Genomic DNA, 85,868 nt, shown 5'->3' on the forward strand with positions numbered 1-85,868 from the left:
ACGACGCGACCCGCGCGCTGGTCAGCGCGGAGGCGGCGGCGCTGCGGGCGTTGCGCGAGGTGGTCGGCGTCGCCGATCATCCGACGCCGCCGCGACTGCTCACCGAGACGTCGTGGGCGGGTCAGGTGGTCGCGGTGATCGAGCCGCTGCCCCCGGCGGTACGCGGGGTGCCGGTGGACGACCCGCCCCGGATCGCGGCGCTGCTCGCGGTCGCCCGGCGGGGCGGCCCGGAGGGCACACCTCGACCGCTGGTCGACTCGACCTTCCTGCGTCGGCTGGCCGATCAGGCCGGCCGGGCCGCCGCGACCGAGCCGGCCGGTGCGCGGGCGGTCGCCGCGGTCTCGGCGCTGGCCCGCCGGCATGGCGACACCAGCGTCGAGTTCGGTCACTGGCATGGTGACTGGGTGCCGTGGAACCTGGGCTGGCACGCCGGCCGGTTGGTCGCCTGGGACTGGGAGCACAGCGGGCCGGACGTGCCGGTCGGCTTCGACCTGGCGCACGACGCGTTCCAGCGGGCCCTCGTGCTGCGCGGGGAGCCGGCCGCCGCCGCCGCCTCGGCGGTGGACGGACACCTGAGCCGGCACGGCGAGCGACTCGGCCTCGACGCCGCGCAGCGCCGGCTCGTCGCCGACGCGTACCTGGTGGAGATGTGGTTGCGGACGTGGCGGCTGGCCGACGCGGGCGCGGGCTGGAACGCCGCCCTGCATCCCGCACTCTTGGACGTCATCGAGAAAAGACATAGCGGCTGATCTGGAGGAATCGCGGCGACGACGGTGCGTCGCAGAGTGACGACATAATCGCAGGTGGTGATGACGATCGATGGACCTCGGACGTTCGGTGCACCGCACCGCCCGCTGTGGAGATCGTCGCCTCGGCCGGTCGCGCTATTCAACGACCGGGGATCGTGTGATCTGCTTCTGCCTGGCGTGAACTGAAATTCCAAGCGAACTTGTGGGGAGTCGCGTGGACACGAACAACGACGACAGTGGGGCACCGGTGCTGCTGCTGGTCGGCTCCAGCGGTGGCCATCTGGCCCAACTACTGGCCCTGCGGCCCTGGTACGAACAGTGGCGGCGCTGCTGGGTCACCTTCGACACCCCGGAGGCGGTGTCGCTGCTGGACGGCGAGGACCTGGTGCCGGCGCACCACCCGACCACCCGCAACGTGCCGAACCTGCTGCGCAACGCGCTGCTGGCCTGGCGGGTGCTGCGGGCGCGGCGGGTCGCCGCCGTGGTCACCACAGGCGCCGGGGTGGCGGTGCCGTTCGTGGTGCTGGCCCGGCTGCGGCGCATCCCGACCGTTTACATCGAGGTGTACGACCGGATCGACACCCCGACGTTGACCGCTCGGCTCTGCCGGCCGTTCCTGTCCGCGATGCTCGTGCAGTGGGACGAGCAGCGCCGGCAGTACCCCGAGGCGACAGTCGTCGGGACGCTGCTGTGACCGGGGAGACGGGCACCGCCCGGCGTCCGCAACCCCGACCGGGCACCGAGGCGGCCCGCCTGCCGCGCCAGCGCGACAGCTCGGCGGTCGCCCAGCTCCGACTGCTGGTAGCGGTGGGCACCGACAAGCACCCCTTCGACCGGCTCGTCGACTGGGTGGCGCAGTGGCACGCGCAGACTGCCGGCCCGATCGGGCTGACCATGCAGCACGGGCACACGACCGCGCCCCAGCTCAGCGGCGCGGTGCCGTTCCTCGGCCACGACGCGTTGCAACAGGCGATGATCGACGCGGATCTGGTGGTCTGCCACGGTGGCCCGGCGACCATCCTGGAGGCCCGCCGGCACGGCCACCTGCCCATCGTGGTGCCCCGCGACCCGGCTCGCGGTGAGCACGTCGACAACCACCAGCTCCTCTTCGCCCGCCGGCTCGGCGCCGCCGGGCTGGTGGCGCTCTGCGAGACCCGGGAGGCCCTGCACGACGCGTTGGCCGCCGGGCTGGCCGACCCGTCCCGGTACGCGGTGGCCGCCGATCCGGAGGCACACGAGGCACGACGGGCGGCGGTGGCCCGGGTCGGGCAGATCGTCGACGACCTGGTGGCCCGTTCGACCCCGCGCCCACCCCGGTGGCGGGCCTGGTCCCGGCCGCGCCCGGGTACGGAGGAGATTCGATGACCCAGCAGCCGACCGTCAGCGTCGTGGTGCCCACCCGGGACCGCCCCGAGCTGCTGCGGGCCGCGGTGCGCGCGATCCTGGCACAGGAGCACCCGGCCCTGATCGAGGTCGTCGTGGTGTTCGACCAGTCCGTGCCGGACGAGTCGCTGACCGAGCTGGGGAGCGGCCCGGCCCGCGTGGTGCGGGTGATCCGCAACGCCCGTACCCCCGGGTTGGCCGGTGCGCGCAACAGCGGGACCCTCGCCGCCGAGGGTGAGCTTGTCGCGTTCTGTGACGACGACGACGAGTGGCTGCCCGGCAAACTGGCCGCCCAGGTCGACGCGCTGGCCGACGACCCGGCCGCCGAGTTCGTCTGCTGCGGCATCCGGGTCAACTACGACGGGCACACCGTCGACCGGGTGCTCGACAAGGACCGGATCACCCTGGACGACCTGCTCCGCGATCGGATGACGGAGCTGCACCCGTCGACCTTCCTGATCCGCGCCACCGCCTTGCGCGACGGGTTCGGGTTGGTCGACGAGGAGATCCCGGGCAGCTACGCGGAGGACTACGAGTTCCTGCTGCGGGCCGCGCGCAGCGCGCCTCTGATCAACCTGCGGACGCCGTCGGTGCTGGTCCGCTGGCACAAGCGCTCGTACTTCGCGCAGCGGTGGGACACCATCTCCGAGGCGTTGCAGTGGTTGCTCCAGCGCTACCCGGAGTTCGCCAGTCAACCGGCCGGCGAGGCCCGTGTCGCCGGGCAGATCGCGTTCGCCCAGGCCGCCTCCGGCGACCGCCGGGGCGCGCTGCGCTGGGCCCGGCGCACCCTGCGGAGCAACCCCCGCGAGCCGCGCGCCTACCTGGCTCTCGCCGTCGCGGGTCGGGTGGTCCGGGCCGACGCGGTGCTGCGCACCCTGCACAAGCGCGGTCGGGGGATCTGAGCCACCGTCGCGTCGCGCGTCGCAGTGCGTCGCAGTGGCGGGTGCAGAGCAAAGGCCGTCCGGTGGTTGCGTCGCGGGTTGTCGCGGCGGCGGGTGCAGAGCACAGGATGTCCTGTTCAGCGGGCGGCGGCGTCCGCTGGGCGGGACGCCCCGGGGAGCGCGCCGCGTCGGTGGCCCGCCGTGACAGACTGACCGCTGTGTTGCGCTGGCTGACTGCAGGTGAATCGCACGGTCCCGCCCTCGTCGCGATGTTGGAGGGGGTGCCGGCCGGCATCGAGGTGACCACCACCGAGATCGCCGACGAGCTGGCCCGTCGACGGCTGGGCTACGGGCGGGGTGCCCGGATGTCGTTCGAGCGGGACGAGGTCGAGCTGCTCGGCGGCCTGCGGCACGGCGTGACCCTGGGCAGCCCGGTGGCGATCAGGGTCGGCAACTCCGAGTGGCCGAAGTGGCAGACAGTGATGGCCGCCGACCCGGTCGACCCCGACGAGCTGGCCCGGCAGGCCCGCAACGCCCCGCTGACCCGCCCCCGGCCGGGCCACGCCGACCTGGCCGGCATGCAGAAGTACGGCCACACCGATGCCCGGCCGATCCTGGAGCGCGCCAGCGCACGGGAGACCGCCGCCCGGGTGGCTGTCGGCACGGTGGCCAAGGCGCTGATCCGGCAGGCGCTCGGCATCGAGATCGTCTCGCACGTCGTCGAGCTGGGGCCGGTGGCCGCGAAGCCCGGGCTGCGCCCCACCCCGTCCGACGCCGCGCGGATCGACGCCGACCCGCTGCGCTGCCTCGACCCGGAGGCCAGCGCCCTGATGGTCGCCGAGGTCGATGCCGCGAAGAAGGCCGCCGACACCCTCGGCGGCGTGGTCGAGGTGCTGGCGTACGGGGTGCCGCCGGGGCTGGGCAGCCACGTGCAGTGGGACCGCAAGCTCGACGCCCGGCTGGCCACCGCGCTGATGTCCATTCAGGCGATCAAGGGTGTGGAGATCGGCGACGGCTGGCAGCAGGCCCGGTCCCGTGGCTCGGAGGCGCACGACGAGATCATCCCGTCGGCCACCGGTGTCCGCCGGGTCACCGACCGGGCCGGCGGGCTGGAGGGTGGCATCACCACCGGCGAGCCGCTGCGGGTCCGCGCCGCGATGAAGCCGATCTCCTCGCTGAACCGTGCCCTCTCCACCGTGGACGTCGCCACCGGCGAGCCGGCCACCGCGATCAACCAGCGCTCCGACGTCTGCGCGGTGCCCGCCGCGGCGGTGGTCGCCGAGGCGATGGTGGCGCTGGTGCTGGCCGAGGCGGCCACCGAGAAGTTCGGCGGAGACTCGATAGCCGAGATCCGCCGCAACCTGGCCGGGTACCTCGACGCGCTGGTCATCCGCTGATGGCACCGGTCGTCGTGCTGGTCGGTGCCCCCGGCTGTGGCAAGACCACTGTCGGCCGGGCGCTCGCCGCCACCCTTGGCGTGGAGTTCCGCGACACCGACACCGACATCGAGCAGATGGCCGGGAAGCCGATCCCGGAGATCTTCATCGACGAGGGCGAGGCGCACTTCCGTACCTTGGAACGGGCCGCCGTGGCCGCGGCGCTGGCCGGCGGCACCGGCGTGCTCGCCCTCGGCGGCGGCGCGGTGCTGGCCGAGGAGACCCGGGCGGCCCTGATCGGGCACCGGGTGGTGCACCTCTCGGTCGAGTTGCCCGACGCGGTCAAGCGGGTCGGGCTCGGCGCCGGCCGGCCGCTGCTGGCGATCAACCCCCGGGCCACCCTCAAGCATTTGCTGGACCAGCGCCGGCCGCTCTACGCCGAGGTCGCCACCGAGACAGTGGTCACCGACGGCCGAGCCCCGGCGCAGGTCGTCGCGGACGTCGCCGCCCTGCTCCCGCGCTGACGTCAGGCCCCGCGCCCCCGCGCCCCCTGTTGCGCCGATCTTGCACTTCCTGCTCTGACTTGAAGGGCATTCAGCGCATTTCGGCAACCGAAAGTGCAAGATCGGCGCAGGAGGGGCGGGGCGGGGGCGCTGACGGCGGGGTCAGGCTTGGGCTATCAGGTCCAGGACGTCGGACAGGGCCTTCGGCTCGCTGAGCATCGGCCAGTGCCCGGTGGGCAATTCGTGCAGTTGGCCGTCGGCCAGGCCGGTGAAGAACGGATGCTCCTGTTGGATCATCTGCCGCACCACACTGAGCGGGAAGGTGCTGGCGACCAGCGCGGTCGGAACGGGGTGCCCGCCGGTGCGTCGGACCGGGTCGGTGGCGGCGCGCAGCGGCTGCGGGGTGGCCCGGGTACGCAGCAGCGCGAGCGTCGGCTCGTCCAGGCCGGCCAGGTTCGTCGGGTCGGCGGCCGGGTCCCAGGCCGGCGGCGGCAGCAGGTGCCCGGTGCCGATCGCTTCGCGTAGCCGCTGCTGCTCCTCCGGCGGCACCGTGTCGAACTGTGCCGTGCCGTCCGGCAACGGCCCACTCTCCACGTAGACGACCCGGGCGATCCGGCCCGGGATGCGGTCCACCGCCTGGGCGACCGGCATCCCACCGCCGGAGTGCCCGACCAGCAGTACGTCGCGCAGGTCCTCGACTTCGATGAGTCGGACGATGTCGGTGGTGTGCGTGTCCAGGCCGACCTCCGGCCCGGCGAGGTGGTCGCGTTCGGCCACCCCGGTCAGCGTCATCGGATAGACCTCGTGCCCCTGCGACCGCAGCGCGGCGGTCACGTCCCGCCACGCCCAGGCACCCAACCAGAATCCCGGCACCAGCACGAATGTCGCCATCTGTGGCTCCTTCTCTCGGTTACCGACAGACCGTACGATCTATTCCGGACAGGATCCGCCCGGTTTGGAGGAGTGGCCCGTGTCACATCCCGCAGCGCGGGTGCTGGCCCTGCTCGAACTGCTGCAGACCCGGCACCGGTCGACGGCCGCCGAACTCGCCGGCCACCTCGGGGTGGACGAGCGGACGGTGCGCCGGTACGCGACCACGCTCGTCGAGCTGGGCATTCCCGTCACCGCCGACCGGGGCCGCCACGGCGGCTACCGGCTGCACCCCGGTTACAAGCTGCCGCCGCTGATGCTCACCGACGACGAGGCGGTGGCCGTGCTGCTCGGCCTCGTCGTCGCCGAACGGGTCGGGCTGGCCACCGAGCAGCCGGCCACCGCCACCGCGCTGGCGAAGATCCGTCGGGTGCTGCCGGCTGCGCTCGCCGACCGGCTCGCCGCCGTCCAGGAGCACCTGGGCTTCACCCTGCGCCGCCCGGAGGCGGAGCGCGGGCCGGCGTCCGGCACCCTGCTCGCGCTGGCCTCGGCCGCCCGGCACCGGCAGCGGGTGGCGCTGGACTACCGCTCCTGGCGGGGCGAGCGGTCGCAGCGCGAACTCGACCCGTACGGGCTCGTCTTCCACGCCGGCCGTTGGTATGTCACCGGCCACGACCACCGACGCGGGGAGATTCGGACCTTCCGCCTGGACCGGATCGGCGCGGTGACGCCCGGCGCGGCGACGTTCACGGTGCCCGACGGCTTCGAGGCGGTGGCCTGGGTGACCCGGTCGCTGGCCGGCGTGCCGTACCGGCACGAGGTGGAGGTCGTGCTGGAGACCGACCTGGTCGCCGCCCGCCGCCGCATCCCGCCCAGCGTGGCCGAGCTGACCGCCACCACCGACGGGGTGCTGCTGCGGGCCCGAGCGGAGAGCCTGCCCGGGATGGCGGCGCTGCTCGCCGGGCTGAGCTGTCCGTTCACCGTGCGGCACCCGGACGCGCTGCGCGCCGCGGTGGCCGAGCACGCCCGCCGGTTGGCGGACTGGGCCGCTCGGCCAGCAGGTGGACAGCCGCCCTCCCCGCGCCGCCCGCTGGACTAGGCTGCCGGCGATGGACGAGGTGACCCGAATTCCGGTCGGCGGCGAGCGGCCGTACGACGTCTTGGTGGGACGTGACCTGCTGGGTGCGCTGCCTGGCCTGCTGCCCGGCGCGACCCGGGTGGCGGTGTTGCACGCGCCTCCGCTCAAGGCCCTCGCGGACGCGCTCGGCGAACGCCTGCGCACCGCCGGCGTCGAGCCACTGCCGATCGAGGTGCCCGACGCCGAGTCGGGGAAGCACGTCGAGGTGGCCGCCGCCTGTTGGGACCGGCTCGGAGCGGCGGGCTTCACCCGTACCGACGCGGTGGTCGGGGTGGGCGGCGGTGCGGTGACCGACCTGGCCGGCTTCGTCGCGGCCTGCTGGTTGCGGGGTGTGCGCTGGGTGCCGGTGGCGACCTCGCTGCTGGGCATGGTGGATGCCGCGGTGGGCGGCAAGACGGGCATCAACACGGCCGCCGGCAAGAACCTGGTGGGCGCGTTCCACCCGCCGGTCGGGGTGTTGGCGGACCTGGCCACTCTGGACAGCCTGCCCGCTGTCGACCTGGCGGCCGGGTTGGCCGAGGTCGTCAAGTGCGGTTTCATCGCCGACCCGACGATCCTGGATCTCATCGAGAACGACCCGGAGGCCGCCACCGACCCCCGTGGTCCGGTGAGCCGGGAGCTGATCGAGCGGGCCATCCGGGTCAAGGCCGACGTGGTCGCCGGCGACCTGCGCGAGTCGGGCCTGCGGGAGGTGCTCAACTACGGTCACACCCTGGCCCACGCCATCGAGCAGAACGAGGGTTACCGCTGGCGGCACGGCCACGCCGTCGCTGTCGGTCTGGTGTACGCGGCCACGCTGGCGCGGCTCGCCGGGCGGTTGGACGCGCCGACCGCCGACCGACACCGGGTCACGCTGAGCGCGCTGGGCCTGCCGGTGAGCTACCCGGCCGATGCCTGGCCGAAGCTGCTACCCACGATGCGGGTGGACAAGAAGGCCCGGGGCGCTCGGCTGCGCTTCGTGGTGCTCGACGGGCTGGCCCGCCCGGCGATGTTGGAGGGCCCCGACGACGCGTTGCTGGAGGCTGCCTACCGGGAGGTGGCAACCCCTTGAAGGTCTACGTTCTGAACGGCCCGAACCTGGGTCGGCTGGGCACCCGCGAGCCGGACGTGTACGGCGCGACCAGCTATGCGGACCTGGTGGCGCTCTGCGAGAGCACGGGTCGGGAGCTGGGGCTGGCGGTGACGGTCCGCCAGACCGACGCGGAGCACGAGCTGCTCGGCTGGCTGCACACCGCGGCCGACGAGGGAGCCGCGGTGGTGCTCAACCCGGCCGCCTGGTCGCACTACTCGTACGCGGTGCGGGACGCCTGCGCCATGCTGCGCGGGCCGCTGGTGGAGGTGCACATCTCCAACATCCACACCCGTGAGGAGTTCCGGCACCACTCGGTGATCTCGGCGGTGGCGACCGGGGTGATCTGCGGTCTCGGTATCGACGGATATCGTCTCGCTCTGCACCATCTGGCCACCCGCTGAGGGCCCACCGACTGGGTGCTCCGAACGGGGGGCCGTCCGATTCGACGCAGCTTGTAGACTTGCCAGGTCTGTCCGCCAATTGATGATCAAGGCAGGAAATGGCCTCCACCAACGACCTCAAAAACGGCCTGGTACTCAACCTTGACGGCGAGCTCTGGGCCGTCGTCGAGTTCCAGCACGTCAAGCCCGGTAAGGGTGGTGCCTTCGTGCGCACCACGCTGAAGAACGTGCTGTCCGGGAAGGTGGTCGACAAGACCTTCAACGCGGGCACCAAGGTCGAAACCGCGACCGTTGACAAGCGCACGATGCAGTACCTGTACGCCGACGGTGAGGACTTCGTCTTCATGGATCTGGAGACCTTCGACCAGATCACCGTGCCCGGTGGCACCGTCGGTGAGGCAGCCAACTACCTGCTGCCCGAGGCGGAGGCGACCATCGCCCAGCACGAGGGTGTGCCGCTCTACATCGAGCTGCCCACCAGCGTCGTGCTGGAGGTCACCTACACCGAGCCGGGCCTGCAGGGCGACCGTTCGACCGGCGGCACCAAGCCGGCGACCGTGGAGACTGGCGCCACCGTGCCGGTTCCGCTGTTCATCACCACCGGCGAGAAGATCAAGGTCGACACCCGCGACGGCCGTTACCTCGGCCGCGCCTGATGGCTGAGGGTTCCAAGCAGCAGATGCCGGCGCGCCGCAAGGCGCGCAAGCGGGCGCTGGATGTCCTTTACGAGGCCGACCTGCGGGACAAGCCTCCGGTGGAGGTGCTCGCCGGCTACGTGCAGCGGATCGAGCAGCCCCGGCCGGAGCACCTCGGCTACGCGGTGGGTCTGGTCGAGGGGGTTGCCGAGCACCTCAACCGGATCGACGAGCTGATTGCCAGCTACGCCGAGGGTTGGACGCTGGAGCGGATGCCGGTCGTCGACCGTAATCTGGCCCGGATCGCCGTCTACGAGTTGCTCTACGTCGACGAGATCGACGACGCGGTGGCGATCAGCGAGGCCGTCGAGCTGGCTCGGCAGATGTCGACGGACGATTCGCCGCGCTTCCTCAACGGGGTGCTCGGCCGGATCGCCGAGTACGCCACCCGCTGAGCGTCCGCACCGGACACAGCTAATCCGAAAGGGCCCGTGCCAGCTGGCACGGGCCCTTTCGGTGAAGCGGCAGATCAGGTGAAGCGGCAGATCAGGAGGCGAAGAACGCCCGGGGGTCGGCCACCAGCACGCCGTGCTCGGTGAGCCGCTCGATCAGGCCCGACGGTGAGGCGTCGTAGACGATCGCGAGCGCCCGCAGGTCGTCGGCGCGGATGGAGAGCACCCGGCCGTTGTAGTCGCCGCGCTGCTGCTGGATGGCGCGGGCGTAGCGGGCGACGTAGGCCAGGTCCTCGGAGGCCTCGTCGTAGAGCCGCTCCAGGTCCAGGACGATCTTGCTGGTGGGCTCGTGACGGACGCCACTGCCGTCAGGCAGCAGCTCCGAGACGGGTACGCGGTAGAACTCGGCCAACTCGGCCAGGCGGGACACCGTCACGGCCCGGTCGCCACGCTCGTAAGAGCCGACCACCACGGCCTTCCACCGCCCGTTCGACTTCTCCTCCACACCCTGCAGGGAGAGACCCTGCTGCTGGCGGATGGAGCGCAGGCGGGCGCCCAGAGACTTGGCGTATTCAGAGGGCATTCGGACACTCCCAGTGCTGCTCGGGGTTCTCCCGTCGATCGCTACGGAGCGTGACGGTACGGGGAATGCGACACGTGGTCAAGTGGTCGTGCCCCTACCGTTGCGGAGCGTCCGGGGAGTTTTCCCCTTTTCCGGTACCTGACCCGGTGGTCAGTGGCCGCCGGCCATCACCCCGGTGACCACTGGTAACGTGGCGGAAGCCCCGGTCCAGGTCCGCTGTGCGGTCCGGCCGGAGGTGCCCGACATCCTTTAACGACCCGTCCCGTGAGGCGGGGAAGGAGGTCCGCCGTGGCGTACCCACCGGCTGCCCGCTCGTCACCACCGCAACAACCCTCGGTGAAGGTGATCCTCGCCAGCGCCGACGTGCAACGCGTGGTCGACCGCATCGCCCACCAGATCCTGGAGAAGACCCAGGGCGCCGCCAACACGGTGCTGCTGGGGATTCCCACCCGGGGTACCCCCCTCGCCCGGCGGCTCGCCGACCGGATCAGCACCTTCGAGGATGTCGCCGTCGGAGTCGGTGTGCTCGACATCACCCTGTACCGCGACGACCTCCGTCGGCACGCCACCCGCGCGGTGGGTCCGACTGAGCTGCCCCCCGGCGGGATCGACGGCAAACGGGTCATCCTGGTCGACGACGTGCTCTTCTCCGGCCGCACCGTCCGGGCCGCGCTCGACGCGCTCAACGACGTGGGCCGCCCGGCCTCGGTCCAGCTCGCCGTCCTGGTCGACCGGGGCCACCGGGAGTTGCCGATCCGCGCCGACTACGTCGGCAAGAACATCCCGACCTCACTCGCCGAGAGCGTCAAGGTGACGCTCGCCGAGATCGACGGGACGGACGAGGTCAAGCTGTACGGGGGAACTGCCTCATGATCAAGCATCTGCTCTCCGGCGGGGACCTGGACGCCGACACCGCCACCGAGATCCTGGACACCGCCGCCGAGATGGCCACCGTCGCCGGCCGGGAGATCAAGAAACTTCCCGCGCTGCGCGGACGGACCGTGGTGAACCTCTTCTACGAGGACTCCACCCGTACCCGGATCTCCTTCGAGGCGGCGGCGAAGCGGCTCAGCGCCGACGTGATCAACTTTTCCGCGAAGGGGTCCAGCGTCACCAAGGGTGAGAGCCTGAAGGACACCGCGTTGACCCTGCAGGCCATGGGCGCGGACGCCGTCGTCGTCCGACACCCCGCCTCCGGCGCGCCGCACCGCCTGGCCAACTGGGTGGACGGGTCGGTCGTCAACGCCGGCGACGGCACCCACGAGCACCCCACCCAGGCGCTGCTGGACGCGTACACCATGCGGGCCCGGCTGGGCCGGCTCGCCGGTCTGTCGGTCGCGGTGGTCGGGGACGTGCTGCACTCCCGGGTGGCCCGCTCCAACGTGCTGCTGCTCTCCACCCTCGGCGCCAAGGTCACCCTGGTCGGCCCGCCGACCCTCATCCCGGTCGACATCGCGGGCGCACTCGCGCCCGGCACCGACGTCTCCTACGACCTCGACTCCGTCCTGCCGAACGTGGACGTGGTGATGATGCTGCGCGTGCAGCGGGAGCGGATGAACGACTCCTACTTCCCCTCCGCGCGCGAGTACGCCCGCCGCTACGGTCTGGACGGGCCCCGGATGCGCCGGCTGCCCGAGCACGCGATCGTCATGCACCCCGGCCCGATGAACCGGGGGATGGAGATCACCCCCGAGGTCGCCGACTCACCCCGCTCCACCATCGTCGAACAGGTCACCAACGGGGTCTCCGTGCGGATGGCTGTCCTTTACCTGCTGCTCGGAGGGAACAACCGGTGACCGCGTACCTGATCACCAGCGTGAGTGTCGTCGGCGCCGCGCCGACCGACCTGCTGATCCGCGACGGCGTGATCGCCGAGGTCGGCCCCGGCCTGACCGCGCCGGACGCCACAGTCGTCGACGGCACCGGCCTGGTCGCCCTGCCCGGCCTCGTCGACCTGCACACCCACCTGCGCGAGCCCGGCCGGGAGGACGCCGAGACCGTCGAGTCCGGTTCCCGGGCGGCCGCGCTGGGCGGCTACACGGCGGTCTGCGCGATGGCCAACACCTCCCCGGTGGCGGACACCGCCGGCGTGGTCGAGCAGGTCTGGCGGCTCGGCCGCGAGGCCGGTCTGGTCGACGTGCAGCCGATTGGCGCGGTCACCGTCGGGCTGGCCGGCGAGCGACTGGCCGAGCTGGGCGCGATGGCCGACTCGGCGGCCCGGGTGCGGATCTTCTCCGACGACGGGCACTGCGTCGCCGACCCGAAGTTGATGCGCCGAGCACTGGAGTACGTCAAGGCGTTCGACGGGATCATCGCCCAGCACGCCGAGGAGCCCCGGCTCACCGAGGGCGCCCAGATGCACGAGGGTGAGGTCTCCACCCGGCTCGGCCTGATCGGCTGGCCGGCGGTCGCCGAGGAGGCGATCATCGCCCGGGACGTGCTGCTCGCCGAGCACGTGGGCAGCCGACTGCACGTCTGCCACGTCTCCACCGCCGGCAGCGTCGAGGTGCTGCGCCAGGCGAAGGCCCGCGGGGTACGCGTGACCGCCGAGGTGACCCCGCACCACCTGCTGCTCACCGACGAACGGGCGGAAAGCTACGACCCGGTCTACAAGGTGAACCCGCCGCTGCGCACCGCCGCGGACATCGCCGCGCTGCGCGCCGCCCTCGCCGACGGGGTGGTCGACGTGATCGCCACCGACCACGCGCCGCACGCGGTGGAGGACAAGGAGTGCGAGTGGGCGTACGCCCGACCGGGGATGCTCGGTCTGGAGACGGCCCTCTCCATCGCGCTGGACGTGCTCGGCCCCGAGTGGGACCTGATCGCCGAGCGGATGTCGCGCACCCCCGCACGGATCGCCGGCCTCACCGGGCACGGCGTCGACCCCGCGCCGGGTGTGCCGGCCAACCTGACCCTGATCGACCCGGCCGCCCACCGCACCATCGATCCGGCGGAGCTGGCCAGTCGCAGTCGCAACACCCCGTACGCCCGCATGACGCTGCCAGGTCGCATCGTGGCGACCTTCCTGCGTGGCGAGCCGACGGTCCTGGACGGAAAGGCTGTCAAGTAATGGTCAAGCGCAGACCCGCAATCCTGGTGCTCGAGGACGGGCGTACGTTCCCCGGCGAGGCGTACGGCAGTGTCGGAGAGACCTTCGGCGAGGCGGTCTTCAACACCGGCATGACCGGTTACCAGGAGACCCTCACCGACCCGTCGTACCACCGTCAGGTGGTGGTGCAGACCGCGCCGCACATCGGCAACACCGGCGTCAACGGCGAGGACGACGAGTCCGGTCGGATCTGGGTGGCCGGCTACGTCGTGCGCGACCCGGCCCGGATCGGCTCGAACTGGCGGGCCACCGGTGGTCTCGAGGACCGTCTCGCCACCGAGGGTGTGGTGGGCATCAGTGGCGTGGACACCCGGGCGCTGACCCGGCACCTGCGCGAGCGGGGCGCCATGCGGGTGGGCATCTCCAGCATCGACAACGATCCGCAGAGCCTGCTGGCCCGGGTCCGTCAGGCGCCGCAGATGGTCGGCGCGGACCTGTCCGCCGAGGTGAGCACCGCCGAGCCGTACGTCGTCGAGGCCCTGGGCGAGCACCGGTTCACAGTGGCCGCGCTGGACCTGGGCATCAAGCGCAACGTGCCGCGTCGGCTGGCCACCCGGGGGGTGACCACCCACGTGCTGCCGGCGTCGTCGAGCATCGACCAGATGCTCGCCACCGGCGCCGACGCGATCTTCCTGTCGCCCGGTCCGGGCGACCCGGCCACCGCCGACGCCGCGGTGGAGCTGGCCCGGGAGGCGCTGCGGCGCGAGGTGCCGCTGTTCGGCATCTGCTTCGGCAGCCAGATCCTCGGTCGGGCGCTCGGCTTCGGCACCTACAAGCTGGGCTACGGCCACCGGGGGATCAACCAGCCGGTGCTCGACCGGGTCACCGGCAAGGTCGAGGTGACCAGCCACAACCACGGCTTCGCGGTCGACGTGTCGGGCCGCGAACAGCGGCTCGGCGCCGTCCAGGTGCCGGGTGCCGGCGACGGCGCTGTCGTACCCGACCAGGTGATCGACACCGACTTCGGCGGCGTACGGGTGTCGCACGTCTGCCTCAATGACAACGTGGTCGAGGGGCTGCGGGCCGTGGACCTGCCCGCGTTCACCGTCCAGTACCACCCGGAGGCGGCGGCCGGTCCGCACGACGCGGACTACCTCTTCGACCGTTTCGCCGAACTCATCGAGGGCCGGACCCACAGCAAGGGGCGCAGCAATGCCTAAGCGGACCGATCTCCAGCACATCCTCGTGATCGGCTCCGGGCCGATCGTCATCGGGCAGGCCTGCGAGTTCGACTACTCGGGCACCCAGGCGTGCCGGGTGCTGCGCAGCGAGGGGATCCGGGTCAGCCTGGTCAACTCCAACCCGGCGACGATCATGACGGACCCGGAGTTCGCCGACGCCACGTACGTCGAGCCGATCACCCCGGAGTTCGTCGAACTGGTCATCGCGAAGGAGCGCCCGGATGCGATCCTCGCGACCCTCGGCGGGCAGACCGCGCTGAACACGGCCGTCGCCCTGCACGAGGCCGGCGTCCTGGAGAAGTACGGCGTGGAGCTGATCGGCGCGAACATCGACGCCATCAACCGGGGCGAGGACCGGCAGCTGTTCAAGGAGATCGTCGCGAAGGCCGGCGTACGGCTGGGCATCGACGACCCGACCGCCCTGGTGCCCCGCTCGCGGGTATGCCACTCGATGGACGAGGTCGAGGCGACCGTCGCCGAGCTGGGCCTGCCGGTGGTGATCCGGCCGTCGTTCACCATGGGCGGCCTGGGTTCCGGCATGGCGCACACCCCGGAGGACCTGGCCCGCATCGCCGGCGACGGCCTGTCCGCCAGCCCGGTGCACGAGGTGCTCATCGAGGAGAGCGTGCTCGGCTGGAAGGAGTACGAGCTCGAGCTGATGCGCGACCGGCACGACAACGTGGTGGTGGTCTGCTCGATCGAGAACATCGACCCGATGGGCGTGCACACCGGCGACAGCGTCACGGTGGCCCCGGCCATGACGCTCACCGACCGGGAGTACCAGCACCTGCGTGACCTGGGCATCGCCGTGCTGCGCGAGGTCGGGGTGGACACCGGCGGCTGCAACATCCAGTTCGCGGTCAACCCGGTCGACGGCCGGATCGTCGTCATCGAGATGAACCCCCGGGTGTCGCGGTCCTCGGCGCTGGCCTCCAAGGCGACCGGTTTCCCGATCGCGAAGATCGCCGCGAAGCTGGCCATCGGCTACACCCTCGACGAGATCCCCAACGACATCACCCTGAAGACCCCGGCGGCGTTCGAGCCGACCCTGGACTACGTGGTGGTGAAGATCCCCCGGTTCGCGTTCGAGAAGTTCCCCGGCGCGGACCCGGAGCTGACCACCACGATGAAGTCGGTGGGCGAGGCGATGAGCCTTGGACGCAACTTCACCGAGGCGCTGAACAAGGCGATGCGCTCGATGGAGACCAAGTCGGCCGGTTTCTGGAGTGTGCCGGACCCTGCCGGCGTCACCCTGGCCGACACCCTCGCGGCGCTGCGGATCCCCCACGACGGCCGGCTGTACACAGTGGAGCGGGCGCTGCGGCTCGGGGCGTCGATCGCCGAGGTGGCCGAGGCGTCCGGCGGGATCGACCCGTGGTTCCTGGACCAGATCGCCGCGTTGATCGAGCTGCGCGCCGAGATCGTCGACGCGCCGGTGCTCGACGCCGACCTGCTGCGTCGTGCCAAGCGGGCCGGTCTGTCCGACCGGCAGCTCGCCGCGCTGCGCCCGGAGCTGGCCGCCGAGGACGGCGTGCGGACCCTGCGCCACCGCCTGGACGTGCGCCCGGTCTACAAGACCGTGGACACCTGCGCGGCCGAGTTCGAGGCGACCACGCCGTACCACTACTCGACGTACGACCTGGAGACCGAGGTCGTGCCGTCGGACCGGCCGAAGGTGCTGATCCTGGGCTCCGGCCCGAACCGGATCGGGCAGGGCATCGAGTTCGACTACTCCTGCGTGCACGCCGTCCAGGCGCTGCGGTCGGCCGGTTACGAGACGGTCATGGTCAACTGCAACCCGGAGACGGTCTCCACCGACTACGACACCGCCGACCGGCTCTACTTCGAGCCGTTGACCTTCGAGGACGTCCTGGAGGTCTGGCACGCCGAGGACTCGTCCGGCCGGGCGGCCGGCGGGCCGGGCGTGGTCGGGGTGGTCGTCCAGCTCGGCGGGCAGACCCCGCTGGGGCTGGCGCAGCGGCTCAAGAACGCCGGTGTGCCGATCGTGGGCACCTCCCCGGAGTCGATCCACCTGGCCGAGGAGCGCGGCGCGTTCGGCGCGGTGCTGGCCCGCGCCGGCCTGCGCGCGCCGGCGCACGGCATGGCCACCTCGTACGACGAGGCCAAGACGATCGCCGACGAGATCGGCTACCCGGTGCTGGTCCGGCCGTCGTACGTGCTGGGCGGGCGGGGCATGGAGATCGTCTACGACGACCCGACGCTGCGCGACTACATCGGCCGGGCCACTGACATCTCCCCGGACCACCCGGTGCTGGTGGACAGGTTCCTCGACGACGCCATCGAGATCGACGTGGACGCGCTGTGCGACGCCGACGGCGAGGTCTACATCGGCGGCGTGATGGAGCACATCGAGGAGGCGGGCATCCACTCCGGCGACTCGTCCTGCGCGCTCCCGCCGATCACCCTCGCGGGCTCGCACCTGGTCGAGGTCCGCCGCTACACCGAGGCCATCGCGCGTGGCGTCGGGGTCCGTGGCCTGCTCAACGTGCAGTACGCCCTCAAGGACGACGTGCTGTACGTGCTGGAGGCCAACCCGCGCGCGTCGCGGACCGTCCCGTTCGTCTCCAAGGCCACGGCGGTGCCGCTGGCCAAGGCGGCGGCTCGCATCGCGCTCGGTGCGAGCATCGCCGACCTGCGCGCCGAGGGCCTGCTGCCGGCGACGGGGGACGGGGGCACGATGCCGGCCGACGCGCCGGTCGCGGTCAAGGAGGCGGTGCTGCCGTTCAAGCGTTTCCGGACCCGCGCGGGCAAGGGGATCGACTCGCTGCTCGGGCCGGAGATGAAGTCGACCGGCGAGGTGATGGGCATCGACACCAACTTCGGGCACGCCTTCGCCAAGAGCCAGTCGGCCGCGTACGGGTCGCTGCCGACCGCTGGGAAGATCTTCGTCTCGGTGGCCAACCGGGACAAGCGCGGCATGATCTTCCCGATCAAGCGGCTGGCCGATCTGGGCTTCGAGATCGTCGCCACCGCCGGCACGGCCGAGGTGCTGCGCCGGCACGGCATCGCCTGTGAGCAGATCCGGAAGCACTACCAGGCCGGTGCGGGCGACGACGCGGTGTCGCTGATCGGCGGCGGTCACGTGGCGCTGGTGATCAACACGCCGCAGGGCTCGGGCGCCAGCGCCCGTTCCGACGGCTACGAGATCCGCAGCGCGGCCGTCACGGCGGACATCCCGTGCATCACCACGGTTCCCGGAGCCGCCGCGGCGGTGATGGGCATCGAGGCGCGGATCCGCGGCGACATGCAGGTCCGCCCCCTGCAGGACCTGCACGCCACTCTGCGGGCCGCCCAGTGACACTGTTCGAGCAGGTCGTACGACCTGGGTTGTTCCGGATCGGCGGCGGCGACGCCGAGGCTGCGCACGAGTGGACGCTGCGGCGGTTGGCGGCGCTGTCGCGGCGGCCGGCCGCGCTCGCCGCGCTGCGGGCCCGCTACGCGGTCGACGCGCCGCGCACCGTGTTCGGGGTGCGGTTCCCCAACCCGGTCGGGTTGGCCGCCGGGATGGACAAGGACGGCGCGGCGCTGCCGGCCTGGCCGGCGCTCGGCTTCGGTTTCGTGGAGGTCGGCACGGTCACCGCGCACGCCCAACCGGGCAACCCCCGGCCGCGGCTGTTCCGGCTGCCGGCCAGCGAGGCGGTGGTCAACCGGATGGGCTTCAACAACGCCGGGGCCGCCGCGTTGGCCGTCCGGTTGGCGGCGCTGCCGCGCCCGCTCGGGGTGCCGCTGGGCATCTCGCTGGGCAAGTCCAAGGTGACAGCGCTGGACGAGGCGGTCGAGGACTACCTCGCCTCGTACCGGGCGCTGCGCGGGCACGGCGACTACTTCGCGGTGAACGTGTCCTCACCGAACACCCCGGGTCTGCGGTCGTTGCAGGACCGTGCCCACCTGGACGCGCTGCTCGGCGCGTTGGTGGGGGAGAAGCCGGTGCTGGTCAAGATCGCGCCAGACCTGACCGAGGCGGCGATCGCCGAGCTGTTGGAGGTCTGCCTGGCCCGGGGCGCCGCCGGGGTGATCGCCACCAACACCACGCTGTCCCGGGACGGGCTGGCCGACGTCGACGTCGAGCGTGGCGGGCAGGCCGGCGGCCTCTCGGGTCGGCCGCTCACCGGGCGGGCCCGTGACGTGGTCGCCTTCGTCCACTCCGAGACCGGCGGCCGGCTGCCGATCGTCGGCGTCGGGGGTGTGCTGGACCCGGACGACGCGGCGCGGATGTTCGATGCGGGCGCCGACCTGGTGCAGCTCTACACCGGTTTCATCTACCGCGGACCGGCCCTGGTCCGCGCCGTCGCCCGCGCGGCGGCCGCAACGGCGGCACCGGAAGCGGTCGCCGGCCGGTGACCGCCCCCGGTGCGGTGCTGGCCCGGCGCAACCGGGTGCCGGGCCCGCTCCGCATCGACGACACCACGCCCGTTGTTGCCCCTTTGCTCTGCACCCGTGGGTGCACCACTCGGCGCGCGACAGGCGGCCGCCACCGGATGGCGCATCCGCGGGTGCAGAGCAAAGGCGGCGGAAATGGAAGCGGCGGCCACGGCGGGGGAGGCGGCGGCGGAGAGTTCGACCCGGCCGCAGGACGTCCGCCGTCCGGACCGCTTGAGGCGCAGAGGAGTACGCGTGACACCCGAGGAGATCCTGGCCGCTGACCGGGCGCACGTCTGGCACCCGTACGCCGCGCTGCCGCCGGCCAACCCGCCCTACGTGGTGCGCGGCGCCGAGGGGGTACGGCTCACCCTGGCCGACGGGCGGGAGTTGGTGGACGGGATGTCGTCCTGGTGGGCGGCGATCCACGGGTACCGGCACCCGGTGCTCGACGCGGCGGTGACCGACCAGCTCGGCCGGATGAGCCACGTGATGTTCGGCGGGCTCACCCACGAGCCGGCGGTGCGCCTGGCCCGAACCCTGGTCGAGCTGACCCCGGACGGCCTGGAGCACGTGTTCCTGGCCGACTCCGGCTCGGTCAGCGTCGAGGTGGCGGTGAAGATGTGCCTGCAGTACCAGCGGGCCGTCGGGCGGCCCCAGCGGCGCCGGCTGGCGACCTGGCGGGGTGGCTACCACGGCGACACCTTCCATCCGATGAGCGTCTGCGACCCGGAGGGCGGGATGCACCACCTGTGGGGCGACGTGCTGCCCCGGCAGGTGTTCGCCCCGGTGCCGCCGGGCGGTTTCACCGATCCGCCGGACGACGGGTACGTGGCGGCGCTGGTGGAGACGGTCGAGCGGCATGCCGACGAGTTGGCCGCCGTGATCGTCGAGCCCGTCGTCCAGGGCGCCGGCGGGATGCGCTTCCACCACCCGGGTTACCTGCGGGTGCTGCGCGAGGTGACCCGCGCGCACGGAATTCTGCTGATCTTCGACGAGATCGCCACCGGGTTCGGCCGTACCGGCGAGATGTTCGCCGCCGGGCACGCCGGGGTGACGCCGGACGTGCTCTGTGTGGGCAAGGCGCTGACCGGCGGCTACCTCACGCTCGCGGCCACCCTGTGCACCGCGGAGGTCGCCCGGGGCATCTCGACGAGCGGTGTGCTGGCGCACGGGCCCACGTTCATGGGCAACCCGTTGGCCTGCGCGGTGGCGAACGCCTCCATCGGGCTGCTGCGGGCCGGAGACTGGGCCGGGCAGGTCGCCAGGGTCGGTGCCGGCCTGCGCGCCGGTCTGGAGCCTCTGCGCGGCACGCCGGGCGTGGCCGACGTACGGGTCCTCGGCGCGATCGGCGTGGTCCAGCTCGATCACGAGGTCGACCTCGGCGCGGCGACGGCTGCCGCGGTCGCCCAGGGGGTGTGGTTGCGCCCGTTCCGCGACCTGATCTACACGATGCCGCCGTACGTCACCGACGATGCCGACGTGGCCCGGATCGCTACCGGGGTGGCGGCGGCGGTGGCGGCTGGCTGAGTCGGCCCGGCCACCGGGTCGACGGGTTACCCGGGCGGGTCAGCCGCCCGGACGAGAAGAGGGGAACACTCCGATGGAGAGCTTCGGTACCCGGCTGCACCGGGCGATCACCGAGCGGGGCCCACTCTGTGTGGGCATCGACCCGCATCCGGGTCTGCTGGCTCAGTGGGGCCTCCCGGACGACGTCGAGGGGCTCGACCGGTTCAGCCGAACCGTGGTGGAAGCCCTCGGTGACCGGGTTGCGGTAGTCAAGCCTCAGTCGGCCTTTTTCGAGCGGTTCGGGTCCCGAGGTGTGGCGATTCTTGAGTCAACTATCCGACAGTTACGGGATGCCGGCTCGCTCGTTCTGCTCGACGTCAAGCGCGGCGACATCGGCTCGACGGTGAGCGCGTACGCCGCCGCGTACCTTGATCCATCCAGCCCCATGTATGTCGACGCGGTCACCGCGAGCCCCTACCTCGGGGTCGGTTCGCTGGCGCCGATGTTCGAACTGGCTGCCGAGCACGGCGGCGGCGTGTTCGTGCTGGCCCTCACCTCCAACCCCGAGGGTGCCGCCGTGCAGCGGGCCGTCACGGCCGACGGCCGCACCGTGGCGCAAACCGTGATCGACGAGATTTCCCAGCTCAACAGGGGTGCGTCCCCACTCGGGAGCTTCGGTCTGGTGGTCGGCGCGACCATTGGCGACACCGGTCACGACCTCTCCGGTGTGGGCGGCCCACTGCTCGCTCCGGGGCTCGGCGCGCAGGGTGCCGGTGCGGCCGATCTGCGGACCGTCTTCGGTTCGAGCCTCGCCTCGGTGCTCCCGTCGTACTCCCGGGAAGTGCTCTCGGCAGGCCCTGATGTGGTTGCGCTGCGGGTCGCCGCGGACCGCGTTCTGGTCGACTGCCGGGCCGTTCTGCCTGCCCGGTGACTGACTGACGGGTCGGTCACTCTACGGTGATCATGCGGCCCCCACGTTGCCGAAAGCTCCGTTGGCCGCTAGTTTTCCCCGCGCTGGGAACCATGGACCCCTTGGTTCACAGCGACACCACGTTTCACAGATGCGGCGGTGCGCCCCGCCCGCCGCGATAGGGACCTGAGGAGAACTGGTGCCGCTCCCGTCACTGACCCCCGAACAACGCGCTGCCGCGCTCGAGAAGGCCGCGGAGATCCGCAAGGCCCGTGCTCAGCTGAAGGAGCAGCTCAAGCAGGGCAAGACCACCCTCGGTGCTGTCCTCGAGCGGGCCGAGAGCGACGACGTCGTTGGCAAGCTCAAGGTGTCGGCCGTCCTGCAGGCCATGCCGGGCATCGGCAAGATCCGGGCTACCCAGATCATGGAGAAGCTCAAGATCGCCGACAGCCGTCGCCTGCGTGGCCTCGGCGAGCAGCAGCGCAAGGCACTGCTTGGAGAGTTCGCCGCCAACTGAACCTGGCAGCGTGTAGAAACAAGCAGTGAGCACGGATGACGAGGCGCGCCCGGCGGCTCGGCTCACTGTCCTGGCTGGACCTTCGGGTTCCGGCAGGGAGAGTGTCGTCGAGCTCGTCCGGGCGCGTTCTCCGTCCGTGTGGATCCCGGTCGCGGCAACCACCAGGCCGCGCCGGGAGTCGGAGATCGATGGGGTGGACCGCGTCTTCCTCGCACCCGCCGAGTTCGATCGACGGATCGTCGACGGCGAGCTGCTGGAGTGGTCCCGGATCGGTTCGCACCGCCGGGGCACCCCGTACCCACCGCTGCGCGCCCGGCTCGACGCCGGGCAGCCGGTGCTGCTCCCGCTCGACCTGCGCGGCGTCCCGCTGGTCCGGGCGCGCCTGCCCGATGCCCGGCTGGTGTTGCTGAGCCCACCCGGGTACGCGCCCGACGCCACGGTGGCCGCCACCGTCGCGTACGCGCTGACCCACGACCACACCGAACGGGTGGTTGAGGAGCTGGTAGGCTTACTCGGTTCTTCTTATCCGGATCCGGCCTGGTCACGCGTGCGTGGCTGACGGTCGGCCGCCGTTGAGACTCAGCACCGCGTCCGCGCGGCTCGAAAGACGCAGAGGTTAATTCGTGGGATCCATCGCCAACCCCGAAGGCATCACCAACCCGCCGATCGACGAGCTCCTCGAGAAGACGACGTCGAAGTACGCGCTGGTCATCTTCGCCGCCAAGCGCGCGCGCCAGGTCAACGCCTACTACAGCCAGCTCGGTGAGGGTCTGCTGGAGTACGTCGGCCCGCTCGTCGAGACCACCCCGCAGGAGAAGCCCCTCTCCATCGCCATGCGCGAGATCAACTCGGGCCTGCTCACCGCCGAGCCGACCGACCAGCCGTAAGCCCCCGCTGGCCGATGTCCGCCTCGATCGTCCTCGGGGTCGGTGGCGGCATCGCCGCCTACAAGGCGTGCGAGCTGCTGCGACTCTTCACCGAATCGGGTCACCGGGTTCGGGTGGTGCCAACCGCGTCGGCGCTCCGCTTCGTTGGAGCGCCGACCTGGGCCGCGCTCTCCGGTCAACCGGTCGCCGACGACGTCTGGACCGACGTCCACGAGGTGCCCCACGTCCGGCTCGGTAAGCAGGCCGACCTGGTGGTGGTCGCGCCGACCACCACCGACCTGCTCGCCAAGGCCGCCCACGGCCTCGCCGACGACCTGCTGACCAACACTCTGCTGACCGCCCGCTGCCCGGTCCTGCTGGCCCCGGCCATGCACACCGAGATGTGGGAGCACCCCGCCACAGTGGCCAACGTGGCCACGTTGCGCTCCCGTGGGGTCCGGGTCATCGAGCCCGCCGTCGGCCGGCTCACCGGCGCCGACACCGGCAAGGGCCGGCTGCCCGACCCGGCGGAGATCTTCGCCGTCGCGGGTCGGCTGCTGGCCCGTGGCGACTCCGCCCCCGCCGACCTGGCCGGTCGCCGGGTGGTGGTCACCGCCGGTGGCACCCGCGAGCCTCTCGACCCGGTGCGTTTCCTGGGCAACCGTTCGTCGGGCAAGCAGGGGTACGCGTTCGCCCGCGCGGCTGTCGCCCGGGGTGCCCGGGTCACCGTGATCTCGGCCAACGTCGGCCTCGCCGACCCGGCCGGGGTCGACCTGATCCGGGTGGGCACCACCGCCGAGTTGCGGGAGGCGACAGTCAAGGCCGCCGTCGAGGCCGACGCGGTGGTGATGGCGGCGGCGCCGGCCGATTTCCGGCCCGCGACGTACGCGACTGGCAAAATCAAGAAGTCGGACGACGGTGTCGCACCCACCATCGAGCTCGTCACGAACCCGGACATCGCGGCGGAGCTCGGCCAGCGCAAACGGCCAGGGCAGGTGCTGGTGGTGTTCGCCGCCGAAACCGGCGATGCCGAGGCCAACGGTAGGGCGAAACTCGCCCGGAAGCGGGCCGACCTGATCGTGGTCAACGAGGTCGGTCCGGACCTGGTCTTCGGCGCCGACACCAACACGGTGACGGTCATCGGCGCGGACGGCTCGGTCAGCCGGCTGCCCGAGCAGGCCAAGGAAGCTGTGGCCGACGCCGTCTGGGATCTCGTCGTAGCGCGGCTGCCTGGCGGCTCCTGACGGGTGGAACAGAGCACAACCGAACCCGACACGGACCGCAGTGGTGATTAAACTTCCGCGGAACGACTTCATACGCTTAGGAGTGCCGTGACACGCCGTCTCTTCACGTCCGAATCGGTCACGGAAGGCCACCCGGACAAGATCGCTGACCAGATCAGCGATGGCATCCTCGATGCGCTGCTGACCGAGGACCCCCACAGCCGCGTGGCAGTGGAAACCATGATCACCACCGGTCAGGTGCACATCGCCGGTGAGGTGACCACCAAGGCTTACGCCGACATCCCGACGATCGTCCGCCGGACCATCCTCGACATCGGCTACGACTCGTCGAAGAAGGGCTTCGACGGCGCCTCCTGCGGGGTCAGCGTCTCCATCGGTGCGCAGTCCGAGGACATCGCGCAGGGTGTGGACAACGCCTTCGAGTTGCGCACCGGGGCGTCGGAGAGCGCGCTGGACGCGCAGGGCGCTGGCGACCAGGGCATGATGTTCGGCTTCGCCTGCTCGGAGACGCCCGAGCTGATGCCGCTGCCGATCGCGCTCGCGCACCGGCTGGCCCGCCGCCTCTCGGCGGTGCGCAAGGACGGCACGATCCCGTACCTGCGGCCGGACGGCAAGACCCAGGTCACCATCGAGTACGAGGGGCTGCGTCCGGTCCGGTTGAACACCGTCGTGGTGTCCAGCCAGCACGCCGCCGACATCTCGCTGGACTCGCTGCTCACCCCGGACGTGCGCGACCACGTGATCGCCCCGGAGCTGGAGAGCCTCGGCCTGGACACCGACGGCTACCGGCTGCTGGTCAACCCGACCGGCCGCTTCGAGATCGGCGGCCCGATGGGCGACGCCGGGCTGACCGGTCGCAAGATCATCGTCGACACCTACGGCGGGTACGCCCGCCACGGTGGCGGCGCGTTCTCCGGCAAGGACCCGTCCAAGGTGGACCGCTCGGCCGCGTACGCGATGCGCTGGGTGGCCAAGAACGTGGTCGCCGCCGGTCTGGCCGAGCGGTGCGAGGCGCAGGTTGCCTACGCCATCGGCAAGGCGCACCCGGTGAGCCTGTTCATCGAGACGTTCGGCACCGAGACCGTGCCCGTGTCCTCGATCGAGAAGGCCGTCACCGAGGTGTTCGACCTGCGTCCGGCCGCGATCATCCGGGACCTCAACCTGCTCCGCCCGATCTACCAGCAGACCGCCGCGTACGGCCACTTCGGCCGGGAGCTGCCGGACCTGACCTGGGAGAGCACCGACCGGGCCGCCGACCTCAAGTCGGCCGCGGGAGCCTGACCGCCACCAAGCGCAGCGACCGGCGACCCGCGGACGGGTCGCCGGTCGCGCGCGTCTGCGTGGATGTCGGACTGGCGCACCTGGACCGGCCGTTCGACTACCTGGTGCCGGCGGAGCTGGACGAGGTGGCGGTGCCCGGTACCCGGGTGAAGGTGCGCTTCGCGGGGCAACTCGTCGACGGGTGGCTGCTGTCGCGTGCCGACGATTCCGGGCACACCGGCCGACTCGCGTACCTGGAGAAGGTGGTGTCCCCGGAGCCGGTGCTGGCCCCGGAGGTCGCCCGGCTGGCCCGGGCGGTCGCCGACCGGTACGCGGGCAGCCTCGCCGACGTGCTCCGGCTCGCCGTGCCGCCCCGGCACGCGCGGGTGGAGAAGGAGCCCCACGACGAGCCGCCCACCCCGGCCGCCCCCATCGGGGCGGTCGATCCGCGCGGGTGGCGCGACTACCCGACCGGTCCGGCTCTGCTGCGGGCGCTCGCCGACGGCCGGGCGCCCCGCGCGGTCTGGTCGGCGCTGCCCGGTGAGGACTGGGCGGCGCGGTACGCCGACGCGGTGGCGGCCACCGTCGCCGGTGGGCGCGGCGCCGTGGTCGTGGTGCCCGACGCGCGTGACCTCGACCGTCTCGACGCGGCGCTCACCGGCGTCCTCGGCCCGGGGCGGCACGTCAGCCTCTCCGCCGCGCTCGGCCCGGCCCGGCGGTACCGGGCGTTCCTCGCCGCTCGCCGTGGCCAGGTGCCGGTGGTGATCGGCACCCGGGCGGCGATGTTCGCCCCGGTGGCCCGGCTCGGCCTCGTCGCCGTCTGGGACGACGGTGACGACCTGCACTCCGAGCCCCGGGCGCCCTACCCGCACGCCCGTGACGTGCTGCTCACCCGCGCCCACCTCGCCGAGGCCGGCGCGCTGGTCGGCGGGTACGCCCGGACGGCCGAGGCGCAGTTGCTGGTGGAGACCGGTTGGGCCCCGGAGGTGGTCGCCGACCGGGCCACCGTGCGGGCGCGGATTCCGGCCATCGCGCCGACCGGGGACGACCCGCAGCTGGCCCGCGACCCCGGGGCCGCCACCGCCCGGCTGCCCAGCCTGGCCTGGACGGCTGCCCGCGACGCGCTCCGCCAGGACCTGCCGGTGCTGGTGCAGGTGCCCCGCCGCGGCTACGTCCCGTCGATCTCCTGCGCCGAGTGCCGCACCCCGGCCCGCTGCGCGCACTGCGCCGGCCCGCTCGCGCTGCCCTCGGCCAGTGGTACCCCGGCCTGCCGGTGGTGCGCCCGGGTGGCGGCCGCGTACGCCTGCCCGGAGTGCGGTGGGCGGCGGCTGCGGGCCGCGGTGACCGGCGCCCGGCGGACCGCCGAGGAGCTCGGCCGGGCGTTCCCCGACGTGCCGGTGCGCACCTCGGGGCGCGAGGAGGTGCTGACCGACGTGGCAGGCGGCGCGGCCCTGGTGGTGGCCACCCCGGGCGCCGAGCCGGTCGCCGAGGGCGGCTACGGCGCGGTGCTGCTGCTCGACTCGTGGGCCCTGCTGACCCGGGCCGACCTGCGCGCCGGCGAGGAGTCGCTGCGCCGCTGGTTGGCGGCGGCGGCGCTGGCCCGCCCGGCACCGGCCGGTCGGGTGGTGGTGGTCGCCGACGGCGCGCTCGCCCCGGTGCAGGCGCTGCTGCGTTGGGACGCCGGCTGGTTCGCCGGCCGCGAGCTGGCCGAGCGCCGCGAGTTGGGCTTCCCGCCGGCCGTGCGGATGGCGAGCGTCACCGGGGTGGCCGAGGCGGTCGCGGACCTGCTGGCGGCGGCTCGGCTGCCGGACGACGCCGAGGTGCTCGGGCCGGTGCCGGCCGAGGAGGGCCGGGAACGGATGTTGGTCCGGGTGCCCCGGGCCCGCGCCGCTGCGCTCGCCGAGGCGTTGCACTCGGCCGCCGGCGTCCGGGCCGCTCGCAAGGCCGCCGATCCGGTTCGTCTCCAGGTCGATCCGCTGAGCCTGTTCTGAGGTGTTTCGGCCGGTGCTGACGGTCGCGGACCTCACCCGCTGCCGGGGGCCCTCGCACACCGCGTCCGGCAAAGCGGTGGCGCCCGAGTGGTAGCATCGCCCGTCATGCCAAGGCGTACGACGGGCTCCAGGTCTCGAGGGGGCGTCAGCCACGCCGAGCTGGGGCCGTCGCGGGATGGCGCGACGATGGCGGGAACGCGTCGGTCGGGCGCGAGGTCGATGATGTCAATGAGCCGGTGATCAGGGGTGGACCAGTCGTGACCGTTGGACAATCGATCGTCTTCAACGGCGACCTCGGCAGCGGCAAGAGCACCGTGTCGGTCGAGATCGCGAAGCGGCTCGGCATGCGCCGGGTCAGCGTGGGGGACCTCTACCGGGAGATGGCGCAGCAGCGGCAGATGACCGCGCTGCAGCTCAACCTGCACGCCGAGCTGGATCAGGCCGTCGACGGCTACGTGGACCAGCTCCAGCGCGACATTGCCGCCTCCGGTGAGCCCCTCATCATGGACTCCCGGCTGGCGTGGCACTTCTTCACCGACGCGCTCAAGGTGCACATGATCACCGAGCCGGGCGAGGCGGCCCGCCGGGTGCTCGCCCGCCCCTCCGGGCCGGCCGAGAGCTACGCCTCGCTGGAGGAGGCCAAGGCCAAGCTCCGGGAGCGCAGCGCCAGCGAGCGCAGTCGGTTCATCATCCGTTACGGGGTGGACAAGGCCCGGCTGCGTAACTATGACCTGATCTGTGACACCACCCGGGCGTCCGCCGCCGAGGTGATCGAGCACATCGTGGCCGCGTACGAGGGCACGCTCGGCGCCGAGGTGCTGCGCGACGGGCCGCCGCTGCTGCTGCTCGACCCGGCCCGGGTCTACCCGACCGAGGACATCGCCACCCTGCGTGGTCTGTGGGACACCGACTTCGTCGGTGGGGTGGCCGAGGCCGGCGACGAGGCCCTCGAACCGCTGAAGATCGGGTTCACCGGCGAGTACTTCTTCGTCGTCGACGGCCATCGCCGCCTCAGCGCCGCTCTGCAGAACGGGTTCTCCCTGGTCCCCGCCCAGCTGGTCGCCGAGGTCGACGAGCCGGTGGTGGGCGGGATGACGGCGATCGACTACTTCGCCGCCCAGGTGCGCCCCGGCCTGATCTACGACTGGGAGGCGGCTCACAAGATCCAACTGCCGCTGCCCGAGCCGGCGCTGCTCCGCGGCGACGCGGTGCTCGCGGGGGACCCGGCCGCCGGCGTCTGAGCGAGGCCGGGCCGACGCGCGGGGTACGCGCGCCGGCCCGGCCACCGAGTCGTACGGCGGTCGCCGAGACGGCTCAGCCGAGGATGACGCCCGAGGCGCCGACACCGGCCATGCCGGAGAAGATGTCCTCGTAGTAGAACCGCCAGGCGCAGACCCGGCCGGTCTTCATGTAGCCGGTGCAGGCCGTCGACGTGAAGGTGTCGTCGATGGCGGTGTTGGTGCCGGTGGCCCAGACCTGGAGCGTGTTCGCCGCGTTCACGATCTCCACCGGGCCACCGCTGTCGCCCTGGCCGACGGCGTTGCTGTGGAGGGTGTTCTCGGCCTGGACCTGCCCGCAGACCTGGCCGAAGTCGCGCACGTTGATGCAGAGGTTGCGGGCCTTCACCTGGATCGAGCAGCGGGTGCCGGAGTACGCGCCGGAGGTGCACACCCAGTTGCCGACCTGGCTGGCCGACGCGCCGATCACCTGGTTGCTGAATTCGCTGACCACGTCGCCGTTCGCGGCGGTGCTGTTGTTGAAGACCCGGCCGCCTGCGGCGCCGGAGAGCAGCAGGGTGTCGGTGCCGGCGTTGCGGGTGCCGACGATGCCCATCGACTGCCCGGTCGGGTCGGTCGCGGCGTTGTTGATGTTGCCGCAGTGCGCGGCGGAAAGGATCCGCGCGGACCCGCCCTGGAAGACCCCGAAGCCGGTCGAGCAGCCGCCGCCGGTGTTGGCGTTGCGCCAGGCGGCACCACCCCACCACGGCGCCGTGTCGTCCCATCGGGTCGCCGGCGCGGCGGCGACCTTGGTCTGCACGGTCACCGGCACGCCGGCCATGGCCGTGGCGCCGAGCAGCCCGTCCTGCGTGCCGACGAGCAGGCCGGCGCCGTCGGCGCGCGGCCCCACCGTGGTGATCTTGTCCCCGGCGGCGGCCCGCAGCCGGTCGGCCGCGACCATGAGTTCCCGCTGCGAGTACGCGGCGGGGAGCACCTTGGTGGCGACGGTGGCCCGGGCGTTGGCCACCAGGTTGGCCGGCGGCTCACCCTTCCAGTAGACCTGGAGGTGGCGGGTGGTGGGGTCGGCGACGATGCCGGCGAAGCCGGAGTTGGCGCTGCGCTGCGCCGCGTTCGTGATCTGGGCGGCGGCGTTGTTCATCCGCTGCTGCACCCGGAGCAGCTCCGACCAGGAGGCGAAGCCGCCGGGCACCGGTGTGCTGTCGACGAACGATCCGGTGGCGGGGGCCTTGCCCGCGGGTGCGGCGGTGGCCGGTGTGGCGGTCAGGCCGGCGGCCAGCAGCGTGAGGCTGATCGCGGTGACGGCGACGCGACGCAGCATCGCCACGGGGCGCCGGGTGGTCGGGTGTGGACGGATCATCTGGTACCTCTTCCCCCAGGGGTCGTGGAGCGGGCCGTGCCCGCACCAGGACGGTGGCAGGGGCGTCGACGCCATGGGGCGGATCCTGGACGGGACTGGACACCGCTGGACACTGTTGGACGGGGCGACTGTCCGTAGTGGAACTGTCATACATTGGCAGCCGTCTATCGATCGGCGTGGGGCCGGAATTACCCTGCCCGTGCGCATCCGGGGGGCCGGATGACCGGGGTGGGGGTCGCATGTCTGAGCAGTGGATACCGTCCGGCACTCATCAGACGTCACACGGGTCAGTCGAGCTGGTCCGGGTCTGCACCGAGACACAGACACTGCCCGAGCTGGCCGGGTTGCTGCGCCAGCTGCGCCGCCGCGAGGCCCGGCAACAGGGCGAGACCCTGCTGACGTACCGACAGTTGGCCGCGAAGACCGGCTGGTCACGCGGGATCATCGGGGAGTATTTCGCCGGCAACATCCTGCCGCCACCGGAGCGGTTCGACGTCCTCATCCGACTGCTCGGGGCCAGCCCCGCCGAACAGGGGGTGCTGGCCACCGCGCGGGACCGGGTCGAAGAGCGACGCCGACGCCCGAACCGGGAGCACGCGACCAGCGGGCGGGCGGTCGCGCGGGCGGGGGTCGGCGGCCCGCGCGCCGGCACCACGTCCCCCCGGTTCCCGATACCCCGTCAGCTGCCCCCGGCGCTGCCCGGGTTCGTCGGGCGGGCGACCCAACTCGCCCAGCTCGAGGCCGAATGCGCTCGCGCCGTGGCACCCGGGAACGACGGTATGGCGTCGATCCCCGTCATGACCTTGTCCGGTACGGCCGGGGTCGGCAAGACGACCCTCGCTGTCACCTTCGCGCACCGGGTCGCCGACCGCTTCCCGGACGGCCAGCTCTACGTCGACCTGCGCGGGTTCGACGCCACCGGAACGGTGGTGACGGCCGTCGAGGCGGTCCGAGGTTTCCTGGAGGCCCTCGAGGTGCCGCCCGAACGCATCCCCACCCACCTGCCCGCGCAGGTTGGCCTCTACCGCAGCCTGCTCGCCGGCCGCCGGATGCTGGTGCTGCTGGACAACGCCCGCGACGCCGACCAGATCCGACCCCTGCTGGTCGGCAGCCCGAACTGCCTGGTCCTGGTGACCAGCCGCAACCGGCTCGCCGGGCTGATCGCGGCCGAGGGCGCCCGGCCGATCGGCGTCGACCTGCTCAGCACCGCCGAGGCCTGGCAACTGTTGGCCCGGAGGCTCGGCACGGACCGGTTGTCGGCCGAGCCGCAGGCGGTGGACGAGATCATCGAGCGGTGTGCGCGGCTGCCGCTGGCGCTGGCCGTGCTCGCCGCGAGAGGTGCGGAGAAGCCGACGTTCCCGCTGGCCGCCCTCGCCGCCGAACTGCGGGCGGCGCCCCGGCCACTCGACTCGTTCGACGGAGGAGACGCCGGCACCGACGTGCAGGCCGTCTTCTCCTGGTCGTACCGGGGCCTGACCCCGGCGGCGGCCCGCCTGTTCCGGCTCTTCGGCTGCCATCCCGGACCGGACATCGGGTTCGCCGCGGCGGCCAGTCTGGCCGGGCTGCCCCGGGCCCAGGTGCCCCGACTGCTGGCCGAACTGGCCCACGCGCACCTCGTCACCGAGCACGCCCCCGGTCGGTTCGGCGCGCACGACCTGCTCCGGGCGTACGCGGCCGAGCAGGTCGAACGTCTCGAACCGGAGCCGGCCCGGCGGGCCGCGATCCGGCGTGGGCTGGACCACTACCTGCACACCGCCCACGCGGCGGCACTGCTGCTGCAACCGGGTCGGGACCCGGTCACCCTCACCGCCGCCGCGCCGGGTGTGCTGCCCGAGGAGATCACCGACCTCGGTCAGGCGCTCGCCTGGTTCAGCGTCGAGTATCCGGTGCTGCTCGCGGCCGTCGCCCACGCGAGGCGGGCCGGGTTCGACGGTCACGCGTGGCAGCTGGCCTGGACACTGGTGGACTTCCTGCAACGCCGGGGGCGGTGGCCGGACCTGGCCGTGGCCCAGCGCAACGCCCTGGCCGGGGCGCAGCGGGCCGGCGACCGACCCGGGCAGGCGAACGCCCACCGCGACCTCGCCAGGGTGCTGTCCCGGCTGGGCCGGGTGAACGAGGCGGCGAGGAACTACCGGCAGGCCCTGGCGATCTTCGCGGAGCTGACCGACCACACCGGCCAGGCGCGCACCCACCGGGCGTTCGGCGCGATGCTCGACGGGCTCGGCCGGCACGCCGAGTCCCTGGAACAGAGCGAGCGGGCCCTGGCGCTGTACCGGGCCGCCGGGCACGTCGCCGGGGAGGCCAGCGCCCGCAACGCGGTCGGGTGGGCGTACGCCCAGCTCGGCCGGTACGAGCCGGCGCTCGGGCACTGCCGGGAGGCGTTGGCGCTGCTGCGGACGACAGGGGACCGGCACGGCGAGGCGAACACCTGGGACAGCCTCGGCTTCATCCACGCCCGACTGGCTGACCACCCGGTGGCGATCCGCTGTTTCCAACGGGCCCTCGGGCTCTACCGGCGGGTCAGCGACCGCTACGACGAGGCGGACACCCTGTCCCGGCTCGGCGAGAGCCGGCAGGCGGTGGGGGACGCTGCCGGCGCCGCGCGTACCTGGCGGCGGGCCCTGGTCATCCTCGACGATCTCGGCCACCCGGACGCCGAGCGGGTGCGGGAGCTGTTGGCCGGGCAGTCCGCCGGTGACGCTGGGCACACCGGCGGTGGTTGAGCGAGGTGCGCCGCCCGGCGTCCGGCCGGGCACTCCGTAGACTGGTACGGCACCCTCGTCCATTCGAAGAAGGAGCCGTCCCGCGTGACCGTTCAGCCCATCCGTCTGTTTGGGGATCCGGTGCTGCGCACGCCGGCCGATCCGGTGGTCAATTTCGACGCCGAGCTACGTCGGCTCGTCGCCGACCTCACCGACACGATGCGTGAGCAGAACGGCGCCGGCCTGGCCGCGCCGCAGCTCGGTGTGAGCCTGCGGGTGTTCACCTTCGACGTCGACGACGTCCTCGGGCACCTGATCAACCCGGTGCTGGAGTTCCCCGACGAGGAGGAGCAGGACGGCCCGGAGGGCTGCCTGTCCATCCCCGGGCTCTACTTCGACACCAAGCGTCGGCAGAACGTCATCGCCAAGGGCTTCAGCTCGTTCGGCGACCCGATGCAGATCGTCGGCACCGGCCTGATGGCGCGCTGCGTGCAGCACGAGACCGACCACCTCGACGGGGTGCTCTTTCTGGACCGACTGGACCCGGAGGGGCGCAAGGAAGCCATGAAGGCGATCCGCCAGGCCGAGTGGTACGACGGGGCAGCCCCGCCCACGGTCAAGCTCAGCCCGCACATCAGCGACCCGTTCGGTCTGGGGCGCTGACCCGGATGCGCGTGATCTTCGCCGGTACGCCGGCCGTCGCCGTTCCCGCCCTGGCCGCCGTCGCCGCCTCCCGACACGAGCTGGTGGCCGTTGTGACCCGGCCCGACGCGCCCGCCGGGCGTGGACGGGGCCTGTCCCGCTCCCCGGTCGGCGCGTGGGCCGACGAGCACGGCGTCGAGGTGCTCACCCCGGCCCGTCCCCGCGACCCGGAGTTCCTCGACCGGCTTCGCGAGCTGGAGCCGGCCTGCGTGCCGGTGGTCGCCTACGGCGCGCTGGTGCCGCCGGCGGCCCTGGAGATCCCCCGGCACGGCTGGATCAATTTGCACTTCTCCCTGCTGCCCGCCTGGCGTGGCGCCGCGCCCGTGCAGCACGCCGTGCTACACGGTGACGAGCTGACCGGGGCCAGCGTCTTCCAGCTGGAGGAGGGCCTGGACACCGGCCCGGTCTACGGCACGCTGACCGACGAGATCCGCGCCACCGACACCTCCGGCGACCTGCTGGGAAGGCTCGCCGACTCCGGCGCCGGGCTGCTGGTGGCGGTGCTCGACGCGATCGACGAGGGCACCGCCCGCGCCGAGCCGCAGCCGGCCGACGGGGTGTCGCTGGCGCCGAAGCTGACAGTGGAGGACGCGCGGGTGCGCTGGAGCGACCCGGCCTTCGCCGTGGACCGGCGGATCCGGGCCTGCACACCCGCGCCGGGCGGCTGGACGACGTTCCGCGACGAGCGGGTGAAGCTCGGCCCGGTCGTCCCGGTGCCCGACGGCCCCGAGCTCAAGCCGGGGGAGTTGCTGGTGGAGAAGTCCCGGGTGCTGGCCGGCACGGCGACAGTGCCGGTACGTCTCGGCGAGGTCCGCGCCGCGGGCAAGCGGGCTATGAACGCGACCGACTGGGCGCGCGGCGTCCGGGTCGGCACTGGAGAGGACTTCGCGTGACGGCACCGGAGGGAACCCGACCGACGCGCTCCGGCCCGTCGACCGGCCGTGGCGGGGACCGCCGCCCGGTCCGGCCACCGATGGACCGACCGCGCCGTGCCGCGTACGAGGCGGTGGCGGCGGTGCACCGGGACGACGCGTTCGCCAACCTGGTGCTGCCCATCATCCTGCGGGAGGAGGGGCTGTTCGGTCGGGACGCGGCCTTCGCCACCGAGCTGACCTACGGCACCCTGCGCCACCTGGGCACGTTGGACGCGATCCTGACCGACGCGGCCGGCCGGGACGTGGCCCGGATCGACCCGCCGGTACGCGACGCGCTGCGGCTCGGGGCGTACCAGCTCCTGCACACCCGGGTGCCGCCGCACGCCGCGGTCTCGTCGACCGTGGACCTGGTCCGTTCGGTAGCACCGGGCGCTACCGGTTTCGCCAACGCGGTGCTGCGGGAGGTGTCCACCCGTGACGCGGACGCCTGGGTGGCGAAGCTCGCACCGCCGATGGAGACCGACCCGGTCGGGCACCTCGCGTTGGCGTACAGCCACCCGCAGTGGATCGTGCGGGCCTTCTCCGAGGCGCTCGGTGGCGATCTGGGTGAGACGGAGCGCCTCCTGATCGAGGACAATGAGCGCCCGCCGGTGCACCTGGCTGCCCGGCCCGGCCTGATCGACCCGGTCGAGCTGGCCGACCAGGTCGGCGGTGCGCCCGGTGCTTTCTCGCCGTACGCCGTCTATCTTGCCGGCGGCTCGCCGGGCGACATCCCGGCGGTGGTCGACGGCCGGGCCCACGTCCAGGACGAGGGCTCCCAGTTGGTGGCCGCCGCGCTCGCCGACGCGCCGCTCGACGGCCCGGACGGACGTTGGCTGGACCTGTGCGCCGGCCCTGGTGGCAAGGCCGGGTTGCTCGGCGCGCTGGCCGCGCAGCGGGGTGCCCGGGTGACGGCTGTGGAGGTGGCCGAGCACCGCGCTCGGCTGGTCTCCCTGGCGACCCGGGATCTGCCGGTGGCCGTGCTGACGATGGACGGCCGTGAGGTCGGTGGCGACCCGAAACTGCCGGAGCAGCACTTCGACCGGGTGCTGGTCGACGCGCCGTGTACCGGACTGGGGTCGCTGCGTCGTCGGCCGGAGTCACGCTGGCGTCGCCAGCCGTCCGATCTGCCGCCGCTGACCCGGCTGCAACGGGAACTGCTCGGCGCGGCGCTGCGGGCGGTCCGCCCGGGTGGCCTGGTCGCCTATGTGACCTGTTCGCCGCACACCGTCGAGACGCACGTGACGGTGACCGAGGCGGCCCGCCGTAGCGGGGTTCCGGTGGACTTCGTGGATGCCCGTCCGCTGCTGCCGGCCGGCATGCCCGGTCTCGGTGACGGGCCGACAGTGCAGCTCTGGCCACACCGCCACGGCACCGACGCGATGTTCCTCGCCGTCCTGCGCCGAGGCTGATCCGTTCGACGCGTCCGGCCGGTCAGCCGACCGGCCGGACGCGTGCGCTCACGCTCTGCGCGACCGGGCTTCCGCAGGCCTAGGTGATCGGGAGGCCTAGGTGACCGGGAGGCCCTTGGTGCCGGCGTTCTTCATCGAGCGGGTCAGGTTCCGGTCGGAGATCCAGAGGAAGCACTGCACGCCCCGGTTCCCGTTGCGCCATTCTTCCTCGTACGGCTGGTAGTAGATCGTGCCGGCGCGGAAGTCGAGCTGGGAGTTGTCCGGGACCTTGGCGTACTTGGCGATCATCGTCTGGCAGGCCCGGTGGGTCCGCTTGGTGCCGCGGGTGAACTCGGCGTAGCTGGTGTCCGGCGCCTGCCACACCCCGACGAACTCGGCGTGGTGCTTGGCCGTGCAGGAAACCGGCACCATCTCGTCGATGTCGTCCTTGACCAGCTTCGGGTTGAAACAGCGGTACGCCAGCGGGGCCGGCCCGGACAGCGCGCCCCGGAGGCTGCCGGTGCGCAGGTCGACAGCGGTGTCGTCGATGCTGGCGATCTCGGTGACGTCGCAGCGGTACCAGCGGGCGCCGCCCGACCAGGCCTGCGGCGACGGCAGGACGACGGTCAGGCCGAGCCGCCCGGAACGCCAGTCGGCCCCCACCGCCTTGTTGACCGCCGTGTCGCACCCGGTCTGCGCGGCCCGCATGCCGGCCGAGCCGGGCTGCGGGGGCGTGCCGGCCTCGGCGCCCGGACCGGTGAGGGTGCCCACGTGCATGGTCTCCACCCGGTGCGCCTCGGTGCACGCCGTCGGGTTGTAGCCGGTCAGGAAGCCGACCTGCTGGGAGCTCTGGTGGCAGACGTCGGCGGAGGGGACGAACTGCTGCGCCGCGACGGGCGCCGGCCAGTCGTCGGTGAGGTCACGGTCGACCCCGGCGGGTGCGCCGCACCCGGCCAGCGCCAGGGCCAGCGCCCCACCCCCGGCGAACGCCGCCAACCACCGTCGCATCCCGACCTCCCGCCGCTGCTGGCCCCCGACCGGACCCAGCCGGTCGATTGCGCCACGGCGCAGCAGCATACGGCACTGATGCTCAGATCGCGGGCAGTCCCTCCGGGCCGACGTCGCGCATCGAGCGGGTGAGTTTGCGGTCGTCGCTCCACAGGAAACAGCGCACCCCACGGTCGCCCTCCTCCCACTCCCGCTGTGACGGCGGGTAGTAGATGGACCCGGCCCGGTACGGCAGCTCGCTGTTGTTGGGTACCGCCGCGTACTCGGCGATCAGCGCCATGCAGCGCCGGTGCGCCTGCTCGGCGGACTTGGCGAACTCCGCCCAGCTGATGTCCCGCTCGTCGTAGACCCCCACGAACTCGGCGCGGTGCGGCTCGGTGCAGAGCACCGGCGCCATGTAGTTGAGGTTGTCGCCGATCAGTTTGGGGTCGAAGCAGCGGTGCGTCAGGGGCGTGTCGCCGATCAACGCGCCGCGCAGGCTGCCGGTGCGGTTGACCGGGCGGGTGTTGTCGATGCTGCCGGTCTCGCTGAGGTCGCAGCGGTACCAGCGGGCGCCGCCGGCCCAGGCGGGCGCGGACGGCAAGGCGAGGGAGAGCGCGAGTCGGGCCGTGTGCCAGTCGCCGCCGAGCACCTCCCGGGCCCGCTGGTCGCATTCGGCGCGAGCCGTGCGCAGCGCCTGCGATCCGGGTTCCGGTCGGGCCTCGGTCAGCGCGTCGGGCCCGACGAAGGTGCCGACGTGGATGGCCTCGGCCAGGTGGTTGCGCGCGCAGTCCACCGTCTCGTACGTGCTGGCCTGCACGACAGTGGTGATCCGTGGCAGGCAGGTGTCGGTGGCGGGGGTGAACGGTTTGGGAACCCGCAGCGTCGGCCAGTCATCGGTGAGATCACCGTCCGCGCCTCGCGCCGGCGCGCAGCCGGCCAGCAGCATCGTCGTGACGCTGGCCAGCGCCAGCGCTGGAAGCCACCGTCGCATCGTCCGCCCTCCCGGGAGCTGGCGGCCGGTCGCCGCGCCCCGCGGCGAGACCCCGGCGGGCGTGCAGCTTACGGCACCGTCCCGGTTGGAGTGTCGTCGCGTTTCCGTCGATCGGCCAGTGGCTGATGTCTGTTCGTCCGGATTCGGGGGCCCGGAGCGTCCAATTCTGCACCAATGGTCACTGCTGGGTCACAGGGCGTCCCCAAAGGTGCCGCGATGCGGGTGGCGGGTGGCCACGTTCGTACACTGGCCCCGTGACCGTACCGCCGCCGATCGTCGCGCCGAGCATCCTGGCCGCCGATTTCGCCCGCCTCGCCGAAGAAGTCCGTGCCGTCGAGGACGCCGCGGACTGGTTGCACGTCGACGTGATGGACAACCATTTCGTGCCGAACCTGACCATTGGGCTGCCCGTGGTGCAGAGCCTGCGGGCTGTCACGGCGATGCCCTTCGACGTGCACCTGATGATCGAGGACCCGCGCCGGTGGGCCCCCGGGTACGCCGACGCCGGGGCGTACAACGTCACCTTCCACGCGGAGGCGTCCGACGACCCGGTGGCGCTCGCCAAGGACCTGCGCTCGGCAGGCGCGAAGGCGGGCCTGGCCATCGACCGGGACACCCCGATCGAGCCCTACCTGGACCTGCTGCCCAGCTTCGACACCCTGCTGATCATGACGATCAAGGCGGGCTTCGGTGGGCAGCGGTTCATTCCGCAGCTCCTGGAGAAGGTGCGGACGGCCCGGCGGCACGCGTCGGCCGGGCACCTGGAGCTGCGCATCGAGGTGGACGGCGGGATCGCCGCCGACACCATCGAGCAGGCGGCGGCGGCCGGCGCCGACGCGTTCGTGGCCGGCACCGCCGTGTACGGGGCCGCCGACCCGGCGGAGGCGGTACGGCACCTGCGGGCACTGGCGGAACGCGCGGCGCCCGGGGCCTGAGGTGGAGCCCGAGGCCGACCGCAAGGACATCATTCTCGTCGTGGACGACGACGAGGACATCGCCCGGTTCGTCGAGTTCAACCTGCGGCTGCACGGCTTCGAGGTGATCCACGCCAGCGACGGCCAGGAGGCCCTGGAGGTCATCGAGCGCCAACGGCCGGACCTGGCGGTGGTCGACCTCATGATGCCCCGGATCGACGGGTTGGAGCTGACCCGCCGGTTGCGCGCCGACCCGATGACGTCCGCCCTTCCGGTGATCATGCTGACCGCCAAGGGGATGACCGTCGACAAGGTGCACGGGCTCAGCGCCGGCGCCGACGACTACCTGGTCAAGCCGTTCGACACCGCCGAGCTGGTGGCCCGGGTCTCGTCCACGCTGCGCCGGAACAAGGAGTTCCGGGAGGTTTCCCCGCTGACCGGGCTGCCCGGCAACAGCCGGATCCGTCGGGAGATCAGCGATCGGGTCCGCAACGGCGTGGACTACGCCGTCGGCTACGTCGACATCGACCGGTTCAAGAGCGTGAACGACAGGTACGGCTTCGTGCGCGGCGACGACTTCATCTCCGCGCTGGCCCGCAGCCTGCACCGGGCGGTGGTGGGCGTCGGGCTGCCACCGGCCTTCCTCGGTCACGTCGGTGGCGACGACTTCGTCATCGTCTGCGCCCCGGACCAGGTGCGCCCACTCACGTCCCGGGCGGTCGTCGACTTCGAGAACGCCGCCGACACGCTCTACGACCAGACCGACCGGGAGCGCGGCTTCGTCGAGTTGAAGGATCGACGCGGCAACATCCGGCGGGCGGCCCTGGTCACGCTCTCCATCGGGGTGTCCCTCTCCGACGCGGGCAAGCGGTTCACCGACCCGCTCGAAGCGATCGCGGTGGCCTCGGAGATGAAGACGGTGGCCAAGAGTCAACCGGGCTCGTACGTGGCGGTGGACCGGCGTCGAGGCGTCACCTGAGCGTGATAACGCTGTGAAGTAGCTCGCCTAGGTGGCGACGGAGACGGATCGGCGTGTAAGACTTCCCGTGTACCCACCACGCGCTGGCGGGACTCGGTGAAATTCCGAACCGGCGGTGATCCACGGTTTGACCGTGGTCAGCCCGCGACCCGGACGGCTCTGCTGTCCGGTGGACCTGGTGAAAATCCGGGGCCGACGGTTGGGGGCGGTTCGTCCGCGCCCAGAAAGTCCGGATGGGAGACAGCGCGCGGGACGGACGGGTCCGAGCCGGCCGCTGGCTTCAGCGTGCCGTGCCGACCCCCCGGGGCGGCTGTGCCGTTCCCGGAATCCGCCACCGCCTGCCCGTGGCCCCATGGCCACCGCCTCCCTGACCGCCAGCGCGCGGACGGCGAGTGAGAGGGCAGGGGCAGCGCGATGGCCAGCGTCTCCGTTGATGAGGCGATGCGGCGTGCGATCGAGTTGGCAGCGCGCGGGCTCGGCACCACCAGCCCCAACCCCGTGGTCGGGTGCGTACTCCTCGACTCCGACGGCGAGGTCGTGGGCGAGGGCTTCCACGCGTACGCCGGGGGACCGCACGCCGAGATCGTCGCTCTGGCGCAGGCCGGGCGGCGGGCCAAGGGCGGCACCGCGATCGTCACTCTGGAACCCTGCGATCACACCGGCCGCACCGGCCCCTGTAGTTCCGCGCTCGTCCAGGCCGGGGTGGGCCGGGTGGTCATCGCCGTACCCGACCCGAACCCGGTCGCTTCCGGGGGTGCCGCCACGTTGCGCGCCGCCGGGGTCCGGGTCGATCTGGGGGTACGCGGCGAGGAGGCCGAGGCCGGCAACGTCGCGTGGTTGACCTCGATGCGCCGAGGCTGGCCGTACGTGATCTGGAAGTACGCCGCCACGCTCGACGGTCGCTCCGCCGCAGCGGACGGCACCAGCATGTGGATCACCTCGGAGGCGGCCCGGATCGACGTGCACGCGCTGCGCGGCACCGTCGACGCGGTCATCGCCGGGGTGGGCACCGTGCTCGCCGACGACCCCCGGTTGACCGCCCGCAACCTGCGCGACGGCAGCCTTGCCATCCGGCAGCCGCTGCGGGTGGTGGTGGACAGCTCGGGGCGTACCCCGGCTGACGCCAAGGTCCGCGACGGCGCCGCACGCACCTGGATCGCGACCGCCGACGAGGTCGGCGCCGACCCGGACGGCCGGGTCGACCTGTCGGCGCTGCTCGCGGCGCTGCACCAGCGCGGGGTCCGCGCGGTGCTCCTGGAGGGCGGCCCCCGGCTGGCTGGCGCGTTCCTGGAGGCCGGCCTGGTCGACAAGATCGTCGGGTACGTCGCGCCGCGGTTGCTCGGCGCCGGCCCGACGGCTCTGGTCGACGCGGGAGTGACCACCATCGCCGAGGCCATCGATCTGGAGTTCGTCGACGTTACGCAGATCGGTCCGGATCTCCGGATCACTGCTTTGCCCCGGAAAAGGGAGGGCTGAGATGTTCACCGGCATTATTGAGGAATTGGGCGAGATCGTCCGGGTCGCGCCGACGGCAGGCGATTCGGCGCTGCTGGGCGTACGCGGCCCGCTGGTCACGTCCGACGCCCGCCACGGCGACTCGATCGCCGTCAACGGTGTCTGCCTGACCGTCGTGGACGTGGCCGACGGTGTCTTCACCGCCGACGTGATGGGGGAGACGCTGCGCCGCTCCGCGCTGGGCGCGCTGCGCCCCGGCGACCCGGTCAACCTGGAGCGGGCCGCCGCGCTCGGTAGCCGGCTCGGTGGGCACCTGGTGCAGGGCCACGTCGACGGTGTCGGTGAACTGATCTCCCGGGAGCCGGCCGAGCAGTGGGAGACGGTCCGGTTCCGGCTGCCCGCCGCCCTGTCCCGGTACGTGGTGGAGAAGGGCTCGATCACCATCGACGGTGTCTCGTTGACAGTCGCCGCCGTCGGCGCGGACGAGTTCGCCGTCGGGCTGATCCCGACCACGCTCAAGCTGACCACGCTCGGCGCCAAAGGCGTCGGCGACCCGGTCAACCTGGAGGTCGACGTGTTGGCCAAGTACGTCGAGCGGCTGCTCGGCGACCGGCTCACCCACGCCGACGCCCGCGGGCTGGCCTCGGACCAGGGCGGGGTGGCCTGATGGGCCCGCTCAGCTGGCTGCTGGACGCCCAGGTGCACGTCGCCGGGTCGCCGGTGCTGGCCAGGGAGATCGTCGGCAACGCGTTCGGGCTGGTCTCGGCGTTGCTCGGGTTGCGCCGGCTGGTCTGGGCGTGGCCGGTCGGCATGGTCGGCAACGCGCTCCTGCTCACCGTCTTCCTCGGCGGGGTGTTCGCCACCCCGCAGGAGCACGACCTGTACGGGCAGGCCGGCCGGCAGGTGTTCTTCTTCGCGGTCAGCGTCTACGGCTGGTGGCGCTGGCAGCGCAACCGTCGCGGCGACTCCGGGCAGGCCGCTGTCGTTCCGCGCTGGGCCAGCGGGCGGGAGCGGCTGATGATGCTGCTGGCCGCCGTGGTCGGCACCGCCGCGGCGTACCCGCTGCTCAAGGCCCTCGGTTCGTGGGGCCCGCTGCCCGACGCCTGGATCCTCACCGGCAGCCTGCTGGCCACGTACGGCATGGCCCGCGGCTGGGTGGAGTTCTGGCTGCTCTGGATCGCTGTGGACGCGGTCGGGGTGCCGCTGCTGCTGCGCGGCGGGTTCTACCCCTCGGCCGTCATGTACCTGATCTACGGCGCCCTCTGCGTCTGGGGCTTCGCCGCCTGGTGGCGCACCTCCCGCGCCACGGCCACCGTTCGTAAGCCCATCTACCGGGAGGCCGTCGCATGACCAGCTTTGGGGATATCGAGCAGGCGATCGCGGACATCGCGGCCGGCAGGCCGGTCGTCGTGGTCGATGACGCGGACCGGGAGAACGAGGGCGACCTGATCTTCGCGGCCGAGTTGGCCACGCCGGAGCTGATGGCGTTCATGGTGCGCTACACCTCCGGCTACGTCTGCGTGGCGCTCACCGAGAGCGAAGCCGACCGGCTCGACCTGCCGCCGATGCACCACACCAACCAGGACCGGCGCGGCACCGCGTACACGGTGACGGTGGACGCCCGCGAGGGCGTCAGCACCGGCATCTCGGCGGCCGACCGCGCGCACACCAGCCGGCTGCTCGCCGACGCGGCGACCGACCCGACCGATCTGGCCCGCCCCGGCCACGTGGTGCCGCTGCGCGCTCGCGAGGGCGGGGTGCTGCGCCGGCCGGGGCACACCGAGGCGGGGATCGACCTGACCCGGCTGGCCGGGCTGCGTCCGGCCGGCGTGCTCTGCGAGCTGGTCAACGACGACGGCACCATGATGCGCCTGCCGGACCTGGAGAAGTTCTCCGCCGAGCACGGCCTCACGCTCGTCACCATCGCCGACCTGATCGCCTACCGCCGGCGTACCGAGAAGCAGGTCGAGCTGGTCGCCGACGCCCGGATGCCGACGAAGCACGGGGTGTTCCGGGCGCTCGGCTACCGCGCCGAGCACGACCCGGCCGAACATGTCGCGATGGTGCTCGGTGACATCGGTGACGGCCAGGACGTGCTGGTCCGGGTGCACTCCGAGTGCCTGACCGGGGACGTGTTCGGCTCGCTGCGCTGCGACTGTGGACCGCAGCTGGACGCCGCACTGGCTCGGGTCGGGCAGGAGGGCCGGGGCGTGGTGCTCTACGTCCGTGGGCACGAGGGGCGCGGCATCGGGTTGCTGCACAAGCTGCAGGCGTACCAGTTGCAGGACTCCGGCCGCGACACCGTCGACGCCAACCTCGACCTGGGCCTGCCGGCCGATGCCCGCGACTACGGCACCGGCGCGCAGATCCTCTACGACCTTGGCGTGCGGTCCATGCGGCTGCTGACCAACAACCCGGCCAAGCGGGCCGGCCTGGAGGGGTACGGGTTGACCATCACCGGCCGCGAGGGGCTGCCGGCCGGCGCGCACCCGGAGAACATGCGCTACCTGCGCACCAAGCGGGACCGGATGGGTCACCTGCTGGACGAGTTGGACGAGGTCTCCGAGGCGCCGCTGGGGCGTCCGGTCGCCAACGACGAGATCGGAGCATGACGATGGCGGGTTTCGGTGAGCCGGGAGTCGAGGCGGTCGACGCCGCGGGGCTGACCGTCGGGGTCGTTGCCGCACGCTGGCACGGCGAGCTGACCGACCACATGCTGGAGCGTGCGGTGGCCGCCGCCGAGGCGTGCGGCGCGCGTTCCGTTGTCGCCCGGGTCGCCGGCTCGGTCGAGCTGCCGGTGGTCGCGCAGGCCCTCGCCCGCCGCTGCGACGTGGTGGTCGCCCTCGGCGTGGTGGTCCGTGGAGCCACCGCCCACTTCGACTACGTCTGCCGTTCGGTCACCGACGGACTGACCCGGGTGGCGCTGGACGAGGGCAAGCCGGTGGCGCACGGCGTGTTGACGGTGGAGACCATCGAGCAGGCCCGCGACCGCGCCGGGCTGCCCGGCTCGGCGGAGGACAAGGGCTGGGCCGCCACGGTGGCGGCGCTCGACGCGGCGCTGGCCGTGCGGACGGTGGCTGCGGGCAACGCCCAACGGGTCGGCTTCGGCGGCTGACGCCTCTGCCGCCTCTGAAGGCCCGCCTTCAGAGGCGGCCGGCCTCGATGATCCGGCGCAGGAACTGTCGGGTACGAGGCTGCGTCGGCTCGCCGAGCACCTGCTCGGGCGGCCCGCTCTCGACCACCCGGCCGGCGTCGAGGAAGCACACCTCGTCGGCGACGTCCCGGGCGAAGCCCATCTCGTGGGTGGCCAGCACCATTGTCATGCCGTCGGCCTTCAGGTCGCGGATCATCGCCAGCACCTCGCCGACCAGCTCCGGGTCGAGCGCGGAGGTGACCTCGTCGAGCAGCATCAGTCGAGGTGAGTTGGCCAGCGCCCGGACTATCGCCACCCGCTGTTGCTGCCCGCCGGAGAGCCGGTCCGGGTAGGCGTCCGCCTTGGCGGCGAGCCCCACCCGGTCGAGCAGCTCCCGGGCCTGCGCCTCGGCCTCCGCCCGGCCCCGCCCGTGTACGCGTCGCGGCGCGAGGGTGATGTTGTCCAACACGCTCAGGTGCGGAAAGAGGTTGTACGCCTGGAACACCATGCCGATCCGCCGCCGGACCCGGTCCGGGTCCACCCGGGGATCGGAGATGTCCTCCCCGTCCAACTCGATGGTGCCGTCGTCGAGCTCCTCCAGCAGGTTGACGCAGCGCAGCAGGGTCGACTTGCCGGACCCGGACGCGCCGATCAGGGCCACCACCTGATGCTCGGCGACGGTCAGGTCGAGTTGGTCGAGCACGGCGTGCCCGCCGAACTCCTTGCGCAGGCCCCGGCAGCGCAGCAACGCCATGGATCAGCCTCCCGACTGTCGGCGGGCCGCGCGCAGCGTCACCCAGTCGGTGACGGCGATCAGTGGGATTGCGAGCAGCACGAAGAGCACCCCCGCCACGATGTACGGCGTGTAGTTGAAGGTCTGGGCGGTGGCGATCTGCGCGGCGCGGACCGCGTCGATCGGCCCAGCCAGCGAGACCAGCCCGACGTCCTTCTGCAACGCCACCACGTCGTTGAGCAGGGGTGGCGCCACCCGGCGGACGGCCTGCGGCAGGACCACGTGCCGCATCGTCTGCCGGTGGGTCAGGCCCAACGAGCGGGCAGCGGCGAGTTGGCTGGGGTGGACCGACTCGATGCCGGCCCGAAACACCTCGGCGAGGTAGCCGCCATAGGTGAGGACCAACGCGATCCCACCCAGCACCAGCACCGGCGGCATGCCCTGCAACCGCAGCCCCGGCACGCCGAGGGTGAGCAGGTACAGCACGATGATCAGCGGTAGGCCGCGGAAGGTGTAGGTGTAGCCGGCGGCCAGCGCGCGGACCGGGAAGAAGACCGGCCCGCGCAGCGTCCGCAGCACGGCGAGCACCAGCCCGAGCAGCAGCGCGCCGACCGCACAGCAGACCAGCAGCCGTACGTTGAGCCAGAGCCCGCTCAGCACCGTCGGCAGCGCGTCGCGGGCGATCTCCGGATCCAGGAACGAGCGCCGGACCCGGTCCCAGCCCGGCGCCCCGGTCACCGCGAGCACCAGCAGCGTGCCGAGCGCCGCCGTCGAGGACGCCGCGACGAGCACGCTGTAGACGGTTTGCCGACGCCGGTACGCCGACCGCCGCAGCTGCGCCTCCGAGGGCACCCGATCCAGAAGCATCACCGCAGCTCGGCCGCCCCCGCCACCTGGGCGAGCCACTTCTGTTCCAGCTCCTTCAACGTCCCCGCGGTGGTGAGCTGACCGACCGCCCCGCTCACGCAGGAGGTCAGTGGGGAGTTCTTGTCCAGCAGCAACCCGAACGCCTCGGGCGTACCGACCTGCGGCACCTGCCCGACGATCACAGCGTCGGTGATCTCCGCACCGGTGATGTAGAAGGCGGTCGGAAGATCGACCACGAGACCGTCCAGCTGCCCGTTCTGAAGGGCCTTCTTGGCATCGTCGTTGCTGTTGTAGACCTGCGGCTTGGCGGCCGGCTTGATCACGTCGGTGATCGCCTGGTAGCTGGTGGTGCCCACCTGCGCGCCGAGCCGAGCGTCCCGCAGCTCGGCCAGCGACTTCCGGCCGGCGATCTTCGAGGACTTCAAGGCGATGACGGTCTGCCGCACCAGGTAGTACGGCGCGGAGAAGTCGACAGCCTGCTTGCGCTCGTCGGTGATGGAGAACTGGTTGATGTCGAAGTCGAAGTCCTTCGGCCCCGGCGCGATGGCGGTGTCGAACTTGACCCGCGTCCAGGTGACGTCGGCGCGGGCGTAGCCGAGCTTCTCGGCCACCGCGTACGCGACAGCGGATTCGAAGCCCTCACCGCTGTCCGGCTTGTCCTTGGCGAACCACGGCTCGTACGCGGGCTGGTCGGTGGCGATGGTCAGCTTGCCCGGCGTACGCGTGGGCAGGCTGTCCTTGGCGCAGGACGGCGCTGCGGTGACAGTGGGGGTCGGATCTTCGTCCTGTGGCGCGCACCCGGCGGTGGCTACGACGACGGCACCGGCGAAGGTGAGCGCGAGGAGACGTGAGCGGCTGGCCATGGCGGACAGCGTAGAGCTCCATGGGCATCGATCGACAATTGTCCCACCATGTTGGTAGGGAATTGTCCGCTTGCTGGATTTTGGCGGACCCGGACGCGGGGTGCCGCCGGGGTGGCTGGAAGAATCGTTTCCCGTGAAGACGTTCGAGGAGTTGTTCGCCGAGCTGCAGGCCAAGGCCGCCGCCGGCACCCCGGGCTCGGGCACCGTCGCCGCGCTGGACAAGGGCGTGCACTTCATCGGCAAGAAGGTCGTCGAGGAGGCGGCCGAGTCGTGGATGGCCGCCGAGCACGAGGGGCCGGAGCGCACCGCCGAGGAGATCTCCCAGCTGCTCTACCAGGTCCAGGTGCTGATGCTTGCCAGCGGTCTCGAGCTCAAGGACGTCTACCGACATCTGTGAGTGCCCCCACCCCTGTTGATCGCCAACCGGATCGAAGGAGCACTCCGTCATGCTGCGTGTCGCCATTCCCAACAAGGGCACCCTGGCCGAACCGGCCGCCCAGATGCTGCGCGAGGCAGGCTACCGCCAGCGCACCGACCCCAAGGACCTCGTCTGCCGGGACGAGGCCAACGACGTCGAATTCTTCTACCTGCGTCCGAAGGACATCGCCACCTACGTCGGCTCCGGTGACCTCGACCTCGGGATCACCGGCCGGGACCTGCTGATCGACTCGGCCGCGCCGGCCGAGGAGGTCGTCGACCTCGCCTTCGGCCGGGCCACCTTCCGCTTCGCCGCCCGCCCCGACGACATCGCCTCCGTGCAGGAGCTGGGCGGCCACCGCATCGCCACCGCGTACCCGGGTCTGGTCGAACGGCACCTCGGCGAGGTGGGCGTCAAGGCCGACGTGATCCGCCTCGACGGCGCGGTGGAGAACGCCGTACGCCTCGGCGTCGCCGACGTGATCGCGGACGTGGTGGAGACCGGCGCGACCCTGCGCCAGGCGGGCCTGGTGGTCTTCGGCGAGCCGCTGCTGCGCTCGTCGGCGGTGCTGGTCCGGCGTGCCGGCGCACCCGCGCACCCGCAGGCCGAGCAGTTGCTGCGCCGTCTGCACGGTGTGCTGGTGGCCCGCCGCTACGTGATGCTCGCCTACGACGTGCCGGCCGGTCTGCTGGACCGGGCCAGCGGGCTCACCCCGGGCATCGAGTCGCCCACCGTGTCGCCGCTGCACCGCGAGGGCTGGGTGGCGGTGCAGGCCATGGTGCTCCGCGACGACGTGCACCGCATCATGGACGAGCTCTACGAACTGGGCGCCCGCGCCATCCTCGTCACCAACATCCACGCCTGCCGCCTCTAACCCCCGCCCCCCGCGCCCCCGCCCCCGCCCCCGCCCCCGCCCCCGCCGCTCGCGTCGATCATGGAGTTATGGTGGCCGTTTCAGCCGCCTTCGCTCCTTACGTCCACCACCACAACTCCATGATCGACGCGGCGGCGGGTGTTCTGGGGCTGCTGGACGCGGAAGATCGTGCTCGATCATTGAAGTAGTGGCCTCGATCTCGACGGAGGCCACTGGATCCTGGATCGAGCACGATCTTGTTTGCTGGCCTTCGGTGGGCTCGGGGTGGTGGCTCGGCGGGTGGTGCGTTCGATGACCGAGCGCGGATGGCAGACTGGTGGGGTGAGTGAAACCGAACTGGTCCGCCTGAAGCCCCGCCGCATCCGGGTGGTCTGCTGGTCGGCGGCGGCCGCTCTGGTGGTGGTGTTCGCTCTGGTCGCTACCTCGCTGAGTGGCCCGACCGGCGATGGTTACGGCAGCTTCCAGCGCGGCGACCAGATCGCCATGATCGGTCTGGGCATCTTCGGTGCGCTCGGCTTCCTGCTGTTCACCCGTCCTCGGGTGGAGGCCGACGCCCGGAGCATTCGGGTCCGTAACGTCATCAGCTCCTACGAGCTGCCCTGGGAGGTTGTCCGGGGCGTCCGCTTCGACCGGGGCGCGCCGTGGGCCAGCCTGGAGCTGCACGATGACGACCTGCTGCCGATGGTCGCGTTGCAGGCCGCCGACAAGGAGCTGGCCGTCGACGGGGTCCGCGCGCTGCGCCGGCTGCACGAGGCCCACCAGGTCCGCCTCGCCGAACGCGCCGTCGGCCGCTGACCCTGGCGACACCGCCCACGCCGGTTGGCGGCCGAACCCCTACGCCGGTTGGCGGCCGAACCCCTACGCCGGTTGGCGGCCGAACCCCTACGCCGGTTGGCGGCCGAACCCCCCCACGCCGGTTGGGCGGCCGAACCGCCCACGCCGGTCGGCGGCCGAACCGCCGCTGCCGCTTCGCGGCTGGAACCGCCCGCCGTCGACCTCGCGTCGCCGCCCAGCGGCCAGGCCTGCCGCGCACCCCTCGCCAAGATCTGGACAACCTCCCTGAAACTGCTGCCTCCCGGCGCCCTGAGGCAGCAGTTTCAGGGAACGTGCGCGGATCTTGAAGCGGCGCCAGGGCGCGCCAGGGCGGGCGGCCAGGGGCGCAAGGCGGGACGGGGCGGCGCCAATGCGGTGCCGGGCGCGCGCCAGGGCGGCGCGGCGGCGCGGCGCAATGGTCGGCCGCGCCCGTGACTGGCCGCAGGTCGTGCCCGGTTTGGGGGTCGCCGGGGTGCCGGTGTAGTGTTGTCGAGTCGACCAGGCTGTCTCCGCGTGCGAGCAGGCAGCCTTGAAAGCGGAGCGCCTGCTCCCACCCGAGTCGCCGCTACGGTGGCCGGGTCCGGTCACCGGTTCCGGGCATGTCCCGGTGCCGGATGCGCGATCCTTGTGATCGTGCTGACCGGTCGAGCGGGCCCTGGCATGCGCCGGGGCCTTCTGCTTTTCGGGTCGGTTCCCTCCCGGGAGCCGCAGGGGTCGGCGACAGAGCAGAAACGACTCGAGGAGGCCCCATCAGCGTCGAACCACGCGTGAACGAGCAGATCCGGGCACGTGAGGTCCGACTGGTCGGCCCAGAGGGTGAGCAGGTGGGCATCGTCCCGCTGGAGCGCGCTCTTCAGCTGGCCGCGGACGTCGATCTGGACCTGGTCGAGGTTGCGCCGATGGCGCGCCCGCCGGTGTGCAAGCTCATGGACTTCGGCAAGTTCAAGTACGAGAGCGCACTCAAGGCGCGCGAAGCGCGGCGTAATCAGCAGCAGACCGTCATCAAGGAAATGAAGCTTCGGCCGAAGATCGACCCGCACGACTACGAGACCAAGAAGGGTCACGTGGTGCGGTTCCTCAAGGCGGGCGACAAGGTCAAGGTGACGATCATGTTCCGCGGTCGCGAGCAGAGTCGTCCGGAGCTGGGTTACCGGCTTCTGCGTCGACTCGAATCCGAGATCACGGAACTGGGATACGTCGAGGCCGCTCCGAAGCAGGACGGCCGAAACATGATCATGGTTCTCGCTCCGCATCGGGCCGTCAAGGCCTCCGCGGTCGCCGCTACGGCGTCTCGCGGTGGACCTCGGGACCGGGCAGGGGACGAGTCCGCCGCTCCGGAAGCCGATGAGACCGCAGCGGTCGGCGAGACCGCAGCAGCCGGTGACACCGGCCTCGCCGCCGACACCAGCGGCGAGTAACAGGGGAGAGACGTTCCACATGCCGAAGATGAAGAGCCACACGGGTATGGGTAAGCGGGTCAAGGTGACCGGCAAGGGCAAGATCGTTGCCCAGCAGGCCGGCCTCCGTCACAACCTGGAGAAGAAGCCCTCCACCCAGACCCGCCGGCTGACCGGCACGGTCGTGCTGGCCAAGGCCGACGTCAAGCGCATCAAGAAGCTGCTCGGCCGCTGACGCGCGCCACCTTACGTAATTAGGAGTTGAGATGGCACGCGTCAAGCGGGCTGTAAACGCCCAGAAGAAGCGTCGTACCCTGCTGGAGTCCGCGAGTGGTTACCGCGGTCAGCGCTCCCGCCTGTACCGCAAGGCCAAGGAGCAGGTGCTGCACTCGATGCAGTACGCCTACCGGGACCGTCGCGACCGCAAGGGCGACTTCCGGCAGCTGTGGATTCAGCGGATCAACGCGGGCGCCCGGGCCAACGGGATGACCTACAACCGTCTGATCCAGGGCCTGCGTCTGGCCGGCATCGAGGTCGACCGCAAGATCCTGGCCGACATGGCTGTCAACGACGCCGCCTCTTTCGCGGCGATCGTCGAGCTGGCCCGGGCTGCGGTCACGGCCGAGGGCACCGGCGGCGCGGCGGCTCAGGCCGCCTGATCCCCACGCACCAGAGCGAGGCGTCTCCCGTGTCGGCACCGCCGTTCGGGGGGCGCCTCAATCGTGCCGGAGGAGCGCACACCATGGCTTTCACCCCGCGTACCCCAAGGGTTGTCGCCGCCCGCCGCCTGCAACGCCGCCGGGACCGCGACGCCACCGGCCGTTTCCTGGCCGAGGGCCCGCAGGCGGTCCGCGAGGCCCTCGCGCGGCCGGAGGTGGTCACCGAACTGTTCGGTACGACCACCGCGCTCGACCGGTACCCGGAGTTGGCCGCCACGGCGGCCCGCGCCGACGTGCCGGTCTCCGAGGTGACCGACGACGCCCTCGCGGCGCTGACCGAGACCGTCGCCCCACAGGGGCTGGTGGCCGTCTGCCGGCACCTGGACGTCTCACTGGAACAGGCCCTCGCGGGTGCGCCCCGGCTGGTGGCGGTGCTCGCCGAGATCCGCGACCCGGGCAACGCCGGCACGGTGCTGCGCACCGCCGACGCGGCCGGTGCGGGTGCGGTGATCTTCGCCGGGGACGCCGTCGACCCGTACAACGGCAAGTGTGTGCGAGCCTCGGCCGGCAGCCTCTTCCACGTCGACGTGGTGCGCGCCCCCGACCCGGTCGCGGTGGTCGGCGCGCTGCGCGCCGCCGGGCTGTCGATCTTCGCCACCACCGGGTACGGCGACAACGACCTGGACGACCTGACCGACTACGGTCGGCTCGTCGGGCCCACCGCCTGGCTGTTCGGTTCCGAGGCGCACGGGCTGCCCGAGGAGTTGACCACCGCCGCCGACACCACTGTGCGGGTGCCGCTGTACGGGCGCGCGGAGAGCCTCAACCTGGCTGCCGCCGCGGCGGTCTGCCTGTACGCTTCAGCGAGAGCACAGCGCTGAGGGTGAACGCCTGTGGCGCGACTGACAGCAGGGGAGAGCGTCCGTCCATGAACGCGACACGGCGTTCGTTTAGCCAGCCCGCCGGTGTCGGCGGGCGGCGGGCCTGACCTGCTCCCTGCGCAACTCCTACCGGCGGGCTGCGGCACAGCCGCGCGTCCGTAGACTCGCCTAGCCGCCCCGGTGAGGGCTGGCGCCGCCGTGAGGGAGTGCCCGTACGCCATGAGCTACCGCAACGATCCGTACGACCCGAAGCAGGTCGCCCTGCTCGACCCCGCCGCCCTGGCCGAGGCCGTGGCGGACGCCACGAAGGCGTTCGAGGCCGCCGCCGACCCGGACGCGCTGACCGCGCTGCGCTCGGTGCACCTGGGTGACCGGTCACCGGTCTCCCTCGCGCGTCGGGAGATCGGCGCGCTGCCGCCGGCCGCGAAGTCCGACGCCGGCAAGCGGGTCAATGAGGCCCGCCGGGCGATCGAGTCCGCGTACGCCGAGCGCGCCGAGGTGGTGGAGCGCGAGCAGGCCGAGCGGGTGCTGGTCGAGGAGCGGGTGGACGTCACACTGCCCTACGACCGGCGTCCGCGTGGCGCCCGGCACCCGTTGAGCACCCTGATGGAGTCGATCAGCGACCTCTTCGTCGGGATGGGCTACGAGGTGGCCGAGGGGCCTGAGGTCGACCTGGAGTGGGTCAACTTCGACGCGTTGAACATCCCCGCCGACCACCCGGCGCGCGGGTTGATGGACACCTTCCACATCGCATCCCCTGATGGCTCCGCGGGCTCCGGCCTTGTTCTACGAACGCACACCTCGACGGTGCAGACCCGCACGATGCTCAGCCGCAAGCCGCCGATCTACGTGATCGTGCCGGGTCGCGTCTACCGCACGGACGAGATCGACGCCACCCACAGCCCGGTGTTCCACCAGGCCGAGGGTCTGGTGGTCGACAAGGGCATCACGATGGCCCACCTGCGGGGCACGCTGGACCACTTCGCCCGGGCGATGTTCGGCCCGGAGGCGAAGACCCGTTGGCGGCCGCACTACTTCCCGTTCACGGAGCCGTCGGCGGAGTTCGACGTGTGGTTCCCGGAGCACCGCGACGGCCCGCAGTGGGTCGAGTGGGGTGGCTGCGGCATGGTCAACCCACGGGTGCTGCGCGCCTGCGGCGTCGACCCGGAGGTCTACTCCGGATTCGCCTTCGGCATGGGCATCGACCGGACCCTGATGGTCCGGCACGGGGTCAGCGACATCCGCCATCTCTTCGAGGGCGACGTGCGGTTCAGCCGCGCGCTCGGGACCGGGGCGTAGGCGATGCGGGTACGAGACACGGGAACGGTGGTCTGAAGTCATGCGAGTTTCTGTCAGTTGGCTGCGGGAGTACGTCGACCTCCCCGCCGACCTGCCCACCGGTGACCTGGAGCAGGCCCTGGTCGACCTCGGTATCGAGGTCGAGTCCGTGGTGGACCTTCGCGAGAGCGTCACCGGGCAGCTCGTCGTCGGCGAGGTGCGCGAGATCGAGGAGCTGACCGGCTTCAAGAAGCCGATCCGGTTCTGCCGGGTGGACGTGGGCGCCGCCAACGGCACCGGCGAGCCGCAGGAGATCGTCTGCGGGGCGCGCAACTTCGCCGTCGGTGACCGGGTGGTGGTGATCCTGCCCGGTGGTGTGCTGCCCGGCGGGTTCGCGATCGGCGCCCGTAAGACGTACGGGCACAACTCGGCCGGCATGATCTGCTCCGCCAAGGAGCTGGGCCTGGGCGACGACCACTCGGGCATCATCGTGCTCCCGCCGGACGGCGCGGCCAAGCCGGGCGACGACGCGCGGCCCGTCGTCGGCCTCGACGACGTCGTGTTCGAGCTGGAGATCACCCCGGACCGGGGGTACGCGCTGAGCCTGCGCGGCCTGGCCCGGGAGCTGTCGCACGCGTTCGACCTGCCGCTGCGTGATCCTGCCCTGGTGCCCGCCCCGGCCGGCACCGAGACGCCGGCGTACCCGGTGGAGGTCCGCGACACGGTCGGCTGCGACCGGTTCACCGCCCGCCTGGTGCGGGGCGTCGACCCGGGCGCGCCCACGCCGTCGTGGATGGCCCAGCGGCTCGTGACGGCCGGCATCCGCAGCATCTCGCTGCCGGTCGACATCACCAACTACGTGATGTTGGAGCTGGGCCAGCCGATGCACGCCTTCGACGCCGACCGGATCGCCGGGCCGCTGGTGGTCCGTCGCGCCGAGGCGGGGGAGAAGCTGACCACCCTGGACGGTGTCAGCCGGGTGCTCACCGCCGACGACATGGTGATTTGCGACGCTGGGCTGCCCAACGCCCTCGCAGGCGAGGGCGCCGGCGTCCCGATCTCCCTCGCCGCGGTGATGGGCGGTGAGACCAGCGAGGTCGTCACGGGGGTCACCACCACTGTGCTCTTCGAGGCGGCGCACTGGGACCCGGCGATGGTCGGGCGTACCGCCCGTCGGCACAAGCTGTTCAGCGAGGCCGCGAAGCGCTGGGAGCGGGGCGTCGACCCGGCCGTGCCGCTGGTCGCGCTGGAGCGTGCCGTGCGGCTGCTCACCGAGCACGGCGGTGGCACCCCGAGCGTGGAGATCCTGGACATCGACCACGTCCGGCCGCGTACCCCGATCAGTCTTCCGGCGGACCTGCCGACCCGGCGGGTCGGTGTCGAGTACCCGCCGGCGCGGGTGGTCGCCCTGCTGGAGCAGGTGGGCTGCACTGTCGCGCAGGGCGCGGACCGGTTGTCCGAGGACCCGGGCGCGGTCCGCGCGGCCAGCGGCGTCGGGACGGTGCTGAGCGTCACCCCGCCGACCTGGCGGCCCGACCTGACCGACCCGGCCGACCTGGTCGAGGAGGTGGTCCGCCTCGACGGGTACGACCGGGTGCCGTCGGTGCTGCCGACCGCGCCTGCGGGGCGCGGTCTGACCCCGCGGCAGCGTCGCCGCCGGGCGGTCGCCGGGTCGCTGGCCGAGCGGGGGTACGTGGAGGTGCTCGCGCACCCGTTCGTGTCGCCGGAGCTGGCTGACCAGCTCGGCCTGCCGGCCGACGACAGTCGTCGGCCCGCGGTGCGGCTGGCCAACCCACTGTCCGAAGAGGAGCCGCTGCTGCGCACCACGCTGCTCGGCCCGCTGCTCGGCATCCTCAAGCGCAACCTCGGCCGGGGTCACCGCGACCTCGCTCTCTACGAGATCGGTGCGGTCTTCCACCCGCGCGTCGGCGCCGGCAGCCCGCCGGCGATGGGCGTGGACCGTCGCCCCACCGACGAGGAGTTCGCAGCCGCCGACGCCGTGGTGCCGGCGCAACCGGTGCACGTCGCGGTGGTGCTCTCCGGTGACCTGGACCCGGCCGGCTGGTGGGGTGCGGGTCGCCCGGCCGGCTGGGCGGACGCGATCGAGGCGGCCCGTGACGTGCTGGCCGCCGCCGGGATCCCCGACGAGCGGGTCGAGGTGTGTGCCGCCGAGTACGCCCCGTGGCACCCGGGTCGCTGCGCCGAGCTGCGGGTCGACGGCTCGGTCGTCGGACACGCCGGGGAGTTGCACCCGGTGGTGGTAGCGGCGCTGGAGCTGCCCCGCCGCACCAGCGCGATGGAGCTGAACCTCGACACGCTGCCGCCGACCCCGGTGACGCCGGCGCCGACGGTTTCCGGCTTCCCGCCAGCGTTGATCGACGTGGCTCTGGTGGTGGACGAGTCGGTGCCGGCGGAGCAGGTGCGCCGGGCGCTGGAGGCGGGCGCCGGTGAGCTGCTGGAGGACGTGCGGCTGTTCGACGTGTACTCCGGCGCGCAGCTCGGTGCCGGCCGCCGGTCGCTGGCGTACAAGCTGACCTTCCGGGCACCGGACCGGACGCTCACCGTCGAGGAGGCGGTCGCGGCACGGGACGCGGCGGTCGCCGTCGCGGCGGAGCGCCTCGGCGCCACCCTTCGCGGCGCCTGACGCGACTCACGACGGCCCCGGTACCCCGCAGCGGGTAGCGGGGCCGTCGTCGTGTCGCCGCCGGCTCCGCCGTGTCGGGCTTCCGACACGCCGCGCCAGCCTTCGCCGCCGGCGATGGCGTCCCCTGGCAGGTAGCGGTGGCTGGGCACCAGGCATCCGTCGCCAATGGCATGTGTCTACGTCGATACGAGACGGCGTTCGGGTGGCCGGCGGAGGGCTCGGCGTCGACGTCGCCGACCGTCTCACGAGCCTTTCCGAGGTCGACACGAATCGGTAGCCTTGCCTGGCGAAGGGGTGAGCGCCGACGCCTGTCGCAGGCCTTCAGGTCAAGGAGCAGCGCATGATCGAGGCAATTGTCGCCGGGGCGCTCGTCAAGATTGCCGAGGGGTCCGGGGCGGCTCTCGTCGACATGATCCGGCGGCGATTCGTCCGCGGGGACGAGCCGGCGGGGATGCTCGAATCCCTGGACCGGGTCACGCGGGGCGACGCCTCGGCGGACGACATGGCTCAGCTCCGTGCGCTTCTGGCCCGTCTCGCGGCCGAGGATCCGGAGTTTCTGCGGGAGCTCCGGCAGGGCGCGACGCCGGCTGGCAGCACGAACGTGGTGGCCTCCAGCAACGTGGGCAAGCTGGTGCAGGCCCAGCGCGTCGGCGACATCACGATGTAGCCGGAAGGTGACCGACATGGAGCCCGCCTCCGGAAGCTCGTCGCACAACGTCGCCGAGGGCCTGTTGGCGCACCAGGTCCTCCAGGTGGGCACCTCCGGCGCGATCTACGTCGAACAGCCGCGCACTGCCGCGCGCGTGCCCGAGCCGCCGCACATGCTCCCGGGTGGCATCGGGAGGATCGTCGGCAGGCACCACCTGCTGCACGAGATGGACGAGGCGATGACGACGCCGGGCTCGCGCTGCTGCATGCTCTGGGGGTTGGCCGGCTCGGGAAAGACGACTCTCGCGGTCGCCTGGGCCAGCTCGCGCATCGCCGAATATCCCGACGGGCAGTTCTTCGTCGACATGCGCGCGTACTCCGGCACACCGCGCATCGAGGCCCGGGACGCCCTGCGTAGCTTCCTGGCCACGCTGGGGATCAACCGGTCGGACCTTCCTGACGACGAGGCGGAGTGGGGCGGCGTCTTCCGCGCTGTCACCGCCGGCCGGCGCTGCCTCGTCATCGTGGACAACGTCGGTTCCTACGAGCAGGTTCGGGACCTGGTGCCGGGCTTCGGGTCGGTGTTGGTGGTCACCAGCCGCCGGGCGATCCCCGAGATGAGCGTTCGTCACGACGCCCGGGTCCTCAAACTTCCGTTGCTGACCCTCGACGAGGGGGTGGAGCTCATCGCCGAACGTGTGGGTTTCGTCCGCGTCGAAAGGGAGCAGGCAGCCGCCCGGCGCATCGTGCAGCTTCTGGAGGGGCATCCGTTGGCGCTGGCAATCGTCTCGGCGAAGCTCGCCATCCAGACCACCTGGACGATCGACGACGCCGCGAGGGGAATCGAGGAGGAGCAGAGCCCACTTCGCTTCCTCGACGACGCCGGTCTGGGTATCGAGGTCGGACGCGTCATCTCCTGGTCACTGGACGACCTCGACGTGGCGACGACGAAGGTCCTCTACGTCGCGTCCATGCTGCCCAGCAACGAATGCTCGGTCGAGGTGCTGTGCCTCGTCCTCGACCAGCCCAGGCGGGTGTGTGACCGCAGTCTTCAAGCCCTGTGCCTGGCGTCTCTGATCGACGAGATCAGCCCTGGCCGTTACCGCTTCCACGACCTGATGAAGGCCTATCTCGCGGAGACGCTCGGGCAGGTGCTGGACGCCGCCGAGCAGGAGCTGACCGCGCGCCGCATCCGCACCGTGTATCTGGCGTTGAGCTACGCCGCCGATCGCGCCATCGATCCGCACCGGGATTCCCTGCCGGTGGACCAGGAGCTGCTGGCGGTCGCCGGATCGGTCAGCCTCACCGTGGCGCAGGCCCTCTCCTGGTTCGAGTCCATCACCGCCTCCATGACCTACCTGATCGAACAGGCCCGGGCCGACCACGACTTCGCCTTCATCACCCGGTTCGCGCGGGCGGTCAACACGTTCCTCTACTGGCGACAGGACGTCACGAGAACCCTGTCCGTCCAGCGGGAGGCTGTCGCCGCTGCGGCCGCCGGTGACCCGGCAATGGAGGCGCTGTCCCGACGCGCACTGGGACGGGCCCTGGCGGACATCGGCCAGCTTGAGCCGGCGAAGGAGCAGCTGCGCGCCTCGATGGCGCTGGACGCGGCGTCCGGCGACGATTCGGGTCGGGCGTCGTCGCATCACGCCATGGCCGAGCTCTGCCTCCGGTCGGGTGACCACCGGGAGGCGCTCCGCTGGGGGTTGCGCGCGGCCCGGGAATCGAGAAGCGGCAACAACGTCGTCCGCGAGGCCCGGGGTCTGTACGACGCGGCCCGAGCCCTGAACGAGGCCGGCCACCATTCGTGGGCCCGGGGGCTCGGCCTGCGCAGCCTCGCCATGTGCGAGGAGCGCGGCAACGACTACGGCCGGGCTCTGGCCCTGCGTCTGCTCGGCGCGACCGGCCTGCGGTCGGGCGAGGTCGAAGAGGGCTGCACCTGGTTGGAGCGGGCCTGGCGGGTGGAGGAGTCCCTCGGCAACTTCCGTTCCGTCCGGACGATCCTGGGCCAGCTCGAGCAGGCGTACGGTCAGTGCGGGAACGCGAGCGCCGTGGAAGAGGTCCAACGGGCACTGGCCCGCCTGGAGCACTACCCGGATCTCACCCAGTCGACGTTGGTGGTCGGGAGTCCGGCGACATGAGTCCTCGGTACGCGCCGCTCGTCCCGGCTGACGAGCTGGCCAGCCCCGCGTCCTATCGGCAACTGCGGCGGGAGCGGGAAGCCACGAGGTTCCGCCGCGACATCGAAGCAATGGTCGACAGAGCCTGCCGGGCGGAGGCGGACGGCCCGCTCCTGCGGAACACCTTCACGTCGCTGAGCGGGAACCTCGCGGCCGAGGGTGCCCTCAGCTTCGCCGGGCTCGTCCCACCCGAGCGTTTCGACAGCGCGCGGCGGGTGTACGACTCGGCGATCGACACCAGGGGCAGCCGTGGCTCGCTGCACAACTACCTGAACGTCGCGGATGCGGGCTCCCTGGTCGAGCACCCCGACTTCCGGGAGGCGTTCTCCCATCCGCTGCTGGTCGCGCTCGTCGCGCACGCCCTCGGCGGGCCCGTGAAGATCATCGACTTGCGGGCCAAGGACACGCAGCCACTCGACGTCGTGGCGCGGGACAACACCCTGCACGTCGACAACAGCCCCTTCATGGACGAGTTCAAGGTGATCGTCACCTGGACGATGGGCACCGGTCGAGGGCCCTCGGGGCAGGGGCTCACCTACCTGCCCCGCACGAATCGGCTCCTGCGGCAGTGCTACGTGGACGACGACGGCACCGTGTGGAGCGACGAGGACAGCTGCATCTTTCCCTCGCAGACCCGGGTGGACGAGGCGCTCGCCGCCCAGGCCCGTTTCTTCGACGACGGCCTCCCGCGAGTCGTCCATCTTGAGGACATCCCGGCACCGTGTCACACGATCTTCGCCGCGAGTCGGCTGGTCCATCACCGGTACCGTACGTCCGCCGGCGGGCCACGTAGCGCGATCATGGCGGCGTTCCACCGGACCGACGAGGGCACCGGCTTCCTCGGCGCCAATGACCTTCCGGGGTCGGCTCTCGACCGGTTCCTGTTGGCGACCGGGGAAGGGCGTTCCTTCCTGGAGCTTCTCGCCGACGAGATGCCGCGGGTCGTCGCGGCGCTCGCGGCCGCCGCGTCCCGGCCCGGTTTCGTCGTCGACCCGGACCGGCATCTCCTGCGCGACGAGGGTTTCCGTGCCTGGTACGAGCGGCAGAGCGCGGGCGTCTCCCTCGACCGACTGCGCCGCGCCACGCTGGCCTCGGCCGTCGAGGACGACACGCCCGTCGTGCAGCGCCTCGTTCTGCGCATGCAGTACGACCTGCAGGGCGCTCTCAACATGCCGCTCTACACCGACCTGCGGGAGGAGGTGCGGAAGCGGGCGCGGATCGTGATCCGGGAGATGACGCCGGAGCACATCCGGGACATCGTCACGCGGCACGACCTCGGTGCGCTCCTGCGCGCGGAGTCCGCGGCGCCGCGCCGGCCGGTCAGTGAACTCGCCGATGAGCTGCACAGCGCGCTGGTCGCTCTGCGGCAGCTCCTGTCGACGGCGGTCGCGTCCCGGCCCGCCGGCCCGGTCTGGGGTTCGACCGACGGGAACGCGGCCGCGCTGTCCCTGCGACGCTTCATCGTCGATCTGTGCGTCGCGGCCGCTGACATCGCCGACGACGCGTCTCTGGCCACCGGGTGTGTGTTCGGTGCCCTCGCCTCCGTGCTGGCCGACGACCTTTTCGACCTGGGCGCTCCGGGCCGCGAGATCACCGGCGAGTTGTTCGGGATGTACATCCGGTTGGCGGCCCCCTCGCTGGGCGAACGATGCCCGGCACATCCGGAGAAGGAGAAGCTGGCCACCTATCTCGAATCCGTGAACGAGGAGAGGCAGACCGCCAAGCTGGCGTCCGAGGTCTGGTTTCAGGCCGCTTCCGCCGAGGTGACCGCGCGCAACGACGATTTCGTTCGCACGCTGCTGCGGCGTGTGTTGCCGCCGGGGCGACCCTCGCCGGAGTCCGGCGATCTCGGCGCGCTGCTGGCGGATCCCGCCGCGCTCAGCGCGTACTACTGGGAGCGGGTCGTGGCCGGGAAGTCGGTGGCGGTGCGCTTCGGCGCTGCCGATCTCGACACCCTCGACGGCTACTTCGGGCTGACGGCCGGCCGGAGCCTGCCGGACGCTGTCGCTCGGCTACGCGAGGAGACCACCCCGGGCTCGCCGGCCGCGCACCTGCTCCGGGGCATCGAGCGGCTCGCGTCACGACGGGGCCAGTCTCACGCCGAGGCGTGCCGGGATGTCATGAGCCGCTTGTCGACGCACTGGCCGGACCTTGCCCGACGGTGTCGGGGCGGCCCGGACGCCGCACCGCTGCCGGCCGAGCGCATCCTCTCGACGCTTGACGACGCGTTCGGCGTCGCGGGCGAGGAGGGCCGGCGCTCGCGCCGGTCGTCGCCGGGCGTCCCCGCGCCGGGGGCGGGGTCGGCCGAGGTGTTGTTGACGACCGCCGAGGCGCGGGAGCTGGCTCGCGTGTACATGCTCGCCCGGCTCTGTTTCAGCGCTGAGGAGTTCCGGATCGCGCAGCTGCTGGCCGGCGATCCGCGGGTCCGGTACGCCGTCCTCGCCACCCATCTGTACCTGGTCTCCGAGGTGTCGCGGTCGGCGGCGGAACTGGTCGAGGGCTGGGGCACGGCGAAGGTCCTGCTGCCCTTCACCGAGGCCTTCGTCAACGTCTCGGGCTACTCGTCGTCCGTCGTCGATCTCGCGCCGAACCCGAAACTGATCACGGTCATCAGCAACAACCTGTTGCCGGCCGTGGCCGGCGAGTTGCTGAGGCGGGACGCCACCGTCGACGAGGTGGATGCGGACATTCTGGCCACAGGTGTCCAGGCAGCCGTACAACGAGGGGTCTTCGACGTCACCATCGGCCTGTTCAACCAGGCCGACCGGCCGGACGTGGTGTCCCTGTCCGGCCTCAACCGGCGGGTCTGCCCGGCGGTCCGGCCGTTCGGCGCGTTCTGTCGGCGTTGGCTGCCGTACTTCTTCGACCGTCATCCCAGCGCTTCGAAGCGAGCGGGTACGCCGGGGCTGAACTGCTGCGCTTGATCGCCGGCCACTCGGAGTTCGACCTGGTCGCCGCGGCCGCACGGGCACAGGCCGGACGCTCCTCGTCGAGGAGGCGGTCACGGCACGGGACGCAGCGATCGCCGCCGCGGCGGAGCGCCTCGGGTCAGCCTGCGCGGCGCGAAACTGGACCGGCTCGTCCCCGCGGTGGCCAGACGGCCGTCATGCAAGGCGACTGCGACGGCATGCAGCTCGCCCTACCGCGCGACGAGGGTGCGCAGCGTGGCGCGTGCCCGAGGCGCGGGAAGCGGCGGGGTTCAGGTGGTGAGCACGATTCGGAACCGGGCCTGCCCGGCCATCATCCGGTCGTAGGCGGGCCCGGCCTGGTCCAGGGAGGTGGTCTCCACGATCGGCCGCACCCCGGTCAGGACGGCGAACCGTAGCGTGTCCTCGCTGTCCTTGGCCGTGCCGGAGGCGTGCCCGCCGACGGTCCGGCTGCTCAGGATGAGGTCGGGTGCGGAGATCTCCATGGGCGCGACCGGGACGCCGACCACGACGAGCTGACCGCGGGTACGCAGACCCCCGACGACCGCCGTCGTGGCCGCCGCGTCGGTGACCGTGGAGAGCACCGCCTTGGCGCCGCCGAGGCGGGTCAATCCGGCGGCGACGTCCTCCCGGGTGCTGTCGATGTAGTGGTGGGCGCCGAGCTGGCGGGCGAAGTCGCCCTTCTCCGCGCCGCGGGCGATGGCGACCACCTCGAAGCCCATCTTGGCGGCGAACTGGACGCCGAGGTGTCCGAGGCCACCCAGGCCGACGATGCCCACCACGTCGCCGGGTCGGGCGCCGCTCTCGCGGAGGCCGTGGAAGCAGGTGACTCCGGCGCACATCAGCGGCGCCGCCTCGACGTCGCTCAGCTCGTCGGGCACGGCGGCCAGCGCGTCGGCGCGAGCACGTAGTCGGCGTACCCGCCGTCCCTGGTGAGTCCGGTGACCCAGCGCTGCACGCAGGAGATGAAGTCGCCCTCCCGACACGGCGTACAGACGAAGCAGGCGCCGCCGAACCAGCCGATCCCGACCCGCTGGCCCACCGCCCACTGCGACACGCCGGTGCCGACCGCCTCGACCGTGCCGGCCACCTCGTGCCCCGGCACCCGCGGGTAGGCACTGGCCAGGCCGCCCTTGGCCATCGCGTCGCTGTGGCAGATGCCGCAGGCCGCTACCCGGACCAGCACCTGCCAGTGTCCGGGCTGCGGAACCTCCCGTTCGACGAGTTCGAAGTCTCCTCCAGCCGTGGCCACCTGAACCGCTCGCACCGTCGTCCTCCTCGCCGCAGCCGTCGATCGCTGTCAACCGCTCCGGACATACCCTGCCATAGCCGGACCAAACCGGCGCGCAGTGGGATCCGCTGGCACGCTGCCCAGGGCGGTCCAGCGGACCGGGCGGGAAGCCACCGCGGAGCGGCCAGACGCGTTCATCGGGGCGGATGCGTGTCGACGCTGAGAATGGTTACTCCCATCCAGCAGGCCAAATGGGATGAGGAGGCGATTGGGCGATGGCGAAAGTCCTGTTCATAGTGAGCGGAGCGACGTACTGGGTGCTCAAGGACGGCAGCAGGTATGCGACCGGCTATTGGGCCGAGGAGTTCGCAAACCCGTACAAGTTGCTCACCGACGCCGGCCACGAGGTCGTGGTCGCGACGCCGGGCGGGACCACCCCGAACGTCGACATGATGAGCCTGCGCCCCTCGATGGTGGGCGGCGAGCAGGCAGCCCTCGATCTGGAAGCGATCATCCGGGATGCGGAGGTCATGCGGCGGCCGCTCAAGCTGTCCGACGTCCGCCTGGAGGACTACGACGCGGTCTACCTGCCCGGCGGGCACGGCCCGATGTCCGACCTCGCGTTCGACGCCGACGCGGGCCGGCTGCTGACCGCCCAGCTCGAATCGGGCAACCCGCTGGCGATCGTCTGCCATGCGCCCGCAGCCATGCTGGCCACCAGGATCCACGGCGTTTCGCCCTTCAAGGGCTACAAGGTCACCGGCTTCACGAATGAGGAGGAGGAGGCCGTCGGGCTGGCCCCCAGGGTGACGTGGCTGCTGGAGACGGACCTGAAGGAGAAAGTCGGCGTCCAGTACAGCCGCGGCCCGATCTGGGAGCCGTACATGGTGGAGGACCGCAACCTGGTCACTGGACAGAATCCGCACTCCGCCGCAGTTTTGGGAAATCGGCTGCTGGAGATCCTCAAGTAACGGATCGGGCTTCGTAGTCGCGGACGAGTCGGCGGTGGTGCATGAGCCAGCCGAGGGTGCGTTCGACGACCGATCGGCGTTTGACCACGCTGAAGCCCTTGACCCGCGGGTCTTTGGTGATGATCTCGACGTCGACGCCGAGGTGGGCGCCGTGTTCGACGACGCGGTTCTTGAATCCGGCGTCGACCCAGGTCTTGGCCAGGATGGTTACATAGGACCCGCGAGGAGCCGCCGGCCACGTCCGCGCCCACCCGAGCGGGCCGGGCCGGGTGGGCCGCTGGAATAGAGGCACATTACCATGCAGCCTGCTGTATTAAGTTGCAGTGGGCAGTGGGCCGCTGTTAACCTTCGCTGCATAGTCATGCGGAGGTGAGTATGGGGATCCGAGTCGCGGTCGCCGGAGCGAGCGGGTACGCCGGGGGCGAGCTGCTGCGCCTGATCGCCGGGCACCCGGAGTTCGACCTGGTCGCCGCCACCGCGCACAGCCAGGCCGGGCACCGCGTCGACGTGGTGCACCCGCAGCTCACCGGGCTCGACCTGGTGCTGGGCGAGACCGATCCGGCGATCCTGGCCGATGCGGACCTGGTGTTCCTCGCCCTGCCGCACGGCCAGTCGGCGGCTCTCGCGGCCCAGCTCCCAGCCGAGGTGCGGATCGTCGACCTGGGTGCCGACCACCGGCTGGCCGACCCGTACGCCTGGGCGCAGTACTACGGCGGCACGCACGCCGGGCAGTGGACCTACGGCCTGCCCGAGTTGCCCGGTCAGCGGGAGCTGATCGCCGGCTCCACCCGGGTGGCGAACACCGGTTGCTACGCCGCCGCGATCACTTTGGCGCTCGCGCCGCTGATCGCCGACGGCGCGGCCAACCCCGCCGACGTGGTGGTGGTCGCCGCCTCCGGCACCTCCGGCGCCGGCCGGGCCGCCAAGGCGCACCTGTTGGCCAGCGAGGTGATGGGCGACCTGTCGCCGTACCGGGTGGGCACCCACCAGCACGTCCCGGAAATCAAGCAGGCCACCGGCGCGACCGGGCTGTCGTTCACCCCGGTCCTGGCGCCGATGCCGCGCGGCATCCTGGCCACCGTCACCGCGGCGCCGGCGCGCGGCGTTGACCCGCAGGAGGTGCTGGCCCGGGCGTACGCGGACGCGTCGTTCGTGCACGTGCTGCCGGAGGGCCGGTGGCCGCACACGGCCGCGACCCTCGGCTCCAACTCGTGTCACCTGCAGGCCACCGTCGACGTCGACTCGGGTCGTCTGATCGTGGTCAGCGCGTTGGACAACCTGGGCAAGGGCGCGGCCGGTCAGGCCGTGCAGAACGCCAACCTGATGCTTGGCCTGCCGGAGACGACGGGCCTGTCGATCTGGGGGGTCACCCCTTGAGTGTCACCGCCCCTCGGGGGTTCCGGGCGGCCGGTGTGGCCGCCGGCCTCAAGACCGGCGGCGGCGCGGACGTGGCCCTGGTGGTCAACGACGGCCCGGACGCCGGTGTCGCCGGTGTCTTCACCACCAACCGGGTCAGGGCCGCGCCGGTGCTCTGGACCCAGCAGGTCGTGCAGGGCGGTGTGGTCCGCGCCGTGGTGCTCAACTCCGGTGGCGCCAACGCCTGCACCGGTCCGGCCGGCTTCCAGGACACGCACGCCACCGCCGAGCACACCGCCGCCGCGCTGACCTCGGTCAGCCCTCGGTTGATCCTCGGCGCCGGTGATGTGGCGGTCTGCTCGACCGGCCTCATCGGTGAGCGGCTGCCGATGCCGAAGCTGCTGCCGGGCGTCCGCTCGGCGATCCGTCGGCTGTCCCGCGACGGTGGCCCGGCCGCCGCCGAGGCGATCATGACCACGGACACCCGGCCGAAGACCATTGTGACCCGGGGGAGCGGCTGGACGGTCGGCGGCATGGCCAAGGGCGCGGGGATGCTCGCGCCCGGGATGGCCACCATGCTCTGCGTGTTGACCACCGACGCGGTGGCCGGTCCGGCGACGTTGGACGAGGCGTTGCGGGCGGCCACCCGGGTCAGCTTCGACCGGGTCGACTCCGACGGCTGCATGTCCACCAACGACACGGTGCTGTTGCTGGCCAGCGGTGCGAGCGGCATCGAGCCGACGCCGGGCGAGCTGGCCGCCGCCGTCACCGCGGCCTGTCACGACCTGGCCCAGCAGTTGGTGGCCGACGCCGAGGGCGCCACCAAGCAGATCACCATCGACGTGGTCGGCGCGGCGGACGAGGACGAGGCGGTCGAGGTGGGCCGTGCGGTGGCCCGTAACAACCTGGTCAAGACGGCGTTGTTCGGCAACGACCCGAACTGGGGTCGGATCCTCGCCGCCGTCGGCACCACCGCTGCCGCGTTCGAGCCGGACGAGGTGGACGTGGCGGTCAACGGGGTGTGGGTGTGCCGGGGCGGCGCCGCCGCCGAGGACCGCTCGAAGGTCGACCTGGCCGGGCGGGACGTGACCATCCGGATCGACCTGCACGCGGGTACGTCGGCCGCCACGATCTGGACCAACGATTTGTCCCACGCGTACGTCCACGAGAACTCGGCGTACTCCACGTGAGCGCGAGGAACGCGGCGCAGCGGAGTGCCGTAGTCGCGAACGAAAGGCCGGTGCGGTGAGCCTGAGCAGCGATCTGGCTCGTGCCCAGGTCAAGGCGGAGACGTTGATCGAGGCGTTGCCCTGGTTGGCGCGCTTCACCGGCTCGACGGTCGTGGTCAAGTACGGCGGCAACGCGATGACCGATCCGGAGTTGCAGCGGGCGTTCGCGGCCGACATGGTCTTCCTGCGCTACGCCGGCCTGAAGCCGGTGGTGGTGCACGGCGGCGGTCCGCAGATCTCCGCCATGCTGGGTCGCCTCGGCATCGCCAGCGAGTTCCGGGGTGGTCTGCGGGTGACCACCGCCGAGGCGATGGACGTGGTCCGGATGGTGCTGGTCGGTCAGGTGGGCCGGGAGCTGGTGGGTCTGATCAACTCGCACGGCCCGTACGCCGTCGGCCTCTCCGGCGAGGACGCCCGGCTGTTCACAGCGGTGCGGCGTCCGGCGTACGTGGATGGGGTGCCGGTCGACGTGGGTCAGGTCGGGGACGTCGAGTCGGTCGACGTGTCCGCGGTGACCGACCTGATCGAGGCGGGTCGGATTCCGGTGATCTCCACGGTGGCGCCGGACGTGGAGGGGGTGCTGCACAACCTCAACGCGGACACCGCCGCCGCCGCGCTGGCCATTGCGTTGCGGGCCCGCAAGCTGGTCGTGCTCACCGACGTGGCCGGCCTGTACGCGGACTGGCCGGACACCAGCAGCCTGGTCTCCGAGATCGCCGCGGACGATCTGGCGAAGCTGCTGCCCAGCCTGGAGTCGGGCATGGTGCCGAAGATGGAGGCGTGCCTGCGAGCGGTGCGTGGGGGAGTGCCCGCCGCGCACGTCGTCGACGGCCGGGTGGCGCACTCCACGTTGCTTGAGGTGTTCACCTCGGAAGGGTTCGGAACGATGGTGGTGCCGGGAGACGGGACGGACGCGACATGAGCACGTTGGCGCAGCGGTGGAAGCAGTCCATGATGGACAACTACGGCACGCCGCCGATGGCGTTGGTCTCCGGTCAGGGCGCCGTCGTGGTCGACGACGCGGGCCGGGAGTACCTGGACCTGGTGGGTGGTATCGCGGTCAACGCCCTCGGTCACGCCCACCCGGCGGTGGTGGCGGCGGTGTCGAAGCAGGTCGCGACCCTTGGGCACGTCTCCAACCTCTATGTGGCCGAGCCGCCGGTGGCCCTCGCCGAACTGCTGTTGGCGCTCGCCGGCCGACCGGGCCGGGTGTTCTTCGCCAACTCGGGCGCGGAGGCGAACGAGGCGGCGTTCAAGCTCTCCCGGCGCACCGGCCGCACCCAGGTGGTGGCCACCAGGGGCGGCTTCCACGGCCGCACCATGGGCGCCCTCGCGCTGACCGGTCAACCGGCCAAGGCCGACCCGTTCCGGCCGCTGCCCGGCGAGGTGACCCACGTCGACTACGGCGATGTCGCCGCCCTCGAAGCGGCCGTCTCCGAGGCGACCGCCATGGTGATCCTGGAACCGATCCAGGGGGAGAACGGCGTGCTGGTCCCGCCGGCCGGCTACCTCGCCGAGGCCCGGCGGATCACCGCCCGGCACGGCGCGCTGCTGGTCCTCGACGAGGTGCAGACCGGTGTCGGGCGTACCGGGCACTGGTTCGCGCACCAGGCCGAGGGTGTGGAACCGGACGTGGTCACCCTGGCCAAGGGGCTGGGGGGCGGTCTGCCCATCGGTGCGACGCTGGCCTTCGGCCCCGCCGCGGACCTGCTCACGCCCGGGTCGCACGGCACCACGTTCGGTGGCAACCCGGTCAGTTGCGCGGCGGCGCTCGCCGTGGTGGCGACCATTGCCAACGAGGGCCTGCTCGACAACGTCAAGCGGGTCGGCGAGCGGTTGCGGCGCGGCATCGAGGCGCTGGGCCACCCGCTGATCGGCGAGGTACGCGGGTCCGGGCTGCTGCTCGGTGTGGCGCTCACCGCGCCGGTGTCGTCGGTGCTGGCCGAGGCGCTGCGGGAAGCCGGCTTCCTGGTCAACCCGGTGCAGCCGGGTGTGATCCGGCTGGCCCCACCGCTGATCCTCACCGCCGCCCAGGCGGACACCTTCCTCGCGGCGCTGCCCGCAGCACTGGACGCGACCGCCCCGGCCGCTGCCGGCGCGCAGACCGCACCAGCCACACTGACCACCACGACGGGGACGACTCGATGACCCGGCACTTCCTGCGCGACGACGACCTCTCGCCGGCCGAACAGTCCGCTGTCCTCGACTTGGCGGCGGGCATGAAGGCGGACCGGTTCGGCCACCGGCCGCTGGTCGGCCCCCGCTCGGTGGCGGTGCTCTTCGACAAGCAGAGCCTGCGGACCAGGATCTCGTTCGACGCCGGGATCGCCGAGCTGGGCGGGCACCCTCTGGTGGTGGACACGCAGGTCACCCACTTCGGTCGCGGGGAGTCGCTCGCCGACGCGGGGCGGGTGCTGTCCCGCTACGTCGCGGCGATCGTGCTGCGGACCCATGGTGACGAGCGGATCGCCGAGGTTGCTGCGGGCGCGACCGTGCCGGTGGTCAACGCGCTCACCGACGGTTTCCACCCGTGCCAGCTGCTGGCCGACCTGCTCACCATCCGGGAGCGGTGCGGTGGCACGGCCGGGCGCACCCTGGCGTACGTGGGGGACGGCGCGAACAACATGGCGCAGTCGTACCTGCTGGCCGGGGCGACGGCCGGGATGCACGTGCGGATCGCCGGCCCAGCCGGGTTCGCGCCGGACGAGGCGGTGGTGCGACGGGCCGCTGAGATCGCCGCGGAGACCGGCGGGTCGGTGCGGGTGCTGACCGACCCGGCCCAGGCGGTACGCGACGCCGACGTGCTGGCCACCGACACCTGGACCTCGATGGGGCAGGAGTCCGACGGGTTGGACCGGATCACCCCGTTCCTGCCGTACCAGGTCAACAAGGAGCTGCTCGGTCAGGCCGCACCGGACGCGATCGTGCTGCACTGCCTGCCCGCACACCGCGGTGAGGAGATCACCGACGACGTGCTCGACGGCCCGCAGAGCGCGGTCTTCGACCAGGCGGAGAACCGGCTGCACGCCCAGAAGGCGCTGCTGACGTTCCTGCTGGAACCTCCGACCGGCGATGCCGCCACCGGAGGGCCGCGATGACCGCGCCGCTAACTCGCGCGGCCCGGCACGCCCGGATCGTGGAGCTGATCCGCGACCGGCCGATCCGTTCGCAGACCGAGCTGGCGGACCTGCTCGCCGCCGACGGCGTCGGCGTCACCCAGGCCACCCTCTCGCGGGACCTGGAGGAGTTGGGCGCGGTCAAGGTGCGCGGCGGCGACGGTCCGGCCGTCTACCTGATCCCCGAGGACGGGCAGCGGCCGTTGCGCGACGCCGAGGCCGCGCCGGCCCGGTTGGTACGGCTGCTGCGCGAACTTCTCAACGGGGTCGACTCCAGCGGCAACATCGCCGTGCTGCGGACACCGCCGGGCGCAGCCCAGTACCTGGCCAGCGCGTTGGACCGGGCGGGCCTGCCCGAGATCGTCGGCACCATCGCCGGCGACGACACCATCCTCGTCGTGGCCCGTGAGGCCGTCGGCGGGGCCGCGCTCGGAGACAAGCTCGCCGGTTGGGCCCGCCGGGACGACACCGCTGAAGGGAACACCACGTCATGACCGAGCGGGTCGTGCTCGCGTACTCCGGCGGGTTGGACACCTCCGTCGCCATTCCGTACCTGTCGGAGCAGACCGGCGCCGAGGTGATCGCGGTCGCTGTCGACGTCGGGCAGGGCGGTGAGGATCTCGACGCCATCCGGCAGCGTGCCCTGGACTGCGGCGCCGCCGAGTCCGAGGTGGTGGACGCGCGCGACGAGTTCGCCGCCGACTACTGCCTGCCGGCGATCCGGGCCAACGCGCTCTACATGGACCGCTACCCACTGGTGTCGGCGCTGTCCCGGCCGCTGATCGTCAAGCATCTGGTGGCGGCGGCGCGCACGCACGGCGGCACCATCGTGTCGCACGGCTGCACCGGCAAGGGCAACGACCAGGTCCGGTTCGAGGTGGGCCTGAACGCGCTCGCCCCCGACCTGAAGATCATCGCGCCGGCCCGGGACTTCGCCTGGACCCGGGACAAGGCGATCGCCTTCGCCGAGGAGAAGGGGCTGCCGATCGACGTGTCGGCCAGGTCGCCGTACTCCATCGACCAGAACCTGTGGGGTCGCGCGGTGGAGACCGGCTTCCTGGAGGACATCTGGAACGCCCCCGTCGAGGACCTCTACTCGTACACCTCCGACCCGACCCAGGAGCGCGACCCCGACGAGGTCGTGATCACCTTCGACGGCGGTGTGCCGGTGGCGATCGACGGTGAGACGGTCACCCCGTACCAGGCGATCCTGGAGCTCAACCGGCGCGCCGGCGCCCAGGGCGTGGGCCGGCTCGACATGGTCGAGGACCGCCTGGTCGGCATCAAGAGCCGCGAGGTGTACGAGGCGCCCGGCGCGATCGCCCTGATCACCGCCCACCAGGAGCTGGAGGCGGTGACCGTCGAGCGGGACCTGGCCCGGTTCAAGAAGGGCGTCGATCAGCGCTGGGGCGAACTCGTCTACGACGGTCTGTGGTTCTCGCCGCTGAAGGCGTCGCTGGACGCGTTCATCGACGACGCGCAGCGGCACGTGAGCGGCGAGGTGCGGATGATCCTGCACGGCGGCCGGGCCACTGTGACCGGCCGGCGCTCCGAGGCGAGCCTCTACGACTTCCAGATGGCCACCTACGACACCGGCGACACCTTCGACCAGTCCCTGGCGAAGGGCTTCGTGCAGCTGTGGGGGCTGCCGAGCCGGATGGCCGCGGCTCGGGACGCCCGGTTGGGTAGTGGCGGACAGTGACACGTGTGAGCGCGAAGACTGATCAAACGCGGCAAGCGGGCCCCGCAGTCGCGACCGAAAGGCAACCAACGCAATGATGGGCGACGTGGACGACAAGAGCCTGACCGAGAACAGCGCCGCCACCAACCGGACGAGCCTCTGGGGCGGCCGGTTCGCGGGCGGCCCCGCCGAGGCGCTCGCCCGACTGTCGGTGAGCGTGCAGTTCGACTGGCGCCTGGCCCCGTACGACATCGCCGGTTCGCGGGCGCACGCCCGGGTCCTGGCCGGCGCCGGCCTGCTCGATCCGGAGGAACTGGGCCGGATGCTGGCCGCGCTGGACGACCTGGAGGCCGCCTGCGCCTCCGGAACGTTCCGCCCCACCATCGACGACGAGGACGTGCACACCGCGCTGGAGCGCGGTCTGCTGGAGCGTCTCGGCAGCCTCGGTGGCAAGCTGCGCGCCGGCCGGTCCCGCAACGACCAGGTCGCCACCGACCTGCGGCTCTACCTGCGCGACCACGCCCGGGGCGTGGCCAGCCGCCTGGTCGAGTTGGCGGAGGCGCTGGTCGAGCAGGCCGAGCGGCACATCGACACCGCCGCGCCGGGCATGACCCACCTCCAGCACGCCCAGCCGGTCACCTTCGGGCACTGGCTGCTCGCCCACGTGCAGCCGCTGCTGCGCGACCTCGAACGGCTGCGCGACTGGGACCACCGGGCGGCGATCAGCCCGCTCGGCGCGGGCGCCCTCGCCGGTTCGGGGCTCCCACTGGACCCGGTGGCGGTGGCCAAGGAGTTGGGCTTCCGTACGTCGTTCGCCAACTCGATGGACGCCGTCGCCGACCGGGACTTCGTGGCCGAGTTCCTCTTCACCACCGCCCTGATCGGGGTGCACCTGTCCCGGCTCGGCGAGGAGGTGGTGCTCTGGACCTCGCACGAGTTCGGCTGGGTGGAGCTGGACGACTCCTTCGCCACCGGCTCGTCGATCATGCCGCAGAAGAAGAACGCGGACATCGCCGAGCTGGCCCGGGGCAAGTCCGGGCGTCTGGTCGGCGGCCTGATGACAGTGCTCACCATGCTCAAGGGCCTGCCGATGACCTACGACCGGGACATGCAGGAGGACAAGGAGCCGGCCTTCGACGCGGTCGACACCCTGGAGCTGCTGCTTCCGGCCCTGGCGGGAATGATCTCCACGATGACGGTCCGGGTGGACCGCCTCGTCGCCGCCGCCCCGGTCGGCTTCTCCCTCGCCACCGAGGTCGCCGACTGGCTGGTCCGACGCAATGTGCCGTTCCGCGACGCGCACGAGATCACCGGCCAGTTGGTGGCGCTCTGCGCTGCTCGGGAGTGCGAGCTCAACGACGTCTCCGACGAGGACCTGGCCACGATCAGCGGGCACCTCGACCCGTCGGTGCGCGACGTGCTCTCGGTCCGTTCGGCTCTCGCGGCCCGGACCACCCCTGGTTCCACCGGCCCCGGCCCGGTCGCCGACCAGCTCGCCGCCGCGGCGGACCGGCTGGCCGGCTGGCGGGAGTGGGCCACCGAGCGGGTCGTTCCGCGCTGAGCCGTGCCGTGGCGTCGGCGCCTGCCGCCGGCGCCGCGGCGGTTCAGGCCGTCGGGCGCTCCCGCCTGGGGAGCTTGGCCACCACCATGTCGTACGACGAGTCGACAGCCTCGGTCAGCTCGTCGTCGTCGATCCCGCCGTTGAGGCGCAGCGTGTTCCACCCGGACCGGCCGATGTAGGCCATCACGCTGGCGTCGTCGGGGTGCCGGTGCAGCCACTCGTCGGCCGCCTCCCGGGTCGCCCCGCACTTGATGCCGACTGTCGGCTTGCCGCTGTCGCTGCCGAGGAACGCGAAGATCCGGCTGCCCACCTTCACCACCTCGTCGCCCTCCCACGGCTGGTCCAGCCACGCTCCCGGCTTGGCCAGGCAGTACGCCAGCATCTCCGCGCGCTCCATGGGTGCCTCCTCGTCGTGCGCACAGTCTGCCCGCCCGACTGCTGTGGCACACGCGCCGTGCCGGTCCGACCGGAGCGGTCGTCAGGAGGTCTGCTCGGCCGAGCGGGCGGCGACCCGCTCGTAGCGCTGCCGGGCCGCCTGCGCGCTGCCCAACCCCAGCCCGTACGCGATCGCCTGCCAGGTCAGCCCCCGGTCGCGGGCCAGCGTCAGCAGGCCGGCCTCCAGTGCGTCCAGTTCGGCGCGGACGTGGGGCAACAGGGTCAGCGCGGCGGTCAGGTCGGCGGCGTCGATCGGCTCCTCAGCGGGTTCGCGCTCGGCCCCGCCGGCGGCCAGCGCGGTGACCAGGGCGACCGCCTCCCACGGGTCGAGCACGTACGGGTGGGCCCACCGGCCCCGCCGGGTGTCGGTGCCGGCGTGCCGCTCGCTGATCCGCTGTAACGCCTCGTGGGTGCGGTGGGTGCGGGCTCGGCCCGGGTCCGGCGCGGTGAAGATGTCCTCGGTCGTCATACCCCGAGCACATCCTATGAACGCATAATTGTCAACAGATTGTTGAAGCCCGGCGGCACGGGGATGCCGTGCCGCCGGGCGACGCCTCAGCGCACCAGGTTGAACTGGCGCTCGCCGAAGATGGGCGTGCAGTACGGGTCACAGGGGCTCGCGGTCACCACACCGAACGCGACGCCCGCTGCGAACGGACGCTCGACCGGGATCACCGCGACCCGCACCTCCTGGGTGCCCTCCGCGCAGGTGACCCTCCGAACCGTCGTGCCCGCGCGCATCGTCTGGCCGACCGCCTGCGCGACCTTGACCGTGACGTCGAACTCGAGGGCCTTCGAGCAGGTCACGGTGACCGGCACGATCGCCGCCGCGCCGTTCGCCTCGATCTTGCCCGTTGCGCCGACCGCGATCGTGGGCAGCGCCGCGTTGTCAGCCTGCGCCGCGGCCCGCAGCGGGACGCTCGCGCTGGCCGACGGGGTGAAGGCCAGGGTCGCGGCTGCCGCGATCAGGCCGGTGGCGATCAGTGGTAGCCGGATGCTCCGTACGGTCATGGTGAATTCCTCCCGTGATGTCGTCGCCCCGTGCGACGACATCGGGAACACTCCCGAGCCGAGGGTCCGGTTTCACTGTTCGGCCGACTGTCTGGTGTGCGACGTGAGTCTTGTTCGGGCCGCCGCTCAGTGGTCGGCGCGCCCGGCCGGGTGCCGGGGAACCGGGATGGGTACGGTCGGAGTCATGGCCCTGTCGTCCGGTGACCGCAGCACCGACACCGACCTGGCGGCGCTGGCGGACCTGCTCGCCGGTCCGGTGCTGCCGGCGGCGCGGGGGCTGCTGGGCTGCCGGCTGTACGCCGGCGGGGTCACCGTCCGGATCACCGAGGTCGAGGCGTACGCGGGCAGTGGCGGCGATCCCGCCTCGCACGCCCATCGGGGCCGCACCCCGCGCAACGCCGTGATGTTCGGCCCCGCCGGGCACGCCTACGTCTACTTCACCTACGGCATGCACTGGTGCGTGAACGTGGTCACCGGGGTCGAGGGAGAGGCTTCCGCCGTGCTGCTGCGCGCCGGCGCGGTGGTCGACGGGCTGGCCACGGCACGGGAGCGCCGGCCGGCCGTCCGGCGGGAGGTGGATCTGGCCCGCGGGCCCGCCCGGCTCTGCTCCGCGCTCGGCATCGACCGTGAGGCGTACGGGGCGGACCTGCTCGGCGACGGCCCGGTCCGTCTGCGGCCGCCGGCCGATCCGGTGCCGCCGGAGACGGTGGTGGCGGGTCCCCGGGTCGGGGTGACCGGCGCGCACGATCTGCCTTGGCGGTTCTGGCTGGACGGCGACCCGACGGTCAGCGCGTACCGCCGGCACGTGCCGCGCGTCCGAAGCTGACCGACCTGCGGCGTGTGGGCGGCGGGGGTTGTCGGAGGGTGTGGCCATAATCACCGGACCTGCTCACCGACGGTTCGGAGGACGTCATGGCGACACTGCTCGCGATCGGCACAGCCAAGGGATTGTTTCTCGCCACCAGCACCGACGAGCGGCGCAATTGGGAGATCACTGGTCCGCACTTTCCGATGACGGGTGTCTACGCGGTCGCCGTCGACACCCGACGTTCCACCCCGCGGCTGCTCGCCGGCATGACCAGCTCCCACTTCGGCCCCAGCGTCGCCACCAGCGACGACCTCGGCGCTTCCTGGGACGAGCCCGACCAGGCGCCGGTCGCGTTTCCAGCCGACACCGGCGTCTCCCTCGGCCGGGTGTGGCAGTTGACGCCGGCCGGCCCCGACGAGCCGGACGTGGTCTGGGCCGGCACCGAGCCCTCGGCGTTGTTCAGGTCCAGCGACGGTGGCCGCAGCTTCGAGCTGGTCCGTTCCCTCTGGGACCATCCGCACCGCCCGCAGTGGGAGGGCGGCTTCGGTGGTCAGGCCGTGCACACGGTGCTGCCTCACCCGCGTGACCCGGCTCGGCTGCTGGTCGCCATGTCCACCGGTGGGGTCTACCGCTCGGAGGACGCGGGCGCGAGCTGGGCGCCGGGCAACACCGGCATCCGCGCCTACTTCATGCCCGACGAGTGGCCGGAGTTCGGCCAGTGCGTGCACAAGGTCGCCCGGGACGCGGCCAACCCCGAGCGGCTGTACGCGCAGAACCACCACGGCGTCTACCGTTCCGACGACGACGGGCGCACCTGGTCCTCGATCGCCGACGGGCTGCCCAGCGACTTCGGCTTCCCGATGGTGGCCCACCCGGGGCGCGGCGGCACGGTGTGGACCTTCCCGTTGGTGGCCGACGGCGAGCGGTTCCCGACCGACCACCGCTGCCGGGTGTTCCGTTCCGTCGACGCCGGCGGCAAGTGGGAGCCGCTGTCGGTGGGGCTGCCCGAGGGCCCGTTCTATCCGGCGGTGCTGCGCGACGCGATGTGCGCCGACGACGCCAGCCCCGGTGGGGTCTATTTCGGCACCCGCTCCGGCTCGGTCTTCGCCAGCCGCGACGAGGGTGACTCCTGGTCCCTGATCGCGGCGCACCTGCCCGACGTGCTCTGCGTCCGCGCCGCGGAGGTCTGAGCGTGGTCACCGTGCTGCTGCCCGGCCCGCTGCGCGGCGAGGCCGGGGGCGCGAGTCGGCTGACCGTCACCGCCGCCGGGACGCTGCGGGCGATCCTCGACGAGATGGCCGTCGCGCACCCCCGGCTGGGCCGGCGCATCCGCGACGAGCGTGGTGAGCTGCGCCGCTACGTCAACGTCTTCGTCGACGGGGAAGACTGTCGGCACTCCGGTGGCCTGGCCACCCCCGTCAAGGACGGCGCGGAGGTGCAGGTGCTGCCGTCGGTCGCGGGCGGCTGACCGTTCTGCGACCCGTTGTCCGGTCAGGGGCGTGACCGGCGCCACTGCGAGGCGTACCGCCGACGGAATAGTTGCGTCGTCAAATAAGTTGTGAGCTGCGTCCGGGTACCACGACGGCATCCGGTTGACACGCGAGGAGCTGGTCATGCAGTTCGGAATCTTCACCGTCGGTGACGTCACGGTCGATCCGACCACCGGTCGGGAGCCGACCGAGCGTGAGCGGATCAAGGCGATGGTCGCCATCGCGTTGAAGGCCGAGGAGGTCGGCCTGGATGTCTTCGCCACCGGCGAGCACCACAACCCGCCGTTCGTGCCGTCGTCACCTACCACCATGCTCGGGTACATCGCGGCGCGTACCGAGCGGCTGCTGCTGTCCACCGCCACCACGCTGATCACCACGAACGACCCGGTGAAGATCGCCGAGGACTACGCGATGCTCCAGCACCTCTCCGACGGCCGGGTGGACCTCATGATGGGCCGCGGCAACACCGGCCCGGTCTACCCCTGGTTCGGCAAGGACATCCGCGCCGGCATCCCCCTGGCCATCGAGAACTACGACCTGCTGCACCGGCTGTGGCGCGAGGACGTGGTCGACTGGAAGGGCAAGTACCGCACCCCACTGCAGTCGTTCACCTCGACGCCGCGCCCGCTCGACGGCGTGCCCCCGTTCGTCTGGCACGGCTCGATCCGCAGCCCGGAGATCGCCGAGCAGGCCGCCTACTACGGTGACGGCTTCTTCGCCAACCACATCTTCTGGCCCAAGGAGCACACCCAGCGGATGATCGCGCTCTACCGCCAGCGGTACGCGCACTACGGCCACGGCTCCGCCGACCAGGCCATCGTCGGCCTCGGTGGGCAGGTGTTCATGCGCCGCAACTCGCAGGACGCGGTCCGGGAGTTCCGGCCCTACTTCGACAACGCCCCGGTCTACGGGCACGGGCCGTCGCTGGAGGACTTCACCCGGGAGACCCCGCTGACCGTGGGCAGCCCGCAGCAGGTCATCGACCGTACGCTCGGCTTCCGGGAGTACGTCGGTGACTACCAGCGGCAGCTGTTCCTGATGGACCACGCCGGGTTGCCGCTGAAGACCGTGCTGGAGCAGCTGGACCTGCTCGGCGAGGAGGTCGTGCCGGTGCTGCGCAAGGAGTTCGCCGCGAGACGTCCGGCGCACGTGCCGGCGGCGCCGACGCACGCCTCGCTGGTCGCCGCCGCGGGCGGCGGCAAGGACAGCACAGTGCACGCCGTCGACGACGTGACGGGCAAGGCACCGGAGGGGGCGACCCGATGACCCACCGCACCCTGGCCGTGATCTCGGCGGGGCTGAGTCAGCCCTCGTCGACCCGGCTGCTCGCCGACCAGCTCGCCGCGGCCACCCGCGACGAGTTGGTCCGGCGCGGCTCCGACGTGCAGCTGCACGTCGTCGACCTGCGCGAGTACGCCCACGACGTGGTGAACAACATGCTCACCGGGTTCGCGCCGGCAGCGCTGCGCGAGGTCGTCGACACGGTGACCGGGGCGGACGGGCTCATCGCCGTCACCCCGATCTTCAGCGCCTCGTACAACGGGCTGTTCAAGTCCTTCTTCGACGTGTTGGATTCCGAGTCGCTCGTCGACCGGCCGGTGCTGATCGGCGCGACCGGCGGCACCGCCCGGCACTCGTTGGCACTGGAGCACGCCGTCCGCCCGATGTTCGCCTACCTTCGGTCGGTGGTCGTCCCGACGGCGGTCTTCGCCGCTCCGGAGGACTGGTCCGACGGCACCGCCGACGGCGCGTTGCGCGCCCGGATCCGGCGCGCCGCCGGGGAGTTGGCCGACCAGATCGAGCGGCGGCCGCCGGCCACCGGGCCGGCCGATCCGTTCGCCCTCACCACCGACTTCCTGCAGATGCTCGGCCGAGGCGACGGAGCGCCGGTCAGCTGACCGGGTGGGCGACCAGCACCGGGCAGTGCGCGTGCTGGATCGCCGCCTGACTGACCGACCCGAGCAACAGACCGGTGAAACCGGCCCGGCCCCGGGTGCCCACGACCAGCAGCGCCGCCGTGCCGCTGGCCTCGATGAGCCCCTGGGCCGCGCCGGCCGCCCGGACCGGATGCTCGCGCACCACCAGGTCGGGGTGTTCGGCGCGCACCACGGCGGAAGCGCCGGCCAGGAGTCGCACCACGTCGGCCTGGTACGCGGCATGCGACTCCTCGATCTCCTCCGGCACCGTCCGGGCCCCGTCCGCAGGACCGACGTGCACCAGCACCAGCGGCACGTCCCGCAGCGCCGCCTCGTCGGCGCCCAGGCCCACGGCGAGCCGGGACGACTCGGACCCGTCCACGCCGACCAGCACCGGGCCGTCCACCGGGATCGGCTGCTCGTCCGGGCGGACCACCAGCACCGGGCAGTGGGCGTGCGCGGCCACCTGCGCGCCGACCGAGCCGAGCAGCAGCCCGGTGAACCCGCCCAGACCACGGCTGCCCACCACCACCAGCTCCGCCCGGCGGGACTCCTCGATCATGGTGGCCCCCGGGCCCCCGAGGACCTGACGCACCTCGGCGGCGAGGCCGGGCCACCGGTCGGTCAGCTCGGCCGCCGTGCGCTCCAGCATCTGCTGCGCCTCCGCGGAGGGCGGGGGCACCCCGATGTCGTACGGGTTGAGCGGCACGCCGTAGCCGGACGGATGCAGGTACCCGTGTACCAGGAGCAGCGGTCGAGACCGGAGCACGGCGGCCCGCGCCGCGTGTTCGGCGGCGACGAGGCTGGACGGCGATCCGTCCACGCCCACCACGACAGGTCGGTTCATCGGCGCTCCCTGGGTCGGTCAGGCCATTGTCGACCGCTCGGCCGCACCGTAAGGGCCGGACGCGCCGGTTCCGGACTCGCGGCGTCCGACACTTGCACGTAATTACGTATGTTCGTAGTATCGACGCATGGACTCCGTGGAAGATCGGCTCGCCGCGCTGGAGGCACAGGTTGCCGCGTTGAGCGAGCGGCCCGCCGCCGCGCCGCCACCACCCGCGCCAGAGGGCACCTTCTGGGCACTCGACGGCCTCAAGCAGCGCCTGCCACCCGACGGGTCGGGCGCGGTGCTCTACACCGGCACCGTTCGCGTCGCTGGCCAGCACTACGACTGGCAGTACGGCCGCACCGTCGACGACCTGCTCGCCGCCGACTGGACGGACCTGCCCAGCACCCTCTCCGCGTTGGCCCACCCGGTGCGGCTGCGGCTCCTGCGGGAGATCCTCGGCGGCCGGCAGAGCACCAGCGAGCTGGCCGAGATCGAGGAGTTGGGCACCACCGGCCAACTGCATCACCACCTGCGCCAGATCACCGCCGCCGGTTGGCTGCGCAGCGCCGGCCGAGGCCGGTACGCGGTCCCCGCCGAACGCGTGGTGCCGTTGCTGGCCATCCTCACCGCCGCCGGCCGCTGACCAGACGCGGCCCGGCCGCCCATCCGACGACCCCACGGAGGAACCACCATGCGCCGGACGACAGTCACCGTCCTCGCCGTCGCGCTGATCGTCGGCCTGGTCGGGGTGGCGTTGATGCCCCGGGTGCCCCGACTCGGCGGGCAGAGCACCGGCGACCGCGACCTGGCCGCCGCCGCCCGTTCGGCCACGCCCGACCAGTCAGGGCTGCGCGGGCTCGCCGTCGCCCTGGTCGAGAACGGCCGGATCCGCACCGCCGGACTGGGTGACCGGGACCTCGCCGGTCGACCCGTGGAGCCGGGCACCCCGTTCGAGATCGGCTCGGTCACCAAGGCGTTAACCGGCATGCTCCTCGCCGACCAGGTCGCCGCCGGTGTCGTCGGCCCGGACGACCGGCTCGGCGCCACCTGGCCCGAGATCACCGGCCCCGCCCGCGACGTCACGCTCGCCGAACTCGCCAGCCACCGCGCCGGCCTGCCCCGGCTGGCCCCCGGCTCCCCCCTGGGGTGGGCACGCATCCTCTGGTCCAACGTCTCCGGCGCAAACCCCTACGCCGGGCAGGGCGTCGACGCCGTTCGCAGCGCCACCGACCGGGTCGACACCGACGACGACGAGCGCGGCGAGGTCCACTACTCCAACCTCGGGCCGTCCGTGCTCGGCCACGCGCTCGCCGCGAAGGCCGGCGTCGCGTACCCCGAGTTGCTGCACGACCGGCTGCTACGGCCGCTCGACATGACGGCCACCACTGTCGCCACCCGCATCGACGACCTGCCGGCCGATCGCGCCCAGGGCAGCCGGGCCGGCGGCCGGCCGCTCGACCCGTGGGCAGGAGCCGGCTACGCCCCGGCCGGCGCCGGCCCCTGGTCGACGGCCGAGGATCTGGGCAGGTTGCTCGCCGCGACTCTCGCCGGCACCGCACCCGGTGCCGACGCCGCCACCGCCCGTTTCCGCGAGGACGACGACACCCGCATCGGGTACGGCTGGTTCACCACCCGGCACGGCGACCGCGAGATCGTCTGGCACAACGGCGCTACCGGCGGTTTCCGGTCCTACGTCGGCCTCGAACGGGCGACCGGGCGGGCGGTGGTGGTGCTCGGCAACACGGACAAGGGCGTCGAGCCGATCGGGCTGCGGCTGCTCGGGGTGCCACCGAAGGAGGCCGACTCGGCGACGTCGATGGTGCTGCCGTGGATCGGCGCCGGCCTCGCGGTTGCCTTCACCTTCCTCGGCGGCCTCTCCCTTCTCGGCACCGCCCGCCGTCGCCAACTGGACCAGGTGACGTTGCTGGCGGCGGCGGTCTGGGCGTTCGCCTACCTCGGCCTGGGGCACCGAATGGGGGACTGGTCGATGGTGCCGGCCTGGCTGTGGCCGCTCGGCGCCGGCCTGTCGGCGGCGGGGGTGGCCCTGGCGGCGACCCGGTGGCGCGCCCTGCCGGTGGTCGACGCGCGGGTGCCGTGGCGTCGACTGCTGTCGGTGGCGAGTTCCCTGGGCGCCGCCGTGCTGGCGGTCGTGGCCGTCGTCGGCTGACTCCACGCCTCGGCGCGTCGTCACCGCCGTTACGTACCCTCGGCCGATGACCTCCGATCTGCTGCTGCGCCCGGTCCGTGAGGACGACCTCGTCGAGTTCTTCCTGCACCAGCAGGACCCGAAGGCCAACCGGATGGCCGCGTTCGGCCCGAAGGACCCGTCCGACCGTCGGGAGTTCGCCGCACACTGGGCCCGGGTGCTCACCAACCCGCAGAACCTGGTCCGCACCGCCGAGGTCGACGGCGAGGTGGTCGGCTACGTGACAGCCTTCCCGGTCGGCGACCAGATCGAGGTCAGCTACTGGATCGACCCGGCACGTTGGGGTCGGGGCCACGCCACGTCGGCCCTGGCCGCCCTGCTGCGCGAGCTGCCCCGGCCGGTGCACGCCCGCGCCGCCAAGGACAACGCCGCCTCCCTCGCGGTGCTCCGCAAGTGCGGGTTCGTGGTGATCGGTGAAGACTCGGGGTACGCCAACGGCCGCGGCGAAGACGTCGAGGAGTGGCTGTTGGAGCTGCCCGCCGACGCCTCTGACCTGGGCGGGCACTAGTCTCGCGGCGTGAACTGGTTGGATCTCGTCGGCTGGGCCGGCTCCGCGGTGCTGGTCTGGTCGCTGCTGCAGTCGCGCATCCTGCGGCTCCGGGCGCTCAACCTCGTCGGCTGCTTCGTGCTGATCGGCTACAACGCCGCGATCGAGGTCTGGCCCGGCGTCGGGCTCAACGTCGTGCTCGCGGTGATCAACATCTGGTACCTGCGCGGGATGCTCGCCACCCGGCACGACGAGAAGACCTACCAGGTGGTGGAGGTCGGCGTCGGCGACCAGTTCCTCGCGCACACGCTGCGGGTGCACGCCGCCGACATCACCCGGTTCAACCCCGGCTTCCACTGGGACCCGGACGCGTCGGGGCGCTCGGCGTTCCTGGTGGTCACCGCTGACGAGGTGGTCGGCGTGGTGCTGTCGCACGCCGAGGCGCCCGGTGTCGCCCAGATCGACCTGGACTACGTGACCCCGAAATTCCGGGACTTCACCCCGGGCGAGTTCGTCTACCGGCGCAGCCACCTGTTCACCGAACGGGGCTTCCACCGGGTGGTCAGCCCGCCCCGGATGGTGGCCCCCTACTACCACCGGCTCGGCTTCCGCCCGGACGGCGACTCGTACGTCCTCGACCTGCCGGCGTCGCCAACGCCCCAGTCGGCCTGACCCACCGATGCCCCACTCGGCGTAGCGTCACCGTCGTCCGGTTCGGCGTAGCCTCGCCGGAGCAGGATTCGGCCGGCGCCGGACGGGGCAAAGACACGCCTACGCCGGGCGGGCTCGCCGACCGGCGGGTGCCGCGCGGGGCAGCCGGTGCCACCACCACGAGGGAGCGAACCGGGCGTGCAGAGCTACGGGAGCCAACTGGCCCTGGTCGGAGTCCTGGTCGTGATCAACGCGCTCTTCGCGGGCAGCGAGATGGCGTTGGTGTCGCTGCGAGACAGCCAGATCCAGCGGCTGGAGCGCACCAGCCGGGCCGGACGGGTGCTGGCCCGGCTCGCCAAGGACCCGAACCGCTTCCTGGCCACCATCCAGATCGGCATCACCCTCGCCGGCTTCCTGGCCTCCGCCGCCGCGGCGGTCTCGCTGGCGAAACCCCTGGTGCCGCTGCTCGGGGCCTTCGGCAGCGCCGCCGAGACGGTGGCGATCGTGGCGGTCACCCTCGCGCTGACCTTCGTCACCCTGGTCTTCGGCGAGCTGGCGCCCAAGCGGATCGCCATGCAGTCCGCCGAGCGGTGGGCGCTGCTGGTGGCCCGCCCGCTCGACCTGCTCGCCAGCCTCACCCGGCCGGCCGTCTGGGCCCTCGGCGCCACCAGCGACGTGGTGGTCCGCCTGGTCGGGCTCAACCCCAAACACGAGCCGGAGGAGATCGGCCCGGACGAGCTGCGCGACATCGTCGCCGGCAACCACGGCTTCACCAAGGAGCAGCGCACCATCATCGCGGGTGCCGTGGAGATCGCCGACCGGCGGTTGCGGGCTGTCCTCGTACCCCGGTTGCAGGTCTTCACGCTCGACAGCGGGACCACGGCGGAGGCCGCGCGGCTCGTGCTGGCCGCCACCGGGCACTCCCGGGCTCCGGTCGTGCGCCACGGCGGCCTGGACGACACGGCCGGGGTGATCCACCTGCGTGACCTGGTGGGTGTGCCCGACGACCGTCCGGTCGACGAGATCGCCCGACCGCCGATGCTGCTGCCCGACTCGCTGCCGGTGGTGGAGGCGCTGCGCCAGTTCAAGGCCGAGCGTCAGCACATCGCGCTCGTCGTGGACGAGCGCGGCGCCGTCGACGGCATCGTGACGCTGGAGGACATCCTGGAGGAGATCGTCGGTGAGATCTACGACGAGACCGACCGGGACGTGCGCTCGGTGCGGCGTGAACCCGACGGTGCGCTGGTGCTGCCCGGCACCTTCCCGGTGCACGACCTGCCGGACATCGGCGTGGAGCTGCCGTCGCGCCCGGCCGGTGACTACACGACAGTCGCCGGGCTGGTGCTGGCCCGGCTCGGGCACATCCCCACCGTCGCCGGGGAGGACGTCACGCTCGACGGTTGGGTGCTGATGGTGGCCGGCATCGACCACCGGGCGATCACCGAGGTACGGCTCAGCCGTGTACCCGATGAAGCCGACGGCGACGGCGACACCGACCAGCCCGCGGAGCCGGTGCTGGACGAGGCCCGCAGTTGACCGGTGCGGCGAACGCCGTCGCTCAGGCGGGCGAGAGGTTCTGCAGCCGGACCTGACCACGGGCGACCAGCTGCTCGTCGGCGTCGGTGATCTCCACCTGCCAGAGCTGCTGGCTGCGGCCCCGGTGCACCGGGGTGCCGATCGCCCTCAGCTCGCCCTCCCGGACGGCCCGCAGGAAGTCGGTCTGGTTCGACACCCCGACCACAGTGCCCCGGTCGGCCAGCCAGAGGGCGCCACCCACGCTGGCCGCGGTCTCCACGACCGAGCAGTACACCCCGCCGTGCTGGATGCCGAACGGCTGGTGCAGCTGCGGGCCGACCTGCCAGCTGATGACCACCCGGTCGGCGCTGGCCTCCTCGAACTTGAGGCCGAGCAGGGCGACGAAGCCGCCCGTCAGGTCCGGAATCTCCATGGCAAGGCCCTCCTCGATCAACTGGCGCAAGCCTAGCCGGGGCGGGTTGGGCCAAACCCGGTATGGGTTGGTGCCGGCGATGGGGGAGAATCGGTGACCGTGACCGACAGCAGCCCTCCGCCGTCTGGGCGGGACTCCCTGACCGATGACCTGCTCTGGCGTGGCCTGATACAGGACTCGACCGGCCTCGACGAGCTGCGCGAGCTGCTCGACGGTGGGAAGTCCGCCACGTACTACGTGGGCTTCGACCCCACCGCGGCGAGCCTGCACGTCGGCAACCTCATGCAGGTCCTCATGGCCCGCCGGCTGCAACTCGCCGGCCATCGCCCGTTGCTGCTGGTCGGCGGCGCTACGGGGCAGATCGGTGACCCGAAGGAGAGCGCCGAGCGGGCGCTCAACCCGACCGAGGTGATCGCCGGCTGGGTCGAGCGGATCCGCGATCAGCTCGCGCCCTTCGTGTCGTACTCCGGCGAGAACGCGGCGCAGTTGGTCAACAACCTGGACTGGACCGGCGAGATGTCGATCGTCGAGTTCCTCCGCGACGTGGGCAAACACTTCCCGGTGAACAAGATGCTCGCGCGGGAGGTGGTGCGGGCCCGGCTGGAGACCGGCATCAGCTACACCGAGTTCAGCTACCAACTGCTCCAGGCCAACGACTTCTTCGAGCTGCACCGCCGGCACGGCTGTCAGCTCCAGTTCGGTGGCTCCGACCAGTGGGGCAACATCACCGCCGGCGTCGACTACGTACGCCGACGGGGCGCGGGGCCGGTGCAGGCCTTCACCACGCCGCTCGTCACCAAGTCCGACGGTACGAAGTTCGGTAAGAGCGAGGGCGGTGCTGTCTGGCTCGACCCGACGATGACCAGCCCGTACTCCTTCTACCAGTTCTGGCTCAACGTCGAGGACCAGGAGGTCGACCGCTACCTGCGGTACTTCAGCTTCCGCACCCGCGACGAGCTGGAAGAGCTGGCCAAGGCGACAGCCGAGCGGCCGGCGGCCCGCCTGGCGCAGCGGGCGCTCGCCGAGGAGCTGACCACACTGGTGCACGGTGCCGACGAGACCCGACAGGCGATCGCCGCCAGTCAGGCGCTCTTCGGCCGCGGATCGTTGGACGAGCTGTCGCCGGAGACCCTGCGCGCGGCCCTCGCCGAGGCGGGCCTCGTACGCCTCACCGGCGAATTGCCGGATGTGGCGGGTCTACTGCGGGACTCCGGTCTGGTGAGTGGCCTCAAGGAGGCTCGGCGGGTGATCGCCGAGGGCGGCGCCTACGTCAACAACAACCGGGTGACCGCTGTGGACGCCGGGGTGTCGCCGACCGACCTGCTGCATGGGCGATACCTGGTGCTGCGCCGGGGGAAGCGCTCGTTCGCGGGCGTTGAGCTGGGCGAATAGCCACCTGTCGACGATGTGACGGGGGACGCGTCCGGCGGATTTGACGATCATCCCGCCGGACGCGTAACTTTCTCTCTGCCAGCGCGGAACGGACGAAACAGGCGAAAGCCTGAAGCGGCCGGAGCGCAGGCCAACGGCCTGGGGGTCGGGTGGGCACGCCCACCGGAGCCCCAACCGGGAGGTGCCGCCAGAAACGCCGCGAGGCGGATTTGGCGCTGCGAAACCGACCGGGTATGGTTACGAACCGGCAGGGCACCGGGCGGGTCGCGGGAAATCGCGACGGCCGGCCTGCCGAATCCATGACGAGAGCGGCTCAAGCCGGTTGCGACATGGTGCCCGCTTTATCGGGTTGAAGCATGACGAACCGCGAAATATCGGTTTGACAGGGCGGAAACGAGCGGGTAACGTAGTAAAAGTGCCTGGCGCTGAAAGCGCGGGGCGCGGAGTGTGGAAAAGCCCCGTGATGGGTGCCACTGAGTGTGGTGCTTTGATCGGTGTGTGGTTGTTCTTTGAGAACTCAACAGGGTGCTTGTAAAGCCAGTGCCAATTATGATTTATACCCCGGACTGGTCAGTTTTTGCTGGCT

Annotated in this window: 84 protein-coding genes, 1 pseudogene and 1 riboswitch (1 of these 86 cut by a window edge); of the genes and pseudogenes, 69 read left to right on the forward strand and 16 right to left on the reverse strand. The window is 72.0% G+C overall.

Annotated elements, in window-relative coordinates; genetic code table 11:
• From ACFYPG_RS20295 to ACFYPG_RS20320, 6 genes are all read left to right on the forward strand, one after another.
• Nucleotides 1–749 carry the 3' portion of a hypothetical protein gene (locus tag ACFYPG_RS20295; protein ID WP_387353361.1) on the forward strand. It extends 514 nt beyond the left edge of the window, so only the last 749 of its 1,263 coding nucleotides appear in the window; its start codon lies beyond the left edge, outside the window; it ends in the stop codon at nucleotides 747–749.
• A gap of 214 nt (nucleotides 750–963) precedes the next feature.
• Entirely contained in the window at nucleotides 964–1,443 is a 480-nt protein-coding gene (locus ACFYPG_RS20300; protein ID WP_387353362.1) for a UDP-N-acetylglucosamine--LPS N-acetylglucosamine transferase, read from the forward strand.
• Nucleotides 1,440–2,114, forward strand: a complete 675-nt coding sequence (locus ACFYPG_RS20305) for a glycosyltransferase (RefSeq protein ID WP_387353364.1) — start codon at nucleotides 1,440–1,442, stop codon at nucleotides 2,112–2,114. The genes ACFYPG_RS20300 and ACFYPG_RS20305 overlap by 4 nt, the downstream gene beginning before the upstream one ends.
• Nucleotides 2,111–3,034, forward strand: coding sequence for a glycosyltransferase family 2 protein (locus tag ACFYPG_RS20310; protein WP_387353366.1), 924 nt, complete (start codon nucleotides 2,111–2,113; stop codon nucleotides 3,032–3,034). Before ACFYPG_RS20305 ends, ACFYPG_RS20310 begins: the two co-directional genes overlap by 4 nt.
• Before the next feature lie 197 nt (nucleotides 3,035–3,231).
• The gene (gene aroC, locus ACFYPG_RS20315; RefSeq protein WP_355009239.1) at nucleotides 3,232–4,410 is read left to right on the forward strand and encodes a chorismate synthase; all 1,179 of its coding nucleotides are present in this window, start codon (nucleotides 3,232–3,234) and stop codon (nucleotides 4,408–4,410) included.
• Nucleotides 4,410–4,913: a shikimate kinase gene (locus ACFYPG_RS20320; protein ID WP_355009205.1), complete on the forward strand. Its 504-nt coding sequence runs from the start codon at nucleotides 4,410–4,412 to the stop codon at nucleotides 4,911–4,913. Before aroC ends, ACFYPG_RS20320 begins: the two co-directional genes overlap by 1 nt.
• A gap of 141 nt (nucleotides 4,914–5,054) precedes the next feature.
• Here ACFYPG_RS20320 and ACFYPG_RS20325 read toward each other — a convergent pair whose 3' ends face one another.
• Complete coding sequence (locus tag ACFYPG_RS20325; protein ID WP_387353369.1) at nucleotides 5,055–5,783, reverse strand: alpha/beta fold hydrolase; 729 nt, start codon at nucleotides 5,781–5,783, stop codon at nucleotides 5,055–5,057.
• A 79-nt stretch (nucleotides 5,784–5,862) separates the two neighbouring features.
• On the opposite strand from ACFYPG_RS20325, the gene ACFYPG_RS20330 reads away from it, so the two are divergent.
• From ACFYPG_RS20330 to nusB, 5 genes are all read left to right on the forward strand, one after another.
• Complete coding sequence (locus ACFYPG_RS20330) at nucleotides 5,863–6,861, forward strand: helix-turn-helix transcriptional regulator (RefSeq protein ID WP_387353371.1); 999 nt, start codon at nucleotides 5,863–5,865, stop codon at nucleotides 6,859–6,861.
• Nucleotides 6,862–6,871: 10 nt separating this feature from the next.
• A complete protein-coding gene (gene aroB, locus ACFYPG_RS20335; protein WP_387353373.1) occupies nucleotides 6,872–7,951 on the forward strand; it encodes a 3-dehydroquinate synthase in 1,080 nt (359 codons plus the stop codon).
• A complete protein-coding gene (gene aroQ / locus ACFYPG_RS20340) occupies nucleotides 7,948–8,373 on the forward strand; it encodes a type II 3-dehydroquinate dehydratase (RefSeq protein ID WP_355009201.1) in 426 nt (141 codons plus the stop codon). The genes aroB and aroQ overlap by 4 nt, the downstream gene beginning before the upstream one ends.
• Before the next feature lie 98 nt (nucleotides 8,374–8,471).
• On the forward strand, nucleotides 8,472–9,029 hold the full coding sequence (efp, locus tag ACFYPG_RS20345; RefSeq protein WP_355009200.1) for an elongation factor P: 558 nt from the start codon (nucleotides 8,472–8,474) through the stop codon (nucleotides 9,027–9,029).
• A 23-nt stretch (nucleotides 9,030–9,052) separates the two neighbouring features.
• On the forward strand, nucleotides 9,053–9,463 hold the full coding sequence (gene nusB, locus ACFYPG_RS20350; protein WP_184188983.1) for a transcription antitermination factor NusB: 411 nt from the start codon (nucleotides 9,053–9,055) through the stop codon (nucleotides 9,461–9,463).
• Nucleotides 9,464–9,554: 91 nt separating this feature from the next.
• Here the strand turns inward: nusB and ACFYPG_RS20355 are convergent, their stop codons facing one another.
• Complete coding sequence (locus ACFYPG_RS20355) at nucleotides 9,555–10,043, reverse strand: transcriptional regulator (RefSeq protein ID WP_007458348.1); 489 nt, start codon at nucleotides 10,041–10,043, stop codon at nucleotides 9,555–9,557.
• Between the two features lie 288 nt (nucleotides 10,044–10,331).
• Between ACFYPG_RS20355 and pyrR the strand changes: the two genes are divergently transcribed.
• From pyrR to ACFYPG_RS20430, 15 genes are all read left to right on the forward strand, one after another.
• Entirely contained in the window at nucleotides 10,332–10,916 is a 585-nt protein-coding gene (gene pyrR / locus ACFYPG_RS20360) for a bifunctional pyr operon transcriptional regulator/uracil phosphoribosyltransferase PyrR (protein ID WP_355009199.1), read from the forward strand.
• Entirely contained in the window at nucleotides 10,913–11,839 is a 927-nt protein-coding gene (locus ACFYPG_RS20365; RefSeq protein WP_030335650.1) for an aspartate carbamoyltransferase catalytic subunit, read from the forward strand. Before pyrR ends, ACFYPG_RS20365 begins: the two co-directional genes overlap by 4 nt.
• The gene (locus ACFYPG_RS20370; protein WP_355009198.1) at nucleotides 11,836–13,113 is read left to right on the forward strand and encodes a dihydroorotase; all 1,278 of its coding nucleotides are present in this window, start codon (nucleotides 11,836–11,838) and stop codon (nucleotides 13,111–13,113) included. The genes ACFYPG_RS20365 and ACFYPG_RS20370 overlap by 4 nt, the downstream gene beginning before the upstream one ends.
• Entirely contained in the window at nucleotides 13,113–14,312 is a 1,200-nt protein-coding gene (carA, locus tag ACFYPG_RS20375; protein WP_387353375.1) for a glutamine-hydrolyzing carbamoyl-phosphate synthase small subunit, read from the forward strand. The genes ACFYPG_RS20370 and carA overlap by 1 nt, the downstream gene beginning before the upstream one ends.
• Nucleotides 14,305–17,652: a carbamoyl-phosphate synthase large subunit gene (gene carB, locus ACFYPG_RS20380; protein WP_355009196.1), complete on the forward strand. Its 3,348-nt coding sequence runs from the start codon at nucleotides 14,305–14,307 to the stop codon at nucleotides 17,650–17,652. Before carA ends, carB begins: the two co-directional genes overlap by 8 nt.
• Nucleotides 17,649–18,695 (forward strand): quinone-dependent dihydroorotate dehydrogenase, encoded by a 1,047-nt coding sequence (locus tag ACFYPG_RS20385; RefSeq protein ID WP_355009195.1) that lies wholly within the window; start codon nucleotides 17,649–17,651, stop codon nucleotides 18,693–18,695. Before carB ends, ACFYPG_RS20385 begins: the two co-directional genes overlap by 4 nt.
• 273 nt (nucleotides 18,696–18,968) lie before the next feature.
• Nucleotides 18,969–20,243 (forward strand): adenosylmethionine--8-amino-7-oxononanoate transaminase, encoded by a 1,275-nt coding sequence (locus ACFYPG_RS20390; protein WP_355009194.1) that lies wholly within the window; start codon nucleotides 18,969–18,971, stop codon nucleotides 20,241–20,243.
• A 73-nt stretch (nucleotides 20,244–20,316) separates the two neighbouring features.
• Entirely contained in the window at nucleotides 20,317–21,153 is an 837-nt protein-coding gene (pyrF, locus tag ACFYPG_RS20395; protein ID WP_355009193.1) for an orotidine-5'-phosphate decarboxylase, read from the forward strand.
• 178 nt (nucleotides 21,154–21,331) lie between these two features.
• Nucleotides 21,332–21,649, forward strand: coding sequence for an integration host factor, actinobacterial type (gene mihF, locus ACFYPG_RS20400; RefSeq protein ID WP_030335662.1), 318 nt, complete (start codon nucleotides 21,332–21,334; stop codon nucleotides 21,647–21,649).
• Between the two features lie 25 nt (nucleotides 21,650–21,674).
• Nucleotides 21,675–22,208, forward strand: a complete 534-nt coding sequence (locus tag ACFYPG_RS20405) for a guanylate kinase (RefSeq protein ID WP_355009192.1) — start codon at nucleotides 21,675–21,677, stop codon at nucleotides 22,206–22,208.
• Between the two features lie 64 nt (nucleotides 22,209–22,272).
• Nucleotides 22,273–22,536 carry a DNA-directed RNA polymerase subunit omega gene (gene rpoZ, locus ACFYPG_RS20410; RefSeq protein ID WP_030335666.1) on the forward strand — a complete coding sequence of 88 codons (264 nt, stop codon included), beginning with the start codon at nucleotides 22,273–22,275 and terminating at the stop codon, nucleotides 22,534–22,536.
• A gap of 14 nt (nucleotides 22,537–22,550) precedes the next feature.
• Nucleotides 22,551–23,759: a bifunctional phosphopantothenoylcysteine decarboxylase/phosphopantothenate--cysteine ligase CoaBC gene (gene coaBC / locus ACFYPG_RS20415; RefSeq protein ID WP_387353376.1), complete on the forward strand. Its 1,209-nt coding sequence runs from the start codon at nucleotides 22,551–22,553 to the stop codon at nucleotides 23,757–23,759.
• Nucleotides 23,760–23,846: 87 nt separating this feature from the next.
• Nucleotides 23,847–25,040: a methionine adenosyltransferase gene (gene metK / locus ACFYPG_RS20420; protein ID WP_091401916.1), complete on the forward strand. Its 1,194-nt coding sequence runs from the start codon at nucleotides 23,847–23,849 to the stop codon at nucleotides 25,038–25,040.
• A 59-nt stretch (nucleotides 25,041–25,099) separates the two neighbouring features.
• On the forward strand, nucleotides 25,100–27,010 hold the full coding sequence (locus ACFYPG_RS20425) for a primosomal protein N' (protein ID WP_387353378.1): 1,911 nt from the start codon (nucleotides 25,100–25,102) through the stop codon (nucleotides 27,008–27,010).
• A gap of 257 nt (nucleotides 27,011–27,267) precedes the next feature.
• Complete coding sequence (locus ACFYPG_RS20430; RefSeq protein ID WP_355009189.1) at nucleotides 27,268–28,251, forward strand: AAA family ATPase; 984 nt, start codon at nucleotides 27,268–27,270, stop codon at nucleotides 28,249–28,251.
• A gap of 73 nt (nucleotides 28,252–28,324) precedes the next feature.
• On the opposite strand, the gene ACFYPG_RS20435 is transcribed toward ACFYPG_RS20430, so the two are convergent.
• Nucleotides 28,325–29,605 (reverse strand): hypothetical protein, encoded by a 1,281-nt coding sequence (locus tag ACFYPG_RS20435; protein ID WP_387353379.1) that lies wholly within the window; start codon nucleotides 29,603–29,605, stop codon nucleotides 28,325–28,327.
• 239 nt (nucleotides 29,606–29,844) lie between these two features.
• On the opposite strand from ACFYPG_RS20435, the gene ACFYPG_RS20440 reads away from it, so the two are divergent.
• From ACFYPG_RS20440 to ACFYPG_RS20455, 4 genes are all read left to right on the forward strand, one after another.
• Entirely contained in the window at nucleotides 29,845–32,328 is a 2,484-nt protein-coding gene (locus tag ACFYPG_RS20440) for an ATP-binding protein (protein ID WP_387353381.1), read from the forward strand.
• Between the two features lie 84 nt (nucleotides 32,329–32,412).
• Nucleotides 32,413–32,970 carry a peptide deformylase gene (gene def, locus ACFYPG_RS20445; RefSeq protein ID WP_355009186.1) on the forward strand — a complete coding sequence of 186 codons (558 nt, stop codon included), beginning with the start codon at nucleotides 32,413–32,415 and terminating at the stop codon, nucleotides 32,968–32,970.
• A 5-nt stretch (nucleotides 32,971–32,975) separates the two neighbouring features.
• Complete coding sequence (gene fmt, locus ACFYPG_RS20450; protein ID WP_355009185.1) at nucleotides 32,976–33,902, forward strand: methionyl-tRNA formyltransferase; 927 nt, start codon at nucleotides 32,976–32,978, stop codon at nucleotides 33,900–33,902.
• Nucleotides 33,857–35,335, forward strand: a complete 1,479-nt coding sequence (locus ACFYPG_RS20455; protein ID WP_387353464.1) for an RsmB/NOP family class I SAM-dependent RNA methyltransferase — start codon at nucleotides 33,857–33,859, stop codon at nucleotides 35,333–35,335. Before fmt ends, ACFYPG_RS20455 begins: the two co-directional genes overlap by 46 nt.
• Before the next feature lie 96 nt (nucleotides 35,336–35,431).
• On the opposite strand, the gene ACFYPG_RS20460 is transcribed toward ACFYPG_RS20455, so the two are convergent.
• The gene (locus ACFYPG_RS20460; RefSeq protein WP_355009183.1) at nucleotides 35,432–36,322 is read right to left on the reverse strand and encodes a septum formation family protein; all 891 of its coding nucleotides are present in this window, start codon (nucleotides 36,320–36,322) and stop codon (nucleotides 35,432–35,434) included.
• A gap of 82 nt (nucleotides 36,323–36,404) precedes the next feature.
• Nucleotides 36,405–37,295, reverse strand: a complete 891-nt coding sequence (locus tag ACFYPG_RS20465; protein ID WP_355009182.1) for a septum formation family protein — start codon at nucleotides 37,293–37,295, stop codon at nucleotides 36,405–36,407.
• 254 nt (nucleotides 37,296–37,549) lie between these two features.
• Between ACFYPG_RS20465 and rpe the strand changes: the two genes are divergently transcribed.
• The 7 genes from rpe (at nucleotide 37,550) to ribH (ending at nucleotide 43,758) form a co-directional block, all read left to right on the forward strand.
• Nucleotides 37,550–38,230, forward strand: coding sequence for a ribulose-phosphate 3-epimerase (rpe, locus tag ACFYPG_RS20470; protein WP_238671589.1), 681 nt, complete (start codon nucleotides 37,550–37,552; stop codon nucleotides 38,228–38,230).
• A 1-nt stretch (nucleotide 38,231) separates the two neighbouring features.
• Nucleotides 38,232–39,188 (forward strand): response regulator, encoded by a 957-nt coding sequence (locus ACFYPG_RS20475; protein ID WP_238686775.1) that lies wholly within the window; start codon nucleotides 38,232–38,234, stop codon nucleotides 39,186–39,188.
• Nucleotides 39,189–39,266: 78 nt separating this feature from the next.
• A riboswitch (FMN riboswitch) is annotated at nucleotides 39,267–39,437 on the forward strand.
• 165 nt (nucleotides 39,438–39,602) lie between these two features.
• A complete protein-coding gene (gene ribD, locus ACFYPG_RS20480) occupies nucleotides 39,603–40,664 on the forward strand; it encodes a bifunctional diaminohydroxyphosphoribosylaminopyrimidine deaminase/5-amino-6-(5-phosphoribosylamino)uracil reductase RibD (protein ID WP_355009181.1) in 1,062 nt (353 codons plus the stop codon).
• 1 nt (nucleotide 40,665) lies between these two features.
• Nucleotides 40,666–41,310 (forward strand): riboflavin synthase, encoded by a 645-nt coding sequence (locus ACFYPG_RS20485; RefSeq protein WP_355009180.1) that lies wholly within the window; start codon nucleotides 40,666–40,668, stop codon nucleotides 41,308–41,310.
• Entirely contained in the window at nucleotides 41,310–41,993 is a 684-nt protein-coding gene (gene pnuC / locus ACFYPG_RS20490) for a nicotinamide riboside transporter PnuC (RefSeq protein ID WP_387353385.1), read from the forward strand. The genes ACFYPG_RS20485 and pnuC overlap by 1 nt, the downstream gene beginning before the upstream one ends.
• Nucleotides 41,990–43,255 (forward strand): bifunctional 3,4-dihydroxy-2-butanone-4-phosphate synthase/GTP cyclohydrolase II, encoded by a 1,266-nt coding sequence (locus tag ACFYPG_RS20495; protein WP_355009178.1) that lies wholly within the window; start codon nucleotides 41,990–41,992, stop codon nucleotides 43,253–43,255. The genes pnuC and ACFYPG_RS20495 overlap by 4 nt, the downstream gene beginning before the upstream one ends.
• A gap of 2 nt (nucleotides 43,256–43,257) precedes the next feature.
• Complete coding sequence (gene ribH / locus ACFYPG_RS20500) at nucleotides 43,258–43,758, forward strand: 6,7-dimethyl-8-ribityllumazine synthase (protein ID WP_030335701.1); 501 nt, start codon at nucleotides 43,258–43,260, stop codon at nucleotides 43,756–43,758.
• 28 nt (nucleotides 43,759–43,786) lie between these two features.
• Here the strand turns inward: ribH and ACFYPG_RS20505 are convergent, their stop codons facing one another.
• From ACFYPG_RS20505 to ACFYPG_RS20515, 3 genes are read right to left on the reverse strand one after another with little or no spacing between them, the layout of a single operon-like run.
• Nucleotides 43,787–44,530 (reverse strand): amino acid ABC transporter ATP-binding protein, encoded by a 744-nt coding sequence (locus tag ACFYPG_RS20505; protein ID WP_355009177.1) that lies wholly within the window; start codon nucleotides 44,528–44,530, stop codon nucleotides 43,787–43,789.
• A 3-nt stretch (nucleotides 44,531–44,533) separates the two neighbouring features.
• Nucleotides 44,534–45,376, reverse strand: a complete 843-nt coding sequence (locus tag ACFYPG_RS20510; protein WP_355009176.1) for an amino acid ABC transporter permease — start codon at nucleotides 45,374–45,376, stop codon at nucleotides 44,534–44,536.
• Entirely contained in the window at nucleotides 45,376–46,239 is an 864-nt protein-coding gene (locus ACFYPG_RS20515; protein ID WP_355009175.1) for an ABC transporter substrate-binding protein, read from the reverse strand. Before ACFYPG_RS20515 ends, ACFYPG_RS20510 begins: the two co-directional genes overlap by 1 nt.
• Nucleotides 46,240–46,372: 133 nt before the next feature.
• Here ACFYPG_RS20515 and ACFYPG_RS20520 point away from each other — a divergent pair, with 133 nt between their 5' ends.
• From ACFYPG_RS20520 to ACFYPG_RS20575, 12 genes are all read left to right on the forward strand, one after another.
• A complete protein-coding gene (locus ACFYPG_RS20520) occupies nucleotides 46,373–46,636 on the forward strand; it encodes a phosphoribosyl-ATP diphosphatase (RefSeq protein WP_030335709.1) in 264 nt (87 codons plus the stop codon).
• A 49-nt stretch (nucleotides 46,637–46,685) separates the two neighbouring features.
• Entirely contained in the window at nucleotides 46,686–47,531 is an 846-nt protein-coding gene (hisG, locus tag ACFYPG_RS20525) for an ATP phosphoribosyltransferase (protein WP_387353388.1), read from the forward strand.
• 321 nt (nucleotides 47,532–47,852) lie between these two features.
• Complete coding sequence (locus tag ACFYPG_RS20530; RefSeq protein ID WP_355009173.1) at nucleotides 47,853–48,326, forward strand: PH domain-containing protein; 474 nt, start codon at nucleotides 47,853–47,855, stop codon at nucleotides 48,324–48,326.
• A 785-nt stretch (nucleotides 48,327–49,111) separates the two neighbouring features.
• Complete coding sequence (infC, locus tag ACFYPG_RS20535; RefSeq protein WP_088947485.1) at nucleotides 49,112–49,762, forward strand: translation initiation factor IF-3; 651 nt, start codon at nucleotides 49,112–49,114, stop codon at nucleotides 49,760–49,762.
• A 19-nt stretch (nucleotides 49,763–49,781) separates the two neighbouring features.
• Nucleotides 49,782–49,976: a 50S ribosomal protein L35 gene (gene rpmI, locus ACFYPG_RS20540; protein ID WP_007458415.1), complete on the forward strand. Its 195-nt coding sequence runs from the start codon at nucleotides 49,782–49,784 to the stop codon at nucleotides 49,974–49,976.
• Nucleotides 49,977–50,007: 31 nt separating this feature from the next.
• Nucleotides 50,008–50,400 (forward strand): 50S ribosomal protein L20, encoded by a 393-nt coding sequence (rplT, locus tag ACFYPG_RS20545; protein WP_030488429.1) that lies wholly within the window; start codon nucleotides 50,008–50,010, stop codon nucleotides 50,398–50,400.
• A gap of 83 nt (nucleotides 50,401–50,483) precedes the next feature.
• Entirely contained in the window at nucleotides 50,484–51,281 is a 798-nt protein-coding gene (locus tag ACFYPG_RS20550) for an RNA methyltransferase (protein WP_357201342.1), read from the forward strand.
• Nucleotides 51,282–51,500: 219 nt separating this feature from the next.
• Nucleotides 51,501–52,580 carry a phenylalanine--tRNA ligase subunit alpha gene (gene pheS, locus ACFYPG_RS20555; protein ID WP_355009171.1) on the forward strand — a complete coding sequence of 360 codons (1,080 nt, stop codon included), beginning with the start codon at nucleotides 51,501–51,503 and terminating at the stop codon, nucleotides 52,578–52,580.
• A 40-nt stretch (nucleotides 52,581–52,620) separates the two neighbouring features.
• Entirely contained in the window at nucleotides 52,621–55,203 is a 2,583-nt protein-coding gene (gene pheT, locus ACFYPG_RS20560; protein WP_355009170.1) for a phenylalanine--tRNA ligase subunit beta, read from the forward strand.
• A 340-nt stretch (nucleotides 55,204–55,543) separates the two neighbouring features.
• Entirely contained in the window at nucleotides 55,544–55,870 is a 327-nt protein-coding gene (locus ACFYPG_RS20565) for a hypothetical protein (protein ID WP_355009169.1), read from the forward strand.
• A 16-nt stretch (nucleotides 55,871–55,886) separates the two neighbouring features.
• Nucleotides 55,887–57,995 carry an NB-ARC domain-containing protein gene (locus tag ACFYPG_RS20570; protein WP_387353393.1) on the forward strand — a complete coding sequence of 703 codons (2,109 nt, stop codon included), beginning with the start codon at nucleotides 55,887–55,889 and terminating at the stop codon, nucleotides 57,993–57,995.
• Nucleotides 57,992–60,958, forward strand: coding sequence for a hypothetical protein (locus ACFYPG_RS20575; RefSeq protein ID WP_387353394.1), 2,967 nt, complete (start codon nucleotides 57,992–57,994; stop codon nucleotides 60,956–60,958). The genes ACFYPG_RS20570 and ACFYPG_RS20575 overlap by 4 nt, the downstream gene beginning before the upstream one ends.
• 275 nt (nucleotides 60,959–61,233) lie before the next feature.
• Here the strand turns inward: ACFYPG_RS20575 and ACFYPG_RS20580 are convergent, their stop codons facing one another.
• Both ACFYPG_RS20580 and ACFYPG_RS20585 read right to left on the reverse strand, forming a co-directional pair.
• Entirely contained in the window at nucleotides 61,234–61,842 is a 609-nt protein-coding gene (locus ACFYPG_RS20580) for a zinc-binding dehydrogenase (RefSeq protein WP_387353396.1), read from the reverse strand.
• Nucleotides 61,827–62,228, reverse strand: a complete 402-nt coding sequence (locus ACFYPG_RS20585; protein WP_387353398.1) for an alcohol dehydrogenase catalytic domain-containing protein — start codon at nucleotides 62,226–62,228, stop codon at nucleotides 61,827–61,829. Before ACFYPG_RS20585 ends, ACFYPG_RS20580 begins: the two co-directional genes overlap by 16 nt.
• Nucleotides 62,229–62,467: 239 nt before the next feature.
• Here ACFYPG_RS20585 and ACFYPG_RS20590 point away from each other — a divergent pair, with 239 nt between their 5' ends.
• Nucleotides 62,468–63,163, forward strand: a complete 696-nt coding sequence (locus ACFYPG_RS20590; RefSeq protein ID WP_387353400.1) for a type 1 glutamine amidotransferase domain-containing protein — start codon at nucleotides 62,468–62,470, stop codon at nucleotides 63,161–63,163.
• 10 nt (nucleotides 63,164–63,173) lie between these two features.
• On the opposite strand, the pseudogene ACFYPG_RS20595 reads toward ACFYPG_RS20590, so the two are convergent.
• Nucleotides 63,174–63,380 (reverse strand): annotated as a pseudogene (locus tag ACFYPG_RS20595) (IS5/IS1182 family transposase); the annotation flags it as partial.
• A gap of 158 nt (nucleotides 63,381–63,538) precedes the next feature.
• Here ACFYPG_RS20595 and argC point away from each other — a divergent pair.
• From argC to argH, 8 genes are all read left to right on the forward strand, one after another.
• Nucleotides 63,539–64,540: an N-acetyl-gamma-glutamyl-phosphate reductase gene (gene argC, locus ACFYPG_RS20600; protein WP_387353402.1), complete on the forward strand. Its 1,002-nt coding sequence runs from the start codon at nucleotides 63,539–63,541 to the stop codon at nucleotides 64,538–64,540.
• Nucleotides 64,537–65,709 (forward strand): bifunctional glutamate N-acetyltransferase/amino-acid acetyltransferase ArgJ, encoded by a 1,173-nt coding sequence (gene argJ / locus ACFYPG_RS20605; RefSeq protein WP_387353404.1) that lies wholly within the window; start codon nucleotides 64,537–64,539, stop codon nucleotides 65,707–65,709. Before argC ends, argJ begins: the two co-directional genes overlap by 4 nt.
• A 55-nt stretch (nucleotides 65,710–65,764) precedes the next feature.
• Entirely contained in the window at nucleotides 65,765–66,670 is a 906-nt protein-coding gene (gene argB, locus ACFYPG_RS20610; RefSeq protein ID WP_355009162.1) for an acetylglutamate kinase, read from the forward strand.
• Nucleotides 66,667–67,896, forward strand: a complete 1,230-nt coding sequence (locus ACFYPG_RS20615; protein ID WP_387353406.1) for an acetylornithine transaminase — start codon at nucleotides 66,667–66,669, stop codon at nucleotides 67,894–67,896. The genes argB and ACFYPG_RS20615 overlap by 4 nt, the downstream gene beginning before the upstream one ends.
• Nucleotides 67,893–68,846, forward strand: coding sequence for an ornithine carbamoyltransferase (gene argF, locus ACFYPG_RS20620; RefSeq protein ID WP_355009160.1), 954 nt, complete (start codon nucleotides 67,893–67,895; stop codon nucleotides 68,844–68,846). The genes ACFYPG_RS20615 and argF overlap by 4 nt, the downstream gene beginning before the upstream one ends.
• Nucleotides 68,843–69,358, forward strand: a complete 516-nt coding sequence (locus ACFYPG_RS20625) for an arginine repressor (RefSeq protein ID WP_355009159.1) — start codon at nucleotides 68,843–68,845, stop codon at nucleotides 69,356–69,358. Before argF ends, ACFYPG_RS20625 begins: the two co-directional genes overlap by 4 nt.
• The gene (locus tag ACFYPG_RS20630; RefSeq protein WP_355009158.1) at nucleotides 69,355–70,566 is read left to right on the forward strand and encodes an argininosuccinate synthase; all 1,212 of its coding nucleotides are present in this window, start codon (nucleotides 69,355–69,357) and stop codon (nucleotides 70,564–70,566) included. The genes ACFYPG_RS20625 and ACFYPG_RS20630 overlap by 4 nt, the downstream gene beginning before the upstream one ends.
• 76 nt (nucleotides 70,567–70,642) lie before the next feature.
• Complete coding sequence (argH, locus tag ACFYPG_RS20635) at nucleotides 70,643–72,106, forward strand: argininosuccinate lyase (RefSeq protein ID WP_357201303.1); 1,464 nt, start codon at nucleotides 70,643–70,645, stop codon at nucleotides 72,104–72,106.
• A 43-nt stretch (nucleotides 72,107–72,149) separates the two neighbouring features.
• Here argH and ACFYPG_RS20640 read toward each other — a convergent pair whose 3' ends face one another.
• From ACFYPG_RS20640 to ACFYPG_RS20650, 3 genes are all read right to left on the reverse strand, one after another.
• Complete coding sequence (locus tag ACFYPG_RS20640) at nucleotides 72,150–72,503, reverse strand: MmcQ/YjbR family DNA-binding protein (RefSeq protein ID WP_387353409.1); 354 nt, start codon at nucleotides 72,501–72,503, stop codon at nucleotides 72,150–72,152.
• Nucleotides 72,504–72,584: 81 nt separating this feature from the next.
• Nucleotides 72,585–73,010 (reverse strand): DNA-binding protein, encoded by a 426-nt coding sequence (locus tag ACFYPG_RS20645; RefSeq protein WP_387353411.1) that lies wholly within the window; start codon nucleotides 73,008–73,010, stop codon nucleotides 72,585–72,587.
• 86 nt (nucleotides 73,011–73,096) lie between these two features.
• Nucleotides 73,097–73,552: a hypothetical protein gene (locus tag ACFYPG_RS20650; protein ID WP_355009154.1), complete on the reverse strand. Its 456-nt coding sequence runs from the start codon at nucleotides 73,550–73,552 to the stop codon at nucleotides 73,097–73,099.
• 184 nt (nucleotides 73,553–73,736) lie between these two features.
• Between ACFYPG_RS20650 and ACFYPG_RS20655 the strand changes: the two genes are divergently transcribed.
• The 5 genes from ACFYPG_RS20655 (at nucleotide 73,737) to ACFYPG_RS20675 (ending at nucleotide 77,748) form a co-directional block, all read left to right on the forward strand.
• Entirely contained in the window at nucleotides 73,737–74,378 is a 642-nt protein-coding gene (locus ACFYPG_RS20655) for a DNA-3-methyladenine glycosylase (protein ID WP_355009153.1), read from the forward strand.
• A gap of 86 nt (nucleotides 74,379–74,464) precedes the next feature.
• Nucleotides 74,465–75,550, forward strand: coding sequence for a WD40/YVTN/BNR-like repeat-containing protein (locus ACFYPG_RS20660; RefSeq protein ID WP_387353413.1), 1,086 nt, complete (start codon nucleotides 74,465–74,467; stop codon nucleotides 75,548–75,550).
• Nucleotides 75,551–75,552: 2 nt separating this feature from the next.
• A complete protein-coding gene (locus ACFYPG_RS20665) occupies nucleotides 75,553–75,828 on the forward strand; it encodes a ubiquitin-like small modifier protein 1 (RefSeq protein ID WP_355009151.1) in 276 nt (91 codons plus the stop codon).
• 145 nt (nucleotides 75,829–75,973) lie between these two features.
• On the forward strand, nucleotides 75,974–77,116 hold the full coding sequence (locus ACFYPG_RS20670; protein ID WP_387353415.1) for an LLM class flavin-dependent oxidoreductase: 1,143 nt from the start codon (nucleotides 75,974–75,976) through the stop codon (nucleotides 77,114–77,116).
• Nucleotides 77,113–77,748: an FMN reductase gene (locus ACFYPG_RS20675; protein ID WP_355009149.1), complete on the forward strand. Its 636-nt coding sequence runs from the start codon at nucleotides 77,113–77,115 to the stop codon at nucleotides 77,746–77,748. The genes ACFYPG_RS20670 and ACFYPG_RS20675 overlap by 4 nt, the downstream gene beginning before the upstream one ends.
• Here the strand turns inward: ACFYPG_RS20675 and ACFYPG_RS20680 are convergent.
• A complete protein-coding gene (locus ACFYPG_RS20680) occupies nucleotides 77,741–78,613 on the reverse strand; it encodes a universal stress protein (RefSeq protein ID WP_387353417.1) in 873 nt (290 codons plus the stop codon). The two genes, ACFYPG_RS20675 and ACFYPG_RS20680, sit on opposite strands and share 8 nt — an antisense overlap.
• Before the next feature lie 127 nt (nucleotides 78,614–78,740).
• Between ACFYPG_RS20680 and ACFYPG_RS20685 the strand changes: the two genes are divergently transcribed.
• The 5 genes from ACFYPG_RS20685 (at nucleotide 78,741) to ACFYPG_RS20705 (ending at nucleotide 83,478) form a co-directional block, all read left to right on the forward strand.
• The gene (locus ACFYPG_RS20685; protein ID WP_387353419.1) at nucleotides 78,741–79,241 is read left to right on the forward strand and encodes an ArsR/SmtB family transcription factor; all 501 of its coding nucleotides are present in this window, start codon (nucleotides 78,741–78,743) and stop codon (nucleotides 79,239–79,241) included.
• Between the two features lie 48 nt (nucleotides 79,242–79,289).
• Nucleotides 79,290–80,765, forward strand: coding sequence for a serine hydrolase domain-containing protein (locus ACFYPG_RS20690; protein ID WP_387353421.1), 1,476 nt, complete (start codon nucleotides 79,290–79,292; stop codon nucleotides 80,763–80,765).
• 46 nt (nucleotides 80,766–80,811) lie between these two features.
• Complete coding sequence (locus ACFYPG_RS20695; RefSeq protein ID WP_387353423.1) at nucleotides 80,812–81,312, forward strand: GNAT family N-acetyltransferase; 501 nt, start codon at nucleotides 80,812–80,814, stop codon at nucleotides 81,310–81,312.
• A 9-nt stretch (nucleotides 81,313–81,321) separates the two neighbouring features.
• Nucleotides 81,322–81,963, forward strand: a complete 642-nt coding sequence (locus ACFYPG_RS20700) for a hypothetical protein (RefSeq protein WP_355009144.1) — start codon at nucleotides 81,322–81,324, stop codon at nucleotides 81,961–81,963.
• A 177-nt stretch (nucleotides 81,964–82,140) separates the two neighbouring features.
• Nucleotides 82,141–83,478: a hemolysin family protein gene (locus tag ACFYPG_RS20705; RefSeq protein WP_387353424.1), complete on the forward strand. Its 1,338-nt coding sequence runs from the start codon at nucleotides 82,141–82,143 to the stop codon at nucleotides 83,476–83,478.
• Between the two features lie 22 nt (nucleotides 83,479–83,500).
• On the opposite strand, the gene ACFYPG_RS20710 is transcribed toward ACFYPG_RS20705, so the two are convergent.
• On the reverse strand, nucleotides 83,501–83,890 hold the full coding sequence (locus tag ACFYPG_RS20710; RefSeq protein ID WP_355009142.1) for a PaaI family thioesterase: 390 nt from the start codon (nucleotides 83,888–83,890) through the stop codon (nucleotides 83,501–83,503).
• A gap of 99 nt (nucleotides 83,891–83,989) precedes the next feature.
• Here ACFYPG_RS20710 and tyrS point away from each other — a divergent pair, with 99 nt between their 5' ends.
• Nucleotides 83,990–85,282 (forward strand): tyrosine--tRNA ligase, encoded by a 1,293-nt coding sequence (gene tyrS / locus ACFYPG_RS20715; protein WP_355009238.1) that lies wholly within the window; start codon nucleotides 83,990–83,992, stop codon nucleotides 85,280–85,282.
• Nucleotides 85,283–85,868 lie beyond the last annotated feature (586 nt).

Source organism: Micromonospora sp. NPDC005553 (assembly GCF_042871765.1).
In the GTDB taxonomy this organism is placed as follows: Bacteria; Actinomycetota; Actinomycetes; order Mycobacteriales; family Micromonosporaceae; genus Micromonospora.

Excerpts from the sequence above, each read along its gene's own strand:
- ACFYPG_RS20310 (WP_387353366.1), top strand. The coding sequence starts at position 2,111 with ATGACCCAGCAGCCGACCGTCAGCGTCGTGGTGCCCACCCGGGACCGC.
- ACFYPG_RS20320 (WP_355009205.1), top strand. The coding sequence starts at position 4,410 with ATGGCACCGGTCGTCGTGCTGGTCGGTGCCCCCGGCTGTGGCAAGACC.
- ACFYPG_RS20325 (WP_387353369.1), bottom strand. The coding sequence starts at position 5,783 with ATGGCGACATTCGTGCTGGTGCCGGGATTCTGGTTGGGTGCCTGGGCG.
- aroB (WP_387353373.1), top strand. The coding sequence starts at position 6,872 with ATGGACGAGGTGACCCGAATTCCGGTCGGCGGCGAGCGGCCGTACGAC.
- efp (WP_355009200.1), top strand. The coding sequence starts at position 8,472 with ATGGCCTCCACCAACGACCTCAAAAACGGCCTGGTACTCAACCTTGAC.
- nusB (WP_184188983.1), top strand. The coding sequence starts at position 9,053 with ATGCCGGCGCGCCGCAAGGCGCGCAAGCGGGCGCTGGATGTCCTTTAC.
- ACFYPG_RS20355 (WP_007458348.1), bottom strand. The coding sequence starts at position 10,043 with ATGCCCTCTGAATACGCCAAGTCTCTGGGCGCCCGCCTGCGCTCCATC.
- ACFYPG_RS20365 (WP_030335650.1), top strand. The coding sequence starts at position 10,913 with ATGATCAAGCATCTGCTCTCCGGCGGGGACCTGGACGCCGACACCGCC.
- carA (WP_387353375.1), top strand. The coding sequence starts at position 13,113 with ATGGTCAAGCGCAGACCCGCAATCCTGGTGCTCGAGGACGGGCGTACG.
- carB (WP_355009196.1), top strand. The coding sequence starts at position 14,305 with ATGCCTAAGCGGACCGATCTCCAGCACATCCTCGTGATCGGCTCCGGG.
- pyrF (WP_355009193.1), top strand. The coding sequence starts at position 20,317 with ATGGAGAGCTTCGGTACCCGGCTGCACCGGGCGATCACCGAGCGGGGC.
- coaBC (WP_387353376.1), top strand. The coding sequence starts at position 22,551 with ATGTCCGCCTCGATCGTCCTCGGGGTCGGTGGCGGCATCGCCGCCTAC.
- ACFYPG_RS20435 (WP_387353379.1), bottom strand. The coding sequence starts at position 29,605 with ATGATCCGTCCACACCCGACCACCCGGCGCCCCGTGGCGATGCTGCGT.
- ACFYPG_RS20440 (WP_387353381.1), top strand. The coding sequence starts at position 29,845 with ATGTCTGAGCAGTGGATACCGTCCGGCACTCATCAGACGTCACACGGG.
- fmt (WP_355009185.1), top strand. The coding sequence starts at position 32,976 with ATGCGCGTGATCTTCGCCGGTACGCCGGCCGTCGCCGTTCCCGCCCTG.
- ACFYPG_RS20460 (WP_355009183.1), bottom strand. The coding sequence starts at position 36,322 with ATGCGACGGTGGTTGGCGGCGTTCGCCGGGGGTGGGGCGCTGGCCCTG.
- ACFYPG_RS20465 (WP_355009182.1), bottom strand. The coding sequence starts at position 37,295 with ATGCGACGGTGGCTTCCAGCGCTGGCGCTGGCCAGCGTCACGACGATG.
- ribD (WP_355009181.1), top strand. The coding sequence starts at position 39,603 with ATGGCCAGCGTCTCCGTTGATGAGGCGATGCGGCGTGCGATCGAGTTG.
- ACFYPG_RS20485 (WP_355009180.1), top strand. The coding sequence starts at position 40,666 with ATGTTCACCGGCATTATTGAGGAATTGGGCGAGATCGTCCGGGTCGCG.
- pnuC (WP_387353385.1), top strand. The coding sequence starts at position 41,310 with ATGGGCCCGCTCAGCTGGCTGCTGGACGCCCAGGTGCACGTCGCCGGG.
- ACFYPG_RS20495 (WP_355009178.1), top strand. The coding sequence starts at position 41,990 with ATGACCAGCTTTGGGGATATCGAGCAGGCGATCGCGGACATCGCGGCC.
- ribH (WP_030335701.1), top strand. The coding sequence starts at position 43,258 with ATGGCGGGTTTCGGTGAGCCGGGAGTCGAGGCGGTCGACGCCGCGGGG.
- ACFYPG_RS20505 (WP_355009177.1), bottom strand. The coding sequence starts at position 44,530 with ATGGCGTTGCTGCGCTGCCGGGGCCTGCGCAAGGAGTTCGGCGGGCAC.
- ACFYPG_RS20510 (WP_355009176.1), bottom strand. The coding sequence starts at position 45,376 with ATGCTTCTGGATCGGGTGCCCTCGGAGGCGCAGCTGCGGCGGTCGGCG.
- ACFYPG_RS20515 (WP_355009175.1), bottom strand. The coding sequence starts at position 46,239 with ATGGCCAGCCGCTCACGTCTCCTCGCGCTCACCTTCGCCGGTGCCGTC.
- hisG (WP_387353388.1), top strand. The coding sequence starts at position 46,686 with ATGCTGCGTGTCGCCATTCCCAACAAGGGCACCCTGGCCGAACCGGCC.
- rpmI (WP_007458415.1), top strand. The coding sequence starts at position 49,782 with ATGCCGAAGATGAAGAGCCACACGGGTATGGGTAAGCGGGTCAAGGTG.
- rplT (WP_030488429.1), top strand. The coding sequence starts at position 50,008 with ATGGCACGCGTCAAGCGGGCTGTAAACGCCCAGAAGAAGCGTCGTACC.
- ACFYPG_RS20550 (WP_357201342.1), top strand. The coding sequence starts at position 50,484 with ATGGCTTTCACCCCGCGTACCCCAAGGGTTGTCGCCGCCCGCCGCCTG.
- pheS (WP_355009171.1), top strand. The coding sequence starts at position 51,501 with ATGAGCTACCGCAACGATCCGTACGACCCGAAGCAGGTCGCCCTGCTC.
- pheT (WP_355009170.1), top strand. The coding sequence starts at position 52,621 with ATGCGAGTTTCTGTCAGTTGGCTGCGGGAGTACGTCGACCTCCCCGCC.
- ACFYPG_RS20565 (WP_355009169.1), top strand. The coding sequence starts at position 55,544 with ATGATCGAGGCAATTGTCGCCGGGGCGCTCGTCAAGATTGCCGAGGGG.
- ACFYPG_RS20570 (WP_387353393.1), top strand. The coding sequence starts at position 55,887 with ATGGAGCCCGCCTCCGGAAGCTCGTCGCACAACGTCGCCGAGGGCCTG.
- ACFYPG_RS20575 (WP_387353394.1), top strand. The coding sequence starts at position 57,992 with ATGAGTCCTCGGTACGCGCCGCTCGTCCCGGCTGACGAGCTGGCCAGC.
- ACFYPG_RS20590 (WP_387353400.1), top strand. The coding sequence starts at position 62,468 with ATGGCGAAAGTCCTGTTCATAGTGAGCGGAGCGACGTACTGGGTGCTC.
- argC (WP_387353402.1), top strand. The coding sequence starts at position 63,539 with ATGGGGATCCGAGTCGCGGTCGCCGGAGCGAGCGGGTACGCCGGGGGC.
- ACFYPG_RS20615 (WP_387353406.1), top strand. The coding sequence starts at position 66,667 with ATGAGCACGTTGGCGCAGCGGTGGAAGCAGTCCATGATGGACAACTAC.
- argF (WP_355009160.1), top strand. The coding sequence starts at position 67,893 with ATGACCCGGCACTTCCTGCGCGACGACGACCTCTCGCCGGCCGAACAG.
- ACFYPG_RS20625 (WP_355009159.1), top strand. The coding sequence starts at position 68,843 with ATGACCGCGCCGCTAACTCGCGCGGCCCGGCACGCCCGGATCGTGGAG.
- ACFYPG_RS20630 (WP_355009158.1), top strand. The coding sequence starts at position 69,355 with ATGACCGAGCGGGTCGTGCTCGCGTACTCCGGCGGGTTGGACACCTCC.
- argH (WP_357201303.1), top strand. The coding sequence starts at position 70,643 with ATGGGCGACGTGGACGACAAGAGCCTGACCGAGAACAGCGCCGCCACC.
- ACFYPG_RS20640 (WP_387353409.1), bottom strand. The coding sequence starts at position 72,503 with ATGGAGCGCGCGGAGATGCTGGCGTACTGCCTGGCCAAGCCGGGAGCG.
- ACFYPG_RS20645 (WP_387353411.1), bottom strand. The coding sequence starts at position 73,010 with ATGACGACCGAGGACATCTTCACCGCGCCGGACCCGGGCCGAGCCCGC.
- ACFYPG_RS20650 (WP_355009154.1), bottom strand. The coding sequence starts at position 73,552 with ATGACCGTACGGAGCATCCGGCTACCACTGATCGCCACCGGCCTGATC.
- ACFYPG_RS20655 (WP_355009153.1), top strand. The coding sequence starts at position 73,737 with ATGGCCCTGTCGTCCGGTGACCGCAGCACCGACACCGACCTGGCGGCG.
- ACFYPG_RS20660 (WP_387353413.1), top strand. The coding sequence starts at position 74,465 with ATGGCGACACTGCTCGCGATCGGCACAGCCAAGGGATTGTTTCTCGCC.
- ACFYPG_RS20670 (WP_387353415.1), top strand. The coding sequence starts at position 75,974 with ATGCAGTTCGGAATCTTCACCGTCGGTGACGTCACGGTCGATCCGACC.
- ACFYPG_RS20675 (WP_355009149.1), top strand. The coding sequence starts at position 77,113 with ATGACCCACCGCACCCTGGCCGTGATCTCGGCGGGGCTGAGTCAGCCC.
- ACFYPG_RS20680 (WP_387353417.1), bottom strand. The coding sequence starts at position 78,613 with ATGAACCGACCTGTCGTGGTGGGCGTGGACGGATCGCCGTCCAGCCTC.
- ACFYPG_RS20685 (WP_387353419.1), top strand. The coding sequence starts at position 78,741 with ATGGACTCCGTGGAAGATCGGCTCGCCGCGCTGGAGGCACAGGTTGCC.
- ACFYPG_RS20690 (WP_387353421.1), top strand. The coding sequence starts at position 79,290 with ATGCGCCGGACGACAGTCACCGTCCTCGCCGTCGCGCTGATCGTCGGC.
- ACFYPG_RS20695 (WP_387353423.1), top strand. The coding sequence starts at position 80,812 with ATGACCTCCGATCTGCTGCTGCGCCCGGTCCGTGAGGACGACCTCGTC.
- ACFYPG_RS20710 (WP_355009142.1), bottom strand. The coding sequence starts at position 83,890 with ATGGAGATTCCGGACCTGACGGGCGGCTTCGTCGCCCTGCTCGGCCTC.